General features: G+C 57.1%; 98 protein-coding genes, 1 tRNA gene and 1 riboswitch (2 of these 100 only partly in view). Of the genes, 47 read left to right on the top strand and 52 right to left on the bottom strand.

Annotated features, from left to right (window positions below; genetic code table 11):
• Together ABLN94_RS07040 and ABLN94_RS07035 are read right to left on the bottom strand one after the other, a co-directional pair.
• Nucleotides 1-503: the 5' portion of a PrkA family serine protein kinase gene (locus ABLN94_RS07040; RefSeq protein ID WP_352990889.1), read on the bottom strand. Its footprint begins 1,432 nt before the window's first position; only the first 503 of its 1,935 coding nucleotides appear in the window; the start codon lies at nucleotides 501-503; its stop codon lies off the left edge, out of view.
• 373 nt (nucleotides 504-876) lie between these two features.
• Nucleotides 877-2,046 (bottom strand): NAD(P)/FAD-dependent oxidoreductase, encoded by a 1,170-nt coding sequence (locus ABLN94_RS07035; RefSeq protein WP_352990886.1) that lies wholly within the window; start codon nucleotides 2,044-2,046, stop codon nucleotides 877-879.
• 86 nt (nucleotides 2,047-2,132) lie between these two features.
• On the opposite strand from ABLN94_RS07035, the gene ABLN94_RS07030 reads away from it, so the two are divergent.
• Together ABLN94_RS07030 and thiC are read left to right on the top strand one after the other, a co-directional pair.
• Complete coding sequence (locus ABLN94_RS07030) at nucleotides 2,133-2,480, top strand: winged helix-turn-helix transcriptional regulator (RefSeq protein WP_352990884.1); 348 nt, start codon at nucleotides 2,133-2,135, stop codon at nucleotides 2,478-2,480.
• A 121-nt stretch (nucleotides 2,481-2,601) separates the two neighbouring features.
• Nucleotides 2,602-2,722, top strand: a riboswitch (TPP riboswitch).
• Nucleotides 2,723-2,824: 102 nt separating this feature from the next.
• Nucleotides 2,825-4,624 (top strand): phosphomethylpyrimidine synthase ThiC, encoded by a 1,800-nt coding sequence (gene thiC, locus ABLN94_RS07025; protein ID WP_352990881.1) that lies wholly within the window; start codon nucleotides 2,825-2,827, stop codon nucleotides 4,622-4,624.
• A gap of 150 nt (nucleotides 4,625-4,774) precedes the next feature.
• Here the strand turns inward: thiC and ABLN94_RS07020 are convergent, their stop codons facing one another.
• Nucleotides 4,775-5,644: a LysR family transcriptional regulator gene (locus tag ABLN94_RS07020; protein WP_352990878.1), complete on the bottom strand. Its 870-nt coding sequence runs from the start codon at nucleotides 5,642-5,644 to the stop codon at nucleotides 4,775-4,777.
• Between the two features lie 128 nt (nucleotides 5,645-5,772).
• Here ABLN94_RS07020 and ABLN94_RS07015 point away from each other — a divergent pair, with 128 nt between their 5' ends.
• A complete protein-coding gene (locus ABLN94_RS07015) occupies nucleotides 5,773-6,639 on the top strand; it encodes a HalD/BesD family halogenase (protein ID WP_352990876.1) in 867 nt (288 codons plus the stop codon).
• A gap of 3 nt (nucleotides 6,640-6,642) precedes the next feature.
• Nucleotides 6,643-7,194, top strand: coding sequence for an isochorismatase family protein (locus tag ABLN94_RS07010; protein WP_352990874.1), 552 nt, complete (start codon nucleotides 6,643-6,645; stop codon nucleotides 7,192-7,194).
• Nucleotides 7,195-7,809: 615 nt separating this feature from the next.
• Here ABLN94_RS07010 and ABLN94_RS07005 read toward each other — a convergent pair.
• The gene (locus tag ABLN94_RS07005; RefSeq protein ID WP_352990871.1) at nucleotides 7,810-8,280 is read right to left on the bottom strand and encodes an aminoacyl-tRNA deacylase; all 471 of its coding nucleotides are present in this window, start codon (nucleotides 8,278-8,280) and stop codon (nucleotides 7,810-7,812) included.
• Nucleotides 8,281-8,565: 285 nt separating this feature from the next.
• Nucleotides 8,566-8,650 (bottom strand) — tRNA-Leu (locus ABLN94_RS07000).
• Nucleotides 8,651-9,392: 742 nt separating this feature from the next.
• Between ABLN94_RS07000 and ABLN94_RS06995 the strand changes: the two genes are divergently transcribed.
• The 12 genes from ABLN94_RS06995 to ABLN94_RS06940 all read left to right on the top strand — a co-directional run bounded on the left by ABLN94_RS06995 (nucleotide 9,393) and on the right by ABLN94_RS06940 (nucleotide 25,241).
• Nucleotides 9,393-9,809: a hypothetical protein gene (locus tag ABLN94_RS06995; protein WP_352990869.1), complete on the top strand. Its 417-nt coding sequence runs from the start codon at nucleotides 9,393-9,395 to the stop codon at nucleotides 9,807-9,809.
• Nucleotides 9,810-9,811: 2 nt separating this feature from the next.
• Entirely contained in the window at nucleotides 9,812-11,821 is a 2,010-nt protein-coding gene (locus ABLN94_RS06990) for a dynamin family protein (RefSeq protein ID WP_352990867.1), read from the top strand.
• A gap of 8 nt (nucleotides 11,822-11,829) precedes the next feature.
• A complete protein-coding gene (locus ABLN94_RS06985; RefSeq protein WP_352990864.1) occupies nucleotides 11,830-13,554 on the top strand; it encodes a dynamin family protein in 1,725 nt (574 codons plus the stop codon).
• Between the two features lie 22 nt (nucleotides 13,555-13,576).
• The gene (locus ABLN94_RS06980) at nucleotides 13,577-13,978 is read left to right on the top strand and encodes a hypothetical protein (RefSeq protein ID WP_352990862.1); all 402 of its coding nucleotides are present in this window, start codon (nucleotides 13,577-13,579) and stop codon (nucleotides 13,976-13,978) included.
• Between the two features lie 23 nt (nucleotides 13,979-14,001).
• A complete protein-coding gene (locus tag ABLN94_RS06975; protein ID WP_352990859.1) occupies nucleotides 14,002-14,877 on the top strand; it encodes a hypothetical protein in 876 nt (291 codons plus the stop codon).
• Between the two features lie 67 nt (nucleotides 14,878-14,944).
• Nucleotides 14,945-16,987 carry a dynamin family protein gene (locus ABLN94_RS06970; RefSeq protein ID WP_352990856.1) on the top strand — a complete coding sequence of 681 codons (2,043 nt, stop codon included), beginning with the start codon at nucleotides 14,945-14,947 and terminating at the stop codon, nucleotides 16,985-16,987.
• Nucleotides 16,984-18,270, top strand: coding sequence for a dynamin family protein (locus ABLN94_RS06965; protein ID WP_352990854.1), 1,287 nt, complete (start codon nucleotides 16,984-16,986; stop codon nucleotides 18,268-18,270). The genes ABLN94_RS06970 and ABLN94_RS06965 overlap by 4 nt, the downstream gene beginning before the upstream one ends.
• A 338-nt stretch (nucleotides 18,271-18,608) precedes the next feature.
• A complete protein-coding gene (locus ABLN94_RS06960; protein WP_352990852.1) occupies nucleotides 18,609-20,801 on the top strand; it encodes a protein kinase domain-containing protein in 2,193 nt (730 codons plus the stop codon).
• A gap of 207 nt (nucleotides 20,802-21,008) precedes the next feature.
• Nucleotides 21,009-22,013: an FHA domain-containing protein gene (locus ABLN94_RS06955; protein WP_352990849.1), complete on the top strand. Its 1,005-nt coding sequence runs from the start codon at nucleotides 21,009-21,011 to the stop codon at nucleotides 22,011-22,013.
• Between the two features lie 3 nt (nucleotides 22,014-22,016).
• A complete protein-coding gene (locus ABLN94_RS06950) occupies nucleotides 22,017-22,802 on the top strand; it encodes a PP2C family protein-serine/threonine phosphatase (protein WP_352990847.1) in 786 nt (261 codons plus the stop codon).
• Nucleotides 22,803-22,824: 22 nt separating this feature from the next.
• The gene (locus tag ABLN94_RS06945) at nucleotides 22,825-24,087 is read left to right on the top strand and encodes a transporter substrate-binding domain-containing protein (protein ID WP_352990846.1); all 1,263 of its coding nucleotides are present in this window, start codon (nucleotides 22,825-22,827) and stop codon (nucleotides 24,085-24,087) included.
• A 44-nt stretch (nucleotides 24,088-24,131) separates the two neighbouring features.
• Nucleotides 24,132-25,241, top strand: coding sequence for a transporter substrate-binding domain-containing protein (locus tag ABLN94_RS06940; protein WP_352990843.1), 1,110 nt, complete (start codon nucleotides 24,132-24,134; stop codon nucleotides 25,239-25,241).
• A 295-nt stretch (nucleotides 25,242-25,536) separates the two neighbouring features.
• Here the strand turns inward: ABLN94_RS06940 and ABLN94_RS06935 are convergent, their stop codons facing one another.
• From ABLN94_RS06935 to ABLN94_RS06905, 7 genes are all read right to left on the bottom strand, one after another.
• The gene (locus tag ABLN94_RS06935; protein WP_352990841.1) at nucleotides 25,537-27,750 is read right to left on the bottom strand and encodes an NADP-dependent isocitrate dehydrogenase; all 2,214 of its coding nucleotides are present in this window, start codon (nucleotides 27,748-27,750) and stop codon (nucleotides 25,537-25,539) included.
• A gap of 226 nt (nucleotides 27,751-27,976) precedes the next feature.
• Entirely contained in the window at nucleotides 27,977-29,002 is a 1,026-nt protein-coding gene (locus tag ABLN94_RS06930) for a trans-3-hydroxy-L-proline dehydratase (protein WP_352990838.1), read from the bottom strand.
• 9 nt (nucleotides 29,003-29,011) lie between these two features.
• Nucleotides 29,012-30,250: an NAD(P)/FAD-dependent oxidoreductase gene (locus tag ABLN94_RS06925; protein WP_352990835.1), complete on the bottom strand. Its 1,239-nt coding sequence runs from the start codon at nucleotides 30,248-30,250 to the stop codon at nucleotides 29,012-29,014.
• On the bottom strand, nucleotides 30,247-31,179 hold the full coding sequence (locus ABLN94_RS06920; protein ID WP_352990832.1) for a proline racemase family protein: 933 nt from the start codon (nucleotides 31,177-31,179) through the stop codon (nucleotides 30,247-30,249). Before ABLN94_RS06920 ends, ABLN94_RS06925 begins: the two co-directional genes overlap by 4 nt.
• A complete protein-coding gene (locus tag ABLN94_RS06915; RefSeq protein ID WP_352990830.1) occupies nucleotides 31,170-32,129 on the bottom strand; it encodes a dihydrodipicolinate synthase family protein in 960 nt (319 codons plus the stop codon). The genes ABLN94_RS06920 and ABLN94_RS06915 overlap by 10 nt, the downstream gene beginning before the upstream one ends.
• A gap of 159 nt (nucleotides 32,130-32,288) precedes the next feature.
• Nucleotides 32,289-33,347, bottom strand: coding sequence for an ABC transporter ATP-binding protein (locus tag ABLN94_RS06910; protein WP_352990827.1), 1,059 nt, complete (start codon nucleotides 33,345-33,347; stop codon nucleotides 32,289-32,291).
• Nucleotides 33,344-34,150, bottom strand: coding sequence for an IclR family transcriptional regulator (locus ABLN94_RS06905; RefSeq protein ID WP_352990824.1), 807 nt, complete (start codon nucleotides 34,148-34,150; stop codon nucleotides 33,344-33,346). Before ABLN94_RS06905 ends, ABLN94_RS06910 begins: the two co-directional genes overlap by 4 nt.
• Nucleotides 34,151-34,291: 141 nt before the next feature.
• On the opposite strand from ABLN94_RS06905, the gene ABLN94_RS06900 reads away from it, so the two are divergent.
• The 10 genes from ABLN94_RS06900 to ABLN94_RS06855 all read left to right on the top strand — a co-directional run bounded on the left by ABLN94_RS06900 (nucleotide 34,292) and on the right by ABLN94_RS06855 (nucleotide 45,554).
• Nucleotides 34,292-35,551 carry an ABC transporter substrate-binding protein gene (locus tag ABLN94_RS06900; RefSeq protein WP_352990821.1) on the top strand — a complete coding sequence of 420 codons (1,260 nt, stop codon included), beginning with the start codon at nucleotides 34,292-34,294 and terminating at the stop codon, nucleotides 35,549-35,551.
• 97 nt (nucleotides 35,552-35,648) lie between these two features.
• The gene (locus ABLN94_RS06895) at nucleotides 35,649-36,581 is read left to right on the top strand and encodes a carbohydrate ABC transporter permease (protein ID WP_352990819.1); all 933 of its coding nucleotides are present in this window, start codon (nucleotides 35,649-35,651) and stop codon (nucleotides 36,579-36,581) included.
• A gap of 1 nt (nucleotide 36,582) precedes the next feature.
• The gene (locus ABLN94_RS06890) at nucleotides 36,583-37,431 is read left to right on the top strand and encodes a carbohydrate ABC transporter permease (RefSeq protein ID WP_170326544.1); all 849 of its coding nucleotides are present in this window, start codon (nucleotides 36,583-36,585) and stop codon (nucleotides 37,429-37,431) included.
• A 22-nt stretch (nucleotides 37,432-37,453) separates the two neighbouring features.
• Nucleotides 37,454-38,794: an alpha-glucosidase/alpha-galactosidase gene (locus ABLN94_RS06885; protein ID WP_352990816.1), complete on the top strand. Its 1,341-nt coding sequence runs from the start codon at nucleotides 37,454-37,456 to the stop codon at nucleotides 38,792-38,794.
• A 13-nt stretch (nucleotides 38,795-38,807) separates the two neighbouring features.
• Nucleotides 38,808-40,517 (top strand): IlvD/Edd family dehydratase, encoded by a 1,710-nt coding sequence (locus ABLN94_RS06880; RefSeq protein WP_352990813.1) that lies wholly within the window; start codon nucleotides 38,808-38,810, stop codon nucleotides 40,515-40,517.
• Nucleotides 40,517-41,281: an SDR family NAD(P)-dependent oxidoreductase gene (locus ABLN94_RS06875; RefSeq protein ID WP_352990810.1), complete on the top strand. Its 765-nt coding sequence runs from the start codon at nucleotides 40,517-40,519 to the stop codon at nucleotides 41,279-41,281. Before ABLN94_RS06880 ends, ABLN94_RS06875 begins: the two co-directional genes overlap by 1 nt.
• Nucleotides 41,282-41,285: 4 nt before the next feature.
• Nucleotides 41,286-42,179, top strand: coding sequence for a 2-dehydro-3-deoxygalactonokinase (locus ABLN94_RS06870; protein WP_352990808.1), 894 nt, complete (start codon nucleotides 41,286-41,288; stop codon nucleotides 42,177-42,179).
• Nucleotides 42,176-42,781, top strand: coding sequence for a 2-dehydro-3-deoxy-6-phosphogalactonate aldolase (locus ABLN94_RS06865; protein ID WP_352990805.1), 606 nt, complete (start codon nucleotides 42,176-42,178; stop codon nucleotides 42,779-42,781). The genes ABLN94_RS06870 and ABLN94_RS06865 overlap by 4 nt, the downstream gene beginning before the upstream one ends.
• Nucleotides 42,778-43,638 carry an SMP-30/gluconolactonase/LRE family protein gene (locus tag ABLN94_RS06860; RefSeq protein ID WP_352990803.1) on the top strand — a complete coding sequence of 287 codons (861 nt, stop codon included), beginning with the start codon at nucleotides 42,778-42,780 and terminating at the stop codon, nucleotides 43,636-43,638. The genes ABLN94_RS06865 and ABLN94_RS06860 overlap by 4 nt, the downstream gene beginning before the upstream one ends.
• On the top strand, nucleotides 43,635-45,554 hold the full coding sequence (locus tag ABLN94_RS06855) for a beta-galactosidase (RefSeq protein WP_352990801.1): 1,920 nt from the start codon (nucleotides 43,635-43,637) through the stop codon (nucleotides 45,552-45,554). Before ABLN94_RS06860 ends, ABLN94_RS06855 begins: the two co-directional genes overlap by 4 nt.
• Nucleotides 45,555-45,820: 266 nt before the next feature.
• On the opposite strand, the gene ABLN94_RS06850 is transcribed toward ABLN94_RS06855, so the two are convergent.
• From ABLN94_RS06850 to ABLN94_RS06830, 5 genes are read right to left on the bottom strand one after another with little or no spacing between them, the layout of a single operon-like run.
• A complete protein-coding gene (locus ABLN94_RS06850) occupies nucleotides 45,821-47,785 on the bottom strand; it encodes a beta-galactosidase (protein WP_352990799.1) in 1,965 nt (654 codons plus the stop codon).
• A complete protein-coding gene (locus ABLN94_RS06845; protein ID WP_352990796.1) occupies nucleotides 47,782-49,425 on the bottom strand; it encodes an amino acid ABC transporter permease in 1,644 nt (547 codons plus the stop codon). Before ABLN94_RS06845 ends, ABLN94_RS06850 begins: the two co-directional genes overlap by 4 nt.
• Nucleotides 49,426-49,485: 60 nt before the next feature.
• The gene (locus ABLN94_RS06840) at nucleotides 49,486-50,235 is read right to left on the bottom strand and encodes a basic amino acid ABC transporter substrate-binding protein (protein ID WP_352990793.1); all 750 of its coding nucleotides are present in this window, start codon (nucleotides 50,233-50,235) and stop codon (nucleotides 49,486-49,488) included.
• A gap of 22 nt (nucleotides 50,236-50,257) precedes the next feature.
• Nucleotides 50,258-51,304: a LacI family DNA-binding transcriptional regulator gene (locus ABLN94_RS06835; RefSeq protein ID WP_352990790.1), complete on the bottom strand. Its 1,047-nt coding sequence runs from the start codon at nucleotides 51,302-51,304 to the stop codon at nucleotides 50,258-50,260.
• A complete protein-coding gene (locus ABLN94_RS06830; RefSeq protein WP_352990787.1) occupies nucleotides 51,304-52,056 on the bottom strand; it encodes a sugar phosphate isomerase/epimerase family protein in 753 nt (250 codons plus the stop codon). Before ABLN94_RS06830 ends, ABLN94_RS06835 begins: the two co-directional genes overlap by 1 nt.
• Nucleotides 52,057-52,259: 203 nt before the next feature.
• Here ABLN94_RS06830 and ABLN94_RS06825 point away from each other — a divergent pair, with 203 nt between their 5' ends.
• From ABLN94_RS06825 to ABLN94_RS06805, 5 genes are all read left to right on the top strand, one after another.
• Nucleotides 52,260-54,344 carry a family 1 glycosylhydrolase gene (locus ABLN94_RS06825; RefSeq protein ID WP_352990784.1) on the top strand — a complete coding sequence of 695 codons (2,085 nt, stop codon included), beginning with the start codon at nucleotides 52,260-52,262 and terminating at the stop codon, nucleotides 54,342-54,344.
• 39 nt (nucleotides 54,345-54,383) lie between these two features.
• A complete protein-coding gene (locus ABLN94_RS06820) occupies nucleotides 54,384-55,310 on the top strand; it encodes a carbohydrate kinase family protein (RefSeq protein WP_352990782.1) in 927 nt (308 codons plus the stop codon).
• Between the two features lie 15 nt (nucleotides 55,311-55,325).
• Nucleotides 55,326-55,997, top strand: a complete 672-nt coding sequence (locus tag ABLN94_RS06815) for a D-lyxose/D-mannose family sugar isomerase (protein ID WP_352990779.1) — start codon at nucleotides 55,326-55,328, stop codon at nucleotides 55,995-55,997.
• A 110-nt stretch (nucleotides 55,998-56,107) separates the two neighbouring features.
• Nucleotides 56,108-56,365, top strand: coding sequence for a hypothetical protein (locus ABLN94_RS06810; RefSeq protein WP_352990776.1), 258 nt, complete (start codon nucleotides 56,108-56,110; stop codon nucleotides 56,363-56,365).
• Between the two features lie 10 nt (nucleotides 56,366-56,375).
• Nucleotides 56,376-56,849, top strand: a complete 474-nt coding sequence (locus ABLN94_RS06805) for a hypothetical protein (protein ID WP_352990773.1) — start codon at nucleotides 56,376-56,378, stop codon at nucleotides 56,847-56,849.
• A 3-nt stretch (nucleotides 56,850-56,852) separates the two neighbouring features.
• Here ABLN94_RS06805 and ABLN94_RS06800 read toward each other — a convergent pair whose 3' ends face one another.
• Genes ABLN94_RS06800 through fabI form a run of 4 tightly spaced genes read right to left on the bottom strand, consistent with a single transcriptional unit; the run spans nucleotide 56,853 to nucleotide 62,608 of the window.
• On the bottom strand, nucleotides 56,853-58,025 hold the full coding sequence (locus ABLN94_RS06800; RefSeq protein ID WP_352990771.1) for an acetate/propionate family kinase: 1,173 nt from the start codon (nucleotides 58,023-58,025) through the stop codon (nucleotides 56,853-56,855).
• Entirely contained in the window at nucleotides 58,018-59,412 is a 1,395-nt protein-coding gene (locus ABLN94_RS06795) for a bifunctional enoyl-CoA hydratase/phosphate acetyltransferase (protein WP_352990768.1), read from the bottom strand. Before ABLN94_RS06795 ends, ABLN94_RS06800 begins: the two co-directional genes overlap by 8 nt.
• Nucleotides 59,409-61,832 (bottom strand): DUF3141 domain-containing protein, encoded by a 2,424-nt coding sequence (locus ABLN94_RS06790; RefSeq protein ID WP_352990767.1) that lies wholly within the window; start codon nucleotides 61,830-61,832, stop codon nucleotides 59,409-59,411. The genes ABLN94_RS06795 and ABLN94_RS06790 overlap by 4 nt, the downstream gene beginning before the upstream one ends.
• Nucleotides 61,833-61,843: 11 nt before the next feature.
• Nucleotides 61,844-62,608 carry an enoyl-ACP reductase FabI gene (gene fabI / locus ABLN94_RS06785; protein ID WP_352990764.1) on the bottom strand — a complete coding sequence of 255 codons (765 nt, stop codon included), beginning with the start codon at nucleotides 62,606-62,608 and terminating at the stop codon, nucleotides 61,844-61,846.
• A gap of 320 nt (nucleotides 62,609-62,928) precedes the next feature.
• Here fabI and napF point away from each other — a divergent pair, with 320 nt between their 5' ends.
• From napF to ABLN94_RS06745, 8 genes are read left to right on the top strand one after another with little or no spacing between them, the layout of a single operon-like run.
• Nucleotides 62,929-63,444 carry a ferredoxin-type protein NapF gene (gene napF / locus ABLN94_RS06780; RefSeq protein ID WP_352990761.1) on the top strand — a complete coding sequence of 172 codons (516 nt, stop codon included), beginning with the start codon at nucleotides 62,929-62,931 and terminating at the stop codon, nucleotides 63,442-63,444.
• Nucleotides 63,441-63,734, top strand: coding sequence for a chaperone NapD (locus tag ABLN94_RS06775; RefSeq protein ID WP_352990760.1), 294 nt, complete (start codon nucleotides 63,441-63,443; stop codon nucleotides 63,732-63,734). Before napF ends, ABLN94_RS06775 begins: the two co-directional genes overlap by 4 nt.
• The gene (napA, locus tag ABLN94_RS06770; RefSeq protein ID WP_352990757.1) at nucleotides 63,731-66,223 is read left to right on the top strand and encodes a nitrate reductase catalytic subunit NapA; all 2,493 of its coding nucleotides are present in this window, start codon (nucleotides 63,731-63,733) and stop codon (nucleotides 66,221-66,223) included. The genes ABLN94_RS06775 and napA overlap by 4 nt, the downstream gene beginning before the upstream one ends.
• A 27-nt stretch (nucleotides 66,224-66,250) precedes the next feature.
• Nucleotides 66,251-67,069, top strand: a complete 819-nt coding sequence (napG, locus tag ABLN94_RS06765) for a ferredoxin-type protein NapG (protein WP_352990754.1) — start codon at nucleotides 66,251-66,253, stop codon at nucleotides 67,067-67,069.
• Nucleotides 67,066-67,983: a quinol dehydrogenase ferredoxin subunit NapH gene (napH, locus tag ABLN94_RS06760; protein ID WP_352990751.1), complete on the top strand. Its 918-nt coding sequence runs from the start codon at nucleotides 67,066-67,068 to the stop codon at nucleotides 67,981-67,983. The genes napG and napH overlap by 4 nt, the downstream gene beginning before the upstream one ends.
• Before the next feature lie 12 nt (nucleotides 67,984-67,995).
• The gene (locus ABLN94_RS06755; protein WP_170494616.1) at nucleotides 67,996-68,433 is read left to right on the top strand and encodes a nitrate reductase cytochrome c-type subunit; all 438 of its coding nucleotides are present in this window, start codon (nucleotides 67,996-67,998) and stop codon (nucleotides 68,431-68,433) included.
• A gap of 29 nt (nucleotides 68,434-68,462) precedes the next feature.
• A complete protein-coding gene (locus ABLN94_RS06750) occupies nucleotides 68,463-69,164 on the top strand; it encodes a NapC/NirT family cytochrome c (protein WP_170494613.1) in 702 nt (233 codons plus the stop codon).
• A gap of 13 nt (nucleotides 69,165-69,177) precedes the next feature.
• Nucleotides 69,178-69,435 (top strand): hypothetical protein, encoded by a 258-nt coding sequence (locus ABLN94_RS06745; RefSeq protein ID WP_352990748.1) that lies wholly within the window; start codon nucleotides 69,178-69,180, stop codon nucleotides 69,433-69,435.
• Nucleotides 69,436-69,473: 38 nt separating this feature from the next.
• Here ABLN94_RS06745 and ABLN94_RS06740 read toward each other — a convergent pair whose 3' ends face one another.
• The gene (locus tag ABLN94_RS06740; protein WP_352990745.1) at nucleotides 69,474-70,397 is read right to left on the bottom strand and encodes a GlxA family transcriptional regulator; all 924 of its coding nucleotides are present in this window, start codon (nucleotides 70,395-70,397) and stop codon (nucleotides 69,474-69,476) included.
• A gap of 97 nt (nucleotides 70,398-70,494) precedes the next feature.
• On the opposite strand from ABLN94_RS06740, the gene ABLN94_RS06735 reads away from it, so the two are divergent.
• From ABLN94_RS06735 to ABLN94_RS06725, 3 genes are all read left to right on the top strand, one after another.
• Nucleotides 70,495-71,655, top strand: coding sequence for an acyl-CoA dehydrogenase family protein (locus ABLN94_RS06735; protein WP_352990742.1), 1,161 nt, complete (start codon nucleotides 70,495-70,497; stop codon nucleotides 71,653-71,655).
• Nucleotides 71,656-71,757: 102 nt separating this feature from the next.
• Nucleotides 71,758-73,773 carry an acetate--CoA ligase family protein gene (locus ABLN94_RS06730; RefSeq protein WP_352990739.1) on the top strand — a complete coding sequence of 672 codons (2,016 nt, stop codon included), beginning with the start codon at nucleotides 71,758-71,760 and terminating at the stop codon, nucleotides 73,771-73,773.
• 3 nt (nucleotides 73,774-73,776) lie between these two features.
• Nucleotides 73,777-74,556: a carnitinyl-CoA dehydratase gene (locus ABLN94_RS06725; RefSeq protein ID WP_352990736.1), complete on the top strand. Its 780-nt coding sequence runs from the start codon at nucleotides 73,777-73,779 to the stop codon at nucleotides 74,554-74,556.
• A 4-nt stretch (nucleotides 74,557-74,560) separates the two neighbouring features.
• On the opposite strand, the gene ABLN94_RS06720 is transcribed toward ABLN94_RS06725, so the two are convergent.
• The 15 genes from ABLN94_RS06720 to ABLN94_RS06650 all read right to left on the bottom strand — a co-directional run bounded on the left by ABLN94_RS06720 (nucleotide 74,561) and on the right by ABLN94_RS06650 (nucleotide 91,930).
• Nucleotides 74,561-75,802, bottom strand: coding sequence for an acyl-CoA dehydrogenase family protein (locus tag ABLN94_RS06720; protein ID WP_352990733.1), 1,242 nt, complete (start codon nucleotides 75,800-75,802; stop codon nucleotides 74,561-74,563).
• Nucleotides 75,803-75,919: 117 nt separating this feature from the next.
• Nucleotides 75,920-76,705 (bottom strand): inositol monophosphatase family protein, encoded by a 786-nt coding sequence (locus ABLN94_RS06715; protein WP_352990730.1) that lies wholly within the window; start codon nucleotides 76,703-76,705, stop codon nucleotides 75,920-75,922.
• Nucleotides 76,698-77,717, bottom strand: coding sequence for a LacI family DNA-binding transcriptional regulator (locus ABLN94_RS06710; protein WP_352990727.1), 1,020 nt, complete (start codon nucleotides 77,715-77,717; stop codon nucleotides 76,698-76,700). The genes ABLN94_RS06715 and ABLN94_RS06710 overlap by 8 nt, the downstream gene beginning before the upstream one ends.
• A complete protein-coding gene (locus tag ABLN94_RS06705) occupies nucleotides 77,714-79,132 on the bottom strand; it encodes a glycerophosphodiester phosphodiesterase family protein (protein ID WP_352990724.1) in 1,419 nt (472 codons plus the stop codon). The genes ABLN94_RS06710 and ABLN94_RS06705 overlap by 4 nt, the downstream gene beginning before the upstream one ends.
• A complete protein-coding gene (locus ABLN94_RS06700) occupies nucleotides 79,132-80,181 on the bottom strand; it encodes an ABC transporter ATP-binding protein (RefSeq protein ID WP_352990720.1) in 1,050 nt (349 codons plus the stop codon). Before ABLN94_RS06700 ends, ABLN94_RS06705 begins: the two co-directional genes overlap by 1 nt.
• Nucleotides 80,181-81,008: a carbohydrate ABC transporter permease gene (locus ABLN94_RS06695; RefSeq protein WP_352990718.1), complete on the bottom strand. Its 828-nt coding sequence runs from the start codon at nucleotides 81,006-81,008 to the stop codon at nucleotides 80,181-80,183. Before ABLN94_RS06695 ends, ABLN94_RS06700 begins: the two co-directional genes overlap by 1 nt.
• A 10-nt stretch (nucleotides 81,009-81,018) precedes the next feature.
• Nucleotides 81,019-82,320 carry a carbohydrate ABC transporter permease gene (locus ABLN94_RS06690; protein WP_352990715.1) on the bottom strand — a complete coding sequence of 434 codons (1,302 nt, stop codon included), beginning with the start codon at nucleotides 82,318-82,320 and terminating at the stop codon, nucleotides 81,019-81,021.
• Nucleotides 82,321-82,381: 61 nt separating this feature from the next.
• Nucleotides 82,382-83,734, bottom strand: coding sequence for an ABC transporter substrate-binding protein (locus ABLN94_RS06685; RefSeq protein WP_352990712.1), 1,353 nt, complete (start codon nucleotides 83,732-83,734; stop codon nucleotides 82,382-82,384).
• 250 nt (nucleotides 83,735-83,984) lie between these two features.
• Entirely contained in the window at nucleotides 83,985-85,784 is a 1,800-nt protein-coding gene (locus ABLN94_RS06680; protein ID WP_352990709.1) for an aminopeptidase P family protein, read from the bottom strand.
• Nucleotides 85,777-86,775, bottom strand: coding sequence for an ABC transporter ATP-binding protein (locus tag ABLN94_RS06675; protein ID WP_352990706.1), 999 nt, complete (start codon nucleotides 86,773-86,775; stop codon nucleotides 85,777-85,779). Before ABLN94_RS06675 ends, ABLN94_RS06680 begins: the two co-directional genes overlap by 8 nt.
• Nucleotides 86,772-87,764, bottom strand: coding sequence for an ABC transporter ATP-binding protein (locus tag ABLN94_RS06670; protein ID WP_352990703.1), 993 nt, complete (start codon nucleotides 87,762-87,764; stop codon nucleotides 86,772-86,774). The genes ABLN94_RS06675 and ABLN94_RS06670 overlap by 4 nt, the downstream gene beginning before the upstream one ends.
• A gap of 3 nt (nucleotides 87,765-87,767) precedes the next feature.
• Nucleotides 87,768-88,619: an ABC transporter permease gene (locus ABLN94_RS06665; RefSeq protein ID WP_352990700.1), complete on the bottom strand. Its 852-nt coding sequence runs from the start codon at nucleotides 88,617-88,619 to the stop codon at nucleotides 87,768-87,770.
• Nucleotides 88,616-89,557: an ABC transporter permease gene (locus ABLN94_RS06660; RefSeq protein ID WP_352990697.1), complete on the bottom strand. Its 942-nt coding sequence runs from the start codon at nucleotides 89,555-89,557 to the stop codon at nucleotides 88,616-88,618. Before ABLN94_RS06660 ends, ABLN94_RS06665 begins: the two co-directional genes overlap by 4 nt.
• A gap of 58 nt (nucleotides 89,558-89,615) precedes the next feature.
• Nucleotides 89,616-91,199: an ABC transporter substrate-binding protein gene (locus ABLN94_RS06655; protein ID WP_352990694.1), complete on the bottom strand. Its 1,584-nt coding sequence runs from the start codon at nucleotides 91,197-91,199 to the stop codon at nucleotides 89,616-89,618.
• Between the two features lie 128 nt (nucleotides 91,200-91,327).
• Nucleotides 91,328-91,930 (bottom strand): helix-turn-helix domain-containing protein, encoded by a 603-nt coding sequence (locus tag ABLN94_RS06650; RefSeq protein ID WP_352990691.1) that lies wholly within the window; start codon nucleotides 91,928-91,930, stop codon nucleotides 91,328-91,330.
• A 290-nt stretch (nucleotides 91,931-92,220) separates the two neighbouring features.
• On the opposite strand from ABLN94_RS06650, the gene ABLN94_RS06645 reads away from it, so the two are divergent.
• Nucleotides 92,221-92,829, top strand: coding sequence for a GntR family transcriptional regulator (locus ABLN94_RS06645; protein WP_170494590.1), 609 nt, complete (start codon nucleotides 92,221-92,223; stop codon nucleotides 92,827-92,829).
• On the opposite strand, the gene ABLN94_RS06640 is transcribed toward ABLN94_RS06645, so the two are convergent.
• The 11 genes from ABLN94_RS06640 to ABLN94_RS06590 all read right to left on the bottom strand — a co-directional run bounded on the left by ABLN94_RS06640 (nucleotide 92,826) and on the right by ABLN94_RS06590 (nucleotide 105,639).
• The gene (locus ABLN94_RS06640; RefSeq protein ID WP_352990687.1) at nucleotides 92,826-93,590 is read right to left on the bottom strand and encodes a methyltransferase domain-containing protein; all 765 of its coding nucleotides are present in this window, start codon (nucleotides 93,588-93,590) and stop codon (nucleotides 92,826-92,828) included. The genes ABLN94_RS06645 and ABLN94_RS06640 overlap by 4 nt on opposite strands.
• Nucleotides 93,587-94,207, bottom strand: a complete 621-nt coding sequence (locus tag ABLN94_RS06635) for a pimeloyl-ACP methyl esterase BioG family protein (protein ID WP_352990684.1) — start codon at nucleotides 94,205-94,207, stop codon at nucleotides 93,587-93,589. The genes ABLN94_RS06640 and ABLN94_RS06635 overlap by 4 nt, the downstream gene beginning before the upstream one ends.
• Nucleotides 94,204-95,490: an adenosylmethionine--8-amino-7-oxononanoate transaminase gene (bioA, locus tag ABLN94_RS06630; RefSeq protein ID WP_352990681.1), complete on the bottom strand. Its 1,287-nt coding sequence runs from the start codon at nucleotides 95,488-95,490 to the stop codon at nucleotides 94,204-94,206. Before bioA ends, ABLN94_RS06635 begins: the two co-directional genes overlap by 4 nt.
• Nucleotides 95,487-96,107 (bottom strand): dethiobiotin synthase, encoded by a 621-nt coding sequence (gene bioD / locus ABLN94_RS06625; RefSeq protein WP_352990678.1) that lies wholly within the window; start codon nucleotides 96,105-96,107, stop codon nucleotides 95,487-95,489. The genes bioA and bioD overlap by 4 nt, the downstream gene beginning before the upstream one ends.
• Nucleotides 96,104-97,237, bottom strand: coding sequence for an 8-amino-7-oxononanoate synthase (locus tag ABLN94_RS06620; protein ID WP_352990675.1), 1,134 nt, complete (start codon nucleotides 97,235-97,237; stop codon nucleotides 96,104-96,106). Before ABLN94_RS06620 ends, bioD begins: the two co-directional genes overlap by 4 nt.
• Nucleotides 97,234-98,214, bottom strand: coding sequence for a biotin synthase BioB (gene bioB / locus ABLN94_RS06615; RefSeq protein ID WP_352990673.1), 981 nt, complete (start codon nucleotides 98,212-98,214; stop codon nucleotides 97,234-97,236). The genes ABLN94_RS06620 and bioB overlap by 4 nt, the downstream gene beginning before the upstream one ends.
• 317 nt (nucleotides 98,215-98,531) lie before the next feature.
• Entirely contained in the window at nucleotides 98,532-99,200 is a 669-nt protein-coding gene (trhA, locus tag ABLN94_RS06610) for a PAQR family membrane homeostasis protein TrhA (RefSeq protein WP_352990671.1), read from the bottom strand.
• A 69-nt stretch (nucleotides 99,201-99,269) separates the two neighbouring features.
• Nucleotides 99,270-101,609: a fatty acid cis/trans isomerase gene (locus tag ABLN94_RS06605; protein WP_352990668.1), complete on the bottom strand. Its 2,340-nt coding sequence runs from the start codon at nucleotides 101,607-101,609 to the stop codon at nucleotides 99,270-99,272.
• A 68-nt stretch (nucleotides 101,610-101,677) separates the two neighbouring features.
• Nucleotides 101,678-102,757 carry a cysteine synthase A gene (gene cysK, locus ABLN94_RS06600; protein ID WP_352990665.1) on the bottom strand — a complete coding sequence of 360 codons (1,080 nt, stop codon included), beginning with the start codon at nucleotides 102,755-102,757 and terminating at the stop codon, nucleotides 101,678-101,680.
• Nucleotides 102,758-102,881: 124 nt separating this feature from the next.
• On the bottom strand, nucleotides 102,882-104,942 hold the full coding sequence (locus ABLN94_RS06595; RefSeq protein ID WP_352990662.1) for a pyridoxamine 5'-phosphate oxidase family protein: 2,061 nt from the start codon (nucleotides 104,940-104,942) through the stop codon (nucleotides 102,882-102,884).
• A gap of 73 nt (nucleotides 104,943-105,015) precedes the next feature.
• On the bottom strand, nucleotides 105,016-105,639 hold the full coding sequence (locus ABLN94_RS06590) for a glutathione S-transferase family protein (protein ID WP_352990659.1): 624 nt from the start codon (nucleotides 105,637-105,639) through the stop codon (nucleotides 105,016-105,018).
• Nucleotides 105,640-105,763: 124 nt separating this feature from the next.
• Between ABLN94_RS06590 and ABLN94_RS06585 the strand changes: the two genes are divergently transcribed.
• From ABLN94_RS06585 to ABLN94_RS06570, 4 genes are all read left to right on the top strand, one after another.
• The gene (locus tag ABLN94_RS06585; protein ID WP_352990656.1) at nucleotides 105,764-106,651 is read left to right on the top strand and encodes a LysR family transcriptional regulator; all 888 of its coding nucleotides are present in this window, start codon (nucleotides 105,764-105,766) and stop codon (nucleotides 106,649-106,651) included.
• 148 nt (nucleotides 106,652-106,799) lie between these two features.
• The gene (locus ABLN94_RS06580) at nucleotides 106,800-107,468 is read left to right on the top strand and encodes a cupin domain-containing protein (RefSeq protein ID WP_352990654.1); all 669 of its coding nucleotides are present in this window, start codon (nucleotides 106,800-106,802) and stop codon (nucleotides 107,466-107,468) included.
• 20 nt (nucleotides 107,469-107,488) lie between these two features.
• Nucleotides 107,489-108,550, top strand: a complete 1,062-nt coding sequence (locus ABLN94_RS06575) for a flavin monoamine oxidase family protein (protein ID WP_352990651.1) — start codon at nucleotides 107,489-107,491, stop codon at nucleotides 108,548-108,550.
• A 261-nt stretch (nucleotides 108,551-108,811) separates the two neighbouring features.
• Nucleotides 108,812-109,318: a hypothetical protein gene (locus ABLN94_RS06570; protein WP_352990649.1), complete on the top strand. Its 507-nt coding sequence runs from the start codon at nucleotides 108,812-108,814 to the stop codon at nucleotides 109,316-109,318.
• A gap of 54 nt (nucleotides 109,319-109,372) precedes the next feature.
• Here ABLN94_RS06570 and dld read toward each other — a convergent pair whose 3' ends face one another.
• The 4 genes from dld to ABLN94_RS06550 all read right to left on the bottom strand — a co-directional run.
• Nucleotides 109,373-111,070: a D-lactate dehydrogenase gene (gene dld, locus ABLN94_RS06565; RefSeq protein ID WP_352990646.1), complete on the bottom strand. Its 1,698-nt coding sequence runs from the start codon at nucleotides 111,068-111,070 to the stop codon at nucleotides 109,373-109,375.
• Nucleotides 111,071-111,087: 17 nt separating this feature from the next.
• Nucleotides 111,088-112,239 (bottom strand): alpha-hydroxy acid oxidase, encoded by a 1,152-nt coding sequence (locus ABLN94_RS06560; RefSeq protein WP_352990643.1) that lies wholly within the window; start codon nucleotides 112,237-112,239, stop codon nucleotides 111,088-111,090.
• Between the two features lie 12 nt (nucleotides 112,240-112,251).
• Nucleotides 112,252-114,315: a TRAP transporter large permease subunit gene (locus ABLN94_RS06555; protein ID WP_352990640.1), complete on the bottom strand. Its 2,064-nt coding sequence runs from the start codon at nucleotides 114,313-114,315 to the stop codon at nucleotides 112,252-112,254.
• A gap of 116 nt (nucleotides 114,316-114,431) precedes the next feature.
• Nucleotides 114,432-115,343, bottom strand: partial view of a TRAP transporter substrate-binding protein gene (locus tag ABLN94_RS06550; protein WP_170494538.1) — the 3' portion only. Its footprint extends 138 nt past the window's final position; the window shows 912 of its 1,050 coding nt (coding positions 139-1,050); its start codon lies beyond the right edge, outside the window; its stop codon occupies nucleotides 114,432-114,434.

Below are 115,343 nucleotides of genomic sequence, written 5' to 3'. Positions count from 1 at the left end.
GGGATGTTGTACTTGTTCTCCAGCAGATCCCCCATCTGCGTACGATCGAATAGACCAAGTGGAGATTCAAAGATTGGGCTGATCTGGTCACCCGCCTTCAGCACATAGATCGGCTGCCGCTCCATCAGGTTTTTGAGGGTCTCGGCGAGCGTTGACTTGCCTCCGCCGACTGGCCCCAACAGATAGAGGATTTGCTTGCGCTCCTCGAGGCCCTGGCTGGCATGGCGGAAAAAGCCAACGATGCGTTCGATGGTTTCCTCGACGCCATATATGTCCTGGAAGGGTTTGTATCGCTTGATAGTCCGGTTAAGGAATATCCGACTGAGCCGAGCCTCTTGACTGGTGTCGACAAGCTCTGGTTCGTCAATTGCGGCAACCATCCGCTCGGCGGCGGTAGCCCGCAACGTCGGGTCTTCACGACATTCCAGCAAATAGTCCTGCAATGTCATTTCGATGAGCTTCGTCCGCCCATATTCTTCTGCAAACTGCTCGAAAATCTCCATCTTAAACGTTCCTCTAGGTTTCGTACTCCTTCGTCCCAGCGCGCTAAGTTCAACCTAGTCTACCACAAAACTGGACCGTAATTGTTTAATTTCTAATCACAATTTGTTTCCCGCCTGCCGCACTGTTGAAATTTATGTTCATTGAAGCCCTCCAAGCGCGCCACCGCGCGACCTTTTTTCCGTCGGGGCAATCGCATTCATAACCCCGAATGGGTGGTTGAGCCGAGGCTGCTGTTAGGCGGTTTTGTCACATAAATACAGAAGCGCAGATAGGAGATGCGCATCCATTTCTGGATTCTATCCTTAGCCTTATACTCATGCTCGATATTGAAGAGCGATTTGGGAAACTCCCGGCTGCAACTGTTTTTGATTATCAAGACTCATCAACCTGGCGCGAATTGGCGGAAGACTTATCTGATGCGTTCTGATGCCAGGCTTCCGTCACCCCGGCATACTCTCCAGCGTTGGCAAGACCAAATGCCTTGCGATATTTGGGAATAAGAAGCTCTTTTCCTTTGATCATTCGAGTGACCCAGTCACCGCAGGTTGCAAAGAGCCAGCTATTGCCGATGACCGGGCCAAGCGGCACCAAAATGGGAGCTTTTTTCCATGGCGAGTAGGGCTTCAGGCTCTCAACGGATGCACCACCCAACATTTTCTTAAGCGTTTTGATGAGCCAGGGATTTTGTCGGGTTGTCGCAACAATTGTCATGCTGTCACCGACATCGGCAATGTCCCCGGCAACGAAGACATTTGGATAGTCGGAGGGACGCAACCAATTGTCGGTTTTTACCCGGCCCGACGCCCCTAACCTTACGCCCGGCAAGTTCTGGACCAAGGACGTTTGGGGTCTTGAACCGGTCACGGGAAACACAAGGTCAGCCTCAATCACCCGGCCATCGGTCAAGGTCACAGACCCTTCGAAAGGCTGATCCATATAGCGCAGGTTCTGCGCTTTTTGGCCCGACACAACGGTAACGCCGAGGCGTTCGAGTTTAGCTTTCAACTGCGCCCCCAACTTGGCCGGATACTTTGGGAACAAGGCGTCATCGGACGAAATCAAGGTGATGATTTTTCCCGGCTGGGCCGAAGCAATCTCACCCGCGAGTTCTGTGCCCACGGCGCCTGCCCCGACGATAGCGACTGAGGACGCCTTTGCCAGTTGCGCGCTGACTTTCATACTGGTCTGCCGGAAATCGGCGATGCTGTCACCCGATGGTTTGAACGGAGCGGCATAGGACGATCCGGTCGCAATCACGATGAAGTCTGCTTGAAAGGAAGTGCCTGTATCTAACGTGACCTCTGACTGAGTGATAGAAGCGGCACAACCCCGAACGACTTTTCCTGCCTCCAGCAAGTTGTCGTAAGGTAGTATGATCTGGTCCAATAAGGCAGGTTCAACCAGAGAACGGATCGCCGCGTGCGGCTGCACGAAAGCTTCTCGCTGTTCAATCAGGGTGACATCCGCATAAGCGTCCAGTTTCTGGGCAACCTCGAACCCGACATAGCCCCCACCCACGATCACGATTTTCTTTTTGGTCATTGTATCCCACATTGCAGCCTGATGCTTTGAGCGCCAGTTAATTTTGCACGGGCGATCGAACAAGTACGGTCATTCAGGATACTGCAATGAAACTAGATAAACATGAGGAACACTGCCAGATTGAAACGCTGATCTCGGCCATTTCTGGACGCTGGAAGCTGCTGATCATCTATTGGCTGGTGCAGGGCAACTGTCGGTTCAATCAACTCCAACGCAACCTGGGGGCCATCACACATCGCACACTGGCGCGCCAACTCAGCGAACTGCAGGAGACAGGGCTTGTCTCTCGCAAGGACTTCCAGACCATACCGCCACATGTCGAGTACAGCCTCACACCTCTGGGCCAAAGTCTGATCCCACTGCTGCATGAAATGCACGAGTGGGCTGTGCAGAACGCTGACAAATTACCGAGCCCCAAGACCCCTCCGAGCTAGCTTGGTCAGTTAGTGTTGGCTCAATTGGCAAACAATATGCCGCGCCGGAGTCGACTCTGTAGGTGCTGGCGTTTTTGACCGCACTCTAGGTCTTTACAACAGGCCTGTTCCGCTCTATCGCGGGTTTACGCAGGGGAGTCCCACCTAAGGGACTGAGAGGCTGATAGGGTGAATACCCGGTGACGCGACCCTTTGAACCTGACCCAGTTGACACTGGCGTAGGAAGCTAAGGTCGCTTTGCTGCATTTGGCTCGTGCGATCTGAACATAAGGCGTATTCCGCCTTTGCCTCCTCTCCATGCTCATCTGGTGTTTTTTTGAGTCCAGTGCTTGAGGAGCGCCAAAATGAACGTACCAAATCCAAAGATTACCACCGGCGAACTGCCCGCTTCGCGCAAGATTTACGTTGCGGGTGAGGTCCATGCCGAAATCCGCGTGCCTATGCGCGAAATATCTACTCATCCCACAGCCGGCGAGGCACCGCTGCCGGTCTATGACAGCTCGGGTCCCTATACCGACCCGAATGTGGTGACCGATATCAAGAAGGGTCTGGCACCACTACGAGCCAAGTGGATTAAAGCGCGCGGTGATGTCGAAGCTTATGAAGGCCGCGCGATCACTGCCGCCGATAATGGTTTTGTTGAAGGGGACAGGCTGACCCCGGAATTTCCAGTCAAACCGAAACCGCTGCGTGGCAAGGATGGCGCGGCCCCAACTCAATTGGCATATGCACGCGCCGGGATCATTACTCCGGAAATGGAATTTGTAGCGATCCGCGAGAACCAGTTGCGTGAAACCTCGCCCTGTCATCGTGATGGCAACGATTTTGGTGCCAATATTCCCGACTACGTAACCCCGGAATTCGTAAGGTCAGAAATTGCCGCGGGACGCGCAATTCTTCCCAACAACATCAACCACCCTGAATCCGAGCCGATGATCATCGGGCGCAACTTCCTTGTGAAAATCAACGCCAATATGGGCACGTCTGCCGTGACGTCTTCGATGGAGGAGGAGGTCGACAAACTGGTCTGGGCGATCCGCTGGGGGGCGGACACGGTGATGGACCTTTCCACGGGTCGCAATATCCATAACACGCGCGAATGGATCATTCGAAACAGCCCGGTGCCAATTGGTACGGTTCCAATGTATCAGGCACTGGAGAAGGTGAACGGCATTGCCGAGAACCTCACCTGGGAGGTCTTCCGCGACACGCTGATCGAGCAAGCAGAACAGGGTGTGGACTATTTCACCATCCATGCGGGTGTGCGGCTGCATATGGTGCCAATGACGGTGAATCGCGTAACTGGGATCGTCTCGCGTGGCGGTTCAATCATGGCCAAATGGTGCCTCCATCATCACCAGGAAAGTTTTCTTTTCGAGCATTTCGAAGAGATCTGCGATATCTGCCGCCAATACGATGTGGCGTTCAGCCTTGGGGACGGATTGCGCCCGGGCTCGATTGCTGACGCCAATGACGAGGCGCAGTTTGCCGAGCTGGAAACACTGGGCGAGTTGACAAAGATCGCTTGGGCCAAAGATTGCCAGGTCATGATTGAGGGGCCGGGCCATGTAGCCATGCACAAGATCAAGGAGAATATGGACAAGCAACTGGAATGTTGCCACGAGGCACCGTTTTACACACTTGGGCCGCTCACCACCGATATCGCACCAGGATATGACCACATCACCAGCGGCATCGGTGCAGCCATGATCGGTTGGTTCGGCTGTGCAATGCTGTGCTATGTAACGCCTAAGGAACATCTTGGCCTACCTGACCGGGACGATGTGAAAACTGGAGTGATCACCTACAAGATCGCTGCCCACGCTGCGGATTTAGCCAAAGGCCTGCCCGGCGCACAACGTCGCGACGATGCTCTGTCGCGCGCACGGTTCGAATTCCGCTGGGAGGATCAATTCAACCTATCGCTCGATCCGGACACTGCGCGCGAGTTCCATGACCAGACGCTGCCGAAAGAGGCGCATAAAGTCGCCCATTTTTGTTCCATGTGCGGACCCAAATTCTGTTCCATGAGGATCAGTCACGACATTCGATCTGAAGCGCAGAAAGAAGGGATGGAAATCATGGCCGCGAAGTTCCGCAAAGGAGGGGACTTGTACATGCCTATTAAGGAAACGGGTGCCTAATCATGACTACCGAGGCCGGCCTTGCTGGCCTCGGTTCGGCTTTGGAGCTCGCACAACCCGAAACATGGGTATGAGTCTAAAAGCCAATCCGGAAATCCGAACTTGCTGCATCGCCCGCTCTCGCGGGAACTGCACTCTGAGCGATTGTTTCTAGAACTGGCGACTGAGCCACTCTTCAAACTCTTTGACATGCGTCTGGTTGGCGTCACGGCGTTCTTTTCGAACGAGAAAATGGGCTTGTCCGAGTTTCTTCGGCTCTCCAACAACACGAACTTTCTGACCGGACTGGATAGCCTGTCGGGCAAATCTTTCTATGACAACCGCACATCCCAGCCCGGCAGCAACCATTTCGATTGCGGCGGTTGAAGTATCAGTGATCAGACTTCCGGCTGAGCCTTCAAATTCCAACCCGTAGGCAGACAGGTACCGTGCCCAGTGATCGTCGAACCCCATGATGTGAATCGGCGATTGCCGCAACAGATCATCCGGCACATGTATCACTTGGTCGGACCCGATGCTGCTGATCGGAACAATCATCTCTGCCGACAGCAATTCCAAGTCTGGTCTTGCAGACTCCTGCGAGGCAAGGATGATGTCAACGTCTACAGGCTGTTGATCCGAGGGGCTTTTCCAGATCGACGTCAATATTTTGACGCCAGTGTCAGGATGCTTGTGAAAGAAATCATCAAGCCGGGCAGACAGCCACATGTTGAATGCCATGGAGGCGCGTACCGTGATGGTACGCGCTTGACGCGGCCCAAAGAGACCTGTGGTCGACATTTCCAATATGTCCAGCGCCTGGCGCACGGTCACCAGATAGGCCTTGCCTGCATCAGTCAAATGCAGGCTTTTGGGGCGACGTAGAAACAGCTTGGCATCCAGTTGCGCCTCAAGCGCTTTGATATGCTGGCTGACGGCGGTTTGGGTCAATCCAATTTCACGGCTGGCTGCGGTGAAGCTCAGCAGTCGCGCTGCCGCTTCAAAGCTGCGCAACCAGTTCAGATTCAGATTGTGACGCATCGAACTTCCATAAATTATTTGTGTTCATGAGCGGTTATTATTTCATTTTATTGGAGCAGCCCGCTCGCGGATAGTGTCTTAGACGATCCCTTTTCCAAACATCTGCGTTTAATCGCAGGGAGTTCTCGATGACGGACACACTTCTGGTGCAACACGATGTCGCCCTGGATTTCATTGATCTTGATCGCTATCCAATTGCAGATTTGGACAGCGGAGCTGGCGCGGAGTTTTTGACCGAATGTCAGCGCCTCATGGATGAGCAAGGCTGGTGCAATCTGGCTGGTTTTATTCACACTGAGGCGCTTGAACAGTTGAATGGCGAGGCCAACGATCTTTTGCCAACCGCCGAGGTCCTGCATGTAAAACGCAACATCTATCAGGGTGCTATCGATCCCTCACTGCCCGAAGACGACCCAAGACGGAAAGAGTTCACGCACATCGCGGTCCAGCTTGCGGATGACCAAATCCCAGCGGAAACCGAGCTTAAACAGCTTTACCATTCCGAGGTATTGACGGAATTTGTGCGCCGGGTTCAGAAAAAGGATCGCCTCTACCGTTGCGCTGATGAATTTCAGGCGCTCAATGTCGTCGCGCTGCACCCGGAAAGCTGGCACGCGTGGCATTACGACACGACGGAATGCACCGTGACGCTGTTGCTCCAAGCTGCTGAGAAAGGCGGTGAATTCACGTTTCTTCCGAATTCACGAGATGACGTTGGCGAAGATCGCGAGGCCGTAGATCGGCTGTTGGCTGGCGATATGTCTCAGGCGCAGACATTTTCCCGCGGCGCAGGAGCGTTCACCCTGTTCCGTGGCGGTTATTCGCTGCATGGGGTGACTAAGGTTGAAGGCACACTGCCGCGCATTTCTGCGATTATGACGTATGATGAACAACCAAACCGCGTCCTTGACGACGAGATCAACGTCCGAATTTACGGTGAACGTGTGAGAAAGATATTGGACAGCCGCAATGCCGCGGCGGCCGTGCAGGGGTAATTTATGATGGAAACGGCGTTGCTGGTGATTGATGTACAGATGGCGTTGGCGAACGAGGATGCCTCCGGAACGGAACGATCTTGCCCCGAGGCGGAGAGCAACATCGCGCTGCTTTTGGAAAAGTTTCGCAGCGCAGGGAATATAGTGGTGCATATCCATCACCAAGGGACAGACCCGGATGACCCGTTTCATCCTGATGCCGCTGGATCAGCGGTTCAGCCCGTTGCCGCCCCGGAGCCGGGTGAGCCCGTGGTCATCAAAACCGGTAGCAGCGGATTTGTGGGGACTACATTGCAAGATATATTGTGCAAAGCAGGCGTAGAACGCGTTATCATGTGTGGTGCGACCGCCAACCATTGCGTTGAATCGACAACCCGCAGCGCTGCGGACTTAGGATACCAGCCTATCTATGCCGCCGACGCGGTCTGGACATATGGCATAACCGGACCGGATGGCGTGTATCATAGCGCGGACCAGATACATTCGGTTTCGATGGCGACACTTGAAGGCGAAATAGCGTCGGTGAAGAAAACGCAGGACATTTTGAGGATGTAGAAATCAGCAGACGAGTGCTTTGTTTGGTTGTTTCGCAGATTTTTAGTTTAGATTGACGGGGCAGCCTGTTCAGGAATTTGCTTGGCGCAAATAGTTCTCGGACAGTCTCAGTATGGTCTCTTTGAAAGGCTGTCGCTTTCCCAAGGATATGGTTTGTACGACGTGTACTTTTACCTACGGCATACGGCGCCGTGTTGTGACTTGGAATACTGGTTAAGAATCCTGAGCCTAGAAACTTGTCGTAGGCTCTCACCGGCTGTGAGTAAGGTTTTCGAGCACTAGCCAGCTTTGCTGCACGGCACAATTTGTTAACGAAATATTACCACCCGCCGTGCGAAAGTGGATGGCTAGAGGGAAAATGCGAATAGGGATGAGTACAAGGCATGCGTGGTAGTACCAATAAGCCCATTCCCAAATTCCATCATTGGAAGTACTGCAAAGATAAGATGCCGCTGAATTAACCCCTCAAGAGCGCTGCTGATGCAGCAAAGCAACTCAGAAAGCGGCAGAAGAAATCTTAGAAGAGCCGTGTATGCTTAGCATTTTAGCATCACTTGCCAATGCAGGAATAACCCCGTCGGGGCGGGGTTAATCCGTGAAGAGTTTCGCTGGAGCCTAATGCATGCAGCAGAAAGTGCCGTGTTTTACATCTTTCATCATCATATCGAAGTCCTTACCACGCATCTCAACAAGAGTTTTATGGTCTCCGGCTTCGAACCAAATCCTGTCGAGTCCGGTGAGGCTGTTGTCCACTACGGTCGGCAGATTATAGGCGTCGCCCACAGGTGGTACCGCGCCAACGGCGCAATCATCAAACAGTTCGCGCATTTCGGACTCGGGGGCCAAGCCAAGACGGCGGTCCATCATCGATTGTAGCGCGGTGAGGTCGATCTGATGATTGCTGGGAAGAACCGCAAGGATCGGACCCTCCTCCATGTGTATTACGACGGATTTTGCAAGATGGTCACCAGGTACGTGTGCTGCTTCAGCGCATTCGCTTGCAGTGGCGGCATAGGGATGCGGGACAGTGTCAAAGGGAATCCCCTGGGCGTCCAAATGGTGCTTCAGGCGAGATGCAATAGTCATTGTGCCCTCCATATCGTAGAAGGCGCCCCGGACGCGAAGCGTGTCACGGTACGCACCCAAGGCGCATTTTGGTGTATGAGCTCATATTGTGCGCCCAATGGGCAGAACGGGCAAGGGGGGAGTGATAGGCCATCCTCAAACAGAGAACGGGCTAGAGCCTGTCGAAGCCTGAATCCAGAACAGCTTGCTTAGGGATTCTATCAAAATCCTTAATTTTGGGCTAGAAACAGGACCTCACATCAATCAAGGAATTTGCATCATTATTTTGAGAAGTTTTGTGATATTTGGTGCGGGTGGAGGGACTTGAACCCCCACGCCTTGCGGCGCCAGAACCTAAATCTGGTGCGTCTACCAATTTCGCCACACCCGCACTACCGGCGCTATGTGCCGGAATGACGCGGTCAATAACAAAGCCTGCGACGGAGTGCGAGAGGGAAAATAGCTTGCACCAAAGTTTATTGGCCTCTATCTCGCAACAATCCTGTTCAGGACAGTTGCCGCACCCGGCCCGCACAAGCGCGGGTTCATATCACGACCGAGGAATCATACAGAGGACATTTTCCTTAAAAAATTGAGACAACACGGATTTGGATTGTTCGCTTAATAATGAGCAGTGTGGATTTTCTGCTATTTAAAGCGCTGAGCCAATTGTTACCTAATAGAAAACAATTGAAATGTCATTCAGGTTAAACGCGCTTACGTTGAGTAATTCGATACGCGCGATAACATGCACGATGCAGAGCTCATAAACCAAAGCTCTTGCCCAATGAGCTTCCAGACTCACTTCCGGCAACATGCTCTGTGATATTTTCGTTTAATTGTATAGTTTTCGACGAAAACGCAACGAGAAAACCTCTTCACCCAATCACTTGATCCCCGACACGTACTCAAACTTGCGATGATGGGCGTAGTTCGTGAACACGCCCGTGGGTTGAAGTTCCACGAAGAGAGTGGATCATATTTGCGCCACATTTCAAACGCCAAAAAATCTTATTCGCGTCAAAATAACACCGCGTTGCCAGTAATTGATAAAGCGTGGGAGTTAACGAGTCTTTTTGCCCGCGGGTACAGTACCAGTTTTTTTGCTCAACTCGAACACAAGGGTCTTAGCCGTGACCGATACGATGAATGCCGCTGCTGCCGAGCAAGATGCCGTTGGTCTTGCACGCGAAAGTTTCCTTGGGGAATTGAAATCTCTGAACCGGAATCATCCGAACACGGGTTTTGGAGTTTCGCTGCGCACACACTCCGGAGGGCACTACCTTCTTGCCAACTCTCGTATGCCGCTGCCAAAGACCAAGTCCCAGGGTTTTCCGACAGGGCGTCGCCTGGCCATGCTGGAGAACAGTGAACAATTCAGCTCAATCGAAGTGCTGGCCGATTCTCATGCATATGAAGATATCTCACCTGATGCCGAAGCAGAAATTCTGGGCAATGCCCTGAACCTGATCGCCCGGATCGACATCCTGACCAGTTCCCCGGACTGTCAAGGCCACCACCAAATCGCCGCTACTGGAACCGGAGGTTAACCATGGCGCGTAACGACCATCTTCTGTCCGTAGGCAACGAGGCGCTGACTCCGATGACTTCGGCAATGGCTTCCCTGTCAACACAGATCGACCAGTTGACAGAGGTGGCCGACGCTCGGTCCTCAGCGCGGCTTGCGACGTTAAAGACCCGGATGGAAAACTTCACAGCGAGTGTCACGCTGGTTGGGCAGGTCAAGGCTGGCAAATCTTCGATCGTGAACATTCTGGCTGGGCGCCCTGCCCTGTTGCCTTCGGATGTGAACCCGTGGACCTCTGTGGTTACGACGCTCAACATCAACACCCGCACCGAGGGCGACAAGAAGGCCAGATTTACCTTCTTTGAGCAGGAAGAGTGGGACAACCTCATGGTCGGCGGCGGCCGTCTGGGCGAGTTGGCCAACCGGGCCGGCGCCGATGACGAGATGGAGGACATCCGTCGTCAGATCGGTGAGATGAAGACCAAATCCGAGGCCCGTCTGGGCCAACATTTCGACCTGATCCTGGGTCAAAGCCATCAGTACGACTATTTCGACGAAGAACTGATTCAGCGCTATGTCTGCCTGGGCGACGAAGACGACCCAGACATCAACCCCAAGACAGGGCGTTTTGCCGATGTGACCAAATCGGCGGAACTGTTCATGGACATTCCGCAGTACCCAATCTCTCTGAAGCTCTGCGACACGCCCGGTGTCAACGATACCTTCATGGTGCGCGAGCAGATCACTCTGCGCAGCCTGCGTGGGTCTGAGGTCTGTGTCGTTGTACTGGCCGCCAGCCAGGCGCTAACGACCATGGACATGGCGCTGATGCGGATCATCTCACAGTTCGAAAACCGTCAGATCATCCTATTCGTGAACCGGATCGACGAGCTTTCCGATCCAGTGAATCAGGTGCCGGAAATCCGCGACCGGATTCAAGACACACTGAAACAAAACAACATCGACACAAACACCAGTGTCGTGTTCGGTAGCGCGCTTTGGGCCGAGGCGGCTTTGACCGGCAACCCCGACATTATGAATGAGGAATCGCGCGAGGCCCTAAACACCTTTTATCTGGCTGCCGGGTTTGGTGATCAGGCTCCGTCACTTGACAAGATATGGGCTCTGTCCGGCCTGCCCGATCTTCTGCTGGCCATGAACGAACGTATCGCCGAAGGCGCGGGCACACGCCTGCTGGATCGCGTACGCCACCGGGCCCGCAACATCGCCAGCCAGATTCGCGCGACTGCGGTGGCCAAGAACCTGTCCGACGGTCAGGGCGTTGTGCGCGATCTGGATGGCGTGTCACCCGAGGAAGCCATCGTCAAGGTAACCGAAGAGTACGAAAAGAAAGCCGCCGCATTGACTACGTCCCTGCGAGACAAAGTGCTGGAACGTCTGAAATCGGCAGAAGACAATTTCGTCAAGCGGGCCACAGATTCTCTGATTGCGCACCTAGAAAAGAATGGCGAGCAAGGCACCTGGCAATATGACCCGGCGGGCCTTCGCACCCTGCAGAAAGCAGCCTATTTCAGCTTTGCGCGTTCGATGCGGAAAGAGGCTGGCGCTCTTTACAGTACGGCTGCATCTGACGTTGAAGCCTTGTATCAAAAACTGCTGGGCAACCATCTGGGAGAATTCAGCATTGAGGCACCAATCGTCCCCCGCGTTCCGCCGCCGCTTGGCATCGGGCGCACCATCGCTTTGGACCTGCAAAGTACATGGTGGCGCCGCTGGTGGCAACGTCGTAAAGGGTTCGAGGCTTATGCCGCCGACTACACACGCTTGATCGCCTCTGAGGCAAACTCGATCACCAAAGACATCGAGGAAAACCAGATCGCGGCGGTTCTTGAAAATGTCCGGGCCGGTTTGGCCGACTTCCTGCGCGAGCAGAAAGAAACCCTGCTGAATATTTCGGCTTCGGCCGAGCAGGACCCAAACCAAGCGGCTCTGATGGCAGGTGTGACGCCCAAGAAATCGCGCGACGATATTCTGGGCGACATCCTGAAAGATCTTAGTAACGAGGCAGCATAAGTAGCGATATGGCAAAAGATTCACAAACCCGCTTCGTCTCTCCTAAGGCATGGAACCGCATCGAGCAGTGGTCCCGGCGCAAACCAATCTTTGCGTTGATGGGAGAATTCAGCGCCGGAAAATCGACGCTGATGAACTTTTTGCTGCGCTCACACGCGCTACCGACGCAGGTAACCGCCACTCAACTGCCACCCGTCTGGTTCAGCTGGGGCAAGCAATCAGCTTATGTGCAGCGCCCCGATGGCAGACGCGAAAACATCTCCGTGGATCAGTTGGACACTGTTGGCGTCAACGACGCCCAGTTCGTTCGCATATACCTAGAATCAGACATTCTGGAAGCCGTGGATTTGATCGACACCCCCGGAATTTCCGACCCAAAGATTTCCAGTGATGTCTGGCGCCGGGCGGTTGGTCACGCCAATGGCGTTCTGTGGTGCACTCACGCTACACAAGCTTGGCGCGAGACCGAGCGGGCCACTTGGGTTTCGCTGCCGGAACGTCTGCAACACAACTCTCTGTTGCTGGTGACGCGTGCTGACGTGTTGGGTCCGAAAGACCGCCAGAAGGTATTGCGCCGCGTCAACCGCGAGGCGGGCCATCTGTTCAACCGTTCAATCCTGTTCTCGGCCCGTGACGCAATCACAGCGCGAGACAAAAGTGGTGATGCCGAGCTTTGGACTCGCAGTGGCGGCGGCAAAATGGTCGACAGTTTCCTCGAGATCACCGAACAGATCATGGACAATCGCGCCGATCTTCTGTCTCGCTATCAAATTGACAACAGCCTTTCCGAGGCTCCTCGAGTTCGTCCCATTCGCCCGAAAGGAAAAACGGCACAGGCCAATGAGCCGGCACCGTTGAAATTGGTGAACCCGGTCTCAGAGACAAATTCAGAAGACGAAGTCGTCACCAATTTCCCGGTTCGTCCCACCCGTGTTGAACGTCGTACGGAAGATACTGAGCGCGGCGAACGCATTGATGCCGCCGAAGCCGAACGCCTGCGCGCTGAGATGACAGTCGAAACTCCTGTCGCGGAAGCTTCTCAAGAGCCCAATCAAGAAGAGCTGCGCGCCTTCTTCCGCGACACACCCAACAACAGCCTGAACCTGTCAGAACATATTGAATCGTCGAGCGAAGAAGAGCCGTTCGATCTGTTGGACGACGATGAGCTGGAAGACGAGGACACTCTCCTGTCCGAGGAAGCATCGGCGGAAGACACGCCTATTTCGGCTCCGAACAACTTCATTTCTTCGCTGGAAGACAAGCTTGCAGAAACACCTGAGCAAGCACTCGTGTCGACGGAAGAGTCCGAAGAAACGCGTGCCAAGATGTCGGTGTCTTCGATTGCCGCGTTGTTGGCGGAACAGGCAAAAGGAACCGAAGACGAGTACGAACCGGAACCGGAATCCAGTGGCCTGGTGAATATGCAGGTTGTGCCTTTGTCCAACGGCAACACCTCGGAAGAGGCGGCATCGTCCAATGAGGGTGATGAGAAGCTGGAAGACTTACTCAACGTCCCAGCGGGCGCACCGCTCAGTGCGGCGTCCATGTGGCGCGAGATCACGGCGGATGAGAACCTGCCTGACAATGTTGAAGGTATGAAAAAAATCTTCAACGCATTCCTTGAGGAATTCGACCAAATCTCAGCCGAGCATTTCGCGCGACAGGCCAAGGGAGCGGAGCATCCGGTTCCAAATGGCTCCAAGAACGGTGGTGCGGAATACCATGTGTTGTGACCAGAAGCGCAGGTAAAAGGCGATGACGATCGAAGCCGCACTGAATACCGCAATGAAGACCATACCCGACTGCATCGCAGCCGGGTATGTAGATATGGAGACGGGGATGTTGCTGGGGACCAACACCTCGGAACCTGACAGTGCGGACGTTCTGGACAGTCTGGCCATTGCCGTGGCTAACCTGTTCCAAGGCCGAGGAATCAAGGCCTTCGAGGAATTGTTACGTACTGCCGGAGCCGAAGGGTCGGAAAACCCGGGTTTTGGGGAAATCGCGGTGTTTTCAAACGATCGGCTGAATATCTTTTTGCGGACAAGGGAATACCCCGATCACGTGGTTTGCTACATCTGTCGCAGCAGCGCCAATGTCGGTTTGGCGCTGACAAAATCAAATCTGAGCCTCAGGTCCGTCGCGGCCGCTGTTTAAACCGGATCAGAGGGGGTCACGGGATGATGGATACGGACATACTAGAAATGCTCGACGACATCGGGCGTTCGTCTGTGGCACGCCTGACTCCGGCAGTTAAGATCCCGGGAGAAACTGCGCAAATTCGGCGCGAAAAGGTGTTGCGCACAATACATGGCACCATTCTTCCGCGTCGCCTGGAATTTACCGCAGCCAATGGCGATTGCCTTGCTATCGAAGTCAACAGCTCTCGCGTGACCGATGTATTCCGCGTGCAGTCCGGAGTTGCCCCGGATTTTGAAACGGAATCTAGGGAAGATTTAGCCAGCAAACTGGCACAGTTGGTCAGTGACATCGCGTGCGCACCCGCCCCTTTGGAATTGATTTCCTTGCAACCGGATACAGCGCTCGAGGCGGACGATGTCGGTATTACCTACAGCGAGATTGAGGCGGCATGCGAGGGCATCGAATTGCCAGCCGATCCCATCATTTCCATTGTTACCAATGACTCGGAGCCACATGACACGACGGCTGTCGACGCCGCAACCGAACTAGGGGCCACCGACACTCCGGCCCAGCTTTTTTACGAAGGGTCCGAGCGGTTTGCCCAAGGCCGTGTTTTGGCAGATGGCGCAGGCGTTGAGGCGCTACGCGCCGATGGCAAGTGTCAAGCGGGTGAACCTCTGCACCCGGACGCAGACCTATTAGCCCGCTTCGCCCAAGACCTTGCGGGCTGGGATGCAGACGCGACCACCACGATGAGTCATCCGCAACTGATCGTAATGCGGCCATCGGGCGGCAAAGGGGCCGGGGTGGCCGTTCTCAACGATGGTGAAAGCTTTGCTATAGCCGTGCATGAGGCACGTAAACTGGGTGCGGTCGTCAATCTTTGGACCTCCTTGAAGAGGCCGGACGGATGACTACTCCCAGATTGTTCAATTTTTCGATGAATTCGATCCGTAATTACAAGTTACCAAGGTAAAGTTTATGAGTGAAAATAACCGTCGCGAGTTAATCCGTATTGCCGAAGACATGAACGGGACTTCCAATGAAGAAACCCGCCAATTTATTTCACGCATTGTCGGCGACCTGACCAATCTCAAACCCTCGATCGCCTTTGTCGGCCAGATCAAGGCAGGTAAATCCCGACTGATCAACGGCTTCACCGGTCAGGCCGAATACCTGCCGTCGGATGTGAATCCGTGGACAACGGTGATCACCGACATGCATTTCGGCCATCCGTCGGGACGAACCGCAGGGGCCGAATTCCACTTCTTCGATAACCGCCAATGGCAGGCGCTGATCGCCGAAGGCGAAGAACTGCGCAACATGTTCCCCGATGACGAGGACAGCTATAAACGCGAGATGATCGAAGAGCAGGTCGAGGCGATGAAGACCCGCGCAAAGCTGCGTCTGGGTGAAAGCTACAAGCATCTCCTCGGTCAACACCACGATCTTGAAGAACTGACTTCGGACGATCTTGCGCGCTATGTCTGTGCCGGCGACGACCCGACCGAAGAAAATGAACACGATCCCGGTTCGGATCGCGGCCTTTACAGTGACATCACCCGCAAGGCCGAAGTCTATTTCGACATCGGCCACTTCCCCTTTCCGCTGACGGTGACAGATACGCCGGGAGTTAACGACCCGCTTCTGATCCGCGAGGAAATTTCGCGCCAGTACCTCAAGGAATCCGATTTCTTTGTGGTGGTCCTGTCCGCACATCAGGCACTGTCGCGGGCTGATCTGAAATTGTTCCGCCTGATGCAGGCGCTTGAACTGGGTCAGATCGTGGTCTTCATCAACCGCGTAGATGAACTGGGCGGCGGCGCTGAAGACGCCGGCAAGGTTCGCGCGGATGTGATGGACGGGCTGGAAAAGGCGCTGGGGAATTCGAATATCGACGTTCTTATGGGCAGCGCGCAATGGGCGCATTATGCTCTGACCGGCGATGAAACCGGTATCGACCATGATGAAGTTTTGGCTTGGCTAAGGGCGCATCCCGAACAGATGAAACAATATCTGGACGGTGTGGAAGAGATCAAACAGGGCTCTGGCCCGATTAGTCGAGAAGGTGTTCTGCGGTTTGCCGCGATGATCGCCTCGGGTCTGCCCGATCTACGCCGACACGTAACCAGCGCCCTGACCGAAGGCCCTCGCAACGAACAATTGCGAATGGCGTGGCAGCATCTCAACAGCTTTGCGCAAGGTGAATTGGAGCGCAGCAAGGCCCATCTGCGCGTCATCGAGGATGACGATAGCCCAACCGCGGAAAGTGAAGGCGAAAACAATAAAACTCTGTCGGATCTGCGCGCACTCGTGACCCAGAAAACTTCTGAAATCGTCAACGACATGGATGACGTTCTGGCCAACCTGCGTGGTGTGATGGACGATACCGTGGCTGAATCCGTCTCGGCTGTGGTGCGCGGCCCGAACGGTGACTCGCCATTACTAGCCAAAGGTGGCGAGACCGAATTGAACTTCGGTCCTCTGCGCGACCGTATGCGCGAGCTTGTTCAGGGCGCCACTCAGGTCGTACGTCAACGCATGCTGAGCGAGTTGTACTCGATCGACATGCAAAGCAACGCCGCTCTGCGCGCCCTGCCCGGCTGGCAAGACCCGGCCGACAACAGGATGAACACCAGTGCCGTGCGGTGGTTCCGACCGGACACCACAGCCCTGACCCGCGGCATTACGGTCGAATTGCGTGTCACGTGGCTGTCACGCCTGATTTCGCGCAAGAGTGTGGTGGCGAGAGCCGAACGGATGATTGTGCAGGAATTCGAAATGATCGGCGACGATCTGGTGGACACCGCGCGCAGTGATCTTATGGAGCGTTTGAACACGGTTCTGGATCATTACCTGGCGCTGTTGGCCGGACATCTTGAGCATCGGGCCGGACGTGGCGAAACAAATGAAAGGGCTAAGGCGCAATTGGCCTTTGACCATGCGCAGCGCATCAGCGAAGAACTGGGTGCCATATTTGGTGCGGATGACGTTGACAAAATACTAGCAGAGGCTGCGGAATGATTGAATTTCCCGGAACGGAACAGGAAGTAAGACAACTCGAACGCTTCCTGACCGCGACCGAAAACCTGCCTGACGACACGGCACTGGACGAGATGCGCGAGCGCGCACTCGGCCACGCCGAGCGACTGTCAAACGCGGTTAATATCGGTTTCGCCGGGGAATTTGGGGCTGGTAAATCCAGCCTCGCCAACATGCTCGCAGGGGCAGATATCCTGCCCACAGGACCACAACATCTAAAACTGCCGCTGGTGATTGTGGCCTATTCGGATATTCCTGAAACCACAGTTGGCTGGTGGGGTAAGGAGCCCAAGGTTTACTCTGGTATCGCGCTGGAAAAGGCCGCCGCTGATGAGCCTGATTTCATTTCGGTCGGCCTCAACACCCCAGCCCTGCAGGAAATCTCTCTGTTTGATCTACCGGGTACAGGCGCTTTGGATGATACCTACAAGCAAACGCTCGACTTGTTGAAATTCGTCGACTGCGCCATCTGGTGCACCAACGGCACCAACGCTTGGCGCGAAACCGAACGCCACTTGTGGGCACAGGTTCCGCCAGAATTGCGCGCCAATAGTTTGCTGGCAGTCACGCATGCGGATTTACCTCCGGTGCGCGACGCGCTTGACCGAGTCCTGTCACGGCTCAACAAGGAAAAGGGTGACTATTTTCGGTCGGTGGTACCTATTGGAACGCCGGTCGCTGTTCGTGCCATGGCGCAAGAGCCTGAACCTGATTTCGCCCTGTGGGAAAACTGCGGCGGTCAGGAGTTGGCGGAACAGGTGTTGCAGATCGCCTCAGATCGTCGGTTGTCCGATCTGGAAGCCGCCCGTGGCGATTTGGAAAAGGACTTTTTGCCATATCTGGAGAAGTTGGGCGAGCCCGAAGCCGACGTCACCAAGCCCGAGGCTGCATCGATGCATGCCACATTGGAAGCAGCATTACCCCCTCTCGAAAACCCGATCCTGGAAGATTGGCTGGCCGCGATTGCCAGCATCTATGCGGACCTTCGCGAATCCTCCGATATTGAGCCGTCAGCCTTTCTGCATTCGTGTCAGGAGATTGTCGAGGATTTTGCCGAACGTCTGGAACAAGGCGGTGAGATCGATCCCGCTGCCGATTGGATTCCCGGTGAATTTGAAAAGGCCACCGACTTGTTGTTGTTGCTGCAATTCGAAAGCGGTGACGCGCCCCTGAAAGACGCGATCAGCATTCTGGCACAGCTCAGTGATAATCTCGCGTGGGCCGGAAGCCGCGTGGATTCAGCACAGCCTAAAACCGGAACCTGACAATTTCCCGTTAGGATTGAGCCCCAAATTGGCGATTCGAGCCCCTTGGAATCGGAATTCGAATGTTACGAGTCCGTTGACCAACCAGAGACAAAGCATCGATAAGCCTGCATTTTGTGCAGGCTGTTTTTCAACATTTAGGTTCGATTTAGAGTGAATGCACAATATGTAGCATTTCACCAAAAACGATCCATAGTGAAGCCATGAGGCGGCCCCAATAAAGTCAAATTTGAACCGTCTAACCGTCTTAAGTGTCCTGCGGTTGTGTTTGGTTGTGAGTTTCCGGGCGATTTAGTCCAGTTGAATTACCGCAAAATGTTTAGAACGGGCGGAAAGAAATGAGCCACAACCAGGCTGTCGGTGCATCGCACGACGAACCGAAAATTGACGGACTTGAACCTGGCGCCAAGCTGTTGCGCGGGCAGTACGAAATTCTACGTTTCCTCAGTAATGGCGGGTTTGGAATTACCTATCTGGCGCGCGACAGCCTTGAACGCGATGTGGTGATCAAAGAGTGCTATCCGGGTGCTGTGTGTGTGCGTAACGGCGATATGGTCGAGGCGGCAGACCCAGACCACAAGGACGATCTGCGGGCCATCATCGACCTTTTCATTCTGGAAGCACGCAACCATGCGCGTCTGGTGCATCCCAACATCGTCAACGTCCATCAGGTATTTGAAGACAACAACACCGCATATATCGCGATGGACTTCATCAAGGGGTGCGACCTGCTGGATTATGTCGAGAATACCGACAATCAAGCTGGATCCGATTTCATTGTTCAGGTTGCCGAAAAGATGCTATCGGCGGTGTCGTTTATTCACCAAAGCGGCATGCTGCACCGGGATATCTCGCCCGACAACATTCTGATCAACGAAAATGGCGACCCGGTCCTGATCGACTTTGGCGCCGCGCGCGAACAAGCTGCGCATCAATCCGCCGCACTTTTGACACTGCGGGTGATCAAGGACGGGTACTCACCGCATGAGTTCTATGTGCGTGGTGCTGATCAAGGGCCAAGCAGTGACCTCTATGTGCTGGCGGCGACCTTGTATCATGCCATCAGTGGCGAGCGTCCGATTGATGGCCAAACCCGTTTGAACGCCTTCAACAACAGTCAGGAAGATCCGTACCTTCCACTGGCTGGACGTTTCAAAGGATATCCCGACGGTTTCCTTGAGGCGATCGACAAGGCGATGGAAGTGCACGCCACTGACCGTCTGCAAACCGCGCTGGACTGGTTGCGCATGTTCCGCGGCCCGGACGTCATGTTCGACACTTTCGACTATCGCCCGGTCTCGGTCATCGTCGCGATGGACCGTAAGGATGCAGAGGCCGAGAAAGCCCGGATCAAAGCCGAGAGCGAGAATGCCGAGGCAGTGGTCACTGCCCTTTTGGCCGGCAATGCCGACCTTGCACTGGGCAACGAAGACAAGAAAGATGACGAGCTCGCCAAATTCACCCCAAACGAAGAATCGGCTGTCGCCGTGGACACCGTGGTGAAGAGTGGTTCAGGTGGCAACGGCAAGCTGATTGCGGTCGCAGTCGTTGTTGTTGCTGGTCTGGCTGCTGGCGGTTACTTCATGATGTCCGGAGACACCAATGCGCCGGAACCAGAGGTCGTCGCTGAAATTGAACCTGCAGCCACGCAAACCTCGGAAGACACAGCCGTACCTGCCACGAAGGTCGCTGAAACCGAGCTGACGCAGGAACAAAGTGATCCCGCACCAGCACAAGCTGAGTCCACTCCGCCACAGGATGAACCGGCACCCCTACAGGCTGAAACCATTCCGGCGCAGGATGAACCGGCACCAGCAAACGCAAACTCCACTCCGGCACCTGTCGAGCAGGTGAAGGCCGAGACGGCTGTCACAGAAGAGGCTCAAGCCCAGACAGCCGCACCGGCCCCGGTCACACTGGGAAACCCTGCTGAAGCGCAAGTGGGGTTCTCGCATTGGGATGTCGAAATTCCGTTCCAAACGTCGCGGAGACGTGCCTCGACCGGCAGCATCATTGCCGTCACAGGCGTTGATCCGAACCAAGATATGTCGGTGATCGGAGATTGGGTAAAGCGCGGCGCGGCGATCTATACGTTGAACGGTGAACCTGTTCGCGCCAACACCAGCTTTGCCGCACAGGTTCTGGACGATCTGTCCGTCGACCCCGACGGGTTCATCCGCGTGACCGCACGTTATCGCCCACTGGGTAAGACACTGGCACAAAACGGGTTGTTGGCCCTGCCTGCCATCCGCGTGGTCGGACTGGAAAACGGCTACGGATTTTCTGTGCGTAACGAGGACGGTCAAGGGTGGACAACTGTTGTGACCACTGTTCCGGCCGATGCCGTAAGCGGTCTGCAGAGGGGCGATGTTCTGCTCTCTGAGACACAAACAGGAACCTCCATAGACGGCCAGAATAGTCTTGATGCAATGCTGGAGGCACTGGTCGCAGACAATCAGCCTCAGGCTCGCCTAACCGTGTTACGCAACGGCGCCGAAACGGATGCAGTGATGCAGCTAGTGCAAGAGTAATCTGACCGGTTCGTAAGTGTTCTGCCGCTTTGAGAAAGCTGAGGGTGGCGCCCGGAAATCCGCCACCCCGACGGGAACCGGCCCGTTGCGGTAGAAAAGATGTTTTGGTTTCCAGAACTTAAGTGCCGTTGTGCCGTTGCGCGCAGAGGCGAACAGCAGCCCCACGGGACATCAAGCCCTGTGTCAGAAAGCAAAGGTGTCGACACCATGTTCAAATATAAAAGCCCCCTCAGCCGGCTTCTCGAAGGTGCCGGCAAAGCCAAAGAAGATGAAACCGAAGCCGCGGTAGAAGAGGCTGCAGCACCTGCAGACGAGAAACCTCAGCCGATTGCGGACTTCAACGCGCTACGCAACGCGCTGGCGGGTGGAAACATGTCGTCGGAAACCTATGAAGACACTGACGAGCTGATCCCCGAAGAAACGATGCCCGAATTCTCTGAGGGCAAGGAAGAGGCCGAAGCTGAAGACGAATTCGTGATGTCAGAGGTCGTCACCGAGGCAGAGGACAATATTTTTGAGGCCCCAGAAGCACAGCCCGAACCTGAAGAACCGATTGTAACACTGCATGTGGCCACCGAAGAAACGCCCGTCGCAGTGGATGCGCCACAGGTTGAAGAGCCTAAGGTGGACCCTGTCGTTGAGGTCGTCGTAGAGACGGTGGAACCCAAGCAATCCGAACCCGCAGCACAGGCTGACCCTGTTGCCGAAATGCAGCCGGAAGTACAGATCCCGGCGCCAGCTCCAGCTCCTGCGGACCGTCGCGGTCGCGTCAAAACCACATTCCTCGGCTTTGAGCGCGCTGACACCCATGTTCAAGATCTGATCGAAAGCTCTGCCCCCGTCGCAAAAACCGAGGCTGCGCAAGAGACGTTCCCCGTTGGCTGGCTGGTTGTAACCGCTGGACCAGGCCGTGGATCCTGCATCACTTTGACCGAAGGTCTGATGCAGATTGGCCGCAATGACGATCAAGCCATTCAGCTGGACTTTGGCGACACTGGCATCTCGCGCAGCAACCATGCGGTGATCGCCTATGACCCCGAAGATCGCAAATGCTATTTGGGTCATGGTGGTAAAGCCAATCTGGTGCGCTTGAACGGAAAGCCAGTGCTGAGCACCGTGGCACTGAACAGCGGCGACCTGATCCGGATCAGCGAGACCTCAATCCGCTTTGCCGCCTTTTGTGACGACGGCTTTGACTGGCGGGATGCCTGATAAATGCTGGCGCAACCGGCATATGATATTGCGCTGATCCTGGACCAGGGTCAGCGGGACACGCAAGAAGACGCGGTCGCAGCTCGGATGTTCGATTCCGCCAACGCCGGCTATGTCGTTGTTGCTGACGGAATGGGTGGGCATGCGGCTGGTGAAGTGGCCTCAGAACTTGTCATCTCCGCTTGGCGCGATGTTCTGGATGCTGAACTGGAAGGGAGTGCACCGACCGAAGCCGCTTTGATCGACGCACTGCCACTGGCAGCCATGCAGGCCAATACCCATATCGCCAACCATAGCGAAGAACAGGGCGAAGGCTTCAACATGGGGTCAACCCTGTTGGGCGTGCTGTTGCAGGACAATCGCGTTTTTTGGATTTCGATCGGCGACAGCCCGTTGTACCTGTTCCGCGACGGGATACTGCGTCAGATCAACGAAGATCACTCCATGGCGCCTGTCCTTGACGCGCAGGTGATCGCAGGTGCCCTCACCGAGGCCGAAGCGCGAGTTCATCCCGACCGCAATCAACTGACATCGGTAATCATGGGCGGCGCGATTCCCAAGGTAGACTGCCCCGAAGAGCCACTGATGTTAACCGCGTCGGACGTTTTGATCCTTGGCAGTGATGGGTTGCAGTACATCAGCAACGCAGAAATTCAGGCCATTCTGCATGCCAATGCCCACGCCTGGGCGCAAGATATCGCGGATGCGCTTTGGCGGGCCCTTCAGGCCAAGGGAGACCCAGATCAGGACAACGTTTCAATAGGCGTTGTGAAGCTTACTAAAAATTAACCAAGGCAAGAATACAGGACCCATGAGACCACATCTGTTCATATCCAGCCTGGCACTTGCTGCCGCGGCCGGAGCAGCCTCTGCGCAAGAAGCTTGCTCGACCTACGAAATCCAGCGCGGCGACAGCCTTCGGGAATTGACGATCGAAGTCTATTCGACCGAGGACTTCCGTATCATCTTTGACGCCAACCGGGATGTGATTGGTAATAACCCTAATATTATCCGCGTTGGCGACGTGCTGTCCCTGCCCTGCCTAGAAGATGTTGGACGAGCTCCGGCTGTTCCGCAATCCGAAGCCGAAGCCATGGCCGCCGAGATGGCTGCGGAACTGGTCAAAGCCGCCGAGAAGCGCGCAGCCAAAGCAATCGCCGATGCAGAGGCTCGGGTCGCCGAAGCTGAAGCCGAAGCTAAAAAGGCCAGTGAAGAAGCTGTGATTGCGGCTAAAGCCGCCGCTCGCGAGCAAATCGAAGCGGCCCGTGCCGAAGGTGCCGCACTAATCCGTAACGCGGATGAAGGCGAGCGTCCGGAAATACGCGACCGTCAGCTGCTGCTGATCACCGGTGGCAACTACGCTCCCTTTACGGATGAGACCCTGCCCCATCGCGGTCTGTACACCAACCTGGTGGAAACCGCGATGCTGCGGGCCGCGCCGGAACAAGCCTATAAGATTCAGTTCGTCAACGACTGGTCCTCGCATCTGGACCTGCTGATGCCAACGCTGGCGTTTGACGCAACCTTCCCCTGGTCCCGTCCAAACTGCGAAGAGGCTGAAGCGCTGTCCGAAAAAGACCGCGCACGCTGCGAGACCTATAATTTCTCGAACCCGTTCTACGAGGTCGTGGACACATTCTTTGCTCGCGAGGGATCGGGCTATGAGCAAACGCTGACCTATGCCGATTTCGCAGGAACCACGATCTGCCGCCCCGAGGGCTGGTCGCTGTCACATATGGATGCAGTTGGCCTTTATGAGCCCGCAATCGAGCTGATGCGCCCGGTTTCGCCGGATGACTGCTTCCACGCGCTGATGGAAGGCTCTGCCGATATCGTCGCCATCGAGGCCCATCTGGCCGTCGAAGCGATCGGACGTCTGGGCTACGAGCACCGCATTATAGAAAACCCCAACCTGGCGGCAATCAAGTCGCTTAACGTCATGACTCACAAAGATAATCCGGATGGGGAAGCGATCCTTGAGACGCTCAACCAGGGTCTGGCGATCATGCAGCAATCTGGCGAATGGCGTGACATCGTGTCGGCCGCCCTGCGTCACCAAATGGAAAATGGCTAAGGCCCGAGCAGGCCTGACAACTAAAAAGTCTGGAGGAAGTGGACATGTTTGAATTCAACCTGAAGAAAGTCGTGATGTCGGCCACCGCCGTCACCGCCCTGAGCGCTGGCGCCGCTGCCGCACAAGAAGCCTGTACCAACTACACCGTCGAGGACGGCGACACGATGGCCACCATCGCAATCGCAGCCTACGGCACCTCGAACTATCAGCCGATCTTCAACGCCAACCGGAACGTCATCACCAACCCGAACGATCTGGCGCCGGGTTTGGTTCTGGCCCTGCCCTGTGCCGACGGCAGCCTTCCGAACGGTCAGTCCGCGCAGGAAATCATCGCGGCCGAAGAAGCACGGGCTGCCAGCGTCAAACGTTCCAGCGTCTATCAGCCGCCGATCAAATTGGTCACCGGCAACGGCTGGGCTCCTTTCGCGGATGAATCGCTGAATGGCGGCGGCGCGATCACCCGTCTAGGCACTACCGCGCTGCAGCGTGGCGGTAATGCGCGCGACTACTCGGTCAGCTTCGTGGACGACTGGAACTCACACCTGGAAACGCTGCTGCCACTGGGCGCGTTTGACGTGTCGATGGCGTGGAACATGCCGGATTGCACCAACCGCACCTACGAATGGTCGTGGGAAACCGAAGTGCGCTGCACCCAGTTCGATTCCTCCGTACCGGTTTATGACATCGTGGTCGGCTTCTACACCCTTCCGGAAAGCGAATATGCAAACGCCACCGCGTTCTCTCAGCTGGAAGGTGCAACAATCTGCCGTATGGATGGCTGGTTCATCCACGACCTCGAGCAGGAAGGCCTGCACAACGGCGACACCATGACACTGATGCAGCCGATCACCGCGCGCGAATGTCTGGATGCCGTTCTGACTGGCACCGCAGACGTTGCAACTTTCGAAGTTCAGCTGTTCTCGGACACAATGGTAGAAATGGGCCTGACCTCCAATGATCTGGTAGAGAACCCTTTCGTGACCTCGCTGTCGTCTCTGCGTTTCATCAGCCACCGCAGCAACCCGTTTGGCAAACAGTACCTGGCGATGCTGAACAAGGGTTTGAACGAGATGCGTGAATCCGGCGAATGGTACGCTATCGTTTCGGACACCCTGCGTGAGCACAACGAGAAACTGATGGCCGCGTCGAACTGATCTTTCGGTTCACCTGAAGAAGTTAGGGCCGGTCCTTGGACCGGCCCTTTTCTATTGAGTCACCTAAACGATATCCGGTCAGAACCATCTGTTTCCGTGGGATCAAAGGAACGAACTACGGGAAACCCCTAATACCCTCAAAAGTTGAAGCTGATATTCTGCAACTAACTTTACCGGAGAGGCACTGCCTCCCCACTCACTCAAAAAGGGGTCGACTTTGGGGGTCGGCTCCTTTTTCTGTTTGGAACGAGGATTTGAAGTGAAAAGCCACGCCAGACGGCGTGGCTTTGGACTACTAGTCGATGATCGCGTTCAGCGTTGCGCTGGGGCGCATCACTGCAGCGGCCTTGGCCGGATCGGTGTGATAGTACCCACCCAGATCCGCAGGCGCGCCTTGTGCGGTGGCCAACTCACCCAGGATCTGTTCTTCTTTTTCAGCCAGTTCCTTAGCGACTGGTGCAAATTCAGCAGCCAGATCAGCATCGTTAGGCTGCGCGGCAAGAGCTTCGGCCCAGTAGCGTGCGAACCAGTAGTGGCTGTCGCGGTTGTCGGGCTGACCAACTTTGCGGCTGGGTGACTTATTATTGTCCAGAATGCCCTGCGTTGCTGCCTCGGCCGCGGCACCCAGAACGCCTGCTTTGGCGTTTCCTTTGCTGTCGGCCAGGAAGTTCAGGGATTCACCCAGCGCGCAGAACTCACCCATCGAGTCCCAACGCAGATGGTTTTCCTCAACCAGTTGCTGCACGTGTTTCGGAGCCGAACCACCCGCGCCGGTTTCGAACAGACCGCCACCATTCATCAGCTTGACGATGGACAGCATCTTGGCCGATGTGCCCAATTCCAGGATGGGAAACAGGTCGGTCAGGTAGTCCCGCAGCACGTTGCCGGTGATTGCAATCGAGTCGTTACCCGCGGTGATCGTCTTCAGCGTTTGCAGAGTCGCCTCGCGTGGGGCCAGGATTTGGAACTTGTCGGCTACGCCAGCGGCCTCGAGTGCAGGCTTGACGTATTTGATCAGTTCGGCATCGTGTGCGCGGTTGGCGTCCAACCAGAAGATCGCCTCGGAACCAGTCAAGCGCTGGCGGTCAAGAGCCAGTTGAATCCAGTTCTCGATCGGAGCCTTCTTCACAGTGCAGGACCGCCAGATGTCGTCTGTCTCTACATCATGGCTATGAAGCGTTTCACCATTTGCTAGTACGATGCGAATTGTGCCGTCAGCGGGTGCCTGGAACGTGGTCGGGTGCGAGCCGTATTCCTCGGCCTTCTGGGCCATCAGGCCGACATTGGCGACAGCACCGGCAGTGGCCGGGTTCAGCGCGCCGTTGGCTTTGAAGAAACTGATGGTCTCGTCATAAACACCGGCATAGCAACGATCGGGGATCACACAGTTCGAGTCGCCCTTGGCGCCGGTCTCATCCCAGCCTTTACCGCCAGCGCGGATCACGGCGGGCATCGAGGCGTCGATGATCACGTCCGACGGTACGTGCAGGTTGGTGATGCCCTTGTCGCTGTCGACCATATACATCAACGGACGGTCGCCTTTCAGCGCATCGATGGCTGCCACGATCTCAGCATTGTTCTTCACGCGCTCCAGCAAGTCACCCAGACCCGAGTTCGGGTTCACACCCAGCGCGTCCAGTTCTGCACCGAATTTCTCGAACACCGGGGCCAGCCAGGCTTTGACCGCATAGCCAAAGATGATCGGGTCGGACACTTTCATCATGGTCGCTTTCAGGTGAAGCGAGAACATGGTGCCGTCTTTCTTGGTGTCTTCGATAGCCTCGGCTAGGAACGCAGACAGGGCTTTGACCGACATGAAGGTCGCATCGGCCACGGTGCCTTCATCCAGCGTCCAACCGTCTTTCAGAACGGTCATGCTGCCGTCTTTGCCGACAAACTCGATCTTTGCATCGCCAGCCTGCGCCGCAGTGATGGTGGCCGATTTCTCGTTTGCGTAGAAATCGTTATCCGACATCGACGAGACTTTGGTCTGGCTGGAAGAGGCCCATTCCCCCATCGAGTGCGGGTTGTTCTGAGCGTAGTTCTTCACAGCCTTTGCCGCGCGGCGGTCACTGTTACCCTCACGCAGAACCGGGTTCACCGCAGAACCCTTGATGGAGTCATAGCGTGCGCGGATCGCCTTTTCTTCGTCGGTCGAAGGCTCTTCAGGGTAATTCGGTATATTGTAACCCTGCGACTGCAGTTCTTCGATTGCAGCAACCAGCTGCGGGACCGAGGCCGAGATGTTCGGCAGCTTGATGACGTTGGCCTCGGGCGTTTTCACCAGTTCACCCAGTGCGGCCAGATCATCGGTGATGCGCTGTTCGTCGGTGAGGTTTTCCGGGAAGGTTGCAAGAATACGGCCCGCCAGCGAAATATCCTTGGTTCCAACGCTGACACCCGCCGCCGAGGCGAACTTGCGAATGATGGGCAGGAACGAGGCGCTGGCCAGTTCAGGCGCTTCGTCTACAATGGTATACAATATATCGAAGTTCGATTTTTCTGCCATATTCTTTTACCTTTTTTAAGCCTTTCGGGGCGTGCGATCCAAGAGTGTGCCACGTATGTGTGGCGCGAAATGAGGCGCGGGTATCCTACCGCCCCAATGGTGACTCTGATTTGACAGGGCCTCCCTTAAATCAGGTTGGCCTTGGGATCAATCGTCTAGTGGGGGCGCAAATTGACACGGTTGAGCAAATACGGGGAAAATCCCCAGCATTCATACGCAAACCCAGTCACCCCCCCCACGTGTCACTAAGTTTGTACCCGCCCGGCCAAGGGTCGTCCGGGTCAAGCATGTGTTGATGGGTACCGGTGATCCAACCGCGGCCGCTGATCTCGGGGATTATGGCGACACGATCACCTACATGGGTTCGCTCGACAATCCGGCCGGTAAAGCGCGAGCCGATGATCGAGATCGCCTCGAAGGTTTGCCCAACTGTCATCTGGCCCTTCGCCGCCATCAGCGCCATGCGTGCAGACACCGCGGTACCGGTGGGGGACCGGTCGACCTTGCCGGGCTGGATAGCGACGGCGGATTTACCGGTCAGGCCGTTTGCGGTTTTCTCAAGCGGCCCGCAAAAGGCACAGAACGAGATATGGTTCCAATCGGAATTCTGGGAATGGGTAAAGCCAAGCTGTTCATTGGCCGCGTTTGTGATCGCCACGCCCATGCGCGCGATGTCTCGAGCTTCATCCGCAACAATATTGAACCCCAGCGCGGAGGCATCGACCACAACAAAACTGTCACCGCCATAAGCTGTATCTACGGTTATGGCCCCTAAGCCCTGAACCTCCAGGGGAACCGCGATCTTGTCGGCAAAGCTGGGTAGGTTTTGCACATAGATACGCTCAGCCTTGCCATTCTTGCATTCGGCTCGGACACGCACCAACCCACCCGGGGCCTCGAGCGTCAACCGGGTTTCTGGCTCCTGCATCGGAATGATCCCGCTATCCAGCAACACCGTGGAAACGCAAATCGAGTTTGAGCCAGACATGGGTGGCGTGTCTTCGGGCTCCATGATGATAAAGGCTGCGTCTGCCTCCGGGTGTTTAGGTGGAACCAACAGGTTCACGTGGCGGAACACGCCGCCACGGGGTTCATTAAGGACGAAGTTGCGCAAGGTCTGATCTTGCGCGATGAACGCGCGCTGTTCCCAGATGGTATCTCCGGTCGGCGGCTGCACACCCCCGACGATAACGTCGCCGACTTCACCTTCTGCATGAGCGGAAACGACGTGGATGGTTTTGGTGCTACGCATATCGTGTCCTTAAAACCGGGCGGCTGAGAACGGGGTCAGAGATATTTGAATAGGCTGCCCATCGACCAAGGTGCCGATCAGTTCTGCTGTCCCTGCTGATTGGGTCAACCCCAAATGCCCGTGACCGAATGCGTAAACCACGTTCGGGGCGTTTGGCGAAGCGCCGATCACCGGCAGGCTGTCGGGCAGCGACGGACGGAACCCCATCCATTGCGTACCTCCTTGCGTGTTCAACCCGGGCAGGAATTGCACGGCTTTGTTCAGCAACGTGTCGGCTCTTTTGAAATTCGGGGGCAGATCCAGCCCGCCCAGTTCAACAGCTCCACCGATCCGTACGCCGCCATTGATCCGGGTGGCAACAAACCCATGGCCTGAGAACGCCAGATGCATACGCAGATCAAACGCACCTTCAGGCAGCGTCGTATTGTATCCACGTTCGGTTTCAAGCGGGATACTGTCACCGACTGTACGGGCAAGGTGATGCGACCACGCACCCGCGCAAACAATCACTTTCGCAGCCTCGATTTCACCGTCCGCCCGAGTGACCCTCACCCCGCCTTCCAGCGCAGTCAGTGCTCGGATGTCCTGAGATTCAATCCGACCGCCCCTCTCGCGGAAGATACGCGCCAGATGTTCAACCCATTTTTTCGGATCAACGGTATTCATCCAGCCAGGTGTGAACCCAGCATGAGTGAAACGGGGGCTTAGACCAGGTTGTTTCTCAGCAATCGCCTCTCGGCTTTCCAGCAACTCAAAGTCAATCCCATGCTCACGCCGCACCTCCCATGCAGGCAGGCTGGCACGGTACTCCGCTTCGCTTTCATACAACTGCATTTGCCCGTCACGCTGCATCATCGGCTCACCATCGACATCAGCGATCAGCCGGGTCAGAGCGGCGGCAGAATGCTCCATAAGGCTGGCTTGGGCGAGCAGGTGGTCTTTATACGGTCCCGGGCGGCTCGCTTGCCAGAACCGGAACATCCAGGGGGCAATCTTCAGCGCATAGGCGGGCGGTATGGACAAGGGACCCAGCGGATCCAGCAACCATTTCGGTGCCTTCCGCATGATGCCGGGGGTGGCCAAGGGTTCAACCTCGGCGAACGCAAACGCCCCGGCGTTGCCAGCCGAGGCCTGCGCGGCGACACCCTCACGATCCAAAACCAGAACAGAATGGCCGCGACGCTGCAGTTCCAGCGCCGTTGTGATGCCGATCACCCCAGCACCGATCACAACGACCTGCGTTGTCATAACTCGATGCCTAATCTGAAGGGGTCGTTCGGATCAAAGATCAGCGTCGCCTCAGCCATGATATGAGCCTGCCCGGTAATTGAGGGTATGACGCCCCCGTTTGGACCCGGCTGATAGGACAGGCGATAGGCGCTTCCGATGACGCTGTGCTGCACGATCGTTTCGCCCGGAGCAAGTCGTCCATCAGCTGCCAGACAGGCCAGCCGCGCCGAACTGCCGGTGCCACAGGGCGAACGATCATAATTGTCATCAGGACACAGCACAAAGTTCCTGCTGTGAACCTCCGGGAGGAGGGAGTCTCCTTGAAAAATCACGTGGTCGATCGGCTCGCCCCGCTCACCCCCGACGCCTTGCGCAATAGAGGCCTCGCGGATCGCAACCGTCATATCGGTAAGTTGCTGAATATTGGCTGTCTCTACCGGGATCGGGCTGGGGTCGACGATGAAGAACCAGTTGCCACCGTAAGCGACGTCGCCCGTCACTGCTCCATACCCCGGAACGTTGAGCGTTATATCGCTATGAACCCGGCGGCTTTCGATATTTGTGACTGTAACGGTGCTGGTGTCGTGCAATTCGACGGTCACCACGCCCGCAGGTGTTTCGATCCTATGAGTTCCAACACCAATTTGGCCCAGATGCGCCAGTGTGACGGTCAGACCGATGGTGCCGTGGCCGCACATGCCCAGCACAGCGTCCACGTCAAAATAGATCACACCGGTCACGCAAGACGGATCAACCGGCTCGACCAGCAGCGCGCCGACCATGGCGGGCTGACCGCGTGGTTCCAGCATTACGGATCTGTAGAATCCCTCGTGTTCGTTCGCCAGCCTGTGGGCGCGCTCAGCCAGAGGACCGGTTCCCAGATCAGGTGCGCCGTCGAGGATGACCCGCGTCGGCTCACCCCCGGTATGACTGTCGATCACATGCATTCAGCGATCACTCCACCCTGTTTTGACCAATCGGCGAACCAAGTGCGGAACAGGTCGTATTGCTGTTCGCAATAGTTGCGCTGCGCGTCGGTCAGTTTATCGGTTTCATTGAAGTGCATACGGTATTCCTGTTCACCGTTCAGCACTAGAAGATGCTTATAATACAGCACCAGATCGGGGCCTTCGTCAAAGCTGGAAAGCACCTGTATCGCTTCGGTCAGTTCTTGCGCCCGCTGGCGCGCCTCGGCGTTCCCCTGTGCGGCTTTCTTGGATAGCGACGCCAGCATCAGAGCCTCGCGCGGCAAAGCGGTGCCGATGCCGGTGATAGAGCCCGTCGCGCCGCAATTTACGAAACCGTGGTAAACCTCGGTATCGACGCCCACCATTAGTGTTACCTGATCATCCTGACTGGTGATGTTCTCCGCTGCATAGCGCAGATCGTCCTTGCCGCCGAATTCCTTGAAACCGATCAGGTTCGGATGTTCTGCGCGCAGGGCAAAGAATAAATCAGCGCGGGTGGCGAAACCATAGTAAGGGCTGTTGTAGATGATTGCAGGCACATCCGGCGCGGCGGACAGGATCGCCTTAAAGTGATTTTTTTGCGCGGTCAGAGAGCTGCCGCGTGACAAAACGCGCGGGATGACCATCAAGCCCACGGCTCCCACCTTTTGCGCATGGGCCGCATGGGCAACGGCGGACGTGGTGTTGATGGCGCCGGTCCCGACAACCACCGGCAGTCCTGCTGCTGTCAAACGCTCGACACCTTCCATCCGCTGCTCGTCGGTCAGCAACGGCCAGTCCCCCATCGAACCGCAATAGACCACTGCCGACATACCTGCATCGATCATCTGCTTTCCCTTGCGCACCAGCGCGTCGAAATCCGGTGTGCGATCAGCCTTACAAGGGGTCATGAGCGCAGGCATGGTGCCGGTGAAAACGTTGGTCGACATCAGAGCTTTCCTTCCTGAATGCAGCTTGAAAGCGCGCGGGTTGCGCCTGTTCGACTCGCCATAACGGATATTGGATACAAAATCCAGAATTTTTGCTACCAACAAAAAACGCGCCGTTTCATTGACCCGGCGCGTTCGATCTTAGTCGGGACTCAACAGTTATCGAAACCGCTGCCCAGTCTCAGGGTCAAACAGCATAGCACGGCCTGGCCGGACCACGATGCCGATCCGCTCTCCTTGCTTGCTGCGCTGATCGTCTCGCTCTTCTACGATCAATTTGTCACCATTCTGCGTCAGCAGATAAGAATAGCTCACACCGCCAAGCGCCTCGGTCAGATCAACGGTGCAAGTGTCACCCGTGCGGTCGATCTCTATATGTTCGGGGCGGATGCCCAGAGTAACCCTATTCATGCCCGCAGGTACCTTTACCGCCATCTCTAACGGAGCGTTGAGCGCCGGGTGCGAGACTTTACCTTCGGCATAGTCGCATTCCAGAAAGTTCATTGCTGGAGAGCCGATGAACCCCGCCACAAAGCGGTTGTCCGGGTCGCGATACAAGTCCATCGGTGCGCCAACCTGCTCGATCCGGCCATCGCGCAGCACAACAATCTTGTCGGCCATTGTCATCGCCTCGACCTGATCATGGGTCACATAGATCATCGTCGCACCGATCTCATTGTGCAGCCGGGCGATTTCGACCCGCATCTCAACTCGCAACTCGGCATCGAGGTTGGACAAGGGCTCATCAAACAGAAATACCTCCGGTCCCCGTACAATGGCGCGGCCGATGGCCACCCGCTGACGCTGACCGCCGGACAGGGCCTTGGGCTTGCGCTTGAGGTATTGGTCCAGCTTCAGGATGTTTGAGGCCTGCTGAACCTTCTGATCGATCTCTGATTTGGCAACGCCGTTCATGCGCAGACCAAAGCCCATATTCTCGGCCACGGTCATATGCGGGTACAGAGCATAGGTCTGGAACACCATCGCGACGCCGCGTTTTGCCGGATCCATATGAGTCACGTCACGCGCGCCGATATGGATCTGCCCCTCGGTGGTCTCCTCAAGCCCTGCGATCATCCGCAGCAAGGTCGACTTGCCGCAGCCCGAAGGCCCAACAAACACGCAGAACTCACCATCCTCGATTTCCAAATCAATCCCGTGAATTACCTGCGTCTCGCCATACCGCTTGATCGCCTGGTTCAGAGTCACACCCGTCATGTTGCTTGTATCCTGTCCTTGTCGGCGCCTGAACGGGTTTCGGGGAACCGCCAGGCCTGTGCTTCGGCTCCGATCTGTTCCGCCACACGGCGAACACGGGGAACCCAGGTTTCCAACTGTTTGAAATTCATTCGCTCAGTCGATCCAGTCACGGAAATCGCCCCCAGCATCCGACCGCCCGCTGTCAGGATCGGACAGGCAACGCAGATAATGCCGGGCTCGTGCTCTTCATCGTCGATGGCATAACCTCGGCTGCGGATCAGATCGAGATCGGCGCGCAAGGCTGCCTCGGACGTCAGCGTTTTATCCGTAAACCGGTGATAGCTTTGCTGCGACACTGCACGGTCCAGAGCAGCTTCGTCCAGATACGCCATCATCGCCTTGCCAACGCCCGTGCAATAGGCCGGGCCGACCTTGCCTGCCTGCGAATACATTTCGACCGGCTGTGCTGCGTTGCGTTTGTCGACATACAGTACCTGGCTGGAATCGAGTTGTGCCAGATGCACCGTCTCGCCAGTTTCCGCGCTCAGCGCATCCAGAAACGGCCGTGCAATCGGCGCAAGTGAACTTTGTGTCCACGCCGCATGAGCCAGCCGCACCAAGCGCAGTCCCGGTGTATAAGTCTGCCGCTCGGGGTCGTATGACAACATGCCCTGATTGGTCAGTGTCTGCAGAAACCGGTACAGTGTCGCTTTGGGAAAATCGCTGCTTTCCAGCAATTCCGCAAATCTGACCGGGCGCTGAAACGCCGCCACCTGATCCAGCACATCACATGCTTTTCCTATTGTACCGTCACCTGCCACGGGTGCCTGACCTCCTCCACTTCCCACACAGCGCCGCTGCGAGGGTCTTGACAACGCTAACCGATTCGATGTGTAGTTTTCAATATATAAAACTAGGTTTCACTATTTGGAACCGCCAAGTGGAAGCTAAGGGAGGAAACCATGCATTCCATGTTCAAGCGCACTGCCGCAGCGCTGGCAGCCAGTGTCGCACTTGCCGCACCGGTTGCGGCCGAATTGACTGGAGAGCTGCGCATCTTCCTCGACACATCGAACCCGGCGCCGCGTGCGACGATGGAAGCGATGATCGAGCGATTCGCCGCACAGCACCCGGGGCTGGAGATCGAAACGACTGTGATCGACCGCGAGGCCTATAAGACTCAGATCCGCAATTTCCTGACTGCGGATACACCGGACGTGGCCACTTGGTATGCAGCCAACCGCATGAAGCCTTACGTCGAAGCTGGCCTGTTCGAAGACGTGTCTGACCTGTGGGCCGAACCCGAGATTGCCGAGAACCTAGCCTCCACCAAAGGCGCGATGACTATCGACGGCAAGCAATGGGGTGTTCCTTATACTTACTACCAGTGGGGCGTTTACTACCGCAAAGACATCTTTGATGAGTTGGGCCTGAGCGAGCCGACCACTTGGGAAGAAGAGCTCGTTAACTGCCAGAAGATCGTTGATTCCGGTCGCGCCTGCTACACCATCGGCACCAAGTTCCTGTGGACCGCTGGTGGCTGGTTCGACTACCTGAACATGCGCACAAACGGGTTCGAGTTCCACAACCAGCTCGCCAACGGTGAAATCAGCTGGGAGGACGATCGGGTCAAACAAACCTTCGCCAACTGGAAACAGCTGATCGACATGGGCGCGTTCATCGACAACCACCAGACCTATAGCTGGCAGGAAGCCCTGCCCTTCATGGTCAATGGCGAGGCCGCTGCCTACCTGATGGGTAACTTCGCGGTCGCTCCGCTGCGCGAAGCAGGACTGACCGATGACCAGCTGGACTTTTACCAGTTCGTTTCGATCAACCCTGATGTGGAACTGGCCGAGGACGCACCGACCGATACATTCCACATCCCGGCAAATGCCTCAAACAAAGAAGCTGCGCGCGAGTTCCTGCGGTTCATGGCCTCGCCCGAGGAACAAACCGAAATCAACAACGGTGCCAATCTTGGCCAGCTTCCGGTCAATGCCAAAGCATCAGTCGATGACGACAAGTTTCTGCAGCAAGGCTTTGAGATGCTGTCGACAAACAGCCCCGGTGGCGTCGCTCAATTCTGGGACCGTGATGCGCCCGCAGAGATGGCCAAAGTGTCGATGGAAGGTTTCCAGGAGTTCATGGTCAAACCGGACAATGTCGACCGCATTCTGGCCAAACTGGAACGTGCTCGCGGTCGCATTTACGAAAACTAAATTGGTCAGGCCGGGCAACGCCCGGCCTGCACCTCCAGCCTGCGTAAGGCGGGTGCCAACCCGACTTACTCCTTTGACCTAAACACCGAGTTAGCTCATGTCCGCCCTCGACCTCTCCGAAGTCCCTGAACAGGAAAGCTGGTTCCACCGCAACCAACAGCGCATCGCGCCCTGGCTGTTTCTGGCCCCCGGCCTGCTGTTCTTCATGGTCTATGTGATCATCCCGGTGTTCCAGTCCTTCAACCTCTCTCTCTACGAATGGGACGGGCTAGGGGCCGCCGAATATGTCGGGTTCAGAAACTACGAAGACCTCTATTGGGAATGGGTTGACCGGGATGCATTTTACATCTCGCTCAAAAACAACCTGATCTGGCTGATCCTGTATCTGTTGGCGATCCCGGCTGGGCTGTTCATAGCCCTATTCCTGAACCAGACGGTCTGGGGCATTCGCCTCTATAAGTCGCTGTTTTTCTTTCCGTTTGTGATCTCTCAGGTCGTTGTCGGCCTTGTGTTCACATGGTTCTACGACCCGACCTTTGGCCTGCTGAACGAATTCCTCAGCCTCTTCGGCCTCGGCCCGCTGAACGTTCTGGGCGACGAACGGTTCGTGACCTACGGCATCATCTTCGCCGGACTCTGGCCGCAGACAGCCTATTGCATGATCCTGTACCTGACCGGCCTGAACGCTGTGGACCCCGAACAAATCGAGGCTGGGCGTCTGGACGGCGCAAAAGGCGGACGGATGCTGTGGCACATCATCCTACCGCAACTGCGCCCCGCGACCTTCATCGCTTTTGTTGTGACCATCATCGGCGCGCTGCGCAGCTTTGACCTGATCTCAATCATGACCCAAGGAGGACCGTTCGGCTCGTCCCGCGTGCTGGCCTATTACATGTTCGAGGTCGCACTGTCCGAATACGGTTTCCGCATGGGATACGGCGCCGCCATCGCGGTTGTCCTGTTCCTCATCATGCTCTGCTTCATTGCCTACTTCCTGTGGTCAATGTACCGCGAAGAAAGGGGGCACTGAGATGTTTCCCAAACCCATCGAAAAACAATCCCGCGCGGCGCAAATAAGCTATCAGGCCATGTTGCCGCTGGCCTTGCTTCTTTGGCTCGGACCCTTGCTGGCAGTCGCGCTCTTCTCGGTCAAACCGGCGGCGGATTTCACCAATGCAAACTACTGGGGGATGCCGTCCAGCTTTGAGGGCGCATTCAACTATGGGCAGGTCTTTTTCAACTCGGACATGCCGCGTTATCTGTTGAACTCGTTCCTGATCACCATACCCACGGTGATCGGAGCGGTTGCGCTCAGCTGCATGACCGGCTTCGCACTCGGCATCTACAAATTCAAATCGAATCTCTGGATTTTCTTCATGTTCGTTGCCGGCAATTTCGTTCCGTTTCAGATCCTCATGGTTCCGGTGCGTGACCTGACCCTGCAGCTTGGCCTCTACAACACCAAGACAGGCCTTGTGTTGTTCCACATCGCGTTCCAGACCGGGTTCTGCACGCTGTTCATGCGCAACTTCATCCGTGCCCTGCCTTTTGAGTTGATCGAGGCCGCCCGCGTCGAGGGCATCAGCGAATGGCGCATCTTCTGGTACGTGGTTCTGCCGCTGATGAAGCCAGCCATCGCCGCGCTCAGCGTGCTGATCTTCACCTTCATCTGGAATGATTATTTCTGGGCCGTGGTCCTGACCCAAGGGGCCGAAAGCCAACCTGTCACCGCAGGGATCACCAGCTTCAACGCCCAGTTCCGCGCCGCCTATCAGTTGATGAGCGCCGGCTCCATCGTCGCGGCCTTGCCGCCGGTGGCCATGTTCTTCCTCATGCAAAAACACTTCATCGCGGGCCTGACCCTCGGTGCCGTAAAATAACGTCAAACCAGAGGTTTGCCTCATGACCAAGATCGCCTTTATCGGTGCGGGTTCCACGATCTTCATGCAGAATATCGTGGGTGACGCCCTGCTGACTCCTGCGCTGGCCGACAGCCACTTTGCGCTAATGGATATCGACGCCCAGCGTCTGGCCGAAAGCGAAACCGTGGCGCGGGCCATGATCCGCTCAGTCGGCACCGGCGCGACAGTGACCACCCATACCGACCGCCGCGCCGCCCTGGACGGAGCGGACTTCGTCATCAGCGCCTTCCAGATCGGCGGGTACGAGCCATGCACGGTGACTGATTTCGAAATCCCTAAGCAATACGGCCTGCGACAGACCATCGCTGACACTCTTGGCGTTGGCGGCATCATGCGCGGCCTGCGCACAGTTCCGGTTCTGTGGGACGTAGCGCAGGACATGATGCAGCTCTGCCCAAATGCGACGCTGCTGCAATACGTGAACCCGATGGCGATCAACACTTGGGCGCTGGCCGAGCAATTCCCGACGCTGAAACATGTCGGTCTCTGCCACTCGGTCCAAAACACGGTTGAGGAACTGGCCCATGATCTCGATCTGCCCAAGGATGAATTCCGATACAAGGTCGCGGGTGTCAACCACGTCGCCTTCTTCCTGAAGCTCGAACATCAGGGCCGCGACCTCTACCCCGCGTTGCGACAAGGCTATGCCAGGGACCACATCCCCAAAGCGCCGCTTCTGATGCCGCGTTGCCCCAACAAAGTCCGGTATGAGGTCATGGACCATCTGGGCTATTTCTGCACCGAAAGCTCAGAGCATCTGGCTGAGTATGTGCCGTGGTTTATCAAGGATGGGCGCGAAGATCTGATCGAGCAGTTCTCGATCCCGCTGGACGAATACCCTACCCGATGCGTCGAACAGGTGGCGAACTGGACAAAGCAGGCTAAGACCCTGACAGATGGCCGCGATCTCGACGTAACCCGAAGCCATGAATTCGCCGCCGATTTGATGAATGCCATCGTCACCGACACGCCCTATGTAGCCTATGGCAACCTGCCCAATACTGGCCAGATTCCGCAGTTGCCGATGGGCGCGGCGGTAGAAACACCTTGTTTGGTGGACGGCAATGGCGTTCAGCCTTCGGTCGTCACTGATATCCCTCCGCAATTGGTCGCGCTTATGCGAAGCCAGATTAATGTACAGGAGCTGACCGTTAGAGCGCTGACCGAACAGAATCCGGAATACATCTATCACGCCGCGATGATGGACCCGCACACTGCCGCCGAGCTTGACCTTCGCCAGATCCGCAATCTGGTGACAGACCTTCTAACCGCACACTCAGACTGGCTGCCTGACTGGTGCCAGCCCGCCAAAGCCGCTTGAAAGGGCTCAGCGAATGAACAAGAAACGCCGTTCACAGCATTGGTATGGAAAGCTCGACAAGGACGGGTTCATTCACCGGTCGTGGATGAAGAATCAGGGCTTTCCCGATCACGCCTTTGACGGACGCCCCATTATTGGCATCTGCAACACATGGTCGGAACTCACCCCCTGCAACTCGGGCCTGCGCGATCTGGCCGAGGGCGTGAAACGCGGCGTGTGGGAGGCCGGAGGATTCCCAGTCGAGTTCCCCGTCATGTCACTGGGCGAGACCCAGATGAAACCCACCGCCATGCTGTTCCGCAATCTGCTGGCAATGGATGTCGAGGAATCCATTCGCGCCTATGGCATCGACGGTGTTGTCCTGTTGGGCGGATGTGACAAGACCACGCCGGGTCAGCTGATGGGCGCGGCCTCAGTCGATTTGCCCTCCATCGTCGTCAGCTCCGGCCCAATGCTGAACGGCAAGTATCGCGGGCAGGATATCGGTTCGGGCACCGACGTCTGGAAATTCTCCGAGGCCGTCCGCGCCGGAGAAATGACCCTGCAAGACTTCATGAACGCCGAATCCGGCATGTCGCGCAGCGCCGGCGTGTGCATGACCATGGGCACGGCCTCAACCATGGCCTCGCTGGTCGAGGCGATGGGCATGTCCCTGCCCACCAATGCCGCGTTGCCCGCCGTCGATGCGCGCCGTATGGCGCTGGCACATCTGACCGGAAAACGGATTGTCGAGATGGTGGATGAGGACCTTAAGCCCTCGGACATTTTGACCAAAGAGGCGTTCGAGAACGCCATTCTCACAAATGCCGCCGTGGGAGGCTCGACCAACGCCGTGGTTCACTTGCTGGCGCTGGCTGGCCGCGTGGGCGTGGACCTGACGCTGAAAGACTTCGAAATCGGGTCCGAAATCCCGCTGCTGGTGAACTGCATGCCCTCGGGCAAATATCTGATGGAAGACTTCTGCTATGCAGGCGGCGTGCCGGTGGTTCTGAATGAACTCAAACCCTTCCTGCGCCCGGCTAAAACGGTGCTGAACAAGGACATTTCGGCCCATTACGACGGCGCTGAGTGCTTCAACACAGACGTCATCCGCCCGCTCAACGATCCGGTCAAACCAGCTGCGGGTCTGCGCGTTCTGCGCGGAAACCTCGCGCCAAACGGGGCCATCGTGAAGCCCTCGGCAGCTACAGACGCTTTGCTGGAAACCGAAGCCGAGGCCTATGTTTTTGAGAACATCGAAGACCTCAAAGCAAATATCGACCGCGATGACCTGCCGGTGACGCCCAAGACCATTCTGGTTCTCAAAGGCTGTGGCCCAAAGGGCTATCCAGGGATGCCTGAGGTCGGCAATATGCCGATCCCCGCCAGGCTGGTGAAAGAGGGCGTGCGCGACATGATCCGTATCTCGGACGCGCGCATGTCCGGCACCGCCTATGGCACCGTCATCCTGCATGTTAGCCCCGAGGCTCAGGCGGGCGGAACGCTGGCGCTGGTGAAGACCGGCGACCGCATTCGCATTTCGGGCAGCAAGGGCGAGATGGAACTGCTGGTCAATGAAACCGAACTGGACGCCCGCCGCGCCGCGTGGCAACCGGACGATCCGCATTACACTCGCGGCTACGCGAAACTCTATATCGACCACGTGCTGCAGGCCGATCAGGGTGCAGACCTTGATTTCCTTGTTGGCAAAGACACCCGCCTTGTGACCAGAGAGAGCCACTGATGGACCAACCCGCCACATTCCACGACTTGGACGGAGCATCTGTCTACATCACCGGCGGCGGCTCGGGTGTCGGCGCGGCTCTGACCGACGGGTTTCTGGCCCAAGGTGCGAACGTCGCGTTTATCGGACGTTCGGACGCCAGCGCTTTTGTCGACAAAATGCGCGAAAAACACGGTCGCGCGCCCTTGTTCATGCAGGAAGACATGACGGATACCGAGTTGTTTCACGCCACTATGCAGAAAGCCGCCGAGGCGCATGGGCCGCTGAATGTGCTGGTCAACAACGCGGCCAACGACAAACGCCACTCGTTGGAAGAAACCACCACCGAGTTCTGGGATTGGATGATCGAGGTGAACCTCAAGGCCTATTACTTCGCCTGTCAGGAGGCCGCGCGGCAGATGACAAACGGGGGCGCGATCATCAACTTCAGCTCGATCAGCTACATGATGGGCAATGCGGGCTATCCGATCTACACCACCTCAAATGCCGGGATCACGGGCATGACGCGGTCCTTGGCGCGCGAGTTGGGGCCGCAGAACATCCGGGTCAATGCGCTGGCTCCTGGCTGGGTTCTGACGCAGAAACAATTGGATATGTGGGCCACGCCCGAGGATCTGGCCGCGCATATGGATCGCCAATGCCTGAAAGAACACCTGACGCCTGAAGACATGATTGCGCCGACCTTGTTTCTGGCCTCAGACGCCAGCCGCGCGATGACCGGGCAATGTATGGCCGTCGATGGCGGCGTTGTCGTAACGGGGTAAAGCCATGAATACCGAATGGATTGCTGTCGATTGGGGAACCTCGCATCTCCGGGCCTGGGCGATGCAGGGCGCTGCGGTGCTAGACCAAGCGCAGTCGGACAAAGGCATGGCGCGCGTAAAGCGGGATGAGTTCGAAAGTGCCCTGTTTGAATTGATTGAGGGTTGGCTGGGCGAGACTCCGGTTGAGGTGATCGCCTGCGGCATGGTCGGAGCCCGGCAGGGTTGGGTCGAGGCCCCATACTCCGCGGCGCCCTGCGACCCCACTCCAGTCGCTCCTTTCCGGGTTCCGGATACGGATCCTCGCATCCGGGCCTTTGTGGTGCCTGGATTGAAACAGATGTCGCCTCCAGACGTCATGCGCGGCGAAGAAACTCAGATTTCAGGTTATCTGTCTAGCCGCCCGAACTGGGACGGGGTGATCTGCCTGCCAGGCACGCACACCAAATGGGTACAGGTTAGCGCCAGCGAAGTCGTTAGCTTTCGTACCTTTATGACCGGCGAAATGTTCGATCTGCTGTGCGGACAATCGGTGCTGAAACACTCGGTCAGCAACGGTTGGGACGATGCCGCCTTTGCCGAGGCTGCGGCAGATGCTTTGTCCAAACCGGAACAACTGGCTGCACGTCTGTTTGGCCTGCGCGCTGCCGACTTGCTTCAAGGACAGGATGGGGGCGTGGCCAAGGCGCAACTTTCCGGCTTTCTGATCGGTGCCGAACTGGCGGCCACCCGACCCTATTGGCTGGGTCAACAACTGGTGATCGTCGGGGCCGATGACCTGTCCGACATTTACGCCAAAGCGTTGAAACAACAGGGTGCGTTCGTGGAAACCGCAAACAGTACGCAATGCACACTTACTGGCCTAATGCAGGCCTGCAAACTAGCAAGGCAAACCGCATGAGCCGTCCCATCATCGCCATTCTACGTGGTCTGACCCCTTCTGACGCTGCGGCCACAGGTCGGGCCCTAATCGACGCAGGTATCGACAAAATCGAAGTGCCGCTGAATTCGCCTGATCCAATGGACTCAATCGGCCTAATGGCCCGCGAATTTGGGGACCACGCCCTCATCGGCGCAGGCACCGTTCTGACGACTGAACAGGTCGATGCCGTGGCCGGATTTGGTGGTAAGCTGATCGTGTCACCGAATTGTGACGCGCAGGTGATCTCACACACCCATCAACTGGGTCTGGAAAGCTGGCCTGGCATCTTCACCCCGACCGAGGCCTTCGCCGCGCTCAAGGCCGGGGCAACAGGGCTGAAACTGTTTCCCGGCACGTTGGCTGGTCCAGCAGGGCTGTCCGCCTTGCGCGCGGTGTTACCCATAGGCACGCAGGTCTACGCCGTCGGCGGAGCAGGTCCCGAGAATTTCGGTGAGTGGATCAAAGCCAGCGCAGACGGGTTCGGCATCGGATCAGCGCTGTTCAAACCCGGGATGGCAGTTTCTGAGGTCGCAGACCGAGCGGCGCGGATTGTGGCCGCCTATGATAAGGCCGCCGGATGAGTTTCGTCTACGATGATCGCCCCTGCGAGTTGGGCGAAGGGCCCTTGTGGCATCCGGAACGGCAACAACTTTTCTGGTTTGATATCGTCAAAAAACGCCTGATGACAAGGGAGAACGGCGCGCAACGCAGTTGGCAGTTCGACGAACATGTGTCTGCCGCTGGCTGGGTCGACCGGGATACGCTTTTGGTGGCCTCTGAAACCGGGCTTTGGCGATTTGACCTTAAGACCGGCCAGACAGAACTGGTCACACCGCTTGAGGCCGGCAATCCGGTCACCCGTTCGAATGACGGGCGGGCGGACCCGTGGGGAGGGTTCTGGATCGGGACGATGGGTAAAGGCGCCGAGCCTGAAGTCGGTGCAATCTACCGCTATTGGCGCGGTGAGCTACGCCAACTGGTGCCGAATGTCACCATCTCGAACGCCATCTGTTTCGCGCCGGACCAATCCTGCGCCTATTACGCAGACACCGTAGTGAAGCAGGTCATGCGCTGGTCCTTGAACCCCGCGACCGGCTGGCCAGAGGGCGATAGCGCAGTGTTCCTAGACCTTCGGGTCGATTGTTTGAACCCTGACGGAGCGGTAGTCGATGCTGATGGCAACATCTGGATTGCGCAATGGGGGGCAAGCCGTGTCGCCGCCTATACCCCTGCGGGTCAGTTCCTGACGAGCGTTACGTTTGGTGCTGCACACACTTCGTGCCCGGCTTTCGGTGGCGAAGATCTGACCACCCTGTTCTGCACCACAGCGCGTGAAGGGCTTGACGCTGATACGCTTGCTGCGAAACCCAAAAATGGCATGACCTTTGCTGCCACCGGCGCAGGCAAAGGGCGGGCCGAGCACAGAGTCGTCCTATGAACCCCGAACTTGGCGTTTGCTATTACCCCGAACACTGGCCCGAAGAGATGTGGGCCGAAGACGCGGCCCTTATGGTGGAAACCGGCCTGACCTGGGTCCGGATCGGTGAATTTGCCTGGACTCGGATGGAACCTACGCTTGGCGATCTGCAGTTTGACTGGCTGGACCGGGCGGTTGACGTACTGGGCACCGCCGGCCTTAAGGTCGTGCTGGGTACGCCCACAGCGACACCGCCACGGTGGATGCTAGAGAAACACCCCGACATGCTGGCCATCGATGCGCAGGGGCAGCCCCGCAAGTTCGGCTCGCGCAGGCACTATTGCTTTAGCCATCAAGGTTATATCGAGGAATGCGCTCGCATCGCGCGGATCATGGGCGAACGCTACGGCCGCAACGCGCATGTTGCCGCGTGGCAGATCGACAATGAATATGGCTGCCACGATACGACTGTCAGCTTTAGTCAACCTGCCTTGCGTGCGTTTCGGCGCTGGCTGGCGGACCACTATGGCACGGTCGATGTCCTCAACGAGGCCTGGGGAAATGTGTTCTGGTCGATGGAATATGACAGTTTCGAACAGATCGACCTGCCCAACCTGACCGTGACCGAGCCCAACCCCGCGCATGTCTTGGCCTTCCGTCGGTTCAGCTCGGATCAGGTGGTGGCGTTTAACAAGGCGCAGGTCGATGTACTGCGGCCGCTGACCGACGCATCGCTTTTGCACAACTACATGGGCCGGATACTTGATTTCGACCATTTCCAAGTGGGTGAGGATTTGGATATCGCCACGTGGGATAGCTATCCGATCGGGTTCCTGTCTGACCGGCTCGAGGCGGATGACGCGCATAAAACCGCGTTTCTGCGACAGGGTGACCCAGATATGCAGGCCTTTCACCACGATCTCTACCGTGCTGTTGGCCGGGGTCGATGGTGGGTGATGGAGCAGCAACCCGGCCCGGTGAACTGGGCACCCTACAATCCGGCACCTCTGCCCGGAATGGTGCGCCTGTGGTCGCTTGAGGCGGTGGCGCATGGGGCTGAAGTGGTCAATTTTTTCCGCTGGCGGCAGGCTCCGTTTGCGCAAGAACAAATGCATGCGGGGTTGCTGACGCCGAATAACAAACCTGCACCGGCACTGGCTGAGGCATGCCAGACTGCCAGTGATCTGGCGGAACTGGGCGCAGTCACCCAGACGCAAACGGATGTGGCCATTCTGTTCGATTATGCCTCGGACTGGGCGTGGACCTCACAGCCTCAGGGGGCCGGGTTCAACTATTTCCGTCTTGTGTTCTCGGCCTATCGCGCATTGCGGCGGGCCGGACTGTCAGTAGATTTCATCTCGACGACCAACGAGCCCTTGGCAGGATACAAGCTGATCCTTGCTCCTGGCCTGGCCACGCTGGATGGTCATCTGGAAAAAAGCCTAACAGAGAATTGCAATCTGGCCATCCTTGGCCCTCGTAGCGGCGCTATCACGCATGATTTCCAAATCCCAGGCTCAGGACGACCGGGACTTTCAGGGCTGGATTGCGAGGTCGATCTGGTCGAAACCTTGCCCCCCAACGTGCGGCGCGATGTTGATGGTGGTGGGTCCGCACAACACTGGGTCGATCGTTTATCTGGCGAAGCCGCCGACCTGTTGACGTATTCAGACGGAACAGCTGCGTTAAAGGGCGAAGAAGGTCTATGGTATCTTTCAGGATTTCCAGATGAAGAACTTTGGGATCGAGTCATCACAATGGCCGCGCTAAAAGTCGGTTTGGATTTGTACCCGGTTCCCACAGGGCTGCGTAGACGCGAAACCGAGCAACACGTCTTCCTGATCAACTACAATGCTACGCCTGTTGTCTGGAGCGGGCACAAAATCGCACCCTGCGACGTGCTCATTCTAGACAAAGACACGGCAAAGAAGGGGTGACTCTCAAAGTATTTACCGCGGATTGGGTTCGCCAGAGAATCACCCGGATGGGTTTCGGTAAAGCATTCCTTGCAGATATCGTCGGATATGCTAGTCGGGATTTCGAATTCCTGATTATTCGAGATCGGCAGATTGCTGACTACATCAGTTGTTGATCTCGCCCGAATAAACCAATGCATTATAACTGCATGGTCGGCGTGTCTGTATAAACTGATGACGTCAATCAATTATACTGTGTAGCAAACGGGTTTGGTGGCCCAACGAGATTACAAGTCTCGCCAGACCGAAACACCATAGGGCGAGATTTCCGAACCTCCAAACAGATACGAACGCGCGCTGTCCTCCGGCAGCGACAGCGAGGTTGCGCCGTAGTTAAAGGCAAACCCCAACTCTCCGCGATAGGTGATCCGCAAATCCGGACCGCATTGTGAGGTAGGGATGTTTGCCCAGTTAAGCGCATTGGCCAGAACAGCTTGCAACAAGGGTCCGCGCGGGATCATCGCCAAATACGTTGCTCGGTCCGAGCGCACAATCGCCGGGCTGCCATCCCGGTATGCGCTGGAAAAGCAGGCGATTACAGTTTCCCTGGTCTCGATGATTTCGCGCCAACCGGTAAATTCATGCGTCGTACCATCCTCAAGACGAACTGTTTCACCCGCCAGATCCGGAAGCGATTCAACGCGCTGAACCTTGACACCGACCAACTCGGTCAATTCACCGGGGGCCAAGTCCTGTGGCGTGTGCATGTTGTTCGTCTGGCTCCCTGCGCGCGCGCCGACCAGAAGTTTGGTTTGGCTGTCCATCAGACGCGCCGCGAGTCCGGGAGAGACGATCATGCTTTGCGGGATAATGATCAAAGCATATCCGGTCAGATCGTCCTGCGGTCCAACAAAATCTAATTCGACACCTAGCGCGCGCAGTCCTGCATACCATTCGCGAAAAATCTGAGCATTCGGAAAGGCTTCATCATGCGGTAGAATATCCGCCGCCCAAATGGACTCGTAGTCCAGCAACATGGCCACCTGCGCCATTGCACGCGTGGCTTCTGGTAAAGCAGCACGCTCGGATACGACTTGAGCCAATTCTACCGCTGCTTGATCCTGACTGCCGTCAGCGCGCAGCAGCGCGGTATGATATTGCTCCTGTGCGAATTTGGCCTGCCGCCAGCGGAAGAACATCACCGTCTGCGCTCCGTGGGCATAGGCCGCCCAGGTCCAGAGGCGCACCATGCCATCTGCGGGTGAGGGGTTTTTCTCGGCCCAGTCCACCGGACCAGGCTGCTGTTCCAGCACCCACAAACGCCCTCTTCCCTGAGATCGATAGAGATCGCAATGAAATCCCTGATAGTCTGGTGCGCCCGTTCGCAAATAGCGGCGCTTTTCCTCGTCAGACAGGGTCGAGCCCAGCAGATTGCCCAGCGGATAACTGTCGAACCCGACAATATCCAGATCGACGGCTACGGCGTAATGGTCGAACTCGAAGCTGCCCGCCATGAAATTGTGGGTGATATCCCGGCCCGGAGAGAATTCTCGCAGCACATCCACTTGCGTCCGATTGAACAGCCGCACCCTGTCCGAGGAATAGCGCGCGAAGTCTAGCGCGTGCGTCGGGTTGGGGCTGGCAACCAGCCCGTTCGGCAATTCAATCTGGTCGAAACTAGAATAGCGCGCGCCCCAAAACACCGTCCCCCAAGTTTTATTCAGCGTATCAATCGAGCCATATCGCTCCGCCAGCCAGCGTCGGAACCCGTCTCGCGCGGCGTCTGAATAGCTTAGCACCGTATCGTGGTCATTATACTCGTTGTCGATCTGCCAGGCGTGGACATATGGGTTTTGTCCGTATCGGCGGGAGTATTCGGTGGCGATCCGGCGCGCCTCGGCCAGATAAACCTCGCTGGAGAAGCAGTAATGCCTTCGCGAGCCAAAGCCCCGCACTTTTCCATCAGCCCCGACTGGTAAGATTTCGGGGTGCTCGTCAATCAACCATTTCGGTGGTGCCGCAGTGGGCGTAGACATCATGACACGCAATCCCGCCTCGCCCAGAATGTCGATCACTTCATCCAGCCAATCCCACTTAAAGGTCCCACGCTTGGGTTCGATCAGACCCCAAGTGAACTCGGCGATGCGCACCCAATCCAGGCCCATCTCGGCCATACGCTGCGCGTCATCTCGCCAGAGCGACCGATCCCATTGTTCGGGGTAATAGCAAACCCCCAGTTCCAGTTTGCTCATCGGTCTTCTCTTGCCGTGCGGCGTTCAATCCACTTCAGGAAGCTGGCGCAGCCCAGCGTAATCACAACGTAGAGGATTGCAGCAGTGTTAAATGGAGCGAAGGGTAGGAAACTGGCCGCCTGAAACTCGCGCATGCGCTGGGTCATGTCGCGTACTGAGAGGATCGACAGCAGTGAAGTATCCTTGATCATCGCGATGAATTCGTTGCCCAATGGCGGCGTCACGATGCGCAAAGCCTGCGGCAGGATGATCAACCGCGCGGTTTGCCACCGCGACAGGCCCAACGATCCCCCGGCCTCGATCTGGCCCCTCGGGATGGCTTCGATGCCAGATCGGAATATTTCGGCCATATAGGCAGAATACCCGACCGAGATTGCAATGATCCCGCGGGTCATGTTGGTCATGTCGATACCGCCGCCTGTGGCATCCTTGACCGCGCCGGCCAGAGGCAGGCCGATATAGAGGATGATAACCAGCATCGGAATGCCGCGGATCGTGTCCACAAAGAACTCGGCCCCAACGGCCAGAGGGTGCAGTTTGTGCTGCGCGCCGCCAATGGTCAGGACCAGCAGCAGAAAGCCAAACACTGCAAAAGTCAGCGCAGGATTACGGTATTTGTCGGGCAGGAACTGTGTCTGCCAGATCACCGGATAACCCTTGGTGTTGACGCCGACCGGAACAAATGCGCCAGACACGCTGTCTACTGTTTCGATCTGCTCGACCGCGCTGGCAGCGTCCGGGGCACTTCGGATGCGGTATTGCTGGTCTTCGCTACCCTCAAACTCGCCAAACCGGATTATGTCCGCCTGCGCCTGAGGTGTCCCGCGCACAATGGCGATGCGCGCGTCCAGAGTGCCGATGAGTTCGTATTTGACCTGCGGCTGCATGAAAAAGAACGCCGAGATGGCCAGCAAGGTAAGACTGATGCAGCCATAAACAACCGTCGTCCGCGCCTTGGGCTTGAACGATTGCAGACCGACCCAGATCAGGCCCAGAATTGCAGCGAAAATATAAGCGAATATGGCCGCTCGGAATGTGATGGCCACGCCGGTGGCAAACTGCCAATGCGCCATGAACATCAGATAGAACAGCACCGCACCGGTCAGGATTTCAAACCCAAGCTGGGCATGACCTCGTAGACGAACTGGAAACTTGTTTGAAATCAGTATGACCGCAACCAATACCGCATAGGCGATTAACAGCACCTGAAGTCCAGTTTGAATCTGCGCAACCACTTCGGGAAACAACACCCAGGTTTGCGAGGACCGATCTATCAGGGTCGAAGTGTTTTCGCTGAGCGCATGAAAGAAGACCGACTCGGCGAACGGCATTATCACCTGCGGCGCAACGAAGCCCAGAGCCACCAGCGCCAGTGCCGCCGGAAACGCGGCCAGTGCCGAGAAACGCACCCATCCCGGCGCCGTCTGGTACCGCGCATTGCGGGCACAGAGATAACCTAGGATAGCCACCACGAGAACCAGCAGAAACCCGACAAAGATTGGACCGGCATTATTCCCGATCCCCAAGATCGCCATCAACGACCGCAGGTATTTCGAAGAGGTTGCAAACAGGTAGATAATGAAAGGGGCCGCAGCGAGCAGAACAAGATTGCTCGGGCGGATCGCGCTTAAACGCTTCATGGGACCTCACAGCATTCAGGCGACCCGGTGCCAAACGACACCGGGCCGATATGGGTCGGCTTATTCAGTGCCCCAGTACTTACCGATCAACTTGTCCAGAGTGCCGTCTGCCTCAATCGCTGCCAGCCCTTTGTTGATGGCGTCAACCGTGGCGTCGCCCTCCTGAAACACGATGCCCAGCGGATCTGACTGCAGGCCGGTTATGCCGACCGTCAACTCGCCCGCAAACTCCTGTTCGTAGGCCGCGGCTGAGGTGCCATCAATGATGACGCCCTGCACATCGGCATTTTGCAACGCCAAGATTGCGGCCGAGAAATTGTCATATAGGCTGACATTTTCGCGCCCGACCAACTCCTCGGCCAGCTGCGCATTCGTGGTGCCGGTCTGCGCCGCCAGTTTCTGGCCGCCGGCCTTGAAATCATCCAGTGTCATGTCCGCATTGTCGACTTGCAACAGAATGGCCTGACTGACCACGATGTAAGGCTCCGAGAAATCCATCGTCTCTTCCCGTTCCGGCGTGATCGACACGCCCGAGATTACTAGGTCAAACTCACCCTGCTGAAGCGCCGCAAAGATGCCGTCCCAGGCGGTATTGACGAAATTCGGGACGCAATTCACCTGCTCACAGATCGCATTCATCACATCCACGTCAAAACCCACGATCTGACCGGTTGTTTCATCAACGGTTTCCATTGGCGGATAGGTTGCGTCCGTGCCGATTTTCAACACACGCCCTTCCAGATCGGCGGCGAAGGCCGTCGGGGCTGCTATTGCGATCAGCGCCGCTGCGGACAGTAGGTTTCTGAACATCTCCAAATACTCCTCTGTTGGGTCAATTTGTGGGTGCGGATTGCAGCACCGGGGTGTCAGGTTGCCGCTCGATAAGCGTGGCCCTGATCTTTTTCTGGATCTCGGACGGATCGGCCCCGTCCAAAGCTTTCAACATAAATTCGCCAAGCAGGCGGCTGCTCTCTTCGATCGGCACATAGTATGTGCTGGGTGCTGGCACGAAATAACGGCTGAGTTGCAGATCATCGGTGGAGATGACAACCAGGTCACGGCCAACCTGCACCCCCGCCTTGTGGGCCGAGGACAGCACACCCAGCGTCATTGCTTCATTCGCACAAATACAGGCCGTGGGCCGATCCCTAACCTGCATCATCGCCTCGAAACTACGTTGCCCGGTGCGCGCCGTGGTCGGACCGTTGAAAATCAAAGCTGGGTCCGGCGTCATTCCGACGTCGGCCAACGCCTGTTCGTATCCACTCTGGCGCTGCGTCGCATAAATCAACTCGTTCGGGGGGTTCACCAAGGCAATGCGCTGATGGCCCAGCCGCAGCAGCCGTGCGGTCGCATCAAACGCCGCCGCCTGACTGTCGATATCAACAAACGCATGAGGCACCTCGGTGTCACTCATACCCATGGTCACGAAAGGAAAGGTGTTTTCCTGCAAATACGCAATACGTGGATCGTCATGCAAAGTGCCTGAAAATATGACTCCGTCCGCCAACCCGTCCTGAACAATGCGCGTCAAGGTCGTCATTGCATCCGGAATATCGGCCACGTTGAATACGCTCATCTCATACCGCGAGCCCTGCAAGGCCTCGGATATCCCCGCCAATATGCGGGTGAATTCCACGCCCTCCCATTCTTCGCCCGCATCCGTCGAGATGCTGACCAACACCGCTATCCGGTAAGATTTGTTAGTACGCAGTTTCAGCCCATCCAAGTTGACGCGATACCCCAACCGGGCGGCGGTGGCCTGAATCTCCTGCCGTGTTTCTTCTTTGACCGATTTCACCCCACGCAACGCGTTCGAGACCGTACCGACGGAATAGCCGGTCTCTTTCGCGATCGACTTAATCGTGGCGCGCGGCATCACCCGACCTCCGTCTTCAGTTGGTTCAACAGAAAGTGACGCCCAGTCAGCAAAGTCTCCGCGTGGTTTGGCGTTTCATCATGTTCGACAAACAGATCACTGCAGGGGCTGTTCTCAAGAATGCCCAGCAGCCGGGACCAATCCACAACTCCCTTCCCCAAGTTGCGCCATCGGTCATCCCCCTGCCCTGCCCGCGGATCCGCGTCTTTTGCGTGTACGGAAAGGATGCGCCCAGCATATCTGCACAAAAGATCGGCCGGGTCGGCTACCGAAACGGCCAGCCAGCCGATATCGGGCTGCCAAAACACGGTCTCATTTGCAAGAACCAGGTCCAGAGGCATTTCTCCAAACTCGCCGACGAGATCGAAGTCATGATTGTGATAGGCCAAACGAACACCATGATGGGCCAACCGCTTGGCCCACTGCGCGAGTTGCTGCGCCACCGCTTCCCATCCTTCGGTGGTGCTTGGCCGAACCTCGGGTGGCAGCCATGGCATAACGGCCACCGGGCAATTCATAAGGTCGAGCAAGGTCAATATCTCATCGAACCGTCCCTCGAACTCATCCCAGTCAAAATGCGCTGATCGAACAGACAGACCAGACTGCGTCACCAGCCGCGCCATGTCCCGCGGGAGCAAGTCATGAAAGCCAATCGTCTCGATATCCGTAAAACCGCAAGCGCTGATCAGGTCCAGCTGCGCGACCAAATCGCCCAGTTGTCTAACGGTATAAAGCTGCGCCGCGATCCGCATATCCCGAGGGCAATCCTTATTGAAACGTTTCAATAAGGGTGAAACAGCAATACCCCTTCTGTCAAGCTTCGTCTCTTTTAGGCTCAAAACGCCAAAAATATGCTCAAAAAGCACCCCAATTTACAAATGATACCGCTAACGGCTAGAATACAGCAGGCCGAACTGATAGTTGGCGGCGCAACCGGCCCAAACAGGTTCTGACCATGCACTACACCCGCTCCGATTTCCCCAAGGATTTCCTTTTTGGCGTCACAGGCTCGTCTGAGCAGAACTTCGACCTAGTACGCGAAGCTGGATTTGATTGTTTTCAGTTTCCGGTCAGTTGGGCACAGGTTCTGCCTGACGGGCGAGGCGAAGTAAATCAGGCGGGTTTGGACACTTACGAACGGTTGGCCGACGCGCTGCTGGAACACGGTATCCGCCCCTGCGCGATGCTATCTAACGGCGAACTGCCCCCCGCGCTGGATGACTTGGGCGGGTGGCGAAATCGGGATATCACTGGTTGGTTTGTCGACTATACCGAGGTTGTCATGAGCCGCATCGGCGATCGGGTATTTAAAGTCGCGCCAATCAGTCTGCCCTCACAAGTCAACTCTCTTAACGACTGTGACAGCCACCGTGCTACCGCCCGTGCAATCCACCACGTGTTGCTTGCACATGGTCGGGCGATCGACGCGATGCGTGGCCTCGGAATGTCCAATCTGGGCGTGGCAATCGATCAGGATTGGGTTGTTCTTGCCGAAAATACCCCCGAGACCCATCGGGCAACTGCCCCTCACGACAATTTACTGACACGGTTCTTTCTGAGCGGCCTATTCAATAAAGCCTACCCTCATAGTGACCTTGAGGATCTGGAACCTAACCTTCCGACCGGCTGGCAGAAAGACTTCGCCACTATCGGAGAACCGGTCGACTGGTGCAGTCTGAACTGTGTCACCCACGCTCAGATCAAACCATCGACACTTACCCATTTCATAACCCACACTAAGCAGGAATACACCCGCGACCTGCCGATCTATATCACTGCCAACAACGTCATCGATCCAGATCAAAACCGGATTGAACGTCTCACTTGCCACTTAACGGCGGCAAAAGACGCTTTGGAACAGGGCGCGCCGATCAAAGGGTTTTTCATCGGCCCCCCTCCCGAAAATGCTGAAGAGGCCCGTGTCAAAAAGAACCGGTTTAGCTTGGTCAATTTGGATTTCGAAACGCCAGGGATTGACCAAAATGCCTCTTCTAGCGGTCTGAAATCAGCTCTGTCGGACGGATCCGTATCACTACCTTTGGCGCAACCTTCCGGGGCAATGCGAAAACACTGGAATCTGGTTGCGGATATTGGCGGCACCAACACTCGGCTGGGCGTAATCTCCGAAGGTAAGTTAATCGATTTGCGCAAGTACCCAACCAGCGGTTTGTCTGAGCTACTAGAGGCGTTTCATAGCTTGCGTGACGAAATCGGCACCAACCCGCGCGCAGTCGTAGCGGCCGGGGCCGGACCTGTAAACAACGGAACGATCCGGCTGACAAATGCCCAACTCGACCTCTCGGAATCTGATATCGGCAATGCCACAGGTGCGCAGCACACTTTTGTAATCAACGACTTTACAGCTGCAGCGTGGTCAGTGGCCGAGATCACCGGCGATGATGTCGAGGTTTTGCAAGGCGCGACCACTCCGCCTTTGGGGACACGGCTGGTTGTGGGGCCCGGCACCGGTCTGGGCGTAGGAACCTTGCTGTACTCCGACGGCCGCTATCACACCGCATCCGGCGAAGGGGGCCATATCGGTCTTTCACCACGCCACGTCGACGAGGTCGAGATTTTCAAGGCTGCTCGCCATATCGCTCCGGAATGCTTCTTTGATGATACCTTGGTTCTTGAGGCTGAAATGTTCCTCAGCGGCACTGGCTTACCGATCCTGTACCGCGCCGCCGGGATGGCCGCTGGCCAGGCGGACACACCTGTGCGTAGTGCTAGGGAGATCCTAGAAGACGCCCGAGCACAGACCGACCCGATTGCCGAAAAAACCGCTCATATGTTCACCACCCATTTAGGGGCCGTGATGGGAGATCTCGCCGTAGTGCTCATGCCGATGGGCGGCGTTTTTCTTGTGGGCGGCGTGGCTGAAAAAAACCGCTGGCTGTTCAAAGATGCATTCCGTGATGCCTTTAATGCCGGTGGTCGGTTCAGCGATTTGCGCCGGTCGATGAATCTTTATGTTTCGGAACAGGACGAATTTGGTATTGTTGGCGCTAACAATTTCTGTAAAGGTGCGCTCACGCGGTAAACTGATCGCCTCATCCCTTGAAAAAGAAAGGACCACGGCATGATCCTGTGCTGCGGTGAAGCCCTGATCGACATGATCGCCGCCCCGACGGTTTCGGGCGGTGACGGCTTTGTTCCCCATTCCGGCGGAGCCATCTTCAACACGGCCATTGCGCTTGGACGACTGGGGGCTCCGGTCGGACTGCTGGCGGGTTTGTCCTCGGACATGTTTGGTCAGCAACTTGAAGACGCCCTGCAGACCAGTCACGTGGATACCAGCCATGTTATCCGCTCGGACCGCCCTACGACATTGGCGTTTGTACAGTTGAAGGACGGGCACGCCACCTACAGTTTCATTGACGAAAACTCGGCTGGCAGGATGCTGATGCCCGAGGATATGCCGGGGCAGTTGCCCGCCGTGACGGCGCTGTATTTCGGCGGGATCAGCTTGGCTTGTGAGCCCTGTGCGGATGCCTACGCCGCGTTGCTGGATCGGCACGGGGCGGACCGCGCCGTGATGATCGACCCGAATATCCGACCGGATTTCATCAAGGATCAAACCCGCTATCGCACGCGCCTTAACCGCATGATCGCACAGGCCGACATCGTGAAGGTCTCGGATGAGGATCTGGACTGGATCGTCCCAGGCCCGGAAACCATCGCCGAGAAGGTACCCCTGCTGCTGCAATCCGGACCTGCCGTAGTCATCGTAACCCGAGGGGGCGACGGTGCGTCAGGTTATCTAAGGGATGGTTCAGAAACCTCGGTTCCCGTTCAGCGGGTCGAGGTCGTGGACACCGTTGGCGCAGGTGACACATTCAATGCCGGTGTTCTGGCGGAACTCGAGCGTGCCGGTCACCTGACTAAATCCGGCCTGCGCGATCTGAGCACCGAAAGCCTGCGCGCGGCCCTCACCAATGGTGCCCGAGTCGCCGCCATTACAGTATCCCGCGCCGGGGCCAATCCACCCTGGGCGCACGAGCTTTGACCCACAGGGGGCACTATGAAACGTTCTGATATCAACGCCATCAAAACCGAGGCGGAAGCCTTCATCCGTTCTTTCGGCGCCGTCCTGCCGCCTTTTGCCAACTGGTCGCCCGACCAAATGCGGAGTGACCAAGCAGCGGGCATTCGCGAGCGCGGGCTTGGCTGGGATATCACCGACTACGGACAGGGGCGGTTCGACGAGTTGGGCTTGTTCCTCTTCACTCTGCGCAACGGCGATGTCGGGGATCTGAACAGTGGTCGTGGGATGCTATATGCCGAAAAACTTCTGGTCTCGCGCGACAAACAGCTGTCGCCAATGCACCGCCATATCGTCAAGGCCGAAGATATCATCAACCGCGGCGGCGGCGATCTGGTGATGGAGATCTATGCCTCGGACGCCGAAGGCGGCATTGACCGTGACACCCCCGTTGTCGTGCCTAGCGACGGCTGTCCGGTGACGATCAAACCTGGTGAGTTGCTGCGCTTGAAACCGGGGGAAAGCGTCACTCTGATGCCCGGCATCTGGCATGCGTTTTGGGCGGAAAAGGGTGATTGTTTGATTGGCGAGGTTTCGACCGTCAATGACGACCGCACCGATAACGTGTTCGAAGACCCGATCCCGCGGTATGCCACGATCGAGGAGGACGCCGAACCGGATTTCCTTCTGGTCGCAGATTACTACGCCTAAATTGATAAGTCCCTTTTCCAAAACCGGAAAAGCGAATTAACATGGTCCTCGAAGCCGGGGGTAAGGTTACTGACCTCAACCCGCGCACCAATTGCAAGAGGACCGATCCAATGGTCACGAAAGCCGAGCTTGAAGCCGAGGTCGCCAATTTGCGTCGACAATTGGCTGAACAAACCGAAGCGAATGAAAAGGCCTCTGCGTCGGAGCAGCATGACACAGTGGCCGACAGGATCGCTGAGAATATCGACGGCTGGACCGGTCAGTTGGAAGAAGCTTTAACCGAATTAGAGGATCTGCCGCACAAAAGGCCGATCCTGTTTGCACTTGGCATTTTTACGCTTGGCTACCTGCTAGGCCGGTCTCGGTAGGAGCCTGATCATGAGCCGAATTTCTCGCAACATTTCGATTGTTCTTCGCGCCGAAAGACTGATCGCGCAACGGCATGTCGCCATTGCCGCCCGGCGCACCGGGTTCTACGCGGCGGCGGGGCTGGCGGTTGGACTGGCCGTCATCATGCTGAATGTGGCCGGATTCTTCTGGTTGTCTGCGTCTCTGTCCAAACCGCTGGCCGCGTTGATCATGGCCGGCGCAAATCTGCTGCTGGCCGTGATCTTGGCGCTGCTGGCCAATACGCAGGACGCACAGGTCGACACGACGGCAGCGGTTGAGTTGCGAGATATGGCACTGCAGGATATCGAAACAGAGGTCAAAGACACCCTGACCGAAGCCCGAAATACTGTAACCGGCATCCGGCGCGACCCGCTGGGTACGCTGTCTCCAGATATCATCAGCGCCATTCTGGGTGTGCTGATCAAATATGCCAAGCGCCGGAAAAACAGGCCCGAACAATAGTATTTATTGCACCAACCGCGCCGCCGCTCGGGCAATCACCATTTCTTCGTTCGTCGGGACTGCCAAGATACGCACTCGACTGAAATCTGTCGAAAGAACTGTACCGTTGTCCGCATTTCGGTTGGGGTCCATCTCGATCCCGATCCAGCGCATCCCTTCGCAGACCCGCTGGCGGATCTGGACCGCGTTTTCACCGATCCCGCCAGTGAACACCAGTGCATCCAACCCTTCCAGCGCGGCGGACATGGCCCCAAGCTCTCGGCGAATACGGAAAACATAGTAGTCGATCGCCCTACGCGCCTCGGGCGTGTCAGCAGCCAAAAGAGTGCGCATGTCGGACGACATGCCAGACAGACCCAGCAGACCGGACTTGCGATAGAGCATGTCTGCGATCTCGTCTGCGCTCATGCCTTCTTGCTGCATCATGTAGAGGACAACGCCCGGATCCAACTGGCCGCTGCGTGTGCCCATTGGCAAGCCGTCCAGCGCCGAAAACCCCATTGTCGAGGCAACGGCCCTACCGCCCGACACCGCGCACATGGAGGCACCATTTCCCAGATGAGCGATGACAACGCGACCATCGTAGAGGCTCGGGGCGATTTCCTTGAGTTTCTGCGTGATGTAATCGTAGCTCAGACCGTGGAAACCGTAACGGCGCACGCCCTTGTCGTAGTAGTTCTGCGGTAGGGCAAAGGTATCGTTGACCCAAGGGTGAGTTCGGTGAAACGCAGTGTCAAAACAAGCTACCTGAACCGTGTCTGGAAAAGCGTCGCTGGCCGCCCGTATCCCGGCAAGACTGTAGGGTTGGTGTAGCGGCGCAAAGGGGATGAACCCCGCCAGTGTATCCAGAACCGTGTTGTCGATCTGCACTGGTTCCGAATAGATCGTCCCACCATGCACAACCCGGTGACCGATGGCACGGATGCTGATATCCGGCAAATACTCGCGTGCCATATCTAAAAAGGCATGGATCGCTTCATCATGGCCATGGGTGTTGGTCAGGGGTTGGTCGACCGAACGCCCCCCGGCGGACTCCGCAAGCAGACGGGGTGCGTCCCCCAGACGTTCGATCTGGCCATGCCAGCGCATGCTGGGGCGATTGTTCTCGACCAATTCGTACAGCCCGAATTTCAAGGAAGAAGACCCGGCGTTCAGCGCCAGAACATGGTCAGCCATGAATTTTACCCTTGTTCGCATGCGCGTGCAGAGCCGCCACCGCGCATGAGGCAAGACGCGAGGCATCGTCATCCGCCCGCGACGTCAAAATGATTGGCGCAGCCGCACCGACCACGATCCCCGCCGCCTCTGCATGCGAAATATAGGTAAGCTGCTTTGCCACCATATTCCCCGCCTCAATATTGGGAGCCACCAGAATATCCGCCGAGCCGGCCACCTTTGACGTGATGCCCTTGGTGCGCGCCGCATTCAGATCTACCGCATTGTCCATCGCCAGTGGACCATCTACCAGACCACCGGTGATCTGGCCGCGCTCGGCCATCTTCGACAGCAACGCCGCATCCACAGACGAAGGCATATGCGGATTGATCGTCTCGACCGCAGACAAGACACCGACCTTCGGCGTTTCGATCCCGATGGACTGCGCCAGATGGATGGCGTTCTGCACGATGTCAGCCTTGGCCTCGAGGTCAGGGGCAATGTTCACGGCCGCATCCGTCACCATAATGGGTCGCGAAAAACCGGGAACGTCCATCACAAACACATGCGACAGACGCCGCCCTGTCCGCAGGCCCTTGTCGCGGCGCAGGACCGCGTGCAGCAGAACATCGGTGTGCAGATGCCCCTTCATCAGGCTCTGCGCTTTGCCTTCAACGACCAAATCCACCGCGCGGTGAGCGGCCATTTCATGACTAGGCACGTCTATGATCTCGATCCCCGAAATGTCGGCCTCAAGTTCGGCGGCAGCTGCTGCGATTTTTTCAGGGTCACCCAACAGGATCGGCGTGATGATGTTCTTGGTGAGCGCAAGCAATGCACCACCCAGAGAGTTCGGCTCTTCCGGCGCGACCACGGCCGTTGGCATCGGGTCCAGAGGCTCAGCCTTCGCGATCAAGGCGTCGAAATGGCGGTGACGCTGCACGACCAGACCGGGCACTTCGACCGAGTCGAAGGTCAGGTGCTTAGCCGGAGGTGTCACCTGCACTTCACCGTTGAGGATTAGCGCGTTGTCACCTACACGGCGCACTTCGGTGGCACACAGTAAATCGCCATCCTCGCGCTTTTCAATCACTGTCACAAAGGCGGTGACTTCGTCCCCTGCCACAACGGGAATATGGAAAGACAAGTTCGCCCAACGGGTCTGAGTCCCAGCACCTGGAAGGATATTGCCCAGAACAGCCGCAATCAAACCGGCGGGCCACAGGGCTGGAGCCACGGCCTCGGGGTGCCCATCTCCATCGCCGTCATAGGCAGCCAGATGCAACGGGTTGTGGTCCCCTGAGGCTGAGGCAAAGGCATAGAGGTCATCGACAGTACACAGGCGCGTCACCTGCGCCTCATCCCCGACCTCGATCTGCTCGTAGGTGCGGTTTTCCTGTATCTTCATTGTGGTTCGGCCTTCTTGGCAACGGTCGATTTGCGAGCCCGCGGCTTGGACACGGGCTTGGCTGGGGCACCCGTTTCCTGTTTGATCTCAGCAAGTTCGAGGGTTTCGTACAGCGCTTGGGCCATCTCGACAAGCTCGGGTGTGGGGTTTGGTATATCACCCAGAATGCGTTTGATCAGATCGACCGCCTGTTTCCTTTCCGCGGCCGATGGCAACAGATCAGGCAGTGAGCCAATCGCGCCCTGTTCGTCAAAGGTTACGATGACCGTCTGTTCCCGCAACATGCGCTGGCGCTGTTCGACGGTCATTTCCTTGAACGGTGCCTCATCTTTGAACACATGCGCCCAGCGGTGCAGGATTTCGGCCCGGAAGCTTTGGTTGCTTGAGGCCAGCAAGATCAGCAGCCGGATCACAGCTTCGGCCAGCCCACCCTGTTTCATATGCGCCAAAGCTGCCTCGACCTCCGGCAGGGCTTTCAGGGTCTCGGGATCGGGCAATGTCCGAGGTGCCGCGTTTTTCTTGCCGAACCATGCAGCAAGTGGACCTCCCCAGAGCGAGAAGAACATCCCCTCATACCACGCGTCGCGCAGGTCACGATGAAAGTCCATCATCTGCTCGATCCAGTCTGCAGTCAGTTTCTCGAGCGCAAGAAACGGGTTGCCCGGGTCGGCGGGTGTGCGCTGTTCACGAACCGATTGAGCCAGTTGTTCAACTCCTTTCATCGCCGGATTGGACGACGACATGGCCGCGCGCTGAACACGTAGAGGATGCAGGTCGCGTAAGGCCTTTGCTCCCAATGGCGTCGAGACTGAACGTACGAATGGACGCCCGAAGGTTTCATAAGCATTTGCCTGTACCTCGGACATATGCGCCACAGCGGCAAAACTGGCTTCGTCCTGCTGGCCGTCATCCAGCGCGGCCACGTCCTCCAACGTGCGGTCATAGAACCGGACTTCGAACTTTTTGTCCTGCCCTTCGCCTTCGATGTTTTCGATCACCATCTCGTAGAGCCCCGGCGCCATCGCCTCGACCGTCTCAAGGGTTGAGGCCAGCTCGGTATGCTCTTTGCGCGCCACTTTAGACGAAACGAAGATGCCCAAGTGGCCAACTTCATCATGCAGCATGTAGATGATCCGCTGACCGCGCAGGCGGATTTCCTCTTCATCCGCGTAAGTCGCGGCGATCCAGTTCAGAGCCTGTTGTGGTGGAGTGATGTTGTCGCCCTGGCTGGCAAAGACAAAGATCGGGCCTTTGACGGCCTTGATGTCGATCGGTACGCCGGGTTCCAGTTGCGCGGTATTCTTGACCAGTCGATTGCCGACGAACAACTGCTCGACAATCCAGTGAATCTCGGCCTCATTCAGCAGGAAGTAACCGCCCCACCAGCGCTCGAAATCGATGAACCGTTTACACCCTGCGACAGGATCGCGGTAGAGGTCGAAATACTTGCCAAAATAGTTTCGGCTGGGGTTCAGTTGCTCGAAATTCATAACGAGGTTGGCGCCGTCGAACTTACCCGCGCCGATATCCGACCAGAACATCGGCTGCCACGTTCCACCCAGCACACCAGCGTTATACCGCATCGGATTCTCACCCACTTCGCCCGACCACGGCGCAATAGGGGCTCCGTTAAGGATCAGTGGCCCGGTCAGGTCCGGGTTGCAGGCGGCCATCAGCAGGGTTGCCCATCCGCCCTGACAATTGCCGGTCACAACCGGCTGGGGGCTGTCGGGATGACGCGCCCGCACGGTGCGGACGAACCCGGCCTCCGCATGCATGACATCGGCAAGCGTCTGGCCCGGCACCGGATCGCGCTCAAAGCTGACAAAGTAAACCGGATGCCCCTTGGACAAGGCAACGCCAACTTGACTGTCTTGTTTGAACCCACCGATGCCGCCACCATGGCCCGCGCGCGGGTCGATGATGATATAAGGACGACGGGTGTCGTCGACTGACACGCCCTCGGGCGGCAGGATACGTAATAGCTGATAGTTACAGGGGCGCTTCAGGTTCTTACCGTCAACAATAACCTCAAAATCATAGATCAGAACCGGCGGGCAGCCTTCAGCCTCATGTTCCAGAAACACATCCCCGCGCTCGCGCAGCGCGTCCATCGTCAACACCACTCGCTGGGTCGCATCTTTCAGGTACGCCGACCAATCGGCCACTAAGGATTGCGAAGTTGCAATGCGTTGCGACGCGTCGGCAAAGCCTTCCATCAGGTCTCGTGCCCGCTCAGCATGGGTTTCAACAATCCTAGCGGATTGCAGCTCTGCCGATTGGGCCAAAAGGTTCCACTGGATACCCGACCGGTCCAGCGCTCGAGTCACGATATCCGCCGTGCGATCCTGAACTTCGGCCGCGCTTTCAGCCATTTCTGAACCAAGTTTCAACGAGGTTTTTTGCGCGTCTGAAATCATGAGCCTCTCCTCTACCCGACGATGTTGTAACCGCCGTCAATCAGGTGAATGCCGCCGGTGACATTATAGGCCTCGCGGCTGGCCAGGAATGCGGCGTAGGCGCCGACATCTTCGATTGTTGCTAGGTGATGAGTCGGCGCCCGCGCCGCGGCATGCTCCAGCAGGGCGTCAAACTCGGACAATCCCGACGCGGCCCGCGTCTTCAGAGGCCCCGGTGACAAGGCGTGAACGGAAATGCCTTTCGGCCCCAATTCGGTCGCAGCGTACCGTACCGACGCTTCCAACGCAGCCTTGACTGGACCCATTACGTTGTAGTTTTCCACAACTCTTGTCGAGCCAAGGAATGACACTGTCATGCAGGTTCCACCTTGCTCCATAAGCGGTTCAGCCAGATGGATCATACGTAAGAACGAGTGCACCGAAATATCCATGGCCAGACCGAACCCTTCGGGCGAGGTATCAATGACTCGACCGTGCAGGTCCTTGCTGGGGGCAAAGGCAATGGAATGCACCAGAGTATCCAACCGCCCCCACCGGCGGGTGATTTCATCAAACAACGCGCGGGGCTGATCCGGGTCGCGCACATTCAGTGGCATCACGATCAGAGCGTTAATCTGTTCCGCCAGCGCCCGCACATGCGGTTCTGCCTTTTCGTTCAGATAAGTGATCGCAACTTCAGCCCCCTGTGTATGCAGAGCTTTTGCAATACCCCAGGCTATGGATTGGTCATTGGCGACGCCTAAAACAACCGCCTTTGTGCCTTTCAGGCTGAACATCCGCCGATCCTTTTCACCTTCTGCGCCGCAGAAAATCTTGTTTCAATATGACACTCAATTTCTACGCTGCAATGCCGCATAGCGATTTAATGTAACAACTTCGCGTTTTCCTTCGCGAAACAGACGGGTGCAGAGCTTCCACTGCCGCTGTTTCGCGCGAGTTTAGCCGGCACTTCATGTTCAGGTTCAGGAGCTTCGGAAAGATTTTTCAAGTGACAGATATTAAAGCGTCCAAAAAATGATCTGCATCAAAAAGCATCACGTTCAAAACGTCTATTGGGTTATCCTACGAAGGGAATCACCGCGAACAGTCTAGCCACATGAGCCAACTGACCAGCCGAAGGGCGTTTCTTAGCGCCAGAATGTTCCGTGAGGACAGTAGCATTGCTCGTCCTCCGGGCTCTACTATGTTCGACTTTCTGGATCACTGCACCAAATGCGGCGATTGCGCTACAGCATGCCCGGAAGCGGTAATCGCCTTTGATCAGGACAGGTTCCCGGTTTTCCAACCTGGTGAAAACCCCTGCACCTTTTGTGGGGATTGCGCCAAAGCCTGCCCCACGGACGCCTTGCAGATCGAAAACTTGGCGAGCTGGCCGTGGCGAGCCGAGCTTCGCGAAGATTCATGTCTGTCCATGAACGGCGTGAGCTGCCGGGTCTGTCAGGACAATTGCGAGCAGAACGCCATCCGCTTCCGCCTGCAATTGGGAGGGCGGGCCGCGCCTTCGCTGGACGTTGACACCTGTAACGGATGCGGGTCCTGCGTGACGCTCTGCCCGGTCGACGCTATCGCGCTTGAACGCCAACCCATCCCTCAAACGGAAGCGATACAATGAATATCTGCGGTTGCCTTATACATGTCGCCCCCGATCAGGTGGAGGCCGCAGCGCAAGCGATGCGCAGCACTCCGGGCGTTGAAATCCATGCCCAGGCCGAAGACGGCCGTTTCGTGGTCGTCGTCGAAGACACATCCGATCGCCTTGCGTCAGAGATCATCATGGATCTGCACCAGATCCCCGGAGTGATCTCATTGACGCTGACTTATCACCATTTCGAGGATCTCGCGGAAAGCACTCCGCATCCCGATGCCCTAAGCCAAACCACCAGCCGGAGGCTCACGCTATGACTACATCAGAATCTCGCCGGACATTTCTCAAGGCCTCAGCGGCCGCTGCCACCGCGTCAGCCGCAGGCATCCCTCTGGCCACCGGTCAGGCCAATGCGCAAACCGATGCTCCTGACATTCGCTGGGACAAAGCAGCCTGCCGGTTCTGCGGCACCGGTTGCTCGGTACTGGTAGGTACTAAGGACGGCCGCGTCGTCGCCACACAGGGCGACCCGGACGCGCCAGTGAACCGCGGTCTAAACTGCATCAAGGGCTATTTCCTGTCCAAGATCATGTACGGCCGGGACCGCCTAACCACGCCGCTGCTGCGGAAGTCGAATGGCGTCTATGACAAGAACGGTGAATTCGAACCGGTAAGCTGGGACGAAGCCTTCGACGTCATGGCAGAAAAGTGGAAAGAGGCTCTCGCCAAGAAAGGCCCGACCAGCGTCGGCATGTTCGGTTCCGGCCAGTGGACTGTCTGGGAAGGTTATGCAGCGTCCAAGCTGATGAAGGCCGGGTTCCGGTCGAACAACATCGACCCCAACGCACGCCACTGCATGGCTTCGGCCGTGGTGGGCTTTATCCGTACCTTCGGCATTGATGAGCCGATGGGTTGCTATGACGACCTTGAGCACGCGGACACCTTCGTGCTGTGGGGCTCGAACATGGCCGAGATGCACCCGATCCTGTGGTCGCGCCTCACAGACACCCGTCTGACCAAGCCGGGTTGCGAGGTGCACGTGCTGTCGACATTCGAACACCGCTCGTTCGAACTGGCCGACAATGGCATGGTTTTCGAACCGCAGACCGACCTGGCGATCCTGAACTATATCGCCAACTACATCATCCAGACCGGTGCGGTGAACGAAGAGTTCGTCAAAAACCACGTCAACATCACCAAAACTGCAACCGATATCGGCTATGGCCTGCGCGACAACAATCCGCTGCAGCAAGAGGCTGAAAACCCGAACTCAGGCAAGATGGAGCCGATCAGCTTCGAGGAATACGCCGAAGCCGTTGCACCTTACACGCTTGAATACACGGCAGAACTTTCGGGTGTTCCCGCCGACAAGCTGGAAAAACTGGCCAAGCAATATGCCGATCCTAACCGCAAGGTCATGAGCTTGTGGACGATGGGCTTCAACCAGCATACCCGCGGATCGTGGGTGAACTCGTTGATGTATAACGTTCACCTGCTGGTCGGAAAGATTTCCGAGCCGGGCAACTCGCCCTTCTCGCTGACCGGTCAGCCTTCGGCCTGTGGTACGGCGCGCGAGGTCGGCACCTTTGCCCACCGTCTGCCTGCCGACATGGTGGTGGCAAACGACAAGCACCGTGAAATCTGCGAAACCGCGTGGAAAATCCCTGCAGGCACCATTCCCGCAAAGCCCGGTTTCCACGCCGTGTTGCAGCACCGCAAGCTGAAAGATGGTGATCTGAACGCCTATTGGGTGCAGTGCAACAACAACATGCAAGCCGCGCCGAATATCAACGAGGAAGGCTATCCCGGCTATCGCAACCCTGAGAACTTCATCACGGTTTCGGATCCCTATCCAACAGTCACGGCCGTTTCAGCCGACCTGATCCTGCCCACCGCCATGTGGGTTGAAAAGGAAGGTGCCTATGGCAACGCGGAACGCCGCACCCAATTCTGGCGTCAGCAGGTGAAGGCCCCAGGCGAGGCTAAATCGGACCTGTGGCAGCTGATGGAATTCTCGAAGCGCTTCACCGTCGAAGAGGTCTGGGACGAAGAGCTGCTGGCCAAAATGCCTGAGCATCGCGGCAAGACCATGTATGACGTGCTCTATGCCAACGGCCAGGTAGATAAATTCCCGCTATCCGAGACCGCGGAAGGTTTCGACAACGACGATGCCGAGCATTTCGGCTATTACGTTCAGAAGGGCCTGTTCGAGGAATACGCCGAATTCGGACGTGGTCACGCGCACGACCTCGCACCATTCGAAATGTACCACGAGGCACGCGGTATGCGCTGGCCCGTCGTGGACGGCAAGGAAACGCTCTATCGCTTCCGTGAAGGCTATGACCCCTATGTGCCCGAAGGCGCGGGTGTGAAATTCTATGGCAAGAAGGACGGCAAGGCCAATATCATCTTTGCGCCTTACGAACCCGCCGCTGAGGAGCCGGATGAAGAATACGATCTGTGGCTCTCCACCGGTCGTGTGCTGGAGCACTGGCACTCGGGCTCGATGACCCGCCGTGTGCCGGAACTGCACCGCGCCTATCCGAACGCCGTCGTCTATATGCATCCGCAGGATGCCAAGGACCGGGGACTGCGTCGTGGTCAGGAGATCATTCTTTCGACCCGTCGTGGCGAGGTCACCAGCCGCGTCGAAACCCGTGGACGCAACAAGGTGCCGCGCGGTCTGGTCTTCATGCCATGGTTCGACGAGCATCAGCTGACCAACAAGCTGACGCTGGACGCGACCTGCCCGCTGTCGAAAGAGACCGACTTCAAGAAATGCGCGTGTAAGGTTGAACGCGCGTAACCGGGAAGGATCGCAAAGGTAGTCCCCATGTCCCTGACCGGTACTCCTCTCTCGCCGCAACGGCGCCGATTCCTGCAGGATTCGGCGCGCGCGGCAGGCGGCTGCGTGGTCGCCGGGTCATTGCTGGCCTGGTTGGCCCGCGATGCCCGCGCGTTGCCGGCCGAGGCATTGCGCCCGCCCGGCGCGTTGCCGGAGAAAGAGTTCCTGTCGGCCTGCATCCGCTGTGGGCTATGCGTGCGGGACTGCCCTTACGACACATTGAAACTAGCCGAACTTGGGGTCGATGCCGTTGCGACCGGCACCCCCTATTTCACGGCGCGCGATGTGCCCTGTGAGATGTGTGACGACATTCCCTGCGTCGCCGCCTGCCCCACCGGAGCGCTAGACCCGGGGCTGGACAATATCGACGATGCCAAAATGGGCGTGGCGGTTCTGGTCGATCAGGAAAACTGCCTGAACTTCCTCGGCCTGCGTTGCGATGTCTGTTACCGTGTCTGCCCCGTCATCGACGAGGCCATAACGCTGGAAACCGCACATAATGATCGATCGGGTCACCACGCGATGTTCATTCCAACCGTGCATGCTGATCGTTGCACCGGTTGCGGCATGTGCGAGAAAAGCTGTGTACTGCCCGAAGCCGCTATCAAGGTTCTGCCCGCCCGTCTGGCTCGCGGAAGCAGCGCAGATCACTACCGAAAAGGCTGGGAAGAGAAAGAGGCGCATGGCGGCCCTCTGGTCGAAGGCATCATCGACCTGCCCGACCGTCTACCTGGGCCTGGCACCGACAATCTGACCACTCCGGGTGGCTTTACCCCGTCTTATGACTTGCCGGGGGTGGGACAATGAGCGCTCGCACGCACCTCCCCGTCGGCCAAGAGGCGATCCAAGTCAAAGGCTGGATCGGCTCGCACCGCTTTTTGCTGCTGCGCCGCACCAGCCAGCTGTTCTTTCTGGCACTGTTTCTGCTCGGCCCGTGGTTCGGCGTCTGGGTCGTGCAAGGCACGCTGGCCGGGTCGCTGACCCTTGGTGTGCTACCCCTGACCGACCCTCTGGTCCTGCTGCAAAGCCTCGTGGCCGGGCACTGGCCCGAACTGACCGCTCTGATCGGCGGGCTGATCGTTCTGGTCGCCTATGCACTGATCGGAGGCCGGGTCTATTGCTCATGGGTCTGCCCGATCAACCCGGTGACCGACGCCGCCAACTGGCTGCACCGCAAGCTGGACCTGCCGAAAGGCTGGCAGCCGAAGCGCAGCACCCGCCTGTGGGTACTGGCCACCGTTCTGATCGTCTCGGCCCTGATGGGCGTGATCGCGTGGGAGTTGGTGAACCCGATCACCATGCTGCACCGGGGGCTGATCTTCGGCGCAGGTTTTGTTTGGGCCATGATCGCTGGGATTTTTGTCTTTGACCTGTTTGTCTCGCGCCACGGCTGGTGCGGACATATCTGTCCGGTCGGCGCTTTCTACGGCCTGATCGGCAGTAAAAGCCTTCTGCGGGTCAGCGCTGCGAACCGGGCCGCCTGCGACGACTGCATGGATTGTTACGCCGTCTGCCCCGAAAACCAGATCATTTCCCCGGCCCTAAAGGGGAAACCGGGCACGACGCCACTGATACTGTCCCCGGACTGCACCAATTGCGGCCGCTGCATCGATGTCTGCGCGGTCAACGTCTTCAACTTTACTAACCGGTTCGACGACCATGTCGCCGCACCTTCCGATCCAGTTCCCGCGCCAGATGCGCGCGCAGCCAGACCTATCTAAGGGAGTGCCAAGATGAAAAAATCAATCGTGACAGGCGGAATTGCCCTGATCCCCGTTTTGCTCCTGAGCGGGTTCGCCCTTGCCCAGTCAGCCCAGGTGGAAACCTTACGTGGTGCCGATGTGGATGAACCAATACCGTTGCATCAGATCCACAAGGATGTCGAAGGGCGTATGCAGCGCAACTATCGCCAACAACCGCCACTGATCCCGCACTCGGTCGAGCAGTACCAGATTGACGTCCGCACCAACCAGTGCCTGTCCTGCCATGACTGGACCAAGGCCGGGGAACGCAACGCACCGACTCTTTCGATGACCCACTATCTGGACCGCGACGGCAACGAACTGGATCACATCGCAGGCACTCGCTATTTCTGCAACCAGTGCCACGTACCTCAGGCAGATGCGCCAGCGTTGGTCGACAACGTGTTTGAACCCTCGTCCAACAAATAATCCGACGCTTGTCTGAAAGGAGCACCAAGATGGCAGACTCCCCCGAAAAACGCGGATTGATTGGCCGCATCTGGAACGCGATCTGGACACCGACCGTTTTGTTCAGTTCCGGCTTTCTGGTATTGGCCGGTTTTCTGGCTGGCATCCTGTTCTGGGGTGGGTTCCACTGGACGCTGGAACTGACCAACACCGAGGAATTCTGTACCTCGTGCCACACGATGGAAACAAATCTGGGTGAATATCGCGAGACGATCCACTACAACAACCACTCTGGCGTGCGGGCGATCTGTTCCGATTGCCACGTGCCGCATGAGTGGAACCACAAGATCAAGGCCAAGATCATGGCGGTCAAGGACGTCTACCATGAGTTGGCAGGTACCATTAGCACGCCAGAGAAATACGAAGAGCACCGGCTAAGCATGGCCTCGGCCGTCTGGAAAAAGATGAAGGCGTCGGACAGCCGCGAATGCCGCAACTGTCACAACTTCGACTACATGGACTTTACCATCCAGGAAACCCGTGCCGCGTCTGAACACCAACGCGCCATTGACAACAACATGACCTGCATCGACTGCCACCAGGGCATCGCACACACCCTGCCGCCCGATTACCTTGAAACCTATCAAGAAATTACTGAAGAACTGGCTGGCGAACCCTCGGGCACACTGCATCAGCAGGTGGCGGATGGCAGTGAAGAAATCCGGTCATTCCTGACCAACAGCGCGGATTAAAGAGGGGCACGATATGCTGGAATTTCTGGGAACAGTCGGAGCCAACATCATCAGCCTTCCGGGCATTCTGGGCCTTGCACTCGGAATGATGACCCGCCGCCTATGGCTGGGCGGTTTGATGGGTGCGGTGGTCGGCGTGTTCGAGACGGTAATCTTCGCCCATTGGAGTTTTGCCAATGTCCAGACGTCAGATCTTTTGATTTCCGTGGTCATCGGATTGTGCGCAGGTACGTTGGGTTCGGTGATCCGCATCAAGGGCGCAACCGTCTGATCCGAGGTCGACCTAGGCCTCTGGCAAAACAATTCATGTTATTTCGGGACCCCGATGCGGAACGCGGTCGGGGTCCTGCCGAATTCGGCTTTGAACGCCCGGGTCATCGCACTGGCATTTTCGTAACCGCAACGACCGGCAATTTCCGCGATGGATTGCTCCGTCTCTTCCACCAGTTTCCTCGCCAGATTCAACCGCAGACGCCGATATAGTGCTTGTGGCGTGGTGCGTAGTTCGGCCTGAACTCGCGTCTCGAGCTTTTTTTGCGAACAACCGATTTTTCGGGCGACGTCCTTGATTGGGAGCGGGGCTTCAAGATTCCCCTGCATTACGGCCAATGCGCGATTGACCAGCGTATCCTCTGATTTCAAAGGCAAAGCGTATGGGTCCGCCGCGCCGCGACTCATCAGCAGATGGGCGACCTCCATCGACAGAAGCGGGCCGTGGTCATGGCGAATAAGAGCAGAAGCTAGATCAAAGGCCGCCATTGCCCCTGAGCATGTTAACCTGCTGCCATCAATAACAATACGTTCCTGCACGGCATCAACAGATGGAAAGGCTTCTTCAAATCGAGACAGCTCGTCCCAGTGGATCGTCGCGCGATGATTGTCTAGCAAGCCAGCTCGGGCCAACAACCAACTGCCGGTGTCTAACCCCGCTAGTCGTCCGTGGTTCCGTGCGGCCGTCAACAGGGCACGAATGGTCGCGCGGTTGTCCAACTTGAGATACCCATAAGATGGCATGACAATCAGAACGTCCCCGCTCTGATCGTTCAGAGCGTCATGAGGCGTGACAACCAAACCGCTGGAACTTTGAACGGCCTCTCCATCCAGCGAATAGAATCGCCACGCATACAGGATCTGCCGCGACAGTGTATTTGCTGCCCGCAGCGGCTCGACCATGTTGGCGAGGCAATGGTTTGAGAACCCATCAAACAGCAAGATGTTATAGCGACGCGTCAATTTTTTCTAACTCTGCATGATAAACGACTAAATCTGCATGCCGTGAACCTGACTTGTGGCGTTTCATTCGTCAACCACCATCTAGGGAACGCACGCCATGCAATTTGGTCTGTCAGAAGAACAGGAAATGATCGTTTCAACGGTCCGCAGCTTTGTCGAGAACGAAATCTACCCTCACGAAGCAGAGGTTGAACGTAGTGGCACTGTACCGCTGGAACTGGGCGAAGAGATCAAACAGAAGTGCATTGATCTGGGCTTTTATGCCTGCAACTTCCCCGAGGAAGTCGGCGGAGCCGGCCTTTCACATCTCGATTTCACGCTGGTCGAACGCGAATTGGGCCGCGGGTCCATGGCCTTGACCCATTTCTTTGGCCGCCCGCAAAACATCCTGATGGCCTGCAATGACGAGCAGCGCGAACGCTACCTGCTACCCGCGGTACGTGGCGAGAAAATGGACGCGCTGGCCATGACAGAGCCTGATGCTGGTTCAGATGTGAGGGGTATGAAATGCCAGGCCGTACGGGACGGCGGTGACTGGGTCGTCAACGGCTCTAAGCACTTCATCTCAGGCGCGGAGCACGCGGATTTTTTTATCGTCTTCATTGCTACCGGCGTGGACGAAACCCCGAAAGGCCCCAAAAAGCGCATCACCACCTTCCTGGTGGATCGCGGCACCCCGGGTTTCGAAGTCAAGGAAGGCTACAACTCGGTCAGCCACAAGGGCTACAAGAACTACATCCTTTATTTTGACAACTGCCGCCTGCCCGACGCACAAGTTCTGGGCGAGGTCGATGGTGGTTTTGCCGTGATGAACGAATGGCTCTATGCCACCCGCCTGACGGTTGCGGCTTTCTCGGTTGGCCGGGCGCGGCGCTGCTTTGACTACGCGCTGAACTACGCAGCCGAGCGCAAGCAATTCGGTCAACCCATCGGCAAGTTCCAAGGTATCGGCTTCCAGATTGCCGACATGATCACCGAGATCGACGCAGCGGACTGGCTGACTCTCTCGGCCGCGTGGCGTTTGGATCAGAACCTGCCTTCGAACCGGGAAATCGCCTCGGCCAAGCTCTATGCTTCGGAAATGCTGGCGCGGGTTACGGATACTACGCTGCAAATCTTCGGTGGCATGGGCTTGATGGATGACTTCCCGATCGAGCGGTTCTGGCGCGATGCACGGGTCGAGCGCATCTGGGACGGTACCAGCGAGATTCAACGTCACATCATAAGCCGCGATCTTCTGCGTCCCCTTGGCGCATAAGACCACGTCCCGGCGGTGAGTGGGTTCTGACAGGTTACGCTCTCATCCTGTCCCGAACCGCTCACCGTCGGGGATACACCAACGACACGATCAGGATCGTCGATGAACAAAGATCTAACCCGGCTTCTGCGCCCGAAAACCATTGCCGTCATAGGGGGCGGCGCCTGGTGCCAACAGGTTATTCTGCAATCGGAACGCATGGGTTATGCAGGGCAAATCTGGCCAGTGCACCCCAAAGCCACAGAGATTGTCGGCCACAAGGTCTACGATCACCTTGAGAGCCTGCCCGAGGCCCCGGACGCGGTGTTCATCGGCATCAACCGCCATGCAACGATCGAGGCTGTCAATGTCCTGTCCAGCATGGGCGCGGGCGGAGCAGTGTGTTTTGCTTCGGGTTTTTCCGAAGCAGTGGCCGAGGACGACACCGGTGGCGATCTGCAGGATCAACTAATCGCTGCCGCTGGCGGCATGCCCATTCTCGGGCCAAATTGCTATGGCTTCATCAACGCTCTGGACGGGGCGTTGCTATGGCCTGATCAACATGGCGCGGCTCCGATCGACAAAGGTGTTGCGATCCTGACGCAAAGCTCGAACATCTCGATCAACCTGACCATGCAGAAACGCGCCCTGCCGATTGCCTATATGGTGACCTGCGGGAACATGGCACAGACCAGTCAGGCCGAGATCGCATCCGCCCTGATTGACGATCCCCGCGTGACGGCCGTCGGCCTGCATATCGAAGGGTTCAAGGATATCCAGCAGTGGGAAGCTCTGGCTGCCAAGGCACATGCCAAGGGCGTGCCGCTCGTTGCCCTCAAGGTCGGAGCGTCAGAGCAAGCTCAGGCAGCGACCGTCTCGCACACCGCGTCACTGGCAGGCAGCGATGCCGGCGCACAAGCCTTGCTGGATCGGCTGGGCATTCCGCGGCTCTTTGCCCTGCCTGATTTTCTGGAAACGCTAAAACTGCTGCATTGCTACGGCCCTCTGCCTGGCGGCAATATCGCTTCAATCAGCTGTTCCGGTGGCGAGGCCAGCCTGATCGCGGACATGGCAGTCGGGACGGGACTGACATTCCCACGCCTAACTGCCGACCAAAAGAACCTGTTGCGAGACGTACTCGGACCGATGGTGGCGCTGAACAACCCGCTGGACTACCACACCTATATCTGGCGCGACGAGGGGGCGATGGCGCAGGCATGGTCCGGGATGACCGGTGGGGACATCGACATGACTGTCTCCATTGTCGACTACCCCACCACCGACTCGACCGACTGGACTTGCGCATCAAGGGCTGCGTTGAAGGTGCGTGCAGAATCTGGTGCGCGATTTGCCATCGCCGCGACCCTACCCGAGTTATTGCCCGAAGACGTGGCACAAGAGCTAATGGAAGGTGGTGTAGTTCCATTTATGGGACTGCGTGAGACTCTGTCTGCCATCCATGCGGCGGGTCAGATTTCGGCTCCATCTGAGAACGCAGTTTGCTTGCCCGGTACGGCCGAAACAACGCAAACCCTGACCGAAGGCGAGTCCAAGCAAGCACTGGCCAAATGCGGATTGCGTGTTCCACAAAGCCGCACGGTTCGAAGTGCAAATGAAGCAGAAGCCGCCGCGAACAGCATGACCGCACCCTTTGCCGTCAAAGGCGTCGGGTTGGCCCATAAATCGGAGCATGACGCGGTCCGCCTTGGCGTACTGCCCGAAGACGCGGCGTCTGTGACTACGGAGATCGGAACAGATGAGGTTCTGATCGAAGAGATGATTACCGGCACCGTAGCCGAGCTATTGGTGGGTGTGGTACGCGACCCGGCGCATGGGTTCGTTCTGACCCTCGGCGCTGGCGGCGTGCTGACAGAAGTGCTGCGCGACACGGTTTCTCTGCTGGTACCCAGCACACCTGACGATATCCGCTCTGCCCTTGGCAAGCTGAAAATTGCGCCGTTACTGGCTGGCTATCGCGGTCAGCCCCCGGCTGATATGAATGCGATCATCGCCGCCATTCAGGCCGTTCAGGCCTATGTCATGCAAAATCCCGACACGCTTGGCGAAGTCGAGATTAACCCGCTTCTCTGCACTCCCGACACGGCGGTTGCAGTGGACGCCCTCATCAGAAAGGCCTGAGAAATGGACCCCATCAAAACCAGACGCGACGGCGCGATCCTCGAGGTGACGCTGGACCGGCCGAAAGCCAACGCCATTGATCTAGCCACCAGCCGGATCATGGGTGAGGCGTTTGCTGAGTTCCGCGATAACCCCGAGTTGCGCGTCGCAATTCTGACTGGCGCGGGTGAGAAATTCTTCTGCCCCGGTTGGGATCTGAAAGCCGCCGCTGACGGCGATGCGGTCGACGGAGACTACGGAGTCGGAGGGTTCGGAGGTCTGCAGGAATTACGCGATCTGAACAAACCGGTGATCGCAGCCGTGAACGGCATCGCGTGCGGTGGTGGACTGGAACTGGCTCTTTCAGCCGACATGATCCTGGCGGCAGAACACGCCTCGTTCGCCTTGCCGGAAATCCGTTCAGGCACGGTTGCGGATGCGGCCAGCGTCAAGCTTCCCAAGCGTATACCCTACCATATCGCAATGGAGTTGCTTCTGACCGGTCGATGGTTCGATGCCGAAGAGGCCAACCGTTGGGGACTGGTGAATGAGATCATCCCTGCCGACCAATTGGTGGATCGTGCCTGGGAGTTGGCCCGCCTGCTGGCCTCCGGCCCGCCACTGGTTTACGCCGCGATCAAAGAGGTCGTGCGCGACGCTGAAGACAGCAAGTTCCAAGACGCGATGAACCGCATCACCAAACGCCAACTGCGCACGGTTGATGTTCTGTACGCCAGCGAGGACCAGCTGGAAGGTGCACGCGCCTTTGCCGAAAAACGCGATCCGGTTTGGAAGGGCAAGTAAGAGATCAACGCTTCGGCGGTGTCAGCCACTGTGCTGACATGCCGAAGTTTGAGTTCTTCAGCTCTTGCTTGGCGATAGCCTGCAGGTGCACTTCGTCCGGGCCATCCGCGTAACGCAACGCCCGTGCCCAGGTGTAGCTGTCGGCCAGCGGTGTATCAGGTGTCATGCCCATAGCACCAAAGACCTGCATGGCGCGGTCGGTTACGGTGGCATGCACATTGGGCGCCACCACCTTGATTAACGAAATCTCACGTCGGGCGGCCTTGGCGCCGACCTGATCAATCTTCCACGCTGCCTGCAAGGTCAGCAACCGCGCCTGATCGATCTCGAGGCGTGATTTCGCGATCCATTCCCGGATCACTCCCTGTTCCGAAAGCTGTTTGCCGAAGGCCTTCCGCTCTTGCGCGCGTTCAACCATCAGCGACAACGCCATTTCCGCCGCTCCGATCGAGCGCATGCAATGGTGGATACGCCCTGGCCCCAGCCGCGCCTGCGCTAGGGCAAATCCGCTGCCCTCTTCGTCCAACAGGTTTTCTGCGGGCACGCGCACATCTTTAAACACCAGCTCCGCATGGCCTTCAGGATCATGCATGTTCAGGATCGTGGGATTTCGCACGATTTCCAGACCGGGTGTATCGCGGGGAACAATCACCATGCTTTGCTGTTTGTGCCGATCCGCGTCGGGGTCAGTCTTTCCCATCAAGATGAACAACTTTGTGTTCGGGTGGCAGGCATTGGTGATGAACCACTTGCGGCCATTGATGACGTATTCATTCCCCTCACGCCGGATCGAGGTGGTGATATTGGTCGCGTCAGAACTGGCCACGTCTGGCTCGGTCATCGCAAAGGCCGAGCGGATTTCACCATTCAGCAACGGCACCAGCCAGTCTTCGCGCTGCTGCGGTGTGGCGAACATATGCAACAATTCCATGTTGCCCGTGTCCGGCGCGCTGCAGTTGAACACTTCGGAAGACCAACTGACCTGCCCCATCAACTCGGCCAGCGGGGCGTATTCGAGATTGGTCAACCGTGTGCCGGGCTCGTCGTCGCGCAAAGAGGGCAGGAACAGATTCCACAACCCCTCGGCCCGAGCCAGCGCTTTGAGGTCTTCCATGAACGAGACCGGGAAATCGCCCGCCTCGATCTCATCCTTGTGGTCACGGATGCGCGGATAGATATGCGCCTCCATAAAGCGTTTCAGATGGTCGCGGATTTCCACGGTTCGAGGCGATGGCGCAAAATCCATGGCAGTCCCTTTTCAAACTGTTGCGGCAGAGCATGAGGTTTCCTCGTACCCTATCCGTGCCCATCGGATTTGTGAAACCGGCTAAAAGGATCTCAATTGCAAATTCCGTTAGGTCATTCAGGCCGCCGAAAAAATATGATCCGACACGGCCGATTCTAGTCCGGGTGTGACTGCAAGAACGCGGCTACCCTGTTCCAACATCTCGGGCACGGGACAGGCCTGAACATGCCCGCCGGCCTCGCGGATGATCAGCACCCCGGCAACTGCATCCCATGAGTTGAGATGTGCCTCGTAGTACCCTTCGGCCCTACCCTGCGCGACCGTCATCAAGCTCACCGCAGCCGAGCCATTCCGGCGGTATTCCATCTGCGCTCCTATCGTGCGTTCGATGACGGTCAGGTAGTCCTGCAGTGGGTTACGGGACGAACGCCCGAGCAGCAGCAATGCCTGGTCTGGTCGACTACAATCCGAGACATGCAGGGGTTCATCATTGCAGAACGCCCCTTGGCCTTTACTGGCCCAGCACAACTCGTCCCGATCAGGCGCGTAGATCACACCCAGCTCAATCTCATCTTTTTCGCAATACCCCACCGAAACGGCCCAGTCGGGCAGGCCCCGCATGTAGTTCGCAGTACCGTCGATCGGATCAATCACCCAAACCGCATCACTGTTCCCCGTGCGGCCCTCTTCCTCGCCCAGTACAGCGTCACCAGGAAAATGTATGGCTATCAGGGCACGGATCTCCTCTTCGACCTGCCGGTCAGCGATGGTGACGAAATCCTGCAATCCTTTAACGGATACGAATGCCTGATCCCTGTCTCGAAATAACTTCTGCGCCAGCTTACCCGCCTCACGGGTCAGATATTTTGCAAAGTCCAGTTTGGTCTCAAATTTTTTAGTCATGACTGCTCAATGTTGTTTTTCTAAAAATCGGAGTCAGCACCTGGCTGAAATGCTGTATCTCCATCTCAGGGTTTTCGATGCGGTCCAGCATTTGCCGAACGGCGGCCATTACCTGCTGTTCCGCATCCTGACGCATGGTAGACAACTGATAGGCGCCCCATCCCGCCTGCTCGATGTCGTCACAGCCGACAATCTGCACATCCTCGGGGAAGTGGGCATTCCAATCCGCGCGCAGCCGGTCCATGACGCCAAAGGCCAGCAAATCTGTCGTACAAAATACCCCATCTATTTGGTCCAACGACAAACCGATGCTGCCCCCAATATCATACCCCGCAGCATAGCTCTGGCTGGACGATATGAATTCCTCAACTGCCACATTCTCAGCCCGGCATTTGTCAAGAAAAGCGTGGGCGCGCCCGGTCACCGAATAGGAAGGTGTTTGCGGATGCACGACGGCCAGCCGCTTGACCGGCACGCGCGTGAGCATCGTATAGGCCAGTTCTCCGGCTTGCCGGACGTCGATCTGGACTGTATCGGCAATGTCCTGGTTTTGTCCGCGATTGATCAGCACCAAAGGCATATGCAGACGATGGCATTCCTGAATGATCTTCGGCGACGGTGTGGCCGAGGTCACAATCACCCCCGCCACGTTGTAATTCAGCATGACGGACAGCCATTGCTCGATATCATCGTCTGGTTCGACCGTCAGCAGGATGGGCCGAAAACCGTGGCTGATAATCTCTTGCGCGGCAATACGCACCTGTTTTGATCGGAATGGTGTGTCTAGCGACGAGGCCACGATCCCAACCAGATTGGACTGCCGCGTCTGCAAGCCACGGGCCAGAAAATTGACGCGATAGCCCAGCTCCTCGGCGGCTTTCAGGACCTTCTCCCGGGATTTGTCCGAGATGTTGGCCCCTTCGGTAAAAGCGCGCGACACCATCGAACGCGACACTCCGGCCCGGCGGGCGACGTCAAAGGACGTAACAGGCTTTCTGGAGTCTTCGGTCACTCGGCAACTCCCTTCTCACGACAAATGTCAGCGAACACAAACGGTTGGTCCAGATTTACCATTTCCACACCGGCATCGACGATTTGCGCCAGCACCGCCCGGTCATCACCGTTGTAAGCGATCATGACCGGAACGCCTCGACGCTGTAACTCCGGGAAATCAGCCCAGTCGTCGGTCATCGTATATTCGATCAGCGACGGGTTGAGACAAGACAGCGTGTCCTCAAGTGTGTCAAAGTCCTGCCGACGCATCATCAGGCGGGCCTTGTCCGAAATCGCGCGCATATCGTGCAGCGATTGGGTTACAAAAGACCAAAAAAACACCCGCTCCTGCATCTCATGCGCAACCACCCGGTCCCAGACAAGACGCGCGGGGGCAGATTTCAGTTCGATGTAAAGTTGACCGTTATAAGTTCTAGCAAGGCTCAACATGTCATCCAATGTGGGGATGGGCTCGTTGGTATAGAAAGGGTAAAACCACGCCCCCGCGTTCAAAGCCTGCAACTCAGAGAGCGTGTGATTACAGACCGGCCCCGTGCCATTGGTTGTCCGGTCTAGCGTTGCGTCGTGTAGTACCACAAGCTGATCGTCCGCGGTGACATGCACGTCAATCTCGACGTGACTGAACCCGGCGGCAAAGCATGCATGGGCCGCAGACAGAGTGTTCTCAGGTGCGATTTTGTTGGCACCGCGATGGCACACGACCTGCAACCCGGTGGGAAACCGGGTTGGATTGACCAGTTCCGGCCGATCAGAGCAGATGCCCAGAACAGGCTTCTCTCTCAAGTCCGCCATTCGGTCCGGGTCTTCCTCATGCCACACCACCACTTTCTGACCTGTCTCGCGGCAACGGGCAAAAAATGCGTCGTCCAGCAGATCCTGCGGACGGTCCATCTTTTCCCAGCACAGATGGATGATGTTCGCACCCTTGGATATCTCGAACGGATCAACCCCCACCGGGATCAGCGCGGCCAGCGGATATGGGCTGTCCGCCGCGCGAAGGGCATCAACCACGCGGGGATCGAATGCCCCGAGGATGGCGCGCTCAATCCCCGCGTCTTGCAACATACGAGACACTGGAACCGAGGCTGCGGGTGCCTTGATGTCCGCGTAAATCCCGCAATCTCGTGCTTGCGCCAAGCCTATGATCTCTGACAGCAGCGGGGCTTCGTTCTCGGCCACCGACGCTCGAATATCCGCGTAGGTCAAAGTGTTGACCGGCCGCCCATCCGCCAGCGCGAAATCGTGGAAAGCGAAAATTTTTTTATCTGCAGTTTGGTGCAGGTCGACCTCCCACATATCCGCGCCCAGATCAGCGGCCAACGCGAATGCGGCCAGGGTATTCTCCGGCGCATATGCACTGGCGCCGCGATGCGCGATCGACAAAGGTCGTGAGGGGGTCAACCAATCCATCATCAGATCCGCGCACCTTCGGGTGTGAAGGCGAGCGCATGATCTGACGAGATGCCCCAATCCACGATCTCGCCCAGTTTCAGACGAGGGCCAGCGGGCTGGATCGAACGAAGAACGGCGCCGTTGGGCAGGGTCACGTTATACAGGTCTTCGCGCCCTTGCGTTTCGACAAAGCTGATCTTGCCATTTACTCCGGTGCCGTATTGCGGGCCGAAATATTCCGGGCGGATGCCCAATTGCACCTGCCCATGGACCTTGGGGCGCAGAGTCTCGGCAATGGCGATACCGCTGTCGCCAATGCGGAACTGCCCGTCTGTAACTGTAGCGTCCAGAAAGGAAATTGGCGGATTACCGAGGAACCCGGCCACAAAGGTATCGACCGGGTCGTTATACATCTGGTCTGGTTCGCTGAGTTGGACGATCTTGCCGTCCTTCATCAGCGCGATGCGGTCGCACATCGACATCGCTTCGACCTGGTCATGGGTCACGAGGATGGCGGTGATGCCGGTCTCCAACTGAATGCGGCGGATTTCCGAACGCATCTCAAGCCGCAGCTTGGCGTCGAGGTTGGCCAGCGGTTCGTCTAGCAACAAAACGTCCGGCTGCCGTACCAGCGCGCGGGCCAGCGCCACGCGTTGTTGCTGTCCACCCGACAATTGCGCCGGACGACGGTCGAGCAGCTCGGGGATATGCACCAGCTCTGCGATTTCACCCACTTTGCGGGTAATGGTTGCGTTGTCCAGCTTCTGCACCCGCAGCGGAAAGGCGATGTTGTCACGGATGCTCATATGCGGATAAAGTGCATAGTTCTGAAACACCACGCCAACATTACGTTTTTGTGACGGCAGGTCCGACACATCCCGATCCCCGAAATGCAGCGTCCCGCCGTTCATCCGGTGGATACCGCAAATGGTGAACAGCGTGGTGGACTTGCCGCAGCCCGAGGGACCCAGCAGCGCCATCATCTCACCGCTTTCCACGGTCAGGTTCAGCTTGTCGATGACAGTCAGGCCATCGAAGGTTTTGGTGAAGTTTGTGAGCCTAAGTTGCATCAGCCTTTCGAACCCCCGCCGTAGATGTTCATGAGTTTTTTCTGGAAAACTAGGTAGATGAGGATCACCGGCAGCGCATAGAACAAGCCCACCGATTTGAAGAGGTTGAAGTCGACTTCCAAACTGTCATCCAGCAGGAAGTACGCCAGATAGGTCGACAGAACCTGCGCGTCGCTGCCCGGGGCCAACACCAGCGGCAGGATGAATTCGCTCCACCCCGACAGGAAGGAGAAGATCAGCAGCGCCGAGAGGCCCGGCTGCACCTGCGGCAGAACCAGCTTGCGCCAGACCATGAAGCGGCTGGCCCCGTCCTGAACACCGGCCATCTCGATCTCCCACGGGACGGTGTCGTAGAAGCCCTTCATGACCCAGATGCCGAATGGCAGCTCCAGCGCGGCCTTGACCATTATGACGCCGATCAGCGTATCGAACAGGCCGAGGAATTGCAGGATCAGGAAGATCGCGATGATCAGCGTGATGGTCGGAAAGGCGTGCAGGATGATGACGCCCGCCAGAAAGAACCGCCGAGCCGGGAAGTTCAGTCGCGACAGCGCATAGGCCGAAGTCAGCGAGGTGGCGCAGACGATGGCCGCCGTGGACCCGGCGAAGATGAATGTGTTGATTGTCGCCACCCAGACCGAGCCGCGCCCGGTGGTGTCATCCCACAGGAACCGCCAGTGATGCAGAGTGAAATTAGAAGGGATCAGGCTGCCGGGCTCAGCGTCCGTCACCGAGTCCACGAGAGTGAAGGCGTACATGATCACCAGCGGCAGCGACAGGATCGTCAGCAGCGCAATGATTGGTAGGGCGCGGAAATTCGATGCCATGACGAGGCCCCTATTGCTCGATCCGTGGTTTCGCCACGAGGTCTTTGAAGTTGAAGAACCGCAGGTACAGCACGCTGGTCACGATGCCGATCACCACCAGAACCAGCGCATAGGCCGCGCCCAGACCGTATTGCAGGTTGCCGCCGTAGTTGTTCAATGCGGTGTGGTAAGCGGCCAGAGCCCAGACCTCGGTTGCGCCACCCGGCCCGCCGTCGGTGGCCAGCAGGATGTATTCGAACGATGTCAGCAGCGACAGTGTCTGGTAGGACGAGGTGAACAGGATCGGCCAGCGCAATTGCGGCAGGATGATAAAGCGGATCTGCTGCCAGCGGTTCGCGCCATCCACTTCGGAGGCATACAGCATCGAAGCCGGGATCGTGCGGATCGCAGAAGAAAACAGGATCATGCCCAGCGACGCACCGACAAAGCCGTTGATAAGGATCACCACGATCCAAGCGTTCGTCGCAGTGTCCAACATCCAGTTGCGCGGAGCGACGCCGAACCAGCTCATGAACGAAGAAATGATGCCGGTGTCCCATGTCAGCCAGTACCACATCAGCACGTATAGAACCGGCGGCAGGATGCGTGGCAGGAACCAGATGGTGCGGAACGTGTTGGCGATACCTGAGGGCAGGTAAAAGGTCGAGATCGCCAGAAACAGGCCAAAGCCCACATTAAATGTCAGAGTGAACACAACATAGAACAGCGTGTTCATCGCATAGCGCCACGAACTGTCCAGCGAGAACAACAGCTTCATATTCTCGGTCGTCCAGACCCAACCGGTATAGGCAACTTTAACCAGTTTCGCCTGATCCGCCTCCGGAATACCAGCCCCGGTCAGAGCAGCGCGAAATTCATCCTCGGTCTGGAACCGTTCATCCATGACACTGGAGGTGAAAAGCTCGGCCAGTGTTTTTCGGTCGCGCGTGGACCGGATGCGGTTATCGCGCAGGTCCTTCAGCGCCCGCTCCATATCGCGGCGCGACGAGAACGTTGCTCCGGCGTGCAGCGCGGCCAGCTCATCCGCCGTTGCCTGATCACGTGCTTCAGCCAGACGGGCCAGACCGGCCTGATCGACCACGTATCCCGCATTTTCCAGCTTGTCGTAAGTCTCGTCCGAAACTCCGCTGGCTTTGACGTCCCGAAGGTCGGAATTGGTCAACAGGTATTCCCCGCCCGTGATGCCCGTCGAAGTGGACATATTAGTGAAGGCGAAGAACACCGTCAGGATGACGGGGGCCAGAAAAAACAGCGTTACCACGACCATCGCGGGTGCAAGAAATCCGAACCCAAGCGCGTTGAAGCGGGGCATTTAAGTCTCCGAGAAATGGTGGCCGGGGCAAGACCGCGTGCCCCGGCCGATGGGGGTGATCTTACTGGACGATGAGGTTGTCGCCCAGTTTGGCGGTCAGTTCAGCTTCAAGCTCGGCCACTGCCTCGGCCGGAGTTTTCACACCTGTCCATGCAGCTTCTAGCCCTTTGAACATGGCCTCGGAATAGGCGCCGTAGTCCAGATTGTTTGGCTGCGCATTGGCATTGACGAGCAGGCGCTCGGTCGCCTCTGAGGCCCAACGGTCGTTGGCGTAAAGCTCGATATTCGCCTGCTGTTGCCCGATGCCCAAATGCGCCGACTTGATCGCATGCAGCGAGTTCAGGCGCGGTTCAGAAGCGATCTTCACCAGTTGTGCTGCAATCTCTTCGTGATCGTCAATTTCCTGATCGGTGATCAGATAGACCAGCGGATGTGTGATGGTGTTCGGACGACCACCTTCGTCACCCGCTGGAATCAGTGAGAATTCGATGGTTCCGAAGAAATCTTCGTTGCCTTCCTTGCCGGTGTAGCGGGCATAGTGCCAAGTGCCACCATGCCAGGTTGCAGCCTTGCCGTTGGCGACTTCGGTGTACCACTGGCCCCAATCGGTGCCGAGGTGGTTCTTACGGGTGATGCCCGCCTCAACCGCGTCGGCGAAGAACTGGTAGAAGCCTTCCATCGCCGCCTTGTCCAATAGCAGCTTGCCGGTTTCAGGGTCCTGCAGCACGCCACCAAAGGATTGGTAGAACTGACCCCAATCCGGACCGTTGGACGGGCGCGGGTAGAAGCCGTAGCCTTCTTCAACCAGGCCCAGTTCAACAGCTTTCTTGGCATCAGCCAGAACGTTTTGCAGGGTGTACTCCCCTGCGGCTACTTTCTCGGGCAGTGTAGCGATGTCCTCTTCCGAGTACCCAATACCGCGCATTGTGTCTTTCCAGAAGAAAAACGGGCGGCTTTCCGCATCCTGCGGCAGGCCCCACTGAATGCCGTTATAGGCAGCGATTTCCAACAGGTTCGGATAGAGATCATTCAGCGGCCAGGCGTCGAAATCCAAATAATCCTCGGCCGGAACGATGTAGCCCGCTTGGCTCCACGGCGCGATATCCAAATGACTGGTGACCACGATGTTCGGCGCGGTGCCAGCCTCGGCAGCCAGAGTCACACCCTGCTTGAATTCTTCCCAACCACCAAAATCGCGCTTGCCTTCGACAGTGATGTTCAACTCACGTCCTTCGATTGCCGCTTCTCGCTCGAGCATATCGGCGGCGAGTTCGATGGCGTCAATGCGATACGCGTCCGCATCGTTCGAGCCACCGGCCCAGACAGTGATGGTGACGTCTTCGGCGAAAGCCGGAACCGCCATCGCGCCTAATACCAGCGCAGCAGTGGTTCGTTTCAGCAGTGATGTGGTCATGGATGATCCCCTTTTGATCGGCGCGCACAAGTTCTGAACACGTGTGCAACTGCCTGTTATCCTCGATTCATGTAACCAGTGTGACAAAAGCCAATTTAGACCGAACTTTTTTGCAAACTACGAAACATTAGCGTAATTTCAGCGATTTTCAAGAAACTCCATGCGCCCGACGTAAACTGGCCGTCCTCCCTTCGTGCTTCCAAAATTGAACACGTGTGCAACTTCTGTCAACAATTTTGTCAAACGGCGTTCAGGTTAGTGGCGCACAAGCCTTTTTGGCCCACTCCAGCGTAGATGGAGTAAGGTCTGAACCAAGGCAATCCAAAAGCTGGGAATGATACGCGTTCAACCAACGCCGCTCGGCATTTGTCAGGAGGTCAGGCAACAGCATATCGGTCTGGATTGGGCACCAGGTCAGATTCGCAAACTCCATGAACCCATCTGGGCAGGCTACAATTTCGAACAGGTTTTCAATGCGAATGCCAAAGCGGTCCGCCTCATAGTAACCGGGTTCAATAGACAGAATCATTCCAGCGGCCAGATCGACCGGGTTGTAGGGTTTTCCAATGCGTTGCGGATGCTCATGTACAGACAAGCGATGACCAACCCCATGGCCGGTCCCATGGTCGTAGTCCAGCCCTAAATCCCAAAGCGGACGGCGGCAAATTGCATCAATGTGATGACCTTGCGTACCCGGGGGAAAGCGCAATGTTGCGAGTGCGTGGAAGGCTTTGAACACGGCCGTGTAGGCTCGATCATAGCCCTCGGGCCGAGAGGCTCCAAAGGCAAAACTGCGGGTCGCGTCGGTGGTTCCGGTTTCATATTGCCCCCCGGAATCAAGCAGGTAAGTACCGCTGTCAGGGATCGGAACCGCTTCTCCGTTTTGGGCTGCATAGTGGCACATTGCGGCGTGACCACCCGCCGCTGAAATCGGATTGAAGCTATTCTGGCGAAATCCGGGGCGCGCCTGACGGAAACCCAGCATTGCTTTCTCTGCCTCCTGCTCGGTTACAGGTGAATCTGACGGCGCGCGGCGCGACACCTCGTTGGCTAACCATGCACAAAACTCGGTCCAAGCGATGCCATCCTCAATGTGACATGCACGCATACCTTCGAGTTCGATCCGATTCTTGCAAGCCTTTGCGGTCGTCAGCGAGCCAGTTCGTTCGAGTGGAACTGCCCCGGATTTCTGTAGCGCCATGCGCACGGCCACTGGCGAGAATTCGGGGTCAAACAAAACGTTTTGCCCCGCTGAAATACGCGCCTCAAGCGTCGGCAGGAAACTGTCGGGGGCACAAACCTGAACCTCGTCGGGAAGGTGGTCAATCACGGATTGGTTCAGCTTTTGTGACGCAACAAACCATTGTACCTGCCCCGCCGCATCTGCCAGCAGAAATGATTGAGGTACTGGGTTAAAGGCAACATCCGCGCCACGGACATTTAATAGCCACGCAATGTTGTCTGGCTGCGTTTCCACTAGGAACGTCGCCTTTTGGGCCCGGATTACTTCCGTCAGATTCGCTATCTTTCCGGAAGAGGCCTGACCGGCGAATTGAACAGGAAACGGTTCAATTCGGCCCGATGGTGTGGGCGGCTGGTTGGGCCAGACCGCATCTACAGGATTGTTCCGAACCGGAAACAACTGCCGCTTTTTCAAGGCTTCGTAGAAGCGGTCGTATAAGGCGCATGGCAGATGCAGAGCGTCGAAACCAATCCACCAACCAGATCGAGCGTGATCAGCCAACCAAAGCTCGGGCAAGTCATCAAACAAATGCCGGTGAGTGAACATCGGACCAGGGCATTGCTGCTCGGCCTGCACCACATATCGGCCATCCACAAACAAGGCGACCGTGTCCATCGTTACAATTGCCAGACCCGCCGACCCGGTGAAGCCGGTGACATAAGCCAGACGTTCATCATGCGGGGCCACGTATTCAGCCTGATATGCATCGTATCGCGGCAGTATGAAAGCATCCAAACCCTGTACCCGCAACTCAGCCCGCAAGGCGGCAATTACCGGACCGCGTTCTGCTTGAGAGACATCACGCATTGGCATTGATCTCTTCAACATGGTGACAAGCGACCTCACCCCGCCCCTCAAACGGCAGAAGGTGGGGCAGGCTTTCTTTGCAAACCGGACTGGCGTGGCGGCAACGCACGTGGAACGGGCAACCCGAGGGCATGTTCAAAGGCGACGGCAGCTCGCCCTCAAGGCGTGCGATCTTGCCCCGCTCGTCAGGGTCCAGAGACGGGGCTGCTGACAACAGGGCCTGACTGTAGGGGTGCGCAGGATTCGAAAACAATGTTTCACTGTCGCCGATCTCAACGATCCGCCCCAGGTAGATCACCGCAACACGGTTCGACACATGGCGCACCAAACGCAAGTCATGGGCGACAAAAAGGATCGTCAGACCCAATTCCCGCTGCAACTCCAGCAGCAGGTTCACCACCTGCGCCTGCACCGAGACATCGAGCGCCGAGACCAACTCATCTGCGATCAGAACCTCCGGTTCCACCGCAAGTGCGCGTGCGATCGCGATGCGCTGACGCTGACCGCCCGAGAACTCGTGCGGTAGTTTGTGCTGTGCGTCCTGAGGCAGGCGCACCAGTTCCAGCAATTCAGCCACGCGTGCCGGGATATCGGGTTCGGGGCGCATGTTGTGGACGCGCAGAGCCTCGGTCAAAATCTGACCGGTCGTCATGCGGGGGTTCAGCGAGGAATACGGGTCCTGAAACATCATCTGGACGCGGCGATTATAGCTTCGGTCGGTACGCCGACCTGCATCGAAGATATCTTGGCCATCAAAACGGATTTCACCCGAACTGGGTTTGTACAAGCGCACGATGCAGCGCGCCAAGGTAGACTTGCCACAGCCAGACTCGCCGACAACGCCAAGCGTTTCCCCACGAACCAGGTCCAGGCTAACGCCGTTTAGTGCGTTGACGACGCGACCAGGGCGGCCCATGGCGACATCGGCCATGCTACGGCCCAGAGGAAAGCGAAGATGAAGGTCGCGGATTTCCAACACGGCACGCGTCATGCGGCATTCCCCTGTGCTTTCGAAACCGGGTTGAAACAGGCGACGTGGCGCCCATCCGTGATCAGGGATAGCGGTGGCCGGTCCTGTTCGCACGCAGCGACACAGGCGGTGCAACGTGGAGCAAAGGCGCACCCCCCCGGCAGCGCGTCGAGACTGGGCGGCACTCCGGGCACCGAATAAAGCGGCGTGCGTGGTGGCAGATTCTCGGGAACTGACCGCATCAGGCCAACCGTATAGGGGTGGCGGGGGTCTTTGAGCACGCCGCGCACAGGCCCTTGTTCGACAATCCGGCCGGCATACATTACCGCCACGTGGTCACAGGTCTGTGCCACCACCCCCAGATCATGGGTCACCAGCACGACACCCATATCCATGTCCTGCGCCAGCCGCAGGATCAAATCGAGGATCTGCACCTGAATCGTCACATCCAGCGCCGTTGTTGGTTCATCCGCCAGCAGCAGTTTTGGGTTCGCGGCCAGCGCAATAGCGATCATCACCCGTTGCCGCATCCCGCCCGAAAACTGGTGCGGATAGTCCTTCAACCGCTGCGCGGCTGAGGGGATGCCGACCAGATCCAGCATCTCAATCGCCCGGTCGCGGCGCGCGGCTTTGGACAGGTCGGTGTGGGCGCGTAGGGTTTCTTCTAACTGCAACCCGACCGTCAACAGAGGATTGAGCGAGGTCATCGGCTCCTGAAAGATCATCGCGATTTCCCGGCCCTGAATCTGGCGCAGGTTGCCGTCCGACATCCCCACCAAATCACGGCCAAGCCAGCGCACTTGCCCCGTCACCTCACCGTAACGGCGCGCCAAGCCGATAATTGAGCGCAGCGTGACACTCTTGCCGGACCCGCTTTCGCCGACCAGCCCCAGAACCTCGCCCCGTGCGACCGAGAAACTGACATCGCGCAGTGCTGGCAATGGCTGACCTGAACGGTGAAACGTGGTGTTCAGGCCGTCGACTTCTAGTACCGGTGCGTGATGATCCATCCCCTACCCCCTTGGCCTTAGAAGATCGGCCAAACCATCGCCTAGCAACGAAAAGCCGAGCCCGGTTAGAACAATAGCAAGACCGGGCATCAGGCTGAGCCACCATGCGGTCGAGATAAAGTTGCGCCCTTCAGCAATCAGAACGCCCCATTCCGCCTGCGGCGGCTGCGCGCCCAGACCGAGGTAACCCAGCGACGATCCCAGCAGGATCACCAGCGCCATATCGGTCATCCAGTAGACAATGACGGGGGTGATTGCGTTGGGCAGCAAGTGGCGAAAGATGATGCGCCGGTCGGAATAGCCCATGACTATACCCGCGGCCGCATAGTCATTGCCCAACTGAGCAATTACCTCGGCCCGCATCAGACGTGCGTAATAGACCCAATAGACCACTGATATCGCGATATACATGTTGACCAACCCCGGCCCCAATACTGCGACCACAGCGATAACCAGAACCAGAAACGGGAAGGTGATCACCGCATCGACAATACGGCCAAAGATCATGTCGGCGATGCCGCGATAATACCCAACCAAAGCACCGACGATGACCCCTGTGACCAACGCGAACACGGTCCCAAAGATCGCCATCTGCATGTTGACCTGATAGGCCCAGATCACCCGAGACAGGCTGTCTCGGCCCAGCAGATCGGTACCAAACGGATGTGCCCAGCTTGGTGGTTGCCGAACTGCCAGATAGTCAATCGCATTAGGGTCATAAGGTGCAAAAGCACCGGGGAAGAGCGCCAGCAGGGTGGAAAACCCAACAATCAGCAGCCCTGCCAGAAACCCCGGTTTGCGTAGGGCAAGCTGAGTAAAGGACGGGCGGGTGGTCGTGAAGGTCGCGTCACTCATTGCAGGCGCATCCTCGGGTCAAGGCGGGCCTGGAACAGGTCGGTCATAAGAAAGACCAGTGAGACCAAAACCGCAAAGGTCAGCGTAAGCCCCTGAATCAGAGGATAATCACGGGCAAAGATCGCCTCGAGCATCAGTCGCCCCATGCCGGGCACGGCGAACACGGTCTCGGTGACCAAAGTGCCACTCATTAGATTACCGATGGACAGACCCAGCAACGTCACGGTCGAGATCAACGCATTGCGCAATACGTGCCGCCCGAGGATTAGACGTGAGGGCAACCCTTTGGCGCGCGCGAACTGGACATATTCGGCATCTAGCACCTCGATTATCGCACTACGCAAGTTCCGCATGATAATGGCTGAGGTGTAAAGCGCCACCGTGACCGATGGCAGAAACAGATGATAGAGCCGCTCGGTAATCGTGTCGCCATAGCCGCCCACCGGAAAAAGACGCATCTGCGCGGCAAGGAAAGTCAGCAGCACGAGGCCGATATAGAACACCGGCATCGACAACCCGATTTGAAACACGGTGCGGATTACCGCATCGGGCCACCGCCCACGATTGAGTGCCGCGACAAAGGCCAGAGGACCAGCTATCAGCAGTGACAGGGCAACCGAATAGACCGTCAGAAACACGGTGATCGGCAGGCGTTCGGCTATGACTTCCAGTACGTCAGTCCGCATCAGGATCGACCGGCCCAGATCGCCTTGCATTGTGTTGCTGAGAAACAGCCAGAATTGCACCAGCATAGGTTCGGTCAGACCCAGTCGTTCCCGGATAGCCTGAATATCTGCGTCCGAAGCCCTGTCGCCCGCTATCGCGATCGCGGGATCGCCCGGCAACAACCGCACCAAAAGGAAGATGATGACCATGACCAGAAAAAAGGTTGGGATCAGCATCAAGAACCGTTTCAGAATGTAAGACAAGCTGGACACTTGGACCCTCCGCAAAAAGCCCCGCCGCCTTTGCGCGGCGAGGCAAGGGCATCAGCTCTTAGCGGCTGACTGTTGCTTCGTCGAAGATATTATTGCCCAAGGGCGTCTGAACATAGCCCGCGACCGCTGTACTAAGCGCCACAGCAAACGGGGTCTCATACATGAATAACAAGGGGGCCGCTTCGGCGTAAAGTTCTTGCATCCGGGCAAACTTGGCCTTGCGGGCCTCCGGGTCCATCTCGTTGGCGGCCTCTTCGAACAAGGTATTGAACTCGGTGTTTTCCCATCCGGTGCCTACGGCTTTGGCGGTCGGGGTATAGCCCAGCCAGCCGACAACTTGGCTGGGGTCATTCACGTCATTCACCCAGCCATAGGTGTGAATGTCGAACTCACCCGAGCGGTTTTTGGCCCCGCGTGTCGCGCCATCGACCTGTTCGACCACCAGATTGATGCCCAAAGGTGCCCACATCTGTTGCAATGCCGCAAATATGGTCGCGTCGTCCGCAGACCCAGCCAGCGTGGTCAGCGTCACATCCGTACCCTGCTCAAGCCCGGCCTCGGCGACCAACGACTTGGCCTTGTCCATGTCATACGCGTAGAGCGGGTTCAGGTCGGCCGCATACTGCGTGGCCTTGGCCATCAAGGGTGAGCTCATCGGCTGCCCCGCACCGTGCAGAACCACTCCAATCAGCGCCTCTTTGTTGGTGCCATAGTTCAGTGCCTGACGAACCCGAACATCCGCAAGCGGGTTCGGTGACCCGTCAGCTCGGGTGTCGCGGGTATTAATGGGCGAATAAATAATACGCGTCGATGGGTAGAGTTGCATATCGACATTCGGATCGGCTTCCAGTTCGGCCACGCGGCTGAAAGGAATGAACTCGGCCGCATCCACTTCACCGGCCTGCAGGCTCAGGATGCGGGTCGCATCATCAGGAATTATCTCGAAATGCACGCCCTCCAGATAGGGCAATGGTTTTCCATCCGTCCCCAAACGCCAGTAGTGCTCGTTGGCACAGAAATCCATCGAGGCGCCCTGCTCAAACCCACACAGGTAGAATGGTCCCGACCCAACTCCGGCTGAGGCTGATGCAAAAATGGCAGCGGACTTATCCTGATCCGTTTCGCCTGCAGCGGCTTCAAACACGGCCCTGGACACAATGGCCGTGTTGAACGTGGCCAGCATCGACAGGATCGTCGGATCGGGTGCTTTCAGCGAAATAGTGATTGCATTACCGTCAGCTGAAACCGAGTCAATTGATCCCAAGAGCCCGGCCCAAGGGCTGAGATCTCCATTGCGCGCCCGGTCGAGTGAGAACACGACATCCTCTCCGGACATCGGCGATCCGTCTGCGAACTTAATACCCTCTCGCAAGGTGATAACGACAGTCTTCCCATCGTCAGACACAGAGAAACTTTCAGCCAATCCCGGTTCAACCGAGTTGCCGTCGGCGCTGCCCCGCAACAACGTGTCAAACAAGCTGCCTACCATCCAGATGTCGGGATTTCGATCCGCATAGATCGGATCAATCAGCCGCGATCCATCATAGCGGGCGAAATTCATCGTTCCGCCCCGCTCTTGCGCCATCACCGGCAACGCCAGCGCGGCTGCAACAGTCAATCCTAGTGCCGTTCTCTTCTTCATTCTTCTCTCCTCCCGCATATTTCTTGCGTCCTTGCTGGAGAGAATAAGTGATTCTTAGTTTTACTAAAGTTTTTTTTAGTATTTGAGAGAAATTTTTTACTGTCGCATCAAGCTCCCCTGATTACCGATCAGCCCGAACTCCCCGAATCCTTGATCGGAGAGGTGGTGACCCACAGCTCAACCGCTTCGATTTCGCCAAGAACAACCGAGTAGTGCCTGACCATCGTGTCGTGGTGAATCACATCCCCCGGAGACATGATGAAAACTTGATCGCCAAGATGGTATTCCAACTGGCCGGATAGCAAATAACAAAAGGCCTCTCCGTCGTGACACATCTTTTCCGATACGTGCCCTGGCGGGCGATGGACGATCTGAGGATGAAACAAGGCCCCTGCGAAACCAGGGCCCAACTTTTCATAAAACCGCCCTCTCATGCCAAGGGAATATGTCTGACGCCCGTCATGTGGGACATATTCCGAGAACACCTCAGGCACGCTGAGCAACTGTTCGATACTGGTCTGCAGTGCGGCTGCAATCGCCATAAGCGACGTCAGCGATGGCGAACTGATCCCCCGCTCAACCTGCGAAAGGAACCCTGTGGTCAAGTCAGCCAGTTTCGCCACCTGATCCAACGTCAGCCCCATGGCTTTACGCCGCCGTCGTATTGATTGGCCCAGCTCGGTCGGCTTGCCCTTGGTTTTAGGTTTGGCACGCTCAGAAGGCGCTTCCATGGAGAACTCCTGCGTTTTTTAGGTGGCTTCCATTGAATAGAATTCCAACAAGAAGATCAAAATTTATTTTAGCATTACTAAAATTCGCCCAGTTCTCCGCGAGGCATAAGCATGAACTTCACTTCGAATTTGCCATGGATATATCATTTCCACGCAAAAGAGCTCGACGCGTATCATGTTTCGATTGGCTGCAACGCAGAACCTCCCGTAGCACAGTTCTGTTGCTCAACCTTCTGCTAGACGATAAGCGTCTGGACTTATGACAGATACGCCAAGAAAACGGAGGCTAGGTGTCTGAGCAGCAGATGAAGAAATCGGATGACATCGCGCACAAACTCTCGGCGCGTATTGTAAGCGGCGCGCTGAGGCCGGGCGAAAAGCTACGGCAGGATCTGATCGCGCGCGAGCTCGGGGTAAGTCAAGTGACGGTGCGCGAAGCACTGTTTCACCTTGCCTCACAAGGATTGGTGGTTGGCCTGCCTCGCCGCGGAATGTGTGTGGCGCCCTTGGATCAGAACGCGATTCAAGAGCTTCGGGTCATGCGCCGAGCACTGGAGCCAGTGGCCTTGCTGCATTCCGTACCGAACCTCACCACCCTTCAGATTGCACAAATAGAGCAGGTTCATGAAGAATGCGACAAGGCTCGGACAGCACTTGATTGGGAGGATGCAAATCAACGGTTTCATATGGCCGTTATCGCAGCCTGCAACATGCCGCGCATGATCGCTGAAATTCAAAATTTGCAACTGCTTTATGCTTGGCATTTCAACAATCTGCATACAACAAAGTGGCGACAACGCGCTGATCCGGACCACGCGGCCATTCTTGCCGCCATCAAAGATCGCGACGCAGCCAAGGCGCATTCAGTGATGCAGCGCCACCTGACCCGGCTGCCCTAAACTGCGTCAGGCTTTCGCGCGATAAGCCAGGTCGGGTGATAGGTCAGCGAAACCCCGTGCGCATCGCCAAATCGCTGAGAATAGTCCTTGCTGAACGCGAGAAGGTTAGATTTTGTCCAAGGTTTCTGCGCCCGGCCGTTCACACCGGTTTTTCGCAGATGGTCCAACACCTTTCTGGGCGTTGAGAAACGCATCTGCCGCTCATCTTCGCCGAACGAGACGACATCCAGAAGATCAATGACCGCAGCGACCATTTCTTCAGCCCGGCACAAACCAGGCGCTTTGGCTGCCGAGCCGACATGCATCAGTTCGCGATACTGCCCCGGGCCGAACCCCGAAACCGCCAGCCAACCACCCGGTACCAGAGCGGTGGCCGCACGGCGCAGGAATGCCGCCGGGTCGGGAAGCCATTGAATCATTGACGCGGACACAATCAGATCCGGACGCGCTGGCCACGCGATCGTTTCAGCGTCGCCGCACAGAAAATCCGCGCCAAAGTCATAGGCCGTTTCCTGGGCTTCCGGCGATAGGTCGTTGATTGTCAGCTGGTCAAAGGCAAACTGAGCGCAGAGCCGCTGGGTCAGAAGTCCGGTGCCACATCCAAATTCCAAGCCTGACACAAATTGGCGCGGAGCACCGCTTTTGTGCAGATCCTGTGCCAGACGCTCTGCAATTCGGGCCTGTTGGCAAGCCGCGTCGTGATAGGTGCGAAAGCTGCGGCTGAAACTGCGTTGCACACGGTCGGTCATCTGGACATTCATGCGAGCCACTCCTCCCAGCTTTGCCCGCTTTGGAAGGGGACATGCGCGCCGGAAATACTTCGAACCGCCTCTTGTTGTGTGGCCCAGGCAGCATGTTGTGCCTGAGTTGGAATGATACGATCCCGTTCAGGAATCCAAATCCGATCAAATTTGGTGTCGGGTGCCGTACCGCGCTCGATCACTGCATAAAGCTCGGCCCGTGCGGAGCCGATATCGATCTCGGGTGCGGTCCCGCCCAACCCGGCCCGGCGGCAGAATTTGGTGAAACTGGCAGGACTCAGGTTCTCGGCAGTCGCGCGGATCATATCTGGCGCGATACCGCGAGTGACATCTGCCGGTGACAGCGTGCCGCTTACTGCGATCAGACGATCCGGTCGCACTCCTGTCTGCGCCAGCCAATGCGCCGCGGACGCCACGCCAAAAGAAAAGGCGAGCAAGTTGACCCTGTCAAATTGCGAAAGGTCATTCAGTGGATCATCCAGTCGGGTGTAATCCTCGACCAGAAGAACGTCCATGTCTCCCACCAATCCTTGGAAAGGCGTGGCACCAAGGCCCCAGCCCCCGAATACCACAAGCACCTCTTTGGTGCCCAAGCGGGACAACCAACATTGTTTCATGACATCCCTCGCGCCAACGAGACCATGGCAGACGTCACGCGACTCAGCTCATCCGGAGCCATGATATAGGGTGGCATGCAGTAGATATTGCGCGCAAAGGGACGCAGCCACACACCGGTTTCAAGGGCTAGTCCATGCGCGATCGAAGGATCGACCCAGTCCTCCATTTCGATAACGCCGATTGCGCCGAATACGCGCACATCGGCGACGCCGGGCAGGCCAAGCGCCGGGGCGAGTTCCTGCGACATCTGCTCGGCAATGCCTGTCACTTCGGCGCGCCAGTCCCGGACCGATAGCTGTTCCAGACTGGCCACTGCCGCCGCACATGCCAGAGGGTTGGCCATGTAGGTCGGGCCATGCATCATCACGCCGGCCTCGCTCTCACCAATCCGGCGGGCAACGGTTTCGGTAGTGACTGTCGCAGCCAGAGTGATGTGCCCCCCGGTCAGAGCTTTACCGAGGCATAGGATATCCGGAACCACATTGGCATGGTGCAGGGCAAACAGCTCTCCGGTGCGGCCAAAGCCTGTGGCGATCTCATCGAAGATGACCAGCACGTCATGCGCCTTGCACATCTCGTGCGCCCGCTGCAGCCATGTCGGGTGATAGAAATACATCCCCCCCGCCCCCTGAACGACGGGTTCCAGGATCAAGCCCGCAATCTGGTCCGCTTTGGTTTCCAGCAATATTTCCAGCGCGTTTAGCCCATTCAGGTCGCCATCCTCGGACCAATCCTGATTAAACGCGATCTGCGGGCGAGGCAGAAAATGCTGAACGGACAAGGCCCCCGCGAACAGGCCATGCATCCCGTTGACCGGGTCACAGACGCTCATCGCTTTCCAAGTGTCGCCATGATAACCGCCGCGAATGGTGGCGAATTGCGTGCGTCCTTTGCGGCCCTGCGCCATCTGGTACTGCACCGCCATTTTCAGAGCGACTTCAATAGCGACGGACCCGCTATCGCTGTAGAAAATACGATCCAGACCATCGGGCATCAGGTCAATCATCTTGCGGCCAAGTTCTATCGCAGGCGAATGGGTCAGACCGCCGAACATCACATGGGGCATCTGATCCAATTGTGTCTGCATTGCTGCAATGATGGCCGGATGACGATGCCCGTGCACCGCGCACCACCAGGAAGACATCGCATCTATCATCTGCGTTCCGTCTTCGGTGGTTAACCAGACACCTTCTGCCCCGGTGATCAAATGCATCGGGCCGGGCTTCAGCACGTTGGTATACGGATGCCACAGGTGGCGGGCGTCAAACTCGAGCGGGGTCACAGGGCGCTCCGGATTTTATCGACGTCGATCGCCGTAAAAGCGTCGGTCAGAGTCTCGCGGGACAGAGGGTCGATGAAAGGTAGTCGACCCAGATGCCGGGCATCGCCCATCTCGGCTATGGTCTGTTCAACATCCGGCTCGGCATCACCGACGAAAGCCACGCCCACCACGTTGCATCCGGCATTGCGCAGTGCCATCAGGGACAAGGTTGTATGGTTGATCGTGCCCAACGCGGTGCGCGCCACCAGCACCACCGGAGCATTCCACTGCGCGATCACGTCGAGAAAGAATACCCGGCGATTCAGCGGCACCATAAGCCCGCCCGCGCCTTCGACAACCAAAGGGCCCTCAACCAGTGGCAAAACTAAATGGGCGGGGTCGATCTCAATCCCCATATCCTCGGCCGACAAATGCGGCGAGGCGGGCATGTTCAGCCGATAGGCCTCGGGCAAGATGTCGCCCCCGGACAGAGCCTTTACAATTTCCGAGTCCGTGGCCTCTTCCAACCCCGATTGCACGGGCTTCCAATAGCGCGCGCCAAGGGCGGCAGTCAGACCCGCCGCGAAGACGGTTTTTCCGATGCCAGTATCCGTTCCGACTACGATGACGGTACTCATGCGGCCTCACTTTGATGCTGCGCAAGCGTTTCGAACAGGGCCGTGATATCGACCTTAGAGACGTTGCCGGTGACCGAGACCCGCAATCGCGACGTGCCACGCGGAACCGTTGGTGGGCGGATACCACGCACATCAAAGCCTTGCGCCTGCAGGGTCGCAGCCATCTGCATCGTCCGGGCCTCATCACCCAAAATGACAGGAATGATCTGGCTGTTGAGCATGTCCTTCGGCACTCTACCCCGGCCCGCAGCGATGTGGGCATGGTGCATGCGCGCCGTTGCAGCCTCGGTCAGGGTCGTGTCCTTTTTCAGATGCGCAAGCACTGCACGTACGAGCGCGGCATTGAACGGAGACGGCGCGGTTGCAAAGATAAACGGCCTTGCACGGTTGATCAGTGCCTCGATCATCACCTGCGAGCCACAGATCAGACCACCCGAAACGCCCAAACCTTTGCCGCAGGTGTGCAAGGTCAAAACTTCAGCCTTCAAACCATGTGCCAGACCTTTACCGTTCGGTCCGAAAACGCCAGTGGCATGAGCTTCGTCCACAACCAATACAGCCTCGTGCTCGACGGCCAGATCGGACAATGTGACCAAGGGCGCGACATCGCCCTCCATCGAATAGATGCTTTCCACCGCGATCCAGATTTGGCCAGTGCCGCCACCGGCCAGCCAATCGGACAGAACGCGCCTTGCATCAGCCACATCGTTGTGGGCAAAGGCCCGCGTGTCGGCGCGGCTAATGCGCATTCCCTCATGGGCGCTGGCATGAACCAAGTCGTCATAAAGGATCAGGTCTCCGGCAGCGGGCAGAGTTGAGAAGATCGCTTGATTGGCCTGAAAACCGCCGCCCATAAACAGCGCGCCCTCGGCCCCAAAGAATGCGGCAGCCTCTTCCTCCAATGCTTCGTGCTCGGGGTGATTGCCGCGCAATAGGCGCGAACCGCCAGACCCAAGCGGCACGCCCCGCTCCAGCGCCTGTTGCGCCGCGCCATGCAACAACGGAGACTCCGCCAAGCCTAAATAATCATTCGAGGCAAAGTCCAACCCATGCCTCGGGGCCAGCACCCGGCGGCGATGCCGGGAGCCGAGCGTTTCAAGCATCGAGTTCAGTCGACTCAATGCTTTCATTCAGCAGCTTCCGCGCAGCTTTGCCCAGCCACCGTTTCAGCCTCCAGCCCCAGTTTGGCAAACAGAATGGCGTCCTTGTCCTCTTCCGGGTTTTCCGCCGTCAGCAGCGTTTCCCCCACAAAGATCGAATTCGCCCCGGCAAAGAAACACATGGCCTGATGTTCATCGGTCATGTCGCTGCGTCCGGCGGACAGCCGGACATAGGATTTCGGCATCATGATGCGAGCCGTAGCGATTACACGCACGAACTCAATCGGGTCGATCGGCTTGGCATCAGCAAGCGGCGTGTCTTCCTGTGGCATCAGCATGTTTACCGGCACAGATTCAGGCGCGGGACCCAAGTTTGCCAGTGTGACTAGCATATCGATCCGGTCGTTAATCTCTTCACCCATTCCAAGGATGCCGCCAGAGCACACCTTGATCCCGGCTTCCTGCACACGGTTCAGCGTATCGAGCCGGTCCGCGAATGTACGGGTGGTGATCACCTCGGGGTAATAGCGCTCGGAGGTATCGATGTTGTGGTTGTAGTAGTCCAACCCGGCGTCGCGCAAACGGAAGACCTGGTCCTCGTCCAGCATGCCCAGCGTCATGCAGGTTTCCATGCCCATATCGCGGACGCCTTCAACCATGGCTACCAGAGCATCCATGTCGCGATCTTTCGGCTCACGCCAGGCCGCCCCCATGCAGAACCGGGTTGCGCCGCCATCTTTCGCCTTTTGGGCCTCGGTCAGCACACGCTGGACTTCAATCAGCTTAGAGGCGGACAACTTCGACCCATTGCGCGCCGATTGGGAACAATAAGAGCAATCCTCGGCACAGCCACCTGTCTTGATCGAAAGTAGCTTGGAGGTCTGGATCTTGTTGGGATCAAAATTCTCGCGATGCACGGTCTGTGCGCGGAACAGCAAGTCCATCAGTGGAAGATCATATACGGCCTGCGCCGCCTCACGGGTCCAGGTAGGAGAGGTGTTTTCCATTTTATCGATAATTTGTCCCAAGTTCCATGCCTGCCTTTTTAATATCGATAAACTTGCAACTTGCAACTTACAAATTGCCGCGCTGCACAAAACCGCCGGTTAGACAGGGCAATATGCAACATTCTTCCACACTTGCTGGACGCGCATCTCTTTTGCTCGCAACCTTTTTTTCAGACCGCCATGAAACACGTAGCGCGATTTGACCGTGGTAAATGCCGCATACGACAGGGTGAGAATTCAAAATAGTGCCCTAATCCGTCGCTTACATAACTGAGATGCTCTGCCTAGTGGCCGGAAGCCCTGCCCTGAGTGCCAGATCAGACAATCACATGCGGAACAAACAGGATTTGCACCGAAACCGCGATAAAGAACAGCACGCTCCCAGCCAAGACAAATACGTGCCAAATGGTGTTGTGAAAAGGCAACCGCTCATAGAGGTAGAATATGACGCCCACAGTATAAGCAACGCCACCCGCAATGATCAGCCAGACAACGGCCGGGGAAAGCGCGGTCAACATGGATTTTCCGGCCCAAACGACAGCCCATCCCATCATCAGATACAGCGCCAAACCGAACCATCGAAAACGCGCAGGATCGATCAATTTCAGCATGGACCCCAAGGTGGCAGAGGACCAAAGACCAATCAGAAGCCCCGGAGCCTGAACACCCGGCAACAACAGGAACGGCGTGTACGTGCCCGCGATCTTCACATAAATGCCCGAGTGGTCGAGGCGGCGCAGCAGGTCAGACCATCGTTCACTTTCGATCATGTTGTACAGCGCCGAAAACGTCAGCATCAGAATTAGCGTAATACCGTAGATTAAAACCCCCAGCACCGCTTCGGGCTCGGGCCGGTTTTGGGCGGTGGTCGCGATCAGGATCGGGACCGCCACAAGGGCCGCGGCAACCCCTAAAACATGCACAACCCCATCACTGATACGCTCGGCTCGGCTGTAAGCCGGGCGGATATCTGCGAAGGACCACATAAATTTAAGGTAGGTGCCAGCGGTCGACCGGGCAAGTCTACCGCGATTTCAGCAAAACGTCACCCGCGCTCAGCTAGGTTCGTCTCCCGGCTTGGGATCTTTATACCTGTTCAGATCAAAGAGCCCTGCCTGGATGGGCTTCTGGCCAAGAAACATCTCATAAACCCGGTCGCTCAGAGCCCAGAATTCAGGGCTCGTCCTACGCACCCCGTACTCGGCCACTGCGTCCATGTAGTCACCTTGCGATTGGATGGATTTGAGCGCTGCTATGAAAGTGGGCAACTGATCCTGACGCAGGTGGAAATAGAAATTCGGGTAGCTGCCGATCAGTCCGGGAAGAACTGTCAGTACATCTGCGTCGGGTTCTCGCCTAGCCTTCTCATCAAACAGGAACGCCACGTTGTAATGCGCCTTGTCATGGACAAGAGTGAAAAGTTGTGCTGCCCCGCCTTCCTGCTCAACCACAAGAACGGACAAGTCCGGCAGGTATTTCACCCAATCGCCAGTTTGATCCGCCAATTCACGCAGTACCGTACCCAATTCGTCCGTGGGGCAATCACTTTCGGCACATCTGTTGATAGGGTCCTCGGTGGGCCACAACCCGTTGCCTCGTTCAAGCAATTTAAGCAGAAATTCCCGCTTGGGCGTAGTGGTTTCAAAGGTTATCCCAGCGGGAAAACTGTCGTCGACGCGCCGACGATGCCAATAGGTATGCAATTCAGCCAGCGCACCCTGATACCAGCGGTCATGCATCTGCGGCCGGACTTCCCGTGGCATGAAGAACAGAAAAGTATCTTCGCTCTCCATCCGCAACTCATCCATATAGAGGCGTGTGGCCAATTGATGCTCAACCCGACCGAACACATCATAGCCCGCCACGAGGTCATAGTAGATACGCTCAAAGATCGGGAAATCGATGACCCAAGCGGTTTCCGGAATGCCACCGTGAAACCCAGTCATGGCCGAGGCATTGTCAAAATGCCGAAACACCGTAATCAGCGCGTTTGGGTTGGCACCGTCGCCATCCCAAATCGAATTGTAGTCAAACCCGGTTTCGTAGATCGGAGCGCCCCGGTATCGTGCATCCCTGAACTCAAGATACTGAGCTTGCTTCTTGTGCGAGAACCCTTGCAACGTGCCCAGAACACCGGCGTCGGCTTCTGACACCGGCAATTCAAGATAGGCTGCACCTTCTTGCAGATAGCTCGGGTCTGTAATCGACAAGTCCGCTTCGGGGTCAAGAAAGCTGACCCAGAACCGGTCCTCGATCACATCGACTGCGGTCTCTCCGTGGCAGACCGGGCCGCGGATGAAGCTGCGGACGAAAAACAGCGCATCGTCCAACAGAAACTGATAACGGCTATTGGCGGGTATCTGCATGAATGTGCTGAACGGGTTGCCGCCCTCGGCGTCTCCATACGGGGGCAGTTCAGCCAGTGTCCACGCAGGGTCAAGGAACAATTGCCGGTAGCGCGCCATGCGGTCTGGTCCTAGCGTGTAGACCAGATGCTCTTTGTGCACGATTGTTTCGGTGATCTGCTCCAATCGATAGTAAAACTCGCCCGATCCTGGATCATCAAACGGGCGCCGCGTCGCGATGATGCCGATGTCTTCTCCCGGTCCTGTGGTCGAGCGCACAAGCTGGAAAAATCGCCTTGGATCGTCGCCCCGAAAATGGAGTCGAGCCAAAAACAGATGTTCGTACAGGTACCGGCTCATCAGCTGGCTACGCAGATCATCGCTGTTCAGGAATGCCTCCCAAGCGGTGATCTGGTCCTGAACTTCGCTTGGAATGTCGGCAGGTTCAGCTGGAAGCGGCGCACCGCTGCGCGCCCACGTCATGAGGGTCTGATACTCTGCATCCGTGAGCGGCGCAGTACCATAGGGCATGCCAGCCATCGCGTGAACTCGGCTGAACGTATCAAACTCACCAGACGTCGGGCAGACCAAAGGACGGTCTAGGGCAAGGCCAAGTTCATCAGGAAGTGGCGCGTCAACTGGCAAAACATTCCGAGGTCCCAACTCAAGATACCGTTCCAACAAGCTCGCGGAATCGCCCGACCCTGGATCGCGGGTAACTGAATGAAACCCTAACGCGCGCCATTCAGGCACGGTCTGAGCGTCTATCCCAACCCGGGTAGGCTGAGCATCCTTCAAACGTTCGGTATGGTAGACGGCTTCTTTACTGGCCCCGCGCAAAACACCTTCGGGCGAGGTCAGCTTCAGCTGGCAGGGCGCGTCATAGCAGCTGTGGCAAACGACACAGCGGCGATCCATGATCGCCTTCACGTCAGTCAATGACGGGCTTTCTAAGACAGGGGCGGCATCTTGCGCCCGGACCTCAAGCGCAAAAAGACTTGCTGCTGCCAACACAAGTGCAACTGCTGGCGACCATAGGATTTTTCTCATGGGAGCCCCCCGTAACCTGTCAATATCATTGCAGTTACCGGGGGCGTTAGGCAAGAAACGCTTTACCGTTAGCCGATGTGGTATCCCGGAGTGGAGCGCGAGATTTCGGCTTCTTCATCCGTCATGTCTACAGGGAAAGCATCGAAGAGAGGCGTACTCAGATACCGCTCTCCGGTGTCGGGCAACATGCACAGCACGGACGCGCCAGGCTCGGCCTGTTCAGCGATTTGCATCGCAACGGCAAAGGTCGCACCGCCTGATATTCCGGTCAGAATGCCTTCCTGACTCGCCAGTTTTTGCGCCCATTCAACTCCTGTTGGACCGGACACAGGGATCAGTTCATCGAAATAACGATTGTCGATGGATTCCTGTAACACCGCCGGAATGAAATCCGGCGTCCATCCCTGTATCACGTGCGGCTCAAACGCAGGGTGGCTTGAAACGGGATCACTCTCTTCGCCCCGCTCGGTCGCGATGCCACTTCCCACCAGTTGCGCGTTGGCGGGTTCGGAGAGGATGATTTTTGTCTCGGGCCGCTCGGCGCGCAGGACCCGTGAAACACCGGTAACCGTGCCGCCCGTGCCGTAGCCCGTCACGAAATAGTCTAGCCGATCACCGTTGAGGTCTCCCAAAATCTCCCGCGCAGTTGTAGCAGCATGGATCTCGGCATTCGCCTGAGTCTCGAACTGACGCGCCAGAAACCAGCCATGTTCCTCGGCCAGTTCCGCGGCTTTACGATACATCCCAAAGCCTTTTTCCGCTTTCGGTGTCAGAACGACCTTGGCCCCCAGCATGCGCATCAACCGGCGGCGCTCGGTCGAGAAGCTTTCGGCCATGGTAACGACCAGCGGATAGCCCTTTTGCGCACAGACCATGGCCAGACCAATGCCAGTGTTGCCACTGGTCGCCTCGACGACTGTCTGACCAGGTTTCAGTGCTCCGCTGCGCTCGGCCGCCTCAATGATATTGACGGCCAGACGGTCCTTTACCGACCCAGCGGGATTGAACGCCTCAAACTTCACAAACAGGTTGACGCCCTCTGGCCCCAGATTGTTGATGCGGATTGTAGGCGTGTTACCGATCGTGTCGAGCACGCTGTCAAAGATACGGCCATTGCCCGATGTGGTTCTGAGCTTGGGGTCGGTCATTGGGTTTCCTCACATTTTCGGCTGAGCGTTCAGACCTTTCTACCCCTCACACATGACAATGTCCCGAACCGTTTCGAGAAAATGTCGAAAAGCCCCGTGGTTTACACCCGCTACGCGAGAGGTCTCAGAGGTCCAGCACCACCCTATCCGAACCTTCGGCAGGGACGGCACAACAGATCAGCACCTCATCTTCGGCATGATCCGCAGTCGGCTCAGAGCGATACGCGACTTGGCCAGAGATTTTACGTGTCAGACAACTGCCGCACGACCCGGAGCGGCACGAGAAAGAGGGAGCCAACCCCTGCGCCTCGGAAGTTTCCAGCAGCGTAGGTTCGCCCCGTTTCCACCGCACATTTTTAGCGCTGGCCTCAAAAACAACCACTGCCTCTTCGGCCTCCGATCCCGGACGGAAGGGGGTAGCTTCGTCATCCAAACGTCGTTTCAGCGAGGCAGGGCCAAAGCTCTCAGCAAAAATTCGGTCATCTTGCGCACCGAGATCACGTAGCAAATCGTAGACGGATTGCATGAAGGGAGGCGGTCCGCAGAGGAAGAAATCATAGTCATCCAGTGCCAGTTTTTCTTGGATCAACTCAGGCGTGATGTAGCCCTTGGCATCAATGTCCGAACCTTCGCGAGCGTCATGCTCGGGGCGGGAAATGACCGATACATATCGAATCTTGCCACTGCTGGTGGCTTCGGCACGGCGTAGATCTGTGTGAAATGCCCTTTGCGAGACGGTCTGTGCCGCGTGGAAGATGGTCAGTCGACGAGTGTGGCCAGTCCGCTGCCCTTCGTTGAGCACATGGCGGGTCATTGACACTATCGGTGTGATCCCAACCCCGCCCGCAATCAACACGGCGGGACGGGTTTCTTTGGCATTCAGGTGGAATTGACCTTGGGGGGCTTTGACTTCGACCAGATCTCCGACGGACAGCCTATCGTGAAGGTAGTTCGACACGGTGCCACCGGGTTCGCGTTTGACAGAAATACGGTAACCGGGATCACCGGGGCCAGAAGAAACCGTGTAGGTCCGCGTCACCGGTTTTTCGCTGTCAGCGCGGACACGGATCGTCAGGAACTGGCCCGCCTCAAAAGACAGCAAGGGCAATCCGTCCGCAGACTCAAAGAGGAAGGAACGGATTGTCTCGCTTTCGTCCTTCACCGAGGCCACCCGCATGGATCGCCATTGTCGTCGCGACGCTTCGGCCTTCTGCCGTGTCTCGACCGCCTGCCAACTGTCCGCCATCAGGCTGTTGGGCGAAAACTCCTGAAATTCGCCCCGGAAGGGCAGAGCATCATAGATGCGCAACCCGTGATACAAATGAAATCGCCAGCCCCGACTTGCCCCCTGGAAACCCGCGATATCGGGATGGTTGTCCGGCAAAACTTCGACCGTCCCGGTTAACATCAGCAGATCGCCGGTCTGATAGTCCGGGAACAGCAAGCCTGCGCGTGGGTTCACCAGAAAATTTCCCAGCGTGTTAAAGAAATTATTGCCGGCAAAATCCGGCACCAGCAGACTGTTGTCTTCGACCTTGACGAACCCAGACCGCCCACCCCGGTGCGAGACATCCACGCCCGTGTGGTCCATCGTTTCTACAGAACTTGCAACATAGAAGGAATTGGCTGAGCCGATAATTCCGCGCGCCTGCCCGTCCAGTTCAAAGAACCGGTCGCTGCGGCGGCGGTCGATTATGGCCTCGGGTTCCCTAACGAAAGAAACCTCATGGGTCTGGATGTACTGCGGGCAATTGCCAAAGGATTGAACCACATCCAGCGAGAATCCATCATCTTCGACCTGGTTTACGGTGGCATTCATGCGGTTGCGGCGGCGCGTGGACAGCTCGACTCCAACCAAGCCGATCGGCGCACCGGCTTTCAGCGCAGTGCTGAGCGGATCGTCTTCTATAAGTCGGGTGTCGATATCCAATCGCGTGTTGTGCGGTGAAGTCATAAACCCGGGCCACCCAGAGATCATAGACGCCCAGGGCCATCCGTCTGGATTGACGCTGCCAATGACGATGAAGGGCAATTTGCCGAAGAACTCTCGGTGTTGATCGGGCATGAACGGGCGAATGAAGTTGCGCCCCAGTTCCTCTATCTTGTCCCGCTTACCCACGCGGGATTGCATATCCCGTTCGCCCGCGTGAAACGGCGACTTTTGTGGTGTGACCGGAGCATTCATGACAGACCTCATATGTCTTCGGAGTTGGCTGGTCAGCAACGCCTGCGCGCAACTGACCATGGGCACATTCAGATCAGGCGGCGTTGAGGCCAGCTGCGGTGCTGGGCATCGGAACGAAACCGTTCAACGCCTCAATATTGGTCAGCAGGCGGCGCACTTTTGCATAGGGTTCCAACGACACACCGCCTTCGGGCGCATGCGCGGTATAGCTGTAGATCGCCACATCCGCGATGGTGGGCGCATCACCAACCAGCCAATCACGCCCCTCCAGATGAGTATCCAACTTTTTCAGGACTTTGGCGGCGATCGCATGGGTGAAATCCATGTCATAGGGCGCATTAAAAACAGTGATTAGCCGTGCAGCGGCCGGACCAAAGGCGATCTCACCGGCGGCGAGCGTCAGGAATTTCTGCACCTCGGCCTCCAGCACCGGATCGGACGGCAAGTAAGACGACGCGTATTTCCGGGCCAGATAGACCAAGATGGCGTTGCTGTCGGTGACAACCGTATCGCCGTCCTCCAGCACGGGCACCTGACCCGCTGGATTCAGCTTCAGAAACGGTTCGCGCTTATGCTCACCACCGGCAAGGTCAACGTCGATGACTTCATGTTTGATGCCGGCCAAGCTGGCAAAAAGTACAGCGCGGTGGGCATGACCGGACAACGGAAAGCTGTGAATTCGGATCGTGTTGGGCATCTGATAGCTCTTTCTCTGACTGGGGGTTTTGCTGAGGGTCAGCGACTGAGCACCAGACTTAATTTGATTTAATAATGGCGATAATATATTAATTTGGTGAATTACTATGAACAAAGCGTAGACAATGGACACAATTCAGGGCATGCGCGCATTCGCGGCCGTAGCGGCACATTCTTCGTTCACTGAAGGTGCAAAGCAGATTGGCATCAGCACCAAACTGGCTAGCAAATATGTCGGCCAGTTAGAAGACCGATTGAACGCACAACTGTTCAACCGCACGACACGCAGCGTGACCCTGACAGATACAGGTCGATCCTACTACGAACGTTGTTTACCGCTGCTTGAGCAGTTTGATGAACTGGAAGGTCTTGTCCAACAACGGCAGACCGAGCTGGCGGGCCGCATTCGGATCACTGCACCAACCGGCTATGGCTCGGCCGAGTTGATTCACCTGCTGAAGCCATTTCAGACACAACATCCCAAAGTTTCAGTCGAACTTCACCTGTCAGATTATCACGTCTCAATGGTCGAGGAAGGTTATGATCTGGCTATTCGGTTTGGGGCGCTGAAGGATTCGACACTGGTGGCACGCAAGCTCATGGACATGCGCATCGTGTGCTGTGCGTCGCCCGAGTATTTGACACAGCATGGAACCCCAAGTAGCCCAGCCGCGTTGCCTACCCACAACTGTCTGCTGCAAACTGCTGGCACCAATTTCGACCACTGGGCCTTCAAGGGAACAGATGGCTCGTATTCAGTTACCGTTGCAGGCAATTTCCGCGCGAATTCACCACGTGCCGTCGCAAATATGGCGGCAGATGGCATGGGGATCGGGCGTATCCCCCTATACACAGCGCAGCCGTTTTTGGCCTCGGGCCAACTGAAATTGTTGTTTGAGTCACAGGAGGCTGTCTCGGTGGGCCTATACGCCGTTTATCCGCAAAACCGCCACCTGACCGCACGGATTAGGGCTCTAATCGAGCATCTGGTCACGCAATTGCGCGGGTCGTGAAATCCGATCCCCTCACACCCCCGTGAGTTTCCAAATCAGAATTCATCCTATGTTGCAGACCAATCTTCCTATCCCCACGTAGGTCTAACGAGCGCAAACGCTGATAAGTGACGCCATCTAAATTCAGCCGTCGAAAGGAACCTTCATCATGGAACTCAACTCCGACTTTTCCTCCCGCGTCGTCGTTCATTCCGATCAGCTTAAATGGCAGCCCTCGCCGATGAAAGGCGTGGACCGGCGCATGTTGGATCGGATCGGAGGTGAGGTCGCCCGCGCCACCACCATCGTGAGATACGCACCGGGCAGCCACTTTTCGGCACACTCTCATACTGGCGGCGAAGAGTTCATCGTGCTTGACGGAGTCTTTCAGGACGAACACGGTGACTATCCTGCTGGCACATATGTGCGCAATCCCCCCACGACATCACACACACCGGGGTCTGAACCAGGTTGCACCATCTTTGTGAAGCTTTGGCAATTCGATATGGAAGACCGAAACCAGTTCCGCAAAAATATGGCCGACGAACTGCCAGCCCCGGTGAACGGTCTGGCGATCGTGACCCTGCACAGCGACGCGCGCGAAGTCGTAACCTACAGCCATCTTGATCCTGGCGTGTCCCTTGAATCCGACGCATCGGGAGGAATTGAGCTTTTGGTCATAGATGGCACCATAACGAACGGAGAAGATGTTCTGCACAAGAACGGCTGGTTACGCTTGCCCGAAGGCGAAAAACTGTCAGCCACTGCTGGCGCCGAAGGCGCTAAAATCTGGATGAAATCCGGGCACTTGCCTTATGCCAAGGCACCAGCCGTCTAGCGTTTGAAAAGGTACCATCGATGGAGACGCGGGTATTAATTATTGGCGCCGGGCTTTCCGGCCTGAGCCTTGCGACCCAGCTGTTTGAGCGGGGCCATGATGTGCTGCTGGCAGAAGCGAGGGATCGACCAGGCGGTCGCATCCTCACCGAACGGCTAGGAAACGGGTTTTTCGACCTCGGCCCAGCCTGGTATTGGCCAGGACAGCCACGTATTGCCGCTTTGGTTGATCAACTGGGTCTGAAGTGGTTCAAACAATATTCAACCGGCGCGCTTTGCTTTGAGGACGAAACCGGGCGCGTCGAATGGGGCAGAAGTTTTGCTTCCATGCAGGAGCCCTACCGCCTTCAAGGAGGGATGGCAGCGTTGACCGATGCACTGGTCGCCGAACTTCCTGCAGATCGGATAAAGCTGTCCACGTCGATCACCGCGCTGAACCGGGATAACGACGGAATTACCGCTACTTCGGAAAATGGCCTGACGATCCGGGCACAACAAGTGGTTTTGGCTCTGCCGCCCCGAGTCGCAAGCCGGATCGCGTTTTCCCCTGCCCTGCCTCAGGCAACGCGGGAAGCTATGTCCGGGATCGCGACGTGGATGGCCGGTCAGGCCAAGGCCATTGCTACCTACGACACCCCTTTTTGGCGCAAAGCGGGCCTTTCCGGCGGCGCGATGAGCCGTCATGGACCGATGGTAGAGCTGCACGACGCCTCACCTGCTTTGGGAGGACATTATGCGCTGTTCGGGTTCATCGGCCTCCCTCCACAGGCCCGTCGGGACGAACTACATTTGCGGCAGGCGCTGTCGGATCAGCTGGTCCGGCTTTTCGGACTGGAAGCGGCCGAGCCGGTTTCACTGCGGATCGTGGATTGGGTGTTTGAACCCTTTACCGCTACCCCGCTCGATCAGCAGCCCATGTATGCGCACCCGCACTATGGAATGCCACGTGCTTTGGACCGTATTTGGGGAAATCGTCTGATTTTTGCCGGCACCGAGGTTGCGACACAGTTCGGCGGGTATCTTGAAGGTGCGCTTGAGGCAGCGGAAAATGCGCTGCTGCTGATCGAAAAAGAAAAGGTTTAAGAGGTTCCAAAGCCGCATTTCCGAATGTGACCCGCGCGAGGGTTCGACGGGTTGAAACATGCCGTTTGGAGCTTCGTCGTAAATGGGACTTCGATGAACAACGGTAGGTCGCGCGAACCGGCGATTGGACGATGCCTCAAATTTGTTTCAAAAATCCGCACGTTGTCACCTGTGCGTGAGAGCTCTTTCAATACGTTGAAATCACCCGCCGCTTCCCGATTTAAGAACGCAAGCAACATTACCGGAATGAAAGGTCTCCCAATGACGATGTCAGAAAGTTCCAAAGTTTCCACGGGGCTGTTCCCTAAGTTCAGCATCCCCCTTTTGGGCATGATGTTCATTTCGGGTTTCTTCGCCTCCAATGCGTTTGACCTATGGGGGCAATTGATCAGCCCAGCCATCGGTTTTGCCAATTTGTCCCCGCATGGTTTGGCACGCAGCCTGCTTGGCACTCTCGGACTACCCAACGGTGAGTTTGCAGGCTACTTCGTCCATTTCTATCTGGTGGGTCTGATCGGTTATCCGATCGGCTGGCTCTATGTCTTCAACCCGATCTGGACGTCGATCTTCAAAGGCCGTCACATCTTTCTCGGCTCGGCCATCTATGGTTTTGGGCTTTGGGTCTTTGCCATCGGGGGCATCACCGCCATTGCTGGTCTGCCCTTCTTCTTGAACTTTACTGGCATCGCTTGGGTCGCACTGGCCGGGCACGTGCTTTATGGCATCGTGCTGGTCTGGGTTATCCGCCTGATCGAGCGCTGGTCTTAAGCCTGAAGCTTTGGCCAAGAGAGCAAATCACTTGGCCTTTCCGAAGAGCAACAGTTAAATGGCGCGGTCTTCCCCATAGTTCCGCGCCTTTGACATCTTCCCAATCCCCGGATTGAACGAATTGGTCGGATCGCAGCTCGTGTAATGCGCAGCAAGGTCAGGCTTGGCTTTGTACAGATGGCCGACATTATGTTCGGCTGGGTACTCGGCACCGCGTTCATCCAAAATCCTGAGCATCGCCGCTTTGATCTCTTTTGGATCACACCCCTTTTTGACAATGTAATCCTGATGCATCACGTGGCACATCAGATGGCCGTAATAGACCTTACCCACGAGTTGATCGGAGATTTCGGCTGGTAGAGTTTCGAACCAGTCACGGTCATTGCGGCGCAGCGCAATATCCAGCGCCAGAATCTCTTCGACCTCATCCGCGTGAACGTGGCCATATCGCACGGCAGCACCAGCAGCTGCAAAACGATGCAGACCGGCAATCTTGGCTTCACGCGGTGTGCAGGTGATAAACTCAGCTCCGCGCCCCTCGAAGAAATCAGGCAGGAATGCCGCAGCTTCTTCAATACCGCCGTCATGCATTTTCAGGATGAGATGGTGTTCATACTTGTTGCGATAGTCATACAGGAACTTAGGCAGATGCTCGGGCCAGAGCTTTGAGACAACCTGCATAAACTTGTCAGTAAAACCCCGGGTCAGAGCGAACTTGTTCAAGCGTGAATCCACCGCGCCTTTCAAGGCAAAGAACATCGGCAGCCGATCGGTCCCCAGCTTGTCAATCATGACCAACGTGTCCTTGCCATATTTCGCTGCAATGTCGAAACACTCACGGTGCACGTATTCGGCCGAGACAGGCAGAGTCTCGAAATTCTTCAGAATATGGCGTCGCAACTCTGTCAGATCAGCGGGATCGTTTGTTCCGATATAAAAAACCTGCTCACGGCCGTAGGTCGGAAAGGTATCAAGCCGCACTGCGAAGACCGCCAATTTTCCCGCACAGCCGGAAACCTCATACAGCAGCCGGTCGTCGTTGTTATACCGCGAGGGCGTATCAGCATCGACGTCGCGGAGGATCGTGGTGTAGTCCGGATCTGAAGCATTTCGGCCTTCCGGCGTCGGGGCATTCTTTTCAAAGTCCCCAGCTTCAAGCCGCGTCAGGATTTCTTCCGGCCTTTCACCCAGTTCCAGACCCAGGTTATTTACCAATTTCAGCTCGCCATCCGCAGTGATTTGGGCAAACAGCGCAAGCTCGGTATAGCTGGGGCCGCGCTCGCACAGAGCACCGCCGGAATTGTTGCAAACCCCACCCAGAATAGAAGCTCCAATGCTGGAGGAACCAATCACCGAATGGGGTGTACGCCCCAGCGGTCGCAGCTGCTTTTCCAGCTCAAACAGCGATGCGCCTGGGAAACTGAGCACCTGCTGCCCGTCCTGTAAAAGATGCAAAGCATTCATTCGGCTGACGTTGATCAGCACAACATCGCGCTCATACCCGCCTTTGGGGGTGGACCCCTCTGTCAGGCCGGTATTTGAGGCCTGCAGGATGACGATTTTATCAGCCTCGACACAAGCCTGAAGTACCTTCCACTGCTCCAATAGGCTACCCGGTTGAACGACACACAACGCCTGGCCTTCGCCCGAGCGGAAACCGCGCCGAAACCTCTCAGTCGCGCGCTCGCCCGTCAGAACGTGGCGCGATCCGACGATAGAGCGGAAATGTTTGATCAACTCGTCATTGGTCATGGCGGCCTCGTTTCGGTTTAGGCGTTGCGAAAGCGGATATTCTCGCGGCTCAGTTGGTCGACACTGGTGACACCCATCAGTTTCATGTCGCGTTCGATCTCGGCCCTCATCAGGCCCAAAGCGCGCTCGACACCCGCCTGCCCGGCAGCGGCCAGCGGATACAGGTAGTGCCGCCCGACCCCAACCGCCTTTGCGCCTATCGACAATGCTTTGAGCACGTGGGTTCCGCGCTGAATGCCGCTGTCCATCATTACATCCAGCTTGTCGCCGACCGCATCCACAATCTCGGCCAGTTGGTCGAAGGGCGTGCGTGAGCCATCCAACTGGCGACCACCGTGGTTCGAAAGGATAATTCCGGTACAGCCAATCTCGGCGGCACGTTTTGCATCCTCGACAGTCATGATGCCCTTCAGGCAGAATTGACCATCCCAATCGCGTACCATTTTAGCCACGTCTTCCCAGTTCATCGACGGGTCGAGCATGTCGGTGAAATACCCACCAATCGAGCTAGCACCACCGCCCATATCCACATGTTCTTCCAACTGTGGCAGGCGGAATTTCTCGTGAGTGACGTAGTTGATCCCCCACATCGGCTTGATCGCAAACTGGATCATGCCGCCAAGCGTCAGCCGGAACGGGATCGAAAAGCCGGTGCGCAAATCACGCTCGCGGTTACCACCGGTGATGCTGTCGACGGTCAACATCATCACCTCAACACCTGCCTCTTTCGCGCGCTGCATCATTGCAGAGTTCAGGCCGCGATCTTTGTGGAAATAGAACTGATAGACTTGGGGGTTCTTGTGCTTTTGCCTCAGTTCCTCAAGTGACACGGTCCCCAGCGAGGAGACCCCGAACATGGTACCGTATTTCTCGGCCGCCGCCGCGACCGCGCGTTCGCCCTGATGGTGGAACAGGCGCTGCAAAGCGGTGGGTGAGCAATAGACCGGCATATCCAGCTTTTGCCCCATCACCGTGACGGACATGTCCACTTCGGACACCCCACGCAGAACCGAGGGCAACAGATCGCAACGGTCAAACGCGTTGGTGTTTTCCCGATACGTCACCTCATCATCCGCGCCACCGTCAATATAGTTGAAGATGGGCCCCGGCAGCCGCTGTTTGGCCAGCCGCCGGAAGTCATGAAAGTTATGGCATTGGTTCAGTCGCATCGGGTCAACTCCTTAGTAGGCGACCGAGGGCAGCCAAGTGGCGAGGGTCGGCCACAGGAAGACTAGCGCCAGTCCAGTCAGCTGCAACAGGACGAAGGGGATGATGCCCTTGTAGATATGCATCAGCTTGATCTCGGGCGGGCAGACGCCTTTCAGGTAGAATAGCGCAAAGCCCACCGGTGGTGTCAGGAAGCTGGTTTGCAGCGTCACCGCAACAAGGATCACGAACCAAACCAGCGCCGGTTCATCCAGAACGCCAAAGCCGGGGATGTCGATGCCCAACCCGTTCACGATCGGGCGCATAAGCGGCAGGACGATCAGGGTGATCTCAATCCAGTCGAGTACGAAACCCAGCAGGAAGACGATGAACAGGATGAAGAGAACCGTGCCATTTGCACCAAAGCCGGTGGATTGCACCACATGCTCGATCAGTTCGTCTCCGCCCAGTTCACGCAGGACGTACGAGAACACGGTCGCGCCCAGGAAAATCGCGAAGATGTAAGCGGTGGTGTTGAAGGTCGATACCAGCACGTTCCACAGCTTGGCAAAGGTCAGCTTACGGTAACCCAGCGCCAACAACGTCGCGCCCAGTGCACCGATGCCTGAGGCTTCAGTCGGCGTGGTCAGACCGGCGAAGATCGACCCCAGCACAGCGAGGATCAGCATCAGCGTCGGGATTACGGCGATCAGCACGTCTTTGACGGCGGCCCAGTCAGGGGCTTTCGCACCTTCGGGCACGGGGGCCGCATCGCGTTTCACCAGCGCAAGTATGAAGATGTAAGTCAGGTACAAACCGCCGATGATGACACCGGGGAAGACGGCGGCCATGAACAGGTCCCCGACAGACAGGGCCATCTGGTCGGCCATGATCACCAGCATGATCGACGGCGGGATCAGGATGCCTAGAGTACCAGACGCCGAGACTACACCGGCAGCCAGCGTCGGCTGGTATTTTTGCTGCATCATGGTGGGCAGTGACAGCACACCCAACAGCACGACGGATGCACCGATGATCCCGGTCGAAGCCGCGAGGATGATGCCGATCAAGGTTACCGTGATCGCCAGACCACCGCGTACTGTACCGAACAGGCGCTGCATCGACGACATCAGACGCTCGGCTACACCGGATTCGTCCAGCATCAGGCCCATGAAGATGAACATCGGCAACGCAACCAGAACGGCGTTGGACATTGTCGCGTAGACCCGGTTCACCACCGCGCCCAGGGTCAGGTAGTCAAGGCCAGTGAAAGTGCTCTCAAGCCCTGTCCACAGCATCAGGTCGTTGTCGAACAGGTAGGCCAAACCGCAATACGCAACACCGACACCTGCCAGAACCCAGGCTACCGGGTATCCGGTGAAGAGCAGCGCGATGAAGGTCAGGAACATCGCGATAACCAACTTTTCCTCGGTGGTTTCCACTAGGAAAGTCAGGCCCACGCAAACGGCGGCGAACACAGCCAGCACCAGCAAGATGCGGCGTAGAGGGGCGCCCTCGCGTTCGGACTCCGGCCCGTAGAGTAGCGCATGGCCATCGTGGATCAGTCGCGCCAAGGCAGCCAGCGCCAGCAGAATGAAGCTGATCGGAATGACCGCCTTAAAGGCCCAACGTGCAGGCAAACCAGTGGGGCTGTCCGAGCGTTCGTTGACGCGGAAGCTTTCGTAGAAATAGTCGTAGCCCTGGTCGACCATCAGATAAATGAACGGGGTCAGCAAGGTCAGGATGCCGATCACTTCTATCACCCGCTGCGCGCGGCGCGACAATTGCATGTGCAGCACGTCAACCCGCACATGGCTGTCGGTGATCAAGGCATAGGAAATACCGATCATCGTGACGATGCCGTAGAAATGCCACTGGATCTCGTCCAGCTTGGGATAGTTCTGGCTGAACAGATAGCGCAGCGACACCTGAGCGAAGATCGCCCCCATCAGCAGTACGTTTGCCCACATGACCACATGACCGATCGCCTTTACGCTCGTGTCGATCGCGACGGCGATCTTCTGGCGGTCAGTTTCGGGGTGTTCCAGGATGCCTTCATAGGCTTCGACCGGATCGTTGAAGTTCTTTGGATTGGCCATGGTCATTCCTCGCTCAGCAGCCCGACATGCGGTCAGTGATTGGTTAGAAATTCCGAATATGAGAGGGTGTTACCGGAGCGGCGGGTACGGCCGCCCCGGTATCGTCAGTCGGGAGGTTACTGACGAGGGAGGAAAGCGTTGGTTTTCCACAGGTCGTAGCCGTCACGGAATTCTTTCATGTCGGCCAGGACTTTCGCGAAGTAGGCGTCGTTTGCTGCTTCTTCAGCGGCAACTTCTTCCCAAGTCGCACGGAACGTATCCAGCATCTCGGGCGACCATTGCTTGATGGTGACGCCGTTGTTTTCGACATTATCGATCAGAGCCGCGTGCTGGATCGCTTCACCTTCGGCAAAGCTGTCAGCCATCGAAGCCTTACAGGCGCTTTCGATAATCGCCTTGTGCTGGTCGCTGGTTTCGTTCCAGACATCTTTGTTGATCAACAGTTCGAACACGGTCGCCTGCTGGTGCCAGCCAGGGAAGTAGTTGAATTTCACCAGCTTGTGGAAGCCCAGACGCGCGTCGATGGCGGGCATAGAGAATTCGGTCGCGTCGATGGCGCCTTTTTCCAGCGCGGGGAAGATCTCACCACCCGGCAGCAGCGAAGTAGCCACACCCAGTTTCTGCATCACTTTACCGCCCAGACCGAAGAAGCGCATCTTCAGGCCGTTCAGATCCTCGGGCGAGTTGATCTCGGACGCGAACCAGCCCGAAGTTTCCGGAGCAATGATGGCGCAAGGCAGAACGTGAACGTTGTAACCCGCTTGATCATACATCTCTTGGTATAGGGTCAGGCCGTTTCCGTAATACAGCCACGCCATATATTCGCCTGCTTCGGGGCCGAAGGGAACGGCGGAAAACAGCGGTGCAGCCGGGATTTTACCCGCCCAGTAACCGGCAGTGGTGTAGCCCGAGTTGATCTTGCCTGTGGACACAGCGTCCAGGATTTCAAACGGCGGAACCAGCTTGCCGGGTTCATAAACCTTCATTTTCAGTGTGCCGCCCGACATTACGTCCAACTGTTCGGCAAC

Origin of the sequence: Ruegeria sp. SCP11, from assembly GCF_040329455.1 — a bacterium.
Classification (GTDB): domain Bacteria; phylum Pseudomonadota; class Alphaproteobacteria; order Rhodobacterales; family Rhodobacteraceae; genus Ruegeria; species Ruegeria atlantica_E.
The sequence above is the reverse complement of the archived record's forward strand: the minus strand, read 5'-3'. Positions and strand labels throughout refer to the sequence as shown.

Excerpts from the sequence above, each read along its gene's own strand:
- ABLN94_RS07035 (WP_352990886.1), bottom strand. The coding sequence starts at position 2,046 with ATGACCAAAAAGAAAATCGTGATCGTGGGTGGGGGCTATGTCGGGTTC.
- ABLN94_RS07030 (WP_352990884.1), top strand. The coding sequence starts at position 2,133 with ATGAAACTAGATAAACATGAGGAACACTGCCAGATTGAAACGCTGATC.
- thiC (WP_352990881.1), top strand. The coding sequence starts at position 2,825 with ATGAACGTACCAAATCCAAAGATTACCACCGGCGAACTGCCCGCTTCG.
- ABLN94_RS07020 (WP_352990878.1), bottom strand. The coding sequence starts at position 5,644 with ATGCGTCACAATCTGAATCTGAACTGGTTGCGCAGCTTTGAAGCGGCA.
- ABLN94_RS07015 (WP_352990876.1), top strand. The coding sequence starts at position 5,773 with ATGACGGACACACTTCTGGTGCAACACGATGTCGCCCTGGATTTCATT.
- ABLN94_RS07010 (WP_352990874.1), top strand. The coding sequence starts at position 6,643 with ATGATGGAAACGGCGTTGCTGGTGATTGATGTACAGATGGCGTTGGCG.
- ABLN94_RS07005 (WP_352990871.1), bottom strand. The coding sequence starts at position 8,280 with ATGACTATTGCATCTCGCCTGAAGCACCATTTGGACGCCCAGGGGATT.
- ABLN94_RS06990 (WP_352990867.1), top strand. The coding sequence starts at position 9,812 with ATGGCGCGTAACGACCATCTTCTGTCCGTAGGCAACGAGGCGCTGACT.
- ABLN94_RS06985 (WP_352990864.1), top strand. The coding sequence starts at position 11,830 with ATGGCAAAAGATTCACAAACCCGCTTCGTCTCTCCTAAGGCATGGAAC.
- ABLN94_RS06980 (WP_352990862.1), top strand. The coding sequence starts at position 13,577 with ATGACGATCGAAGCCGCACTGAATACCGCAATGAAGACCATACCCGAC.
- ABLN94_RS06975 (WP_352990859.1), top strand. The coding sequence starts at position 14,002 with ATGATGGATACGGACATACTAGAAATGCTCGACGACATCGGGCGTTCG.
- ABLN94_RS06970 (WP_352990856.1), top strand. The coding sequence starts at position 14,945 with ATGAGTGAAAATAACCGTCGCGAGTTAATCCGTATTGCCGAAGACATG.
- ABLN94_RS06965 (WP_352990854.1), top strand. The coding sequence starts at position 16,984 with ATGATTGAATTTCCCGGAACGGAACAGGAAGTAAGACAACTCGAACGC.
- ABLN94_RS06960 (WP_352990852.1), top strand. The coding sequence starts at position 18,609 with ATGAGCCACAACCAGGCTGTCGGTGCATCGCACGACGAACCGAAAATT.
- ABLN94_RS06955 (WP_352990849.1), top strand. The coding sequence starts at position 21,009 with ATGTTCAAATATAAAAGCCCCCTCAGCCGGCTTCTCGAAGGTGCCGGC.
- ABLN94_RS06950 (WP_352990847.1), top strand. The coding sequence starts at position 22,017 with ATGCTGGCGCAACCGGCATATGATATTGCGCTGATCCTGGACCAGGGT.
- ABLN94_RS06945 (WP_352990846.1), top strand. The coding sequence starts at position 22,825 with ATGAGACCACATCTGTTCATATCCAGCCTGGCACTTGCTGCCGCGGCC.
- ABLN94_RS06940 (WP_352990843.1), top strand. The coding sequence starts at position 24,132 with ATGTTTGAATTCAACCTGAAGAAAGTCGTGATGTCGGCCACCGCCGTC.
- ABLN94_RS06935 (WP_352990841.1), bottom strand. The coding sequence starts at position 27,750 with ATGGCAGAAAAATCGAACTTCGATATATTGTATACCATTGTAGACGAA.
- ABLN94_RS06930 (WP_352990838.1), bottom strand. The coding sequence starts at position 29,002 with ATGCGTAGCACCAAAACCATCCACGTCGTTTCCGCTCATGCAGAAGGT.
- ABLN94_RS06925 (WP_352990835.1), bottom strand. The coding sequence starts at position 30,250 with ATGACAACGCAGGTCGTTGTGATCGGTGCTGGGGTGATCGGCATCACA.
- ABLN94_RS06920 (WP_352990832.1), bottom strand. The coding sequence starts at position 31,179 with ATGCATGTGATCGACAGTCATACCGGGGGTGAGCCGACGCGGGTCATC.
- ABLN94_RS06915 (WP_352990830.1), bottom strand. The coding sequence starts at position 32,129 with ATGTCGACCAACGTTTTCACCGGCACCATGCCTGCGCTCATGACCCCT.
- ABLN94_RS06910 (WP_352990827.1), bottom strand. The coding sequence starts at position 33,347 with ATGACGGGTGTGACTCTGAACCAGGCGATCAAGCGGTATGGCGAGACG.
- ABLN94_RS06900 (WP_352990821.1), top strand. The coding sequence starts at position 34,292 with ATGCATTCCATGTTCAAGCGCACTGCCGCAGCGCTGGCAGCCAGTGTC.
- ABLN94_RS06895 (WP_352990819.1), top strand. The coding sequence starts at position 35,649 with ATGTCCGCCCTCGACCTCTCCGAAGTCCCTGAACAGGAAAGCTGGTTC.
- ABLN94_RS06890 (WP_170326544.1), top strand. The coding sequence starts at position 36,583 with ATGTTTCCCAAACCCATCGAAAAACAATCCCGCGCGGCGCAAATAAGC.
- ABLN94_RS06885 (WP_352990816.1), top strand. The coding sequence starts at position 37,454 with ATGACCAAGATCGCCTTTATCGGTGCGGGTTCCACGATCTTCATGCAG.
- ABLN94_RS06880 (WP_352990813.1), top strand. The coding sequence starts at position 38,808 with ATGAACAAGAAACGCCGTTCACAGCATTGGTATGGAAAGCTCGACAAG.
- ABLN94_RS06875 (WP_352990810.1), top strand. The coding sequence starts at position 40,517 with ATGGACCAACCCGCCACATTCCACGACTTGGACGGAGCATCTGTCTAC.
- ABLN94_RS06870 (WP_352990808.1), top strand. The coding sequence starts at position 41,286 with ATGAATACCGAATGGATTGCTGTCGATTGGGGAACCTCGCATCTCCGG.
- ABLN94_RS06865 (WP_352990805.1), top strand. The coding sequence starts at position 42,176 with ATGAGCCGTCCCATCATCGCCATTCTACGTGGTCTGACCCCTTCTGAC.
- ABLN94_RS06860 (WP_352990803.1), top strand. The coding sequence starts at position 42,778 with ATGAGTTTCGTCTACGATGATCGCCCCTGCGAGTTGGGCGAAGGGCCC.
- ABLN94_RS06855 (WP_352990801.1), top strand. The coding sequence starts at position 43,635 with ATGAACCCCGAACTTGGCGTTTGCTATTACCCCGAACACTGGCCCGAA.
- ABLN94_RS06850 (WP_352990799.1), bottom strand. The coding sequence starts at position 47,785 with ATGAGCAAACTGGAACTGGGGGTTTGCTATTACCCCGAACAATGGGAT.
- ABLN94_RS06845 (WP_352990796.1), bottom strand. The coding sequence starts at position 49,425 with ATGAAGCGTTTAAGCGCGATCCGCCCGAGCAATCTTGTTCTGCTCGCT.
- ABLN94_RS06840 (WP_352990793.1), bottom strand. The coding sequence starts at position 50,235 with ATGTTCAGAAACCTACTGTCCGCAGCGGCGCTGATCGCAATAGCAGCC.
- ABLN94_RS06835 (WP_352990790.1), bottom strand. The coding sequence starts at position 51,304 with ATGCCGCGCGCCACGATTAAGTCGATCGCGAAAGAGACCGGCTATTCC.
- ABLN94_RS06830 (WP_352990787.1), bottom strand. The coding sequence starts at position 52,056 with ATGCGGATCGCGGCGCAGCTTTATACCGTTAGACAACTGGGCGATTTG.
- ABLN94_RS06825 (WP_352990784.1), top strand. The coding sequence starts at position 52,260 with ATGCACTACACCCGCTCCGATTTCCCCAAGGATTTCCTTTTTGGCGTC.
- ABLN94_RS06820 (WP_352990782.1), top strand. The coding sequence starts at position 54,384 with ATGATCCTGTGCTGCGGTGAAGCCCTGATCGACATGATCGCCGCCCCG.
- ABLN94_RS06815 (WP_352990779.1), top strand. The coding sequence starts at position 55,326 with ATGAAACGTTCTGATATCAACGCCATCAAAACCGAGGCGGAAGCCTTC.
- ABLN94_RS06810 (WP_352990776.1), top strand. The coding sequence starts at position 56,108 with ATGGTCACGAAAGCCGAGCTTGAAGCCGAGGTCGCCAATTTGCGTCGA.
- ABLN94_RS06805 (WP_352990773.1), top strand. The coding sequence starts at position 56,376 with ATGAGCCGAATTTCTCGCAACATTTCGATTGTTCTTCGCGCCGAAAGA.
- ABLN94_RS06800 (WP_352990771.1), bottom strand. The coding sequence starts at position 58,025 with ATGGCTGACCATGTTCTGGCGCTGAACGCCGGGTCTTCTTCCTTGAAA.
- ABLN94_RS06795 (WP_352990768.1), bottom strand. The coding sequence starts at position 59,412 with ATGAAGATACAGGAAAACCGCACCTACGAGCAGATCGAGGTCGGGGAT.
- ABLN94_RS06790 (WP_352990767.1), bottom strand. The coding sequence starts at position 61,832 with ATGATTTCAGACGCGCAAAAAACCTCGTTGAAACTTGGTTCAGAAATG.
- fabI (WP_352990764.1), bottom strand. The coding sequence starts at position 62,608 with ATGTTCAGCCTGAAAGGCACAAAGGCGGTTGTTTTAGGCGTCGCCAAT.
- napF (WP_352990761.1), top strand. The coding sequence starts at position 62,929 with ATGAGCCAACTGACCAGCCGAAGGGCGTTTCTTAGCGCCAGAATGTTC.
- ABLN94_RS06775 (WP_352990760.1), top strand. The coding sequence starts at position 63,441 with ATGAATATCTGCGGTTGCCTTATACATGTCGCCCCCGATCAGGTGGAG.
- napA (WP_352990757.1), top strand. The coding sequence starts at position 63,731 with ATGACTACATCAGAATCTCGCCGGACATTTCTCAAGGCCTCAGCGGCC.
- napG (WP_352990754.1), top strand. The coding sequence starts at position 66,251 with ATGTCCCTGACCGGTACTCCTCTCTCGCCGCAACGGCGCCGATTCCTG.
- napH (WP_352990751.1), top strand. The coding sequence starts at position 67,066 with ATGAGCGCTCGCACGCACCTCCCCGTCGGCCAAGAGGCGATCCAAGTC.
- ABLN94_RS06755 (WP_170494616.1), top strand. The coding sequence starts at position 67,996 with ATGAAAAAATCAATCGTGACAGGCGGAATTGCCCTGATCCCCGTTTTG.
- ABLN94_RS06750 (WP_170494613.1), top strand. The coding sequence starts at position 68,463 with ATGGCAGACTCCCCCGAAAAACGCGGATTGATTGGCCGCATCTGGAAC.
- ABLN94_RS06745 (WP_352990748.1), top strand. The coding sequence starts at position 69,178 with ATGCTGGAATTTCTGGGAACAGTCGGAGCCAACATCATCAGCCTTCCG.
- ABLN94_RS06735 (WP_352990742.1), top strand. The coding sequence starts at position 70,495 with ATGCAATTTGGTCTGTCAGAAGAACAGGAAATGATCGTTTCAACGGTC.
- ABLN94_RS06730 (WP_352990739.1), top strand. The coding sequence starts at position 71,758 with ATGAACAAAGATCTAACCCGGCTTCTGCGCCCGAAAACCATTGCCGTC.
- ABLN94_RS06725 (WP_352990736.1), top strand. The coding sequence starts at position 73,777 with ATGGACCCCATCAAAACCAGACGCGACGGCGCGATCCTCGAGGTGACG.
- ABLN94_RS06720 (WP_352990733.1), bottom strand. The coding sequence starts at position 75,802 with ATGGATTTTGCGCCATCGCCTCGAACCGTGGAAATCCGCGACCATCTG.
- ABLN94_RS06715 (WP_352990730.1), bottom strand. The coding sequence starts at position 76,705 with ATGACTAAAAAATTTGAGACCAAACTGGACTTTGCAAAATATCTGACC.
- ABLN94_RS06705 (WP_352990724.1), bottom strand. The coding sequence starts at position 79,132 with ATGATGGATTGGTTGACCCCCTCACGACCTTTGTCGATCGCGCATCGC.
- ABLN94_RS06700 (WP_352990720.1), bottom strand. The coding sequence starts at position 80,181 with ATGCAACTTAGGCTCACAAACTTCACCAAAACCTTCGATGGCCTGACT.
- ABLN94_RS06695 (WP_352990718.1), bottom strand. The coding sequence starts at position 81,008 with ATGGCATCGAATTTCCGCGCCCTACCAATCATTGCGCTGCTGACGATC.
- ABLN94_RS06690 (WP_352990715.1), bottom strand. The coding sequence starts at position 82,320 with ATGCCCCGCTTCAACGCGCTTGGGTTCGGATTTCTTGCACCCGCGATG.
- ABLN94_RS06685 (WP_352990712.1), bottom strand. The coding sequence starts at position 83,734 with ATGACCACATCACTGCTGAAACGAACCACTGCTGCGCTGGTATTAGGC.
- ABLN94_RS06680 (WP_352990709.1), bottom strand. The coding sequence starts at position 85,784 with ATGCGTGATGTCTCTCAAGCAGAACGCGGTCCGGTAATTGCCGCCTTG.
- ABLN94_RS06675 (WP_352990706.1), bottom strand. The coding sequence starts at position 86,775 with ATGACGCGTGCCGTGTTGGAAATCCGCGACCTTCATCTTCGCTTTCCT.
- ABLN94_RS06670 (WP_352990703.1), bottom strand. The coding sequence starts at position 87,764 with ATGGATCATCACGCACCGGTACTAGAAGTCGACGGCCTGAACACCACG.
- ABLN94_RS06665 (WP_352990700.1), bottom strand. The coding sequence starts at position 88,619 with ATGAGTGACGCGACCTTCACGACCACCCGCCCGTCCTTTACTCAGCTT.
- ABLN94_RS06655 (WP_352990694.1), bottom strand. The coding sequence starts at position 91,199 with ATGAAGAAGAGAACGGCACTAGGATTGACTGTTGCAGCCGCGCTGGCG.
- ABLN94_RS06650 (WP_352990691.1), bottom strand. The coding sequence starts at position 91,930 with ATGGAAGCGCCTTCTGAGCGTGCCAAACCTAAAACCAAGGGCAAGCCG.
- ABLN94_RS06640 (WP_352990687.1), bottom strand. The coding sequence starts at position 93,590 with ATGAATGTCCAGATGACCGACCGTGTGCAACGCAGTTTCAGCCGCAGC.
- ABLN94_RS06635 (WP_352990684.1), bottom strand. The coding sequence starts at position 94,207 with ATGAAACAATGTTGGTTGTCCCGCTTGGGCACCAAAGAGGTGCTTGTG.
- bioD (WP_352990678.1), bottom strand. The coding sequence starts at position 96,107 with ATGAGTACCGTCATCGTAGTCGGAACGGATACTGGCATCGGAAAAACC.
- ABLN94_RS06620 (WP_352990675.1), bottom strand. The coding sequence starts at position 97,237 with ATGAAAGCATTGAGTCGACTGAACTCGATGCTTGAAACGCTCGGCTCC.
- bioB (WP_352990673.1), bottom strand. The coding sequence starts at position 98,214 with ATGGAAAACACCTCTCCTACCTGGACCCGTGAGGCGGCGCAGGCCGTA.
- trhA (WP_352990671.1), bottom strand. The coding sequence starts at position 99,200 with ATGTGGTCCTTCGCAGATATCCGCCCGGCTTACAGCCGAGCCGAGCGT.
- ABLN94_RS06605 (WP_352990668.1), bottom strand. The coding sequence starts at position 101,609 with ATGAGAAAAATCCTATGGTCGCCAGCAGTTGCACTTGTGTTGGCAGCA.
- cysK (WP_352990665.1), bottom strand. The coding sequence starts at position 102,757 with ATGACCGACCCCAAGCTCAGAACCACATCGGGCAATGGCCGTATCTTT.
- ABLN94_RS06595 (WP_352990662.1), bottom strand. The coding sequence starts at position 104,942 with ATGAATGCTCCGGTCACACCACAAAAGTCGCCGTTTCACGCGGGCGAA.
- ABLN94_RS06590 (WP_352990659.1), bottom strand. The coding sequence starts at position 105,639 with ATGCCCAACACGATCCGAATTCACAGCTTTCCGTTGTCCGGTCATGCC.
- ABLN94_RS06585 (WP_352990656.1), top strand. The coding sequence starts at position 105,764 with ATGGACACAATTCAGGGCATGCGCGCATTCGCGGCCGTAGCGGCACAT.
- ABLN94_RS06580 (WP_352990654.1), top strand. The coding sequence starts at position 106,800 with ATGGAACTCAACTCCGACTTTTCCTCCCGCGTCGTCGTTCATTCCGAT.
- ABLN94_RS06575 (WP_352990651.1), top strand. The coding sequence starts at position 107,489 with ATGGAGACGCGGGTATTAATTATTGGCGCCGGGCTTTCCGGCCTGAGC.
- ABLN94_RS06570 (WP_352990649.1), top strand. The coding sequence starts at position 108,812 with ATGACGATGTCAGAAAGTTCCAAAGTTTCCACGGGGCTGTTCCCTAAG.
- dld (WP_352990646.1), bottom strand. The coding sequence starts at position 111,070 with ATGACCAATGACGAGTTGATCAAACATTTCCGCTCTATCGTCGGATCG.
- ABLN94_RS06560 (WP_352990643.1), bottom strand. The coding sequence starts at position 112,239 with ATGCGACTGAACCAATGCCATAACTTTCATGACTTCCGGCGGCTGGCC.
- ABLN94_RS06555 (WP_352990640.1), bottom strand. The coding sequence starts at position 114,315 with ATGGCCAATCCAAAGAACTTCAACGATCCGGTCGAAGCCTATGAAGGC.